The following is a 115343-nucleotide window of genomic DNA, read 5'->3' as shown; positions in this document are numbered from 1 at the left end:
CTCAGGTGTGTCTGTAGGTATCGATGACATGGTTATCCCTGCCAAGAAAGCAGAGATTATCGATGAAGCAGAAACCGAAGTTGCCGAGATTCAAGAGCAGTTCCAGTCTGGTCTGGTAACCGCTGGCGAACGCTACAACAAGGTAATCGATATCTGGGCCGCAGCGAACGAACGTGTTGCTAAGGCCATGATGGAAAACTTGTCTGTCGAAGACGTCGTCAACCGTGAAGGCGTTGTTGAGCAGCAGGTTTCCTTCAACAGCATCTTTATGATGGCCGACTCCGGTGCGCGTGGTTCACCTGCGCAGATTCGTCAGCTGGCCGGTATGCGTGGCCTGATGGCCAAGCCGGACGGTTCCATCATTGAAACGCCAATCACCGCGAACTTCCGTGAAGGTTTGAACGTACTTCAGTACTTCATCTCAACCCACGGTGCGCGTAAAGGCTTGGCGGATACCGCACTTAAAACGGCTAACTCCGGTTATCTGACCCGTCGTCTGGTTGACGTGGCGCAGGACTTGGTTGTTACCGAAGACGACTGTGGTACTCATGAAGGTATCCTGATGACTCCGGTCATCGAAGGCGGCGACGTTAAAGAACCACTGCGTGAGCGTGTACTGGGCCGTGTTACGGCTGAAGACATCCTCAAGCCGGGTACTGCGGACATTCTTGTTCCGCGTAACACCCTGCTTCACGAGAAGACGTGTGATCTGTTAGAAGAGAACTCTGTCGACAGCGTGAAAGTGCGTTCTGTTGTAAGTTGTGAAACCGACTTTGGTGTGTGTGCAAACTGCTACGGTCGCGACCTGGCACGTGGTCACATCATCAATAAAGGTGAAGCGATCGGCGTTATTGCAGCACAGTCAATCGGTGAGCCAGGTACACAGCTGACGATGCGTACGTTCCACATCGGTGGTGCGGCATCTCGTGCGGCGGCAGAATCAAGCATTCAGGTTAAGAACACCGGTACGATTAAGCTGAGCAACCACAAGCACGTTAGCAATGCTAACGGCAAACTGGTTATCACTTCTCGTAACACCGAGCTGAAACTGATCGACGAATTCGGTCGTACCAAAGAAAGCTACAAAGTGCCTTACGGTTCTGTAATGGGTAAAGGTGATGGACAACCTGTTGTTGGCGGCGAAACCGTTGCTAACTGGGATCCGCACACCATGCCAGTCATCAGTGAAGTGAGTGGTTTCATTCGCTTTACCGATATTGTCGATACCCTGACCATCACCCGTCAGACTGACGACCTTACCGGTTTGTCTTCTCTGGTCGTGTTGGACTCTGCAGAGCGTAACGCAGCCGGTAAAGACCTGCGTCCAGCGCTGAAAATCGTTGATGCCAAAGGCAACGACGTATTGATCCCAGGTACAGATATGCCTGCTCAATACTTCCTGCCGGGTAAAGCGATTGTACAGCTGGAAGACGGTACGCAGATTCACTCTGGTGACACCCTTGCGCGTATTCCTCAGGAATCCAGCGGTACCAAGGACATCACCGGTGGTCTGCCACGCGTTGCTGACTTGTTCGAAGCGCGTCGTCCGAAAGAGCCTGCAATCCTTGCTGAAATCAGCGGGATCATCTCGTTCGGTAAAGAGACCAAAGGCAAACGTCGTCTGGTAATTTCTCCGTTGGATGGCAGCGATGCTTACGAAGAAATGATCCCTAAATGGCGTCAGCTGAACGTGTTCGAGGGTGAGGTTGTGGAACGTGGTGACGTCGTATCCGACGGCCCTGAGTCTCCACACGACATTCTGCGTCTTCGTGGTGTGCATGCGGTTACCCGTTACATCACCAACGAAGTGCAGGAAGTTTACCGTCTGCAAGGCGTTAAGATTAACGATAAACACATTGAAGTTATCGTTCGTCAGATGCTGCGTAAAGGCACCATCGTTAGCGCGGGCGGCACCGACTTCCTGGAAGGCGAGCAGGCAGAAATGTCTCGCGTTAAAATCGCTAACCGTAAGCTGGAAGCTGAAGGCAAAATCACGGCAACATTCAGCCGCGACCTGCTGGGTATCACCAAGGCATCCTTGGCGACCGAGTCCTTCATCTCTGCAGCATCGTTCCAGGAAACGACGCGTGTTCTTACCGAAGCCGCTGTTGCGGGTAAACGTGATGAACTTCGCGGCCTGAAAGAGAACGTAATTGTGGGCCGTCTGATCCCAGCCGGTACCGGTTACGCTTATCACCAGGAACGTGCTCGCCGTAAAGCTCTGGGCGATGTGCCTGTTGTAGCGCCAGTTAGCGCTGACGAAGCAACGGCTAACCTGGCCGAGTTGCTGAACGCAGGTTTTGGTAACAGCAACGATTAATTCGTCCTGTTAACCAAGCAATAAAAAACCGCTCCTCGGAGCGGTTTTTTTTTATCTACAATCTGCCAAATTGATTAACTAAGAGGACGACCAAAATGCTGATCCCAATCCTTCCATACCGGTTGTAATCCTGCCTGTTTCAGCGCCTCGGCGACGTGAGCGGGTGGACGATTGTCGTGCGGCTCGAACTGCTCCAGCTCCGGCTTGTCGTCTGCGGCATAACCACCCGGCTGGGTTTTAGACCCGGCGCTGACGGTGGTAATAGCCAGCGGGATCACGTGGTCGCGGAAGTAGGGCGACTCTCGGGTTGAAAGTGAAAGCTCGACATCGGGGGCAAACAGCCGGAAGGCGCAAATCAGCTGCACCAGCTGTTTTTCGTTGAGTATCGAAGCCGGTTCTATCCCGCCTGCGCAAGGTCGCAAACGTGGAAACGCCACCGAATAGCGGCTTTGCCAATAAGTTTGCTGCAGATAAAACAGATGTTCCGCCACCATGTAGCTGTCGGTCCGCCAATTGCTCGACAAGCCGAACAGCGCGCCTAAACCAATCTTGTCTATTCCTGCGCGACCCAAACGGTCGGGTGTTTCGAGCCGCCAGAAGAAATCCTGTTTTTGACCACGAAGATGGTGCAACGCATAGGTCGGTGCGTGATAGGTTTCCTGATAGACCAGCACCCCGTCGAGACCCAGCGTTTTCAGCTCGGCATACTCCTGCTGCTCCAGCGGCTGTACTTCAATCATCAATGAACTGAAATGTCGGCGAATAGCTGGAAAGTGGCGGCGAAAATAGTCCATTCCTACTTTGGTCTTATGCTCGCCGGTGACCAGCAGCAAATGTTTAAAGCCGAGCGCGTTAAGCGCCTCGCACTCTTTTTCGATCTCAACGTCGTCCAAGGTTTTGCGCTTGATCTTGTTACTCATCGAAAAGCCGCAGTAGGTACACTCGTTGGCGCAAAGATTGGAAAGATACAGTGGGGCAAAAAAACTCACCGTATTACCAAAGCGTTGGCGGGTAAGCTGCTGTGCTTTTTGCGCCATCGGCTCAAGGTAAGGTAGCGCCGCCGGGGAGATAAGCGCCATAAAATCTTCGCGACTGACCCGAGGGCTGCTTAATGCCCGCTCAACGTCTGCCGCCGTTTTACTGTTGATGCGCAGTGAGATATCGTCCCAGTCCAGCGTCTGCCAGTGGTCTTGAAAACCCGTTCCTCGATACTCCTTCATGGTCAGACGTTCTCCAGAAACTGAGTCAACGGACTTGAGGCGTGGGCGCGAAATGATTTGCCGCCGAGTCCACTGACATTTGCCAACCGTCCGGCTTCAACGGCAAGCTTAAACGCCGTCGCCATTGCCACTGGGTCACCCGCGACGGCAATGGCGGTGTTCACCAGTACCGCATCGGCACCCAATTCCAGAGCCTCAGCCGCCTGACTCGGCGCGCCAATTCCCGCATCAACCACTACCGGCACGTTGGACTGTTCGATAATAATGCGCAGGAATTCTCGCGTTTGCAGCCCCTGATTTGATCCAATCGGCGCACCCAGCGGCATGACCGCCGCACATCCGACTTCTTCGAGACGTTTGCACAGCACGGGATCCGCGCTACAGTAAGGGAGAACCACAAACCCCTGTTTTACCAACGTTTCTGCAGCTTTTAAGGTTTCTACCGCATCGGGAAGCAGGTATTTGAGATCCGGATGAATTTCGAGTTTTATCCAACGTGTGCCCAGCGCTTCACGCGCCAGCTGGGCGGCAAACACTGCCTCTTCCGCCGTTTTCGCGCCAGAGGTGTTGGGTAACAGATGAACACCCAACTCCTGTAGCGGACGCAAAATATCATCACCGCCGCGTTTAAGATCAACCCGTTTCATCGCCATGGTCACCAACTGTGAGCCAGACGCGGAAATCGCCTGCTGCATTACTGCGGCGCTAGAGAATTTCCCCGTTCCGGTGAACAGTCGGGAGGTAAAAGTGGTATCAGCAATTTTTAGCATCGGGTTATCCTCCGGCAATGGCTTGAAATACAACGATGTTGTCCCCGTCTTGCAGCAGGTATTGTGACCACTGCGGGCGGGGAATAATCACTTGATTAACGGCAAGCGCACTGCCGGATTGAGGTTGTTCAAGAAAAATTAACAGGCTGTGCACCGTCAGCGGGGCATCGAATGGGTAATCGACATCGTTGACCGTAACTTTCATTAAAGGCCTCCGCAGACGGGGCAATCTTTCGACGGTGCCAGTTGCAGCGTTCGCCAACTTTGCTGTTTTCCGTCGAACAAGCGCAGTTTTCCACTCAGCGGGCTTGCGCAACCGGCCAGCATTTTTATAGCTTCCAGCGCCTGAAGCGTGCCAATAACGCCCACTACCGGACCTAAAACACCGGCGGTACGGCAGTTGCGGGTCGGTGTTTCTAAATCTGGATACAGGCAGCGGTAGCAGCCGTGAGAATAGGGTGCCTCGATCACCAGCAGTTGGCCGCTGAAGCCGACCGCGCTGCCGCTAATCAATGGCTTCCCACCTTCCACGCAGGCTTTATTCACCGCGTGGCGAGTTTCCATGTTGTCGCTACAGTCCAATATCAGATCGGCGCGCGCCACAATGCCCTGCAAATTTTCCCCGTTTAAACGATGGGTGAATACTTCTGTCTCACACAGCGGGTTAAGCTTACCCAGCTCGCGCTGGGCTATTTTGGCTTTTAAACTTTCTGCATCCGCCGTGCGATACAAAATCTGCCGCTGAAGATTGGAAACGTGCAGCGTGTCATCGTCGGCGAGAAACAGCGTACCCACGCCCGCCGCCGCCAGATAAAGCGCGGCTGGTGAGCCAAGACCCCCGAGGCCGACAATAAGCACTTTTGCCGCGCGGATTTTTTCTTGCCCTTCCATGCCGACGTCTTCCAGCAACAGTTGGCGGCTATAGCGCATAAACTCATTATCGTTGAGCATGGTTATCGTCCCGATAAGGGCAAAGCTGGAGTAATTCCTCCGTGGCCGCGCGCCAGTCATGCGCCTTGGTGATAGCACTGACCACGGCCACGCTGCCTACGCCGCATGCCATGACTGATTGCACGCGCTCGAGGCTAATGCCGCCGATGGCTACCGTCGGAAACGCGCCATTCAACTGCTTTATATGGCGGGCTAGCTCTTCCAGACCCTGAGGCGCCGAAGGCATCTCCTTGGTTTGCGTAGGAAAAATGTGCCCAAGCGCAATATAAGAAGGCCGCACGCTGACCGCCCGCGCCAGCTCGGCGTCGTCATGGGTCGAAACGCCCAATCGCAGGCCGGCGGCGTGGATAGCCAACAGGTCGGTAGTATCCAGATCCTCTTGGCCCAGATGAATTCCATAAGCCTGATGCTTAACCGCCAGACGCCAGTAGTCATTGATAAACAGTCGCGCCTGATATTCGCGGCCCAACGCGATAGCGTCGATAATGGCCGGTTCAACCTCGGCGTCGGGCAGGTTTTTTATCCGCAGTTGCAGCGTTTTCACACCGGCCTGCAGGAGTCTGCGTACCCACTCGAGGCTATCGACGACCGGATAGAGGCCAAGATAGTAGGGCACTTCGGGAAAGGGAGAGGTGGGAATCTTCATTTACCTACCCCCACTTCCACGTTGTCTGCCGGATGATAAAGCTCACTGCCGCGCTGGCGAAATTCTGCCGACATCTGCGACATTCCCGTTTCGACCACGTCAATAGGAATAGCCTTGGCCTCCAGCGCGGCGGCGTACTCGCGTACTTCCTGAGTAATTTTCATCGAACAGAATTTTGGGCCACACATTGAGCAGAAGTGGGCGACTTTGCCCGATTCTTGCGGCAGCGTTTCGTCGTGATAGGCGCGGGCAGTGGCGGGATCCAGCGCCAGATTGAACTGATCTTCCCAGCGGAATTCAAAGCGCGCTTTCGACATGGCATTGTCACGGATCTGCGCACCCGGATGCCCCTTCGCCAGATCCGCAGCGTGTGCGGCGATCTTGTAAGTGATCAGCCCCTGTTTCACGTCCTCTTTATTGGGTAAACCAAGGTGCTCTTTCGGCGTGACGTAGCACAGCATGGCGCAGCCAAACCAGCCGATCATCGCAGCACCAATGCCGGAGGTAAAGTGATCGTATCCCGGTGCAATATCGGTGGTGAGCGGCCCAAGGGTGTAAAATGGAGCTTCGTGGCACTTCTCCAACTCTTCGGTCATGTTGCGGCGGATCATTTGCATCGGCACGTGCCCCGGGCCTTCAATCATTACCTGCACGTCATACTCCCAGGCAATTTTGGTCAGCTCGCCAAGGGTTTGCAGCTCGGCAAACTGCGCTTCATCGTTGGCATCCTGAATGGAACCCGGACGCAGGCCGTCGCCCAGTGAAAGCGACACATCATACGCGGCACAGATTTCACAAATTTCACGGAAATGCAGATACAGGAAGCTCTCTTTGTGATGCGACAGGCACCACTTCGCCATAATTGAGCCTCCGCGCGACACGATACCGGTCAGGCGTTTGGCGGTCATCGGCACATAGCGCAGCAGGACACCGGCGTGAATAGTAAAGTAATCAACACCTTGCTCTGCCTGTTCCAGCAGCGTATCGCGGAACATCTCCCAGTTGAGGTCTTCGGCGACGCCGTTTACTTTCTCCAGCGCCTGATAGATAGGCACAGTTCCAATCGGTACCGGACTGTTGCGCATAATCCATTCACGGGTCTCGTGAATATAGCGACCGGTAGAAAGGTCCATCACCGTATCCGCGCCCCAGCGGGTTGACCACACCAGTTTTTCAACCTCCTCTTCAATCGAGGAGGTCACCGCCGAGTTACCGATATTGGCGTTAATTTTCACCAAAAAGTTGCGGCCAATAATCATCGGCTCAGATTCTGGGTGATTAATATTGGCGGGAATAATAGCGCGACCGGCGGCCACTTCATCACGCACAAACTCAGGGGTGATATTTTGTGGCAGATTGGCGCCAAAACTTTCGCCCGGATGCTGCTGCAGCAGGACTTCACCGCGAATACGCTCACGGCCCATGTTTTCGCGCAGCGCAATATATTCCATTTCTGGGGTAACAATTCCCTGACGGGCATAGTGCATCTGGGTCACACATTTACCGTGTTTAGCCTTACGCGGACGCGGCAGGTGTTCGAAACGCAGGTGATCCAGACCTTCGTCTGCCATGCGCTGCTGGGTGAAACCGGAGCTCACCTGCGGCAGTTGTTCTGTGTCCTGGCGGGCTTCAATCCAGGCAGTGCGAACTTTATCCAGCCCGCGATGCACGTCAATGTTGGACTCCGGATCGCCGTAGGGGCCTGCGGTGTCATAGACCGGGATTGCTTCGTTATCTTCAAATTTAGGATTGTCTTTGCTGCCGCCGACCATCGTCGGGCTGAGCTGGATCTCACGCATTGGCACCTGAATATCGTCGCGGGTGCCCTGCAGATAAATACGTTTCGAGTTTGGGAAGGCAACGCCCTGCAGGCTATCAATAAAAGCCTGAGCTTCGGCGCGTTGTTGGCGACGATTGCTGGTTTTTTTTACCGGAGCGTTCGGCAGGTCTTGGGTGTTCGACATAGCAAATTCCTCGTTATTAGCGAAAGGGAAAATTGCTTGTCAGGAGGTTTACGGCGGGAGTAAAGCGGTGTTTCCGGCCCTCGTCACACGGCGTTTCTGCGGTGAAGAACGCGGCGATGAAAACCGGACGCAATAAATTACTCTTGTTCCCTTCGCGGGTACTAACCCGATCAGGTTCCGCGGATCCCGAATTAACGGTCTCAGCCTGGCAAATTTTTCCTTAAGGAAAGTCTGCGCTAGGCACTCCGACAAGAATTGGCCTGTGATTTCCAGGCCGTTAAAGAAGCCTCAATATACGAGGCTGATTATAAAACACAACCCTTTGCAGGGTTTTAGAGCAAAATTGTTAAGCCGGTCGTACTAATGCGGCATCGTTTGCAACGGGTGGCAAAGGAACAATTTTTGTATCAAAAGCCAGCGCAATCAGCTGATCTTCAAGCTCAAAACGCGCATCAAGCGCTTCGCCGATATCAGACAATGCATAGTTAAAGGCAAAAACGTCATCATCTTCAAATTCAGTTTCGGTATAACTGTCGTGGAAAGCCATAATAGCTTCAGTATTCGCTTCCAGCGCTGGATAAATTCTGGCCGCTGCCTGAGAAACGGCCCCTTGGGCGCCATCGACTTCTTCAACTATCCTGTGATAAAGATGAAAGTGCCCGGCTGAAAGATAGTCCACTAAATTGTGGCAAAAATTATCTAACGCTTTCTCATTAAGCGGGGTATGTTTTTCTTTATTGGGTTTCAGGCCCACGAGAGTGCAGTAAGAAACCAATAATTCTTTGCGCGCGTGCAGCCATTGGTCGATCAACTCATTGCTGCCACCAACGCGTTGGGTCAATATTTCCAAACGATTTAGCATGGTTGACTCCGTGAGTATGAAGAGAAAGTGTTCAAAGGTTAAAGATTACTAATGTAACTTTGTGTCCCAGATTGTCAGTGTAGTCGAGGTTATGCAATAACAATATGGAAATCCAAATAACAGAGCAGCATAGCGGCTGGTGGGTCGTCAGCCTTGATGGGCAACTGTGGTTGCCTGAGGGATCGTTACCCTACGGATCGGCAACACAATTTTCATTGTCGGGACAAACCGGGCGCCAGATAGGCGAATGGCAGGGCAGTCCGGTATGGTTGATCCGCAAGAGCATGAAAGAAAGTATGCTCTCACCGCGCCAATTGATCGACCAGGATCGTGGGTTATTTCAGCTGGTGGGCCGAGGCGTACAGCTCTCCGAGTTCTATCGATCCCATCAATTCTGCGGTTACTGCGGCCATGCCATGCACGTCAGTAAAACCGAATGGGCCGCGCTGTGCGCACACTGCAAAGAGCGCTATTACCCGCAAATTGCGCCGTGCATCATCGTGGCTATCCGCCGCGGCGAAGAGATCCTGCTTGCCCAGCACGTCCGTCATCGCGGGGGGATCCACACCGTGTTGGCCGGTTTCGTCGAGGTGGGCGAGACGCTGGAAGAAACCGTCGCGCGTGAAGTGATGGAAGAGAGCAATATACGGGTCAAAAATGTGCGTTACGTCAGCTCGCAGCCCTGGCCGTTCCCAAATTCTTTGATGATGGCATTTATGGCCGATTACGACAGCGGCGAAATACGTCATGATCCGAAGGAGCTGCTCAACGCCGGTTGGTATCGTTACGATGCCTTGCCGCTGTTGCCGCCGCCGGGCACCATCGCACGTCGGTTGATAGAAGATACCGTGGTTCTGTGCCGTGCAGAGGAGGACTCTTAGGCCCGACGTGCTACAATGTCCGCCTTATTTTTAGGCGCCTGAAACGTGCAAACGCTATTTCAGGCCGCCCGCTCGGGTTCGATGAACCCAAAGAGATCAGCAGATTATTAAGGATCTTGCCAAGAATGAACGAGTTAAAAAACGATCGCTACCTGCGCGCCCTGTTACGCCAGCCCGTAGATATCACACCGGTATGGATGATGCGTCAGGCTGGCCGTTATTTGCCAGAATACAAAGCGACACGTGCGCAGGCGGGCGATTTTATGTCGCTGTGCAAAAATGCCGAGCTGGCCTGTGAGGTCACCCTGCAACCTTTGCGCCGCTATCCTCTGGATGCCGCGATCCTGTTCTCAGATATTCTGACCATACCCGATGCCATGGGGCTGGGCCTGTATTTCGAAGCGGGAGAGGGGCCGCGTTTCTCTTCTCCACTGACCTGCTATGCCGACGTCGCGAAATTGCCGATCCCCGATCCTGAAGATGAGCTGGGCTATGTGATGAATGCGGTGCGCACCATCCGTAAAAATCTTAAAGGCGAAGTGCCATTGATCGGTTTTTCGGGCAGCCCGTGGACGCTGGCCACCTACATGATTGAAGGCGGCAGTAGCAAAGCGTTTACCAAAATCAAAAAGATGATGTACGCCGAGCCTGCCACTCTGCATCTTTTGCTGGATAAACTGGCCGACAGCGTCATTCTCTATCTGAATGCGCAAATCAAGGCCGGTGCACAGTCGGTGATGGTGTTTGACTCTTGGGGCGGCGTTTTAACCGGTCGTGACTACCTCGAGTTCTCCCTGAACTACATGCACAAGATTGTTGATGGCCTGATCCGCGAAAATGATGGCCGTAAAGTGCCGGTGACGCTGTTCACCAAAGGCGGCGGTCAGTGGCTTGAAGCCATTGCGGCAACAGGCTGCGATGCGTTGGGCCTCGACTGGACGACAGATATCGGTGAAGCCCGCCGTCGCGTGGGTGACAAAGTGGCGCTGCAGGGAAACATGGACCCGTCTATGCTTTATGCTTCTCCAGTCCGTATCGAGCAAGAAGTCGAGACTATTCTGGCCAGCTATGGCAAGGGTGAAGGGCACGTCTTTAACCTGGGACACGGCATCCATCAGGACGTTCCGCCTGAAAATGCCGGCGCTTTTGTTAAGGCCGTCCACAACCTTTCACGGCAATACCACACCGCATAACGACAGGATCTGCATGATTAATACCGGCGCAATGCGCGAAGAGCAGCGGATAAAAGCCCAGCAAATCGTACTCGAAGACCCCTCTTCGGGATTGCGCCCGGTGTATATAGCAGGAGCTGATATCGGGTTTGAGCAGGGCGGTGACGTGACGCGCGCCGCTGTTGTTGTACTGCACTACCCGTCAATGGCGCTGGTGGAGTATCAAATAGCCCGTATTCCCACCCAAATCCCCTATATTCCCGGTTTCCTTTCGTTTCGCGAATGCCCGGCATTAATTGACGTCTGGCAGCAGCTGCAACATCGCCCTGATTTGTTAATGGTTGACGGGCAGGGCATCGCTCACCCCAGACGCCTCGGCGTTGCCAGCCATTTTGGGCTGACCATTGACGTGCCAACTATCGGCGTGGCGAAAAGTCGCCTGTGCGGACACTTTCTGCCGCTGGGCGAAGCCGCCGGCGCTACGCAAGCCCTGTGGGACAAAGATGAACAGCTTGGCTGGGTGTGGCGCAGCAAACTGCGTTGTAATCCGCTGTTTATCTCCCCAGGTAATAACATCAGCCTTGCTTCTTCGTTGTATTGGGTTGAACAATGCACGCGGGGATATCGTCTGCCTGAACCGACCCGATGGGCCGATGCTGTAGCATCCAATCGGCCCGCATTTCAGCGCTGGCAGCGCCTGAGCGGCAATGTTTAAGAATCCAGGCGTAGGATGCTGTCATTATTTCAGGTAAACTCCCGCCCAGAAAAGTTAACGAGAAAATACTATGTTACGTAATCCGATTCATTTACGTCTGGAAAAGCTTGAAAGCTGGCAACATCTGACGTTTATGGCCAGCCTTTGCGAGCGTATGTATCCCAATTATCAGATGTTTTGCCTTCAATCAGGCTTTGGTGAGCCCCAGATTTATCGCAAAATTCTCGATCTGGTGTGGGAAACGCTTGTAATAAAAGATGCAAAGGTTAACTTTGATTCGCAGCTTGAGAAGCTGGAGGAGGCAATCCCTTCTTCAGACGACTATGATATTTACGGCGTTTACCCGGCTATCGATGCCTGTATCGCATTAGGTGAATTGATTCACTCGCGTTTAAGCGGTGAAACACTGGCTCATGCTATCGCGATTAGCGAAACATCGATTCGTACCGTTGCCATGCTTGAAATGACCCATGCTGGCAAAGAAATGACCGATGAAGAGCTCAAAGTTTTACCCGCTGTTGAAGAAGAATGGGACATCCAATGGGAGATTTTCCGCCTGTTGGCTGACTGTGAAGAGCGTGACCTGGAATTAATAAAAGGGTTACGATCTGACCTGCGTGAAGCCGCTGTGAGTAACATTGGGATAAATTTAACGCAATAAGGCAAGAAAACGTGATTTAACGCCTTATTTGTCGTGTCTCAAGGCTTCACATCCGTACCCTGTCTGGTCTACATTTGGGGTGCGTAATAAAAAGTGGCTATCGGTGCGTGTATGCAGGAGGGTGCTGTCAATCGGCATATCCGTCGCACTCGATGCTTTGCAAACGATAAACACACTGTAAAGGATAACTTATGAACAAGACTCAACTGATTGATGTGATTGCTGACAAAGCTGATCTTTCTAAAGCACAGGCTAAACTTGCTCTTGAATCTACTCTGTCTGCCATCACCGAGTCTCTGAAAGAGGGTGAAGCTGTACAATTAGTTGGTTTCGGTACTTTTAAAGTAAATCAACGTAACGAGCGCACTGGTCGTAACCCGCAGACAGGCAAAGAAATCAAAATCGCTGCTGCAACCGTTCCGGCGTTTGTTTCAGGCAAAGCTTTGAAAGAAGCTGTTAAGTAATTGCTTGCAGTGAAAAGAATAAACGAGGGGCCATGCTGGTCCCTTTCGTTTATCACCACCGGACTGATGGCTGCTGTAATGGCCTTCAGTCTGGTCGGATGCAGTTCTCACAGTGATACCCCCCTTTTTAGCGCCAGTGGTTACGTCGCCGACCAAGGCATTTACCGCCTGTGGCGAGAAGACGACGAACAACATCGCCCGCAAACGTTGATCAATATTTACAGCCCGTATTACGGCAAAGACACCGTAATCACACGCTATGAATACCTCAATGACCATCTCCATCTGATTAAAGAAAGTCATGCTGCCTCGAAAGACCTGGGTATAACTCTGCGTTTTGATAGCGAAGGCAACGTCAGCTTTATGCAACGTCAATTGGCCGACTCGAAAGAGAAGCTCTCGGCTGATGATATCGAACGCCTTAAATACCAGGCTGATAAAGTGTTAAACCTGAGCAACACGCTGCGCGCCGGAAACGTAAGACTTACTCAGGGCCGCTGGCGACAGGGCGTAATTACCACCTGTAACGGTGAGCCGGTGACGCTTAGCCTGAATATCCGCTCTCAGGTATGGTTGGCAAAACGTGCCGCCAAGGCCAACGACAAACTCGGCCTTGCCTGGTTGACTGCCCCCGAGGGTAATGAACTCTTGCTGGTGGCAAACGAAGATTTTTGCGTCTGGGAGCCGAAACAGGGCCAGTTGAATTAATCCTAGCCCGCCTCCAGACAGTAAAAAGCCCGCACTTGGCGGGCTTTTGGCTTTTTATGACCCCTCATTCATGACAGGTCGGCGAGCAGGAGTTATTCACCCTGTTCGCGGGCGATCGCACGATAGCCGATGTCTTTACGACAGAAGCTGCCTTCCCACTTAATGTCCTGCGCGAGTTGATACGCACGCTGCTGCGCGGCGGCAACGGTTTTACCTAATGCTGTCACGCAGAGCACGCGTCCGCCGTTGGTGACCACCAACTCGTCCTGCAGTCGGGTGCCGGCGTGGAACACCTTACCGTCAGGAACTTCTTCCAACGGCAGGCCACGGATCACTTCGCCATTAACATAATCACCAGGATAACCGCCTGCAGCCAATACGACGCCCAGAGAAGGACGCGGATCCCATTCTGAAGTCACGTTATTCAAACGGCCTTCTGCACCGGCAAGGCAGAGTTCAACCAAGTCAGAACGCAGACGCAGCATGATAGGCTGAGTTTCTGGGTCGCCAAAGCGGCAGTTGAACTCGATGACTTTAGGCTGGCCATCGGCGGAGATCATCAGACCGGCGTACAGGAAGCCGGTATACACGTTGCCTTCTGCTGCCATGCCACGCACGGTTGGCCAGATAACCTGGTCCATCACGCGCTGGTGAATCTCGTCGGTCACTACCGGCGCGGGAGAGTATGCGCCCATGCCGCCGGTGTTAGGGCCGGTATCGGCATCGCCGACACGTTTGTGGTCCTGACTGGTGGCCATGGGGACTACATTTTCGCCGTCAACCATGACGATAAAGCTTGCTTCTTCACCGTCAAGGAACTCTTCAATGACGATGCGGTGTCCGGCGTCGCCAAAGGCATTGCCCGCCAGCATGTCGTGTACGGCAGATTCAGCTTCTTCCAGCGTCATAGCGACGATAACGCCTTTACCTGCCGCCAGACCGTCGGCCTTAATAACAATCGGCGCGCCTTTGCTTCGAAGATAGGCCAGAGCCGGTTCGATGTCGGTAAAGTTCTGGTAGTCGGCGCTTGGAATAGCGTGACGGGCCAGGAAATCTTTGGTGAAGGCTTTAGAGCCTTCGAGCTGAGCTGCCGCCTGAGTTGGGCCGAAAATTTTCAGTCCCGCAGCGCTGAAGGCATCAACCACGCCGATAACCAGCGGGGCTTCCGGTCCAACAATCGTCAGGCCAATGTCATTTTGCTGCGCAAAGGCCAGCAGACCGGCGATGTCAGTTGCCGAGATATCCACGTTCTCAAGCAAGGGTTCAAGTGCGGTGCCTGCATTGCCCGGTGCGACAAAGATTTTGTCGGCCAGAGGTGACTGTGCCGCTTTCCATGCCAGCGCGTGTTCACGTCCGCCGTTACCGATAATTAAAATGTTCATTCAAAACTCCAAAAAATTAATGGCGGAAGTGGCGCATGTCGGTGAACAGCATCGCAATGCCGTGTTCGTTGGCCGCTGCAATCACTTCATTATCACGCATTGAACCACCCGGTTGGATTACGCAGGTGATGCCCACCGCCGCCGCTGCATCAATACCGTCGCGGAACGGGAAGAAAGCGTCAGAGGCCATCACCGAGCCTGCTACTTCCAGACCTTCATCGGCGGCTTTGATACCGGCGATTTTAGCGGAGTAAACGCGGCTCATCTGGCCAGCGCCAATGCCGATGGTCATTTTGTCGCGCGCATAAACAATGGCGTTCGACTTAACAAACTTGGCCACTTTCCAGCAGAACAGGGCATCAGTTAGCTCCTGCTCGGTCGGTTGACGCGTTGTCACTACGCGCAGGTCGGCGGCGTCAACCATACCCAGGTCACGGTCTTGAACCAGAAGGCCGCCGTTCACGCGCTTGAAGTCGAGGGCAGTTTGACGTCCCTGCCACTGACCGCAGGTCAAGACGCGAACGTTTTGTTTAGCTGCAGTCAGCGCCAGCGCTTCTTCACTGACAGAGGGGGCGATGATCACTTCAACGAACTGGCGGCTGATGATGGCCTTGGCGGTTGCTGCATCCAACTCGCGGTTGAAGGCAATAATGCCGCCGAATGCGGAGGTCGGGTCAGTTTTATACGCGCGCTCATAGGCGTCGAGAATGCTGTCACCCACCGCAACGCCGCAAGGGTTCGCGTGTTTAACGATAACGCAGGCCGGTTCGTCAAACTCTTTCACGCATTCCAGCGCGGCATCGGTATCAGCAATGTTGTTATAGGAGAGGGCTTTGCCCTGCAGCTGCTGAGAGGTGGCAACGGAAGCTTCAGAAACATTCTCTTCTATATAGAAGGCCGCTTGCTGGTGGCTGTTTTCGCCGTAGCGCATGTCCTGCTTCTTCACGTAGCTCAGGTTCAGGGTACGAGGGAACTGACCAGAAGGAGACTCAGTGTCACCGTGATACGCCGGTACCATAGTACCAAAGTAGTTGGCAATCATACCGTCGTAGGCTGCGGTGTGTTCAAAGGCTTTAATAGCCAGATTGAAGCGGGTGGCCAGCAGCAGTGAACCGTCGTTGGCATCCATCTCTTCTATTATAGAGGCGTAGTCGCTGCTCTTGACCACGATAGCAACGTCATTGTGATTCTTGGCCGCCGAGCGAACCATTGTCGGGCCACCGATATCAATGTTCTCTACGGCGTCTTCCAGTGAGCAGTCCGGACGAGACACGGTTGCCGCAAAAGGATAAAGGTTAACAACGACCATGTCGATCGGCGCAATGTCGTGCTGGCCCATGATGGCATCATCTTTGCCGCGACGACCCAGGATGCCACCGTGCACTTTGGGGTGCAGAGTTTTAACGCGTCCATCCATCATTTCCGGGAAGCCGGTGTAGTCAGAGACTTCTGTCACTGGCAAACCCGCGTCAGCAAGCAGGCGCGCGGTGCCGCCAGTGGAAAGTAAATCCACGCCACGTTGAGAGAGGGCTTGGGCGAATTCTACGATACCGGCTTTGTCAGAAACGCTGAGCAGCGCGCGGCGGATTGGACGACGTTGTTGCATGGTGGTTTTATCCCTTGGCTTTGGAGTCGCAATAGAGAGCGTTACGTGAATTCAATTCTCGTTCTTCTCTCTATATAGAAGACTATATAGAAGAATAACCTCGGATTGGATTCAGATAAGGTTCCACAGACGCTGTAAGCATCATTATTGCAGATAGTGTCGGTAAATTCAGACGCGCGATATTGTAGCGAAAACGATTGCGCGATGCGCGTCAAATTTGAGTTTCAATGTGTATTGTGGATAACTTTGTGTGTAAATCGGTATAACCCCGCCTTTTGCTGTGTATTGCAGCAAACAGTATTTTTTATTGAAATTAGGGGTTGCGGCTCCTCAGAAACTCCCTATAATGCCGCTCCAACGACAGGGAACAACGCAGCAGCAACGCGGTGTGAACGAGTCGGGAAGAATTAAAAATGATGTTGATTGATAAAATAATCGGTTGACATTAAATGAGGAAAGCGTAGTATACGCCACCTCGAGTTAGCAAGCGAAAGCGCGTAACTCACTGCTCTTTAACAATTTATCAGACAATCTGTGTGGGCACTCACAAGACGATATCAGCCACTTCGGTGGCAACAGAATATCAAGGCAGCAATGCCAAGTCTTAGAGTGACCAAGCAGTAATTCATTATGAATGATGTGAAGTAACTTTGAGCATCGCTGAACTTGTTTCAGCAAATCGAACTTTTAATTGAAGAGTTTGATCATGGCTCAGATTGAACGCTGGCGGCAGGCCTAACACATGCAAGTCGAGCGGTAGCACGGGAGAGCTTGCTCTCTGGGTGACGAGCGGCGGACGGGTGAGTAATGTCTGGGAAACTGCCTGATGGAGGGGGATAACTACTGGAAACGGTAGCTAATACCGCATGATGTCGCAAGACCAAAGTGGGGGACCTTCGGGCCTCACGCCATCGGATGTGCCCAGATGGGATTAGCTAGTAGGTGAGGTAATGGCTCACCTAGGCGACGATCCCTAGCTGGTCTGAGAGGATGACCAGCCACACTGGAACTGAGACACGGTCCAGACTCCTACGGGAGGCAGCAGTGGGGAATATTGCACAATGGGCGCAAGCCTGATGCAGCCATGCCGCGTGTGTGAAGAAGGCCTTAGGGTTGTAAAGCACTTTCAGCGAGGAGGAAGGCGTTGTTGTTAATAGCAACAGCGATTGACGTTACTCGCAGAAGAAGCACCGGCTAACTCCGTGCCAGCAGCCGCGGTAATACGGAGGGTGCAAGCGTTAATCGGAATTACTGGGCGTAAAGCGCACGCAGGCGGTTTGTTAAGTCAGATGTGAAATCCCCGAGCTTAACTTGGGAACTGCATTTGAAACTGGCAAGCTAGAGTCTTGTAGAGGGGGGTAGAATTCCAGGTGTAGCGGTGAAATGCGTAGAGATCTGGAGGAATACCGGTGGCGAAGGCGGCCCCCTGGACAAAGACTGACGCTCAGGTGCGAAAGCGTGGGGAGCAAACAGGATTAGATACCCTGGTAGTCCACGCTGTAAACGATGTCGACTTGGAGGTTGTGCCCTTGAGGCGTGGCTTCCGGAGCTAACGCGTTAAGTCGACCGCCTGGGGAGTACGGCCGCAAGGTTAAAACTCAAATGAATTGACGGGGGCCCGCACAAGCGGTGGAGCATGTGGTTTAATTCGATGCAACGCGAAGAACCTTACCTACTCTTGACATCCACGGAATTCGCTAGAGATAGCTTAGTGCCTTCGGGAACCGTGAGACAGGTGCTGCATGGCTGTCGTCAGCTCGTGTTGTGAAATGTTGGGTTAAGTCCCGCAACGAGCGCAACCCTTATCCTTTGTTGCCAGCACGTAATGGTGGGAACTCAAAGGAGACTGCCGGTGATAAACCGGAGGAAGGTGGGGATGACGTCAAGTCATCATGGCCCTTACGAGTAGGGCTACACACGTGCTACAATGGCATATACAAAGAGAAGCAAACTCGCGAGAGCAAGCGGACCTCATAAAGTATGTCGTAGTCCGGATTGGAGTCTGCAACTCGACTCCATGAAGTCGGAATCGCTAGTAATCGTAGATCAGAATGCTACGGTGAATACGTTCCCGGGCCTTGTACACACCGCCCGTCACACCATGGGAGTGGGTTGCAAAAGAAGTAGGTAGCTTAACCTTCGGGAGGGCGCTTACCACTTTGTGATTCATGACTGGGGTGAAGTCGTAACAAGGTAACCGTAGGGGAACCTGCGGTTGGATCACCTCCTTACCTAAAGATACGCATTGTGCAGTGTCCACACAGATTGTCTGATGAAATAGTAACGAGCAGAAATACCTTTATAGGCTTGTAGCTCAGGTGGTTAGAGCGCACCCCTGATAAGGGTGAGGTCGGTGGTTCAAGTCCACTCAGGCCTACCAAATTCTTTCTCATGCTGCGTTATGACTTCACTCGCATAGAAAACACTATGCTTCGCGAAGCCACGCCTTGCCTGAGTAAGAATTGAAACTCTTTTTAGGGTGGGACATATAAAGGTATCTGTAAGTGACTGTATGGGGCTATAGCTCAGCTGGGAGAGCGCCTGCCTTGCACGCAGGAGGTCAGCGGTTCGATCCCGCTTAGCTCCACCATATCCATACGGATCACATTAATACTTCAGAGTATATTGGAAACAGTATGCTGCGAAGTATTTTGCTCTTTAACAATCTGGAACAAGCTGAAAAATTGAAACGATACAGCTGAACATAACTCTCCGTAGAAGTACTGAGTCATGAACACCTGTATTAGAGTCTCTCAAATAATCGCAGCACGAACGTGGTCGCTCTTTATTGATTAAAGAAGACACCTTCGGGTTGTGAGGTTAAGCGACTAAGCGTACACGGTGGATGCCTAGGCAGTCAGAGGCGATGAAGGGCGTGCTAATCTGCGAAAAGCGTCGGTAAGGTGATATGAACCGTTATACCCGACGATACCCGAATGGGGAAACCCAATGTGATACGTCACATTATCGCATGGTGAATACATAGCCATGCGAGGCGAACCGGGGGAACTGAAACATCTAAGTACCCCGAGGAAAAGAAATCAACCGAGATTCCCCCAGTAGCGGCGAGCGAACGGGGAACAGCCCAGAACCTGAATCAGTTTATGTGTTAGTGGAAGCGTCTGGAAGGTCGCACAGTATAGGGTGATAGTCCCGTACACAAAAATGCATAGGCTGTGAGTTCGATGAGTAGGGCGGGACACGTGACATCCTGTCTGAATATGGGGGGACCATCCTCCAAGGCTAAATACTCCTGACTGACCGATAGTGAACCAGTACCGTGAGGGAAAGGCGAAAAGAACCCCGGCGAGGGGAGTGAAATAGAACCTGAAACCGTGTACGTACAAGCAGTGGGAGCCTACTTTGTTGGGTGACTGCGTACCTTTTGTATAATGGGTCAGCGACTTATATTTTGTAGCAAGGTTAACCGTATAGGGGAGCCGTAGGGAAACCGAGTCTTAACTGGGCGTCAAGTTGCAAGGTATAGACCCGAAACCCGGTGATCTAGCCATGGGCAGGTTGAAGGTTGGGTAACACTAACTGGAGGACCGAACCGACTAATGTTGAAAAATTAGCGGATGACTTGTGGCTGGGGGTGAAAGGCCAATCAAACCGGGAGATAGCTGGTTCTCCCCGAAAGCTATTTAGGTAGCGCCTCGTGAACTCATCTTCGGGGGTAGAGCACTGTTTCGACTAGGGGTCCATCCCGGATTACCAACTCGATGCAAACTACGAATACCGAAGAATGTTATCACGGGAGACACACGGCGGGTGCTAACGTCCGTCGTGAAGAGGGAAACAACCCAGACCGCCAGCTAAGGTCCCAAAGTCATGGTTAAGTGGGAAACGATGTGGGAAGGCATAGACAGCCAGGATGTTGGCTTAGAAGCAGCCATCATTTAAAGAAAGCGTAATAGCTCACTGGTCGAGTCGGCCTGCGCGGAAGATGTAACGGGGCTAAACCATGCACCGAAGCTGCGGCAGCGACGCTTAGGCGTTGTTGGGTAGGGGAGCGTTCTGTAAGCCGTTGAAGGTGGTCTGTGAGGGCTGCTGGAGGTATCAGAAGTGCGAATGCTGACATAAGTAACGATAATGCGGGTGAAAAACCCGCACGCCGGAAGACCAAGGGTTCCTGTCCAACGTTAATCGGGGCAGGGTGAGTCGACCCCTAAGGCGAGGCCGAAAGGCGTAGTCGATGGGAAACAGGTTAATATTCCTGTACTTGGTGTTACTGCGAAGGGGGGACGGAGAGGGCTAGGCTAGCCGGGCGACGGTTGTCCCGGTTTAAGCGTGTAGGGGGTGTGACTTGGTAAATCCGGTTACATATTAACCCTGAGGCGTGATGACGAGTCACTACGGTGATGAAGTAGTTGATGCCGCACTTCCAGGAAAAGCCTCTAAGCATCAGGTAACATTAAATCGTACCCCAAACCGACACAGGTGGTCAGGTAGAGAATACTCAGGCGCTTGAGAGAACTCGGGTGAAGGAACTAGGCAAAATGGTGCCGTAACTTCGGGAGAAGGCACGCTGTCGCTAGGTGGAGGAACTTGCTTCCCGAGCTGAAGACAGTCGAAGATACCAGCTGGCTGCAACTGTTTAATAAAAACACAGCACTGTGCAAACACGAAAGTGGACGTATACGGTGTGACGCCTGCCCGGTGCCGGAAGGTTAATTGATGGGGTTATCCGCAAGGAGAAGCTCTTGATCGAAGCCCCGGTAAACGGCGGCCGTAACTATAACGGTCCTAAGGTAGCGAAATTCCTTGTCGGGTAAGTTCCGACCTGCACGAATGGCGTAATGATGGCCAGGCTGTCTCCACCCGAGACTCAGTGAAATTGAACTCGCTGTGAAGATGCAGTGTACCCGCGGCAAGACGGAAAGACCCCGTGAACCTTTACTATAGCTTGACACTGAACATTGAGCCTTGATGTGTAGGATAGGTGGGAGGCTTTGAAGCGTGGACGCCAGTCTGCGTGGAGCCAACCTTGAAATACCACCCTTTAATGTTTGATGTTCTAACTCGGCCCCATAATCTGGGGTGAGGACAGTGTCTGGTGGGTAGTTTGACTGGGGCGGTCTCCTCCTAAAGAGTAACGGAGGAGCACGAAGGTTAGCTAATCACGGTCGGACATCGTGAGGTTAGTGCAATGGCATAAGCTAGCTTGACTGCGAGAGTGACGGCTCGAGCAGGTACGAAAGTAGGTCATAGTGATCCGGTGGTTCTGAATGGAAGGGCCATCGCTCAACGGATAAAAGGTACTCCGGGGATAACAGGCTGATACCGCCCAAGAGTTCATATCGACGGCGGTGTTTGGCACCTCGATGTCGGCTCATCACATCCTGGGGCTGAAGTAGGTCCCAAGGGTACGGCTGTTCGCCGTTTAAAGTGGTACGCGAGCTGGGTTTAGAACGTCGTGAGACAGTTCGGTCCCTATCTGCCGTGGGCGTTGGAAGATTGAGAGGGGCTGCTCCTAGTACGAGAGGACCGGAGTGGACGCATCACTGGTGTTCGGGTTGTCATGCCAATGGCATTGCCCGGTAGCTAAATGCGGAAAAGATAAGCGCTGAAAGCATCTAAGCGCGAAACTTGCCTCGAGATGAGTCTTCCCTGGAGCTTCGAGCTCCCTGAAGGGACGTTTAAGACTAAGACGTTGATAGGCTGGGTGTGTAAGTGCAGCGATGCATTGAGCTAACCAGTACTAATGACCCGAGAGGCTTAACCTTACAACACCGAAGGTGTTTTAGAGAGACACAAAGACTTAGGTTTCAATGAAATCAGCTTGTTCAAAGATTGGTTCTGATGGCTTACCCTGAATGATGGGGAAAGCGGTTAGAATAAAACGAATTTGCCTGGCGGCAGTAGCGCGGTGGTCCCACCTGACCCCATGCCGAACTCAGAAGTGAAACGCCGTAGCGCCGATGGTAGTGTGGGGTCTCCCCATGCGAGAGTAGGGAACTGCCAGGCATCAAATAAAGCACAGAACCTCAGCGAAAGCTGGGGTTTTTTGCTATTTGGCGTGTGTAAAAGGGCGAAAAGCCGGGTCAACTGCCACGAAAAGCGGGCCCCTGTCTGACGACAGGGGCCTTTTTGCGTCTGAATACAGGATAATTATTGGTCATATTCGTGCGTTGTAAATAGCCAAACCCTCGATTTTATACATCTTAAATAACTAAAGGTTATGAACATATAGCAATATGCTGAATAATTTTCACCTTGGTATTACAAGCTCGACATAGCTCTCGAAACCCGCTATCTTCAGGCATCTAGATGTCTAAACGTATAAGCGGATGCAGTGAGGAAGTTGTTATGCCGATTCGGGTTCCAGATGAGTTACCAGCCGTGAGTTTTTTACGCAATGAAAACGTCTTTGTGATGACGTCTTCGCGTGCAAAAACTCAAGAAATTCGTCCATTAAAGGTGCTGATACTTAATTTGATGCCGAAGAAGATCGAGACTGAGAATCAGTTCTTACGTCTGCTTTCCAATTCTCCCTTACAGATTGATGTTCAACTGCTGCGTATCGACAGCCGTGAGTCAAAGAATACGCCTGCCGAGCATTTGAATAATTTCTACTGTGATTTCGAAGATATCCAGCACGATAATTATGACGGCCTGATAGTCACCGGTGCACCACTGGGTTTGGTCGATTTCTGCGACGTTGCCTATTGGCCGCAGATTGAACGCATCGTTCATTGGGCAAAAGAGCATGTAACTTCTACTCTGTTTGTCTGTTGGGCTGTACAGGCAGCGCTTAATGTGCTTTACGGGACGCCGAAAATGACCCGCGAAACCAAACTTTCCGGCGTGTATGCTCATCAAACGCTGCAGCCGTTGGCTTTATTGACTCGTGGATTCGACGAGTCCTTCCTTGCACCGCATTCACGCTATGCCGACTTCCCGATTGAAGAGCTGCGTAAATACACCGACCTTGATATTCTGGCTGAGTCAGAAGACGCTGGCGCTTATCTGTTTGCTACCAAAGACAAGCGTATGGCATTCGTTACCGGTCATCCTGAATATGACGCCGGAACCTTGGCGGGTGAGTACCTGCGTGACCTGGAAGCAGGCCTGTCGCCTGATATGCCTACTAACTATTTCCCGAACGACAATGCAGAATTGGCACCTAAGGCCAGTTGGCGCAGTCATGGACACCTGTTGTTTACCAATTGGCTGAATTATTACGTTTACCAGATAACACCGTTCGATCTCCGTCATATGAATCCTACGCTGGAATGAACTCTCGATTGATCTGTTTTTGATCATCCCAACACAACGGCCATTAAATTGGCCATTGTCGTTTTTGCACGCCAGTTATTCTCCCTTCCTCCCGAATCTGAACAAAATTCTTCTGTCTTTTTTAAAAAAGTGGAAATCATTCCTGTTTTAATTAAAAAATTTATTCCGTTAACATCATGAATGAAAACATATTTATTTTTATTTTAAATAAAAATGGAAATCGTTTTTGATTTTACGTATTTATTGGTTACGCTTAATTCTATTGGCTACTAAATGACCTGCCGGATCGTGTTGTTCAAAACGATTCTGGAGATGTCGGGTATATGGCCAAGGCAATCGCATAGCACTCAGATATTTAACCGCTGATTACCTTGATAAGTCAGGAGAATGTTGATGTCACAGCAGATAACCCGCAGTCCACTCGCCTTTACACGCCAGTTCTCGGAGCAGGCCTCCAGCGTTTTAACCGAGCAGGCAATAGACTTTTTATCCGATCTGGTCAGCCAATTCACCCCTTCCCGTGGTCAACTGCTTGCCGAAAGGAAGACTGTGCAGGCCAATATAGACAGGGGAGTGCTGCCTGATTTTATTTCGGAAATGGCTTCCATTAGAGAATCTGAATGGCAAATTAAAAGTATCCCCAATGACCTGCGTGACCGGCGTGTCGAGATTACCGGTCCCGTAGAGCGCAAAATGGTCATCAATGCGTTGAATGCCAACGTCAAAGTCTTTATGGCTGACTTTGAGGACTCCCTCGCTCCCGAGTGGGCAAAAGTTATTGAAGGACAGATCAATCTGCGTGATGCGGTAAAGGGGACGATTAGCTATACCAATGAATCAGGAAAGATTTATCAACTGAAGCCGAATCCTGCAGTGTTAGTTTGTCGGGTAAGAGGGATGCATCTGCCTGAAAAGCACGTGATGTGGGAGGGCGAGCCGATCCCCGGCGGGCTGTTTGATTTTGCCCTTTATTTCTTTCACAACTTCCGCGAACTGTTGGCAAAAGGCAGTGGCCCCTATTTTTACCTGCCTAAAATGCAGTCTTACAAAGAGGCGCAGTGGTGGAGTCAGGTCTTTAGTTATGCCGAAGACAGCGTTGGGCTACCGCGTGGCACGATTAAGGCGACAGTGCTGATTGAAACTCTTCCCGCCGTGTTCCAAATGGACGAAATCCTTTATCACCTACGAGATCATATCGTGGGTCTGAACTGCGGACGTTGGGACTATATATTCAGTTATATCAAAACACTGAAAAATCACCCCGAACGCGTACTTCCCGATCGTCAGGTCGTGACTATGGAACAACCGTTCCTCAGCGCTTATTCACGATTGTTAATTAAGACCTGCCATCGACGCGGCGCCTTTGCTATGGGCGGCATGGCGGCATTTATTCCCAGTAAGGACCCGCAGCGCAATGAATGGGTGCTAAATAAAGTGATAAAAGACAAAGAGCTGGAGGCAGCGAATGGGCATGACGGCACCTGGATTGCACATCCTGGTTTAGCCGATACCGCCATGTCGGTATTCAATAAAGCCTTGGGAACACGAGCAAATCAGTTGGACGTCTTGCGTGAACACGATGCGCCGATTAACGCAGAGGCGCTGCTTGAGCCTTGTTCCGGCTCACGTACTGCCGAAGGTATGCGCGCCAATATTCGCGTTGCCGTGCAGTACATCGAGGCCTGGATTTCAGGTAATGGCTGCGTGCCAATTTATGGGTTAATGGAGGATGCCGCTACCGCAGAAATCTCCCGAACTTCCATCTGGCAGTGGATCCATCACGGCAAAACGCTGGACGACGGACAACAGGTAACAAAAGCGCTCTTTCAACGGATGTTGGCGGAAGAGATGCAGGTCATCCAGCAAGAACTGGGTGAACAGCGGTTTAGCTCAGGACGTTTTCACGAGGCTGCGGCACTCATGGAAAAAATCACGACTCAGGATGAATTGATCGACTTCCTCACGCTGCCAGGCTATGCGCTGCTGGCCTGATAAAAAGCCCATAAATCATCTGGAGATACTGTTATGAAAACAACTCGTACCCAACAAATCCAGCAACTTGAAGAGATGTGGTCGCAGCCCCGCTGGAAAGGCATTGTTCGTCCTTATACTGCCGCAGAGGTTATCAGTCTGCGTGGTTCGGTTAACCCCGAGTGCACGTTGGCGCAACATGGAGCGCAGCGTTTATGGAATCTCCTGCACGGCGCAGCGCGCAAAGGCTATGTGAATTGTCTTGGTGCGTTGACTGGTGGACAGGCTTTACAGCAGGCCAAAGCGGGCATCGAAGCTATCTATCTTTCGGGCTGGCAGGTTGCCGCCGACGCGAATACTGCATCGAGCATGTACCCCGATCAGTCGCTTTACCCGGTAAACTCAGTGCCCGAGGTGGTGGCGCGTATTAATAATACGTTCCGCCGTGCTGACCAAATCCAATGGTCCAATAACATTGAGCCGGGCCAGTCAGGCTACACTGACTATTTTCTGCCGATCGTTGCCGATGCGGAGGCCGGTTTTGGCGGGGTGCTTAACTCATTTGAACTGATGAAATCGATGATTGAGGCCGGAGCCGCGGCGGTGCACTTTGAAGATCAACTGGCCGCGGTGAAAAAGTGCGGACACATGGGCGGCAAGGTGTTGGTTCCGACGCAGGAAGCGGTACAGAAGCTGGTATCAGCACGTTTGGCGGCGGACGTTCTTGGAGTTCCAACGTTAGTTGTCGCGCGAACCGATGCCGATGCCGCCGACCTGCTGACGTCCGACTGCGACCCTTATGACAGCCAGTTTATTACCGGCGAACGCACTCATGAAGGCTTTTACCGCACGCATGCCGGTATAGAGCAGGCGATTTCCCGAGGCCTGGCCTATGCAGCCTATGCCGATATTGTCTGGTGTGAAACGTCTACGCCGGACCTTGCTTTGGCTAAACGCTTTGCCGACGCCATTCATCAGCAATTCCCAGGTAAATTACTGGCCTATAACTGCTCTCCTTCGTTTAACTGGAAGAAGAATCTGGACGATAAGACCATCGCCAGTTTCCAGGATCAACTGGCGACAATGGGCTACCAGTACCAGTTTATTACTTTGGCGGGTATCCACAGCATGTGGTTCAACATGTTCGATCTGGCGCATGCCTATGCACAGGGTGAAGGCATGAAACACTACGTCGAAAAAGTGCAGCAACCAGAGTTTGATGCTGTGGCGCATGGTTACACCTTTGCCTCACATCAACAGGAAGTCGGCACTGGTTATTTCGACAAAGTGACCACCATTATTCAGGGCGGTCGCTCGTCGGTAACCGCGCTGACTGGCTCAACCGAAGAGCAGCAGTTTTCCTGAGATAACCCGGGGTCCGGTATTAACAGGACCCTTTTTTACCCAGGCAATTTACAGAGGGTAGAGGATGAAGACCGAACTGCTCATTGCCCAAACGATCCTGCAAGGATTTGATGCTCAGTATGGCCGTTTTTTGGAAGTCACTTCCGGCGCGCAACGCCGTTTTGAACAGGCCGACTGGTTGGCCGTACAGCAGGCAATGAAGCAGCGAATTCATCTTTATGACCAGCATGTTGGCTTAGTGGTCAGCCAACTAAGATGCATTACCGGCCCTCACTTTTATGACGCGGCCTTCGTTAGCCGCGTGAAAGCCTGCTACAGCGACCTGCTCCCCGACTATCCACGCGGCGAGATAGCCGAAAGCTTCTTTAACTCGGTCTATTGTCGCATCTTTAAACATCGTGATTTAACGGCGGACAAACTGTTTATCTTCAGTGAACAGCATGCTGGAAGCGGCAGCCAGCTGCATCGTCCACTGGCCCGAACTCTCGCACATAAGGACGAACTTTCTACCTTGCTGCACAAGCTGTTAATGGAACTGCCACTGCGGCTAGCTTGGGACGATATTGAAAGAGACGTTGATGCTATTGCTAATGCACTGGCCGACGCCTTTGAGCCAACTGCGCTCGCTGATGCGCAGTTTGAAATGGCTACCGAACTTTTTTATCGCAATAAAGCCGCGTGGCTGGTCGGAAAAATTCGCCTGCGTGAGCAGGTTCACCCGTTCCTGCTGCCGATACATCAAACGCCTGACAGCAAACTGTTTGTCGACAGCTGTTTGACCCAGCAGGATGATGCCAGCATCGTCTTTGGCTTTGCTCGATCTTATTTTATGGTTTATGCCCCTAATCCTGGTGCATTGGTTGAGTGGCTGCGCGAGATATTGCCCGCTAAAACAACCGCCGAGCTTTACAGTGCTATTGGCTGTCAAAAACATGCAAAAACAGAATGTTATCGCGAGCATTTGCGCTATATGGCGCTAAGTGAGGAGCCGTTCATTATTGCTCCAGGCGTGAAAGGCATGGTGATGCTGGTATTTACGCTAGCCGGAAGCGATCGAGTTTTTAAAGTCATTAAGGACCATTTTACTCCTCCCAAGCAGGTGACTGAGCAGCGGGTTCGTGAGTGCTATCAGTTGGTTAAAGAGCATGACCGTGTCGGAAGAATGGCTGACACACAGGAGTTTGAGCATTTCATCTTACCCAAGAACCGTATTAGCCCAGAGCTGATGGAAGAGTTACAGCGCGAAGCGGCCAATAAAATTGAAGACTTGGGGGACAGCATCGCCGTGCGGCATTTATACATTGAACGTCGCATGACGCCGCTGAATATTTATCTTGAGCACGCTACGTGCCAGCAACTACACGACGTCATTGAAGAGTACGGTAATGCTATCAAGCAGTTAGCAGCGGCCAATATTTTTCCTGGCGATATGCTGTTTAAGAACTTTGGGGTTACCCGCCACGGCCGCGTCGTGTTTTACGATTACGACGAGATTTGCTATATGACCCAGATTAATTTCCGAAATCTGCCGCCCGCGCTTTATCCAGAAGACGAATTGGCCAACGGACCTTGGTACAGCGTGGCTGAGAATGACGTTTTTCCCGAGGAATTTTGTTATTTTCTGTGCAGTGATAAACGTCTTCGCCCACTGTTTGACGTGCTGCACGGCGACCTGTTTTGCCCCGATTACTGGCGTAGCCTGCAGCAACGCATTCTGGATGGACATATTGAAGACGTTTACGCCTATCGCCGCAGACAGCGCTTTAGCCACAGGATTCAGCAGCCGCTAAACGCCTGATTTTGTCCCCGTCGAATGCACAATTAATGTTTTCCGCCGCCGTAGGCTTGGGTTATTGCTTTCGCCGCGTGGATAACGAGTGCGCCAAGCTCAGTCACGCGATCATCGGTAATTCTTGAAATAGGCCCTGAAATGGAAATGGCCGCATAGGCATCGTTGTGTTCATCATAAATACAGGTCGCCACACAGCGCAATCCCAGAGCATGTTCTTCATCATCAAAGGCATAGCCGCGTTTACGGGTGTCGGCCAGCTCCTGTTTCAGGTTAGCCGGTGAGGTGCGAGTCAGTGGCGTGTAGCTGTGTAAACCAATTTTATGCAGCATTTTTACCAGGCGCTCTTCCGGCAGCGTCGAAAGGAAGGCCTTGCCCGCCCCCGAGGCATGCATTGGCAGCTTGCCACCAATCGGTGCCGACATGCGCATCAGCGCGTTGCACTGCACCTGATCGATAATGATCGCCTGGTAGTCGCTGTGATCAAGCACCGCCAGGTTTACCGTTTCTCCAGATTCTTCCATCAAACGTCGCAGCATCGGATGTACCATTGCCAGCAGGTTGCGGCTTTGCAGGAAGCTGCTGCCGACGACAAAGGCGTGTGAACCAATTGTCCACAGCCCCAAATCTCCTACTTGGCGCACAAAACCTTGCTGCTGCATGGTGGTCAACAGTCGATGAGTGGTTGAATTAGGCAGCCCGGCCTGCTGTGCAAGATCGGTTAGTGCCACGCTGCCCTGCGCCTCGGCAATATATTCCAGCAGTTTCAAACCGCGCGTTAAAGACTGAACCTGACCGGTTGCTGCACTGGCGCTGGCCGTTGTGTTTTTCGCTTTCTTTGTGCGTTTTACCGCTGTGGCTGAAGAAGTCACCATCATGCTTTCCCTTGTCAGCGTTGCCTAAGATACCGGCATTAAAATATTATTTTGGAATTCGTTTTCGTTTTTACAGTATGGATCGCAAACAGGTTTTGCGCTCATCCGATGTGTTGCATAGGCATTGGAATAAGGCTCGAGGATTTGATGAAAAAGTCTCACATCCAGGCGAACACTGCGCCCAGTCAAGGTATGCTAGGATGATTGCCGGTGATGAGTGATGAGGTGAAAGTGACAAATCGAGTTGAAGCACTGCATGAACAGCTAGCGAATCGCATTCTCGTTCTGGACGGTGGCATGGGCACCATGATCCAAAGCTACCATCTTGAAGAAGAAGACTATCGCGGCGAACGTTTTGCCGATTGGGAAAGCGATCTCAAAGGTAACAACGACCTGTTGGTGCTGACCAAGCCAGAGGTTATCACGGCTATCCACTATGGCTATCTTGAAGCCGGTGCCGACATCCTTGAAACTAATACCTTTAACTCTACCACCATCGCCATGGCCGATTACCACATGGCGTCGCTTTCAGCCGAGATAAACTATGAGGCGGCGCGGCTTGCCCGCATCTGTGCCGACGAATGGACCGCGCGCACGCCGGAGAAACCGCGTTATGTGGCTGGGGTACTGGGCCCAACCAACCGCACGGCGTCGATCTCTCCTGACGTCAACGATCCTGCATACCGCAACGTCTCATTCGATCAACTGGTCGAGGCCTATTGTGAATCGACCCGTGCATTGATCGAAGGCGGTGCGGATCTGATCATGGTTGAGACGATCTTCGACACCTTGAACGCCAAGGCGGCGACCTTTGCCGTTGAAACCGTGTTTGAAGAGATGGGCGTACTGCTGCCGGTGATGATCTCGGGCACCATTACCGATGCATCCGGTCGCACCCTGTCGGGTCAAACGACGGAGGCGTTTTATAACTCGCTGCGCCACGTCAAGCCGCTGACCTTTGGCCTTAACTGTGCCTTGGGTCCAGACGAGCTACGTCAATACGTTGCCGAGCTGTCGCGCATTTCCGAGTGCTACGTTACCGCGCACCCGAATGCCGGTTTGCCCAACGCCTTTGGTGAGTATGACCTTGAAGCCAAAGAGATGGCCGAGCACATTGGCGAGTGGGCACGTTCTGGATTCCTGAACATTGTGGGGGGCTGCTGCGGCACCACGCCAGCACACATTGCGGCAATCGTTAAGGTGCTTGAAGGCGTTCCACCGCGCAAGCTGCCTGAAATTCCGGTTGCCTGTCGTCTTGCGGGTCTCGAACCTTTGACCATCGACCCCAAAACGCTGTTTGTTAACGTCGGTGAGCGTACCAACGTCACGGGTTCTGCCCGTTTCAAAAAGCTCATTAAAGAAGAGAAATATTTGGAAGCGCTGGCCGTGGCGCGTCAGCAGGTTGAAAGCGGTGCGCAAATCATCGATATCAACATGGACGAAGGCATGCTCGATGCCGAAGCTGCGATGGTAAAGTTTCTGAATTTGATTGCCGGTGAGCCTGATATCGCACGTGTGCCTATTATGATTGACTCCTCAAAATGGGACGTCATTGAAAAAGGGCTGAAATGTATTCAGGGCAAGGGGATTGTTAACTCAATTTCAATGAAAGAAGGGGAAGAGGCTTTCCTCAAGCACGCTCGCAAGGTGCGCCGTTACGGTGCTGCCATGGTGGTGATGGCTTTTGACGAAATGGGTCAGGCCGATACGCGGGCGCGTAAAATAGAAATTTGCCGTCGCGCCTACAATCTGTTGACCAAAGAAGTGGGCTTTCCACCCGAAGACATCATTTTCGACCCGAATATTTTCGCCGTTGCGACCGGTATCGAAGAGCATAATAACTACGCGGTAGATTTTATCGAGGCCTGTGCCGACATTAAGGCCGAGCTTCCTCATGCGATGATTTCTGGCGGCGTTTCCAACGTTTCCTTTTCGTTTCGCGGGAATGACCCCGTACGTGAAGCCATTCACGCCGTATTCCTGTATCACGCCATTCGTAACGGCATGGATATGGGTATCGTCAATGCCGGTCAGCTGGCGATTTACGACGATTTAAGCGACGAGCTGCGTAATGCGGTTGAAGATGTGATCCTCAACCGTCGAGAGGACGGAACAGAACGCCTTCTTGATTTGGCCGAGAAATACCGAGGTAGCAAAGACGGCGGCGAAGCCAACAAACAGCAGGCGGAATGGCGCGGCTGGGAAGTGAGAAAACGTCTCGAATATTCACTGGTAAAAGGTATCACCGAATTTATTGAGCTCGATACCGAAGAGGCTCGTCAACTCTCCGCTCGCCCAATTGAAGTGATTGAAGGTCCACTGATGGACGGCATGAACGTGGTGGGCGATCTGTTCGGCGAGGGGAAAATGTTCCTGCCGCAGGTGGTGAAATCCGCCCGTGTTATGAAGCAGGCGGTTGCCTATCTGCAGCCGTACATTGAAGCCAGCAAGGAGAAGGGTAAAACCAACGGTAAAATTCTGCTGGCGACGGTGAAAGGCGACGTGCATGACATCGGCAAGAACATCGTCGGCGTTGTGTTGCAGTGTAATAATTACGAAATTATCGATTTGGGCGTGATGGTGCCGACCGATAAAATTCTGAAAACCGCCATTGAAGAGAAGGTGGATATTATTGGCCTTTCTGGTCTGATAACACCGTCTCTTGATGAAATGGTTAACGTCGCCAAAGAAATGCAGCGCCGGGGTTTCACCATTCCCTTACTGATTGGCGGAGCGACGACTTCAAAAGCGCACACGGCAGTAAAAATTGAACAAAATTATCACGGCTCAACCACCTATGTGCAGAATGCCTCGCGTTCTGTAGGGGTGGTGTCAGCCCTGTTGTCAGACACGCAGCGCGATGTGTTTGTTGAAAAAACGCGTAAAGAATACGAGACGGTACGCATACAGCACGCCCGCAAAAAGCCGCGTACGCCACCGGTTAGCCTCGACACTGCGCGCGCGAATGCCAGTGCTCTTGACTGGGAAAACTATACGCCGCCGGTCGCCCAGCATTTAGGCATTCAGCAGATTGAAGCCAGCGTTGAAACGCTGCGTCACTACATCGACTGGACCCCATTTTTCATGACCTGGTCTCTGGCAGGTAAATATCCGCGTATTCTGGAAGACGAAATCGTGGGTGAAGAGGCTAAACGCCTGTTCCAGGACGCCAATGACCTGCTTGATAAGCTCTCGAATGAAAAGCTGCTTAATCCCCGCGGCGTTTTCGGGCTGTTCCCGGCAAATCGCGTCGGCGATGATATTGAAATTTACCGCGATGAAAGCCGAGATGAAGTGCTGGTGGTCAGTCATCATCTGCGTCAGCAAACTGAAAAAACAGACTTTGCTAACTACTGCCTGGCGGACTTTGTGGCACCAAAATCCAGCGGTAAAGCTGATTATATGGGAGCCTTCGCGGTAACCGGCGGTTTGGAAGAAGACGCGCTGGCCGAGGCTTATGACCGGCAGCACGATGATTACAATAAAATAATGATTAAAGCGCTGTCAGACCGATTAGCTGAAGGGTTTGCAGAATATCTGCACGAACAGGTGCGCAAGGTCCACTGGGGCTTTGCTGCCGATGAGAAGTTGAGTAATGAGGAGCTGATCCGCGAGAACTATCAGGGCATTCGTCCTGCTCCGGGTTATCCTGCCTGTCCGGAACATACCGAAAAAGGCCAGATCTGGAAGCTGCTGGACGTTGAAACCCATACCGGTATGCAACTGACCGAATCGTTCGCCATGTGGCCTGGCGCCGCCGTTTCTGGTTGGTATTTCAGCCACCCGGACAGCAAGTACTTTGCGGTTGCCCAGATTCAGCGCGATCAGGTCGAAGATTATGCGGCACGCAAGGGCATGTCTGTTTCCGAGGTCGAGCGCTGGTTGGCACCTAATCTTGGCTACGATGCCGATTAATATTTCTCTCCCCCTCCTTGTCCCTTCCCAAAGGGACAAGGAGGGGGAACTGTAAACGTTTTTACCCCACCTCAACGTCGATCTGTAAGGCATCATAGCGCCAGTATTCAAGATCGCAGTCAATAACCCGATCCTGCTGATCGCGGTTGATCCTGGTAATAAATAGCGCCGGGCTTCCCGCCGTCACTTTCAATGCATCTGACGCCTCCTGTGGCAAACGGGTTGGCACCATATCAAAACGCACTCGGCCATACTTTATGCCATAGCGAGATAAATACAGGTCAGTCAGCGATTGAGTCAGGTCGGCGTGAAGAATATCGGGGAAAAATTGCGGATTAAGGTAGTGCTCAACGTAAAGCACCGCACGACCGTCGATATATCGCAGCCGCCGAATGCAATAAATGTCACTTTGCAGTGGCAGATTAAGCTTTTGACACAGACTGTCACTGGCTTTTAGCCGGCTGGCGTCAATCAGTTCTGTTTGCGCAATACGGCCCTGTTCTTGAACCATCGCGTGGAAATGGCTGCGTTGCAGCGGGTTGTACAGGATACGCGGTGGGGAGATAAACCATCCGCGGCGCACTTCACGATAAATCAGCCCTTGGGCCTCAAGTTGACCCAGTGACTCGCGCAACGTTATTCGCGTGGTTGAGAACTGCTCGCTCAGCGTTCTTTCCGAAGGCAGTCGTCCCTCGGCACAATACAGTCCGGCAGCTATCTGTGCACTCAGTGTCTGGCAGATGGTTGCTACGGTGGTCTGCGATTCACTCATTGGTCTTCAGCCTCATTTCAGTGCGTTTTTGCACCACAATGGCAAATAAAGGTCGAAAATTTGTGCACTCGCTAACAGCGATGAGCTTAAAAATGCTGCTTTTTCACGCTGTCATATAATTATCACAAACGATCGTTAGATTGGCTTGGTTCTTGCTGGACTAGACCAGCACTCATACACACTATCATCTGGAGCATCAGTTATGAAACAGTTGTTCGCTTCTGTGTTAACCACCGCGCTGGTAATGACCACCACGACGGCATTTGCCGCCGAATCTCTCGCGGATCTTGAGAAAGCCGCTAAAGCTGAAGGTACGGTAAACAGCGTCGGGATGCCTGACTCATGGGCAAACTGGAAAGATACCTGGAATGATTTAAACACCAAATACGGCATCAAACACAGTGATACCGACATGAGTTCGGCGCAGGAAATCGCCAAATTCCTGGCGGAGAAAAATAATGCCAGCGCTGACATCGGTGACGTGGGTGCCGCTTTTGGTCCGGTTGCGGTGAAAGAGGGCGTAACTCTACCTTATAAACCAAGTACCTGGGATCAGGTTCCTGCCTGGGCAAAAGACAAAGACGGTAACTGGGTGTTGGCCTACACCGGCACTATCGCGTTTATCATTGATAAATCACAGGTTAAAGATGAGCCGCACAGCTGGGCTGACCTGCTGAAAGGCAAATACAAAGTGACTATCGGTGACGTGAGCACCGCAGCTCAGGCCGCTAACGGCGTGCTGGCGGCCACTTACGCGATGGGCGGCAACGAGAAAAACCTCAAGCCTGGCCTGGAGTATTTTGCCAAGCTGGCTAAAGCAGGTCGTCTGAGCCTGACGGATCCGGTCATTGCTTCGCTGGAAAAAGGTGAAGTGCAAGTTGGCGTAGTATGGGACTTCAACGGCCTGAACTACCGTGACCAGATTGATAAAACCCGTTTTGACGTTGTTATCCCGTCTGACGGCAGCATCACCTCCGGTTATTCAACTATCATCAATAAATACGGCAAGCACCCTAACGCCGCTAAGTGGGCACGCGAATATATCTTCTCCGACGCTGGCCAAATCAACCTGGCACGCGGTTATGCACGACCTATTCGCGCAGAACATCTGACTCTGCCAGATGACGTCAAAGCTAAACTGCTGCCAAACAGTGAATACGCTAATGCCCATCCGATTGCTGACCCAGAAGCCTGGAACAAGAGTTCTAAGACTCTCCCTCGTTTGTGGCAAGAAGACGTCATGATCAACATGCAGCAATAAATCCTCGTCATCTTTCGCGCCGCAGGGGCGTTGGCCTCCCTCTCGTTTCCCGGTCACTTACTTCAGTAAGCTCCCGGGAAACACTCGGTCGCCGCCTTTCTGCAACGCGAAATCTTTAGAGGATGCATTTTCCTGGCTTCAAGAGGAGGGAAATGTTTCAGGTAATACTCTGGTGAGAATATTGAACGGTGTTGCTCTCACTAAAGCTAAATAGATCGTTACTAAAAAATCATCGCCTTCGACATGTGTTGAATTTTTATAAATTTATCAGGGTCACACGTAATGAAAAGCATTCTGGTGGTATTGGACGGCCTGAACTTTCAGGTAGCCCGCGATGCAATGGGATATTTACAGGCACAGTGTGCCGCAGGACGCGGGCGCTTATATCAACTGGAATGCGAATTGCCTTCGCTGTCACGACCGCTGTATGAGTGCATTCTTACCGGCGTAACGCCGGTGGTCAGTGGAATTGTTCACAACCACGTTGACCGTTTATCGACCCAGCGCAGCATTTTTCATTATGCACGCGATGCAGGATTAACAACGGCAGCAGCGGCCTATCACTGGGTTAGCGAGCTTTACAACCGTACGCCTTTTACCCCAGCGCGCGATCGCCATACCGACGATAAAAGCCTGACCATCCAGCACGGGCATTTCTATTACGACGATACCTATCCCGACTCCCATTTGTTTGACGATGCGGAAAGTCTACGCCTCAAGCACGACCCTGACTTTTTGCTGATTCATCCGATGAATATCGATGATACCGGCCATAAGTTTGGATTGGACTCGATGCAATATCGCAACAAAGCGCGCGTCGCCGACGGAATTCTTTCTCACTATCTTGATAACTGGTTAGCCGAGGGTTACCAGGTGATTGTCACCGCCGATCACGGCATGAATAACGACCACAGCCACGGCGGAATTCTTGACGAAGAGCGTCAGGTGCCGATGTTTGTATTTGGCAGCGCATTCAGCATGGCTGATGCCGAGCCGTTACAAACTGAACTTTGCGGCACCGTTTGCCAATTACTCAATATCAGCCACGACAAACCGCACTGCGCGGATTTACTGGTCTGAAAACGCCGAGGATAACGGATGAAAGCTAAGTGGCTCGCTCTGCTGTTTGTGCTGCCTTTCGCGGTGTTCTTTATTGCTTTCCAGCTTGCACCTCTGGTGTGGGTCGCGGTGAGCAGCTTTTATAGCGACACCTACGAAGCCTGGGGTTTTGGTAACTACAGCGACATATTGACCTCACCTTTTTATCTGCAGGCGATTAAATTCTCGTTGGATATTTCGGTCTGGTCGAGTCTGTACGGTTTACTGATTGCTCTAGTTGGTAGTTACTCACTTCGCCAGCTAGGCCCTACCAAGCTGCACGATTTTGTGATGTCCTTTACCAACATGACCAGTAATTTTGCCGGCGTGCCCTTGGCTTTTGCCTTCGTCATTCTGCTGGGACTCAACGGCACGCTGACGCTGATAATGCGTAATTATGGCCTGATGAGTACTTTCAATTTGTACTCAAAAGACGGCCTGATCGTGCTGTACACCTATTTTCAAATCCCCTTGGGCGTGCTGCTGCTTTACCCGGCTTTCGACGGACTGCGTGAAGACTGGAAAGAGTCGGCAGCCTTGTTGGGCGCGGGGAAATGGCGCTTCTGGCGTTACATTGGTTTGCCGGTGCTTGCGCCGGCTCTGATGGGTACTTTCGTCATTTTGCTGGCTAACGCGCTCGGAGCCTACGCGACGGTTTATGCGCTGACTACCGGTAACTTTAACGTGGTGCCTGTGCGCATTGCCGCACTGGTATCGGGTGATATCTCCCTCGACCCGAATATGGGCAGTGCCCTGGCGATTTTGCTCGTGCTGTTAATGGCAGTCATTACACTGGTACATCAGTGGATATTGCGCAGGAGCTATCTCAATGTTCGTTAAGGCTAATTCTGTGAATATTCTGGTCCTGGAGGCAAATCATGTCACGTGCTGAAAGCATTTATCATCGGCTCATCGTGTGGTTGCTGTTTATCGTTCTTCTCTTGCCGCTGGCGGCGACGCTAATTTATGCGCTGGTGGAAGACTGGGGGGCGACGATTTTACCCAGCGGATTCACCCTCAAATGGTTGATAGCCCTATGGAGCGATCCGCGTTTTCTGGTGGCATTAGGGCATTCGCTGCTGGTGTGCTTCGGCACGCTTTTACTCTCGATGGTGCTGATCCTGCCGCTTATGTTTGTGATCGCTTACTACTTCCCAAGGCTTGATGCCCTGATGAATGTGCTGATCCTGCTGCCCTTTGCCGTGCCGCCGGTAGTGTCTTCGGTCGGCCTGATGGAGCTGTATTCCTCACCGCCATTTGAGTTGACCGGCACGCCGTGGATTTTGATTGGCTGTTATTTCACCATTGCATTGCCGTTTATTTATCGGGCCATCTCCAACAACATTCAGGCGATTAATATGCGCGACCTGATGGACGCGGCGCATTTACTCGGTGCCAGCACCTGGAAAGCCGCGCTGATGGTGATTTTGCCAAACTTGCGCAACGGCGCGTCGATTGCCGTGCTGCTGTCGTTCTCGTTTTTAATCGGTGAGTTTGTGTTTGCTAACCTATTGGTCGGCAGCCGCTATGAAACGCTGCAGGTTTATCTCTACAACATGCGCAATGGCAGCGGCCATTTTACCAGCGCATTGGTCATCTCCTATTTCGTGGTCGTCCTGGCATTTACTTGGGTGGCCAACGTTCTGAATAAAGGGAAGCGCTGATATGTCCTATTTAGAAGTCACCCAACTCAACAAGCACTACGGTCAAACGCAGATTTTCAATAATATTGATTTCAGCGCCAAAGAGGGCGAGTTTGTCACCCTACTTGGACCAAGTGGCTGTGGAAAATCAACGCTGCTGCGCTGTCTGGCGGGTCTGACCTCGGTTGACAGTGGAAAAATCATTCTGCAGGGGCAAGACATTGTCCCGCTTACGCCACAAAAACGCGGCATTGGCATGGTGTTTCAGAGCTATGCGCTGTTCCCTAATATGACGGTTGAGGGCAACGTCGCGTTCGGCCTGAAAATGCAGAAACTCTCAACCAGTGAAGTCAAACGCAGGGTGGCTGAAGTGTTGGCGCTGGTGGAATTAAACGAATTTGCTCGTCGTTATCCTCATCAGCTTTCAGGAGGCCAGTGTCAACGCGTGGCTCTGGCGCGTTCGCTGGTGACGCAGCCTCGACTGTTGCTGCTCGATGAACCGCTTTCGGCGCTGGATGCGCGCATTCGTAGGCATTTACGTGAACAAATCCGCCGTATTCAGCGCGAGATGAACCTCACCGCCATCTTTGTGACTCATGATCAGGAGGAGGCGTTGACCATGTCTGACCGCATTGTTCTGATGAATAAAGGACAAATCGTACAGAATGGCGATGCTGAAACATTGTATACTGCTCCGGTAAATGCTTTCGCGGCAGGATTTATTGGCAGTTATAACCTGCTCACCGCTGAGCAGGCACATGCCCTGACCGGCCAAAGCTACCCTTCACAGGTGGCGATAAGGCCCGAGTCGATCGCTTTTTGTGCCCCACAACAGGGTATTCCAGCCCGAATTATCAATCACAGCCTGCTGGGTAACGTCGTTCGTTATCGTGTTCTGGCTCACAATGTCGAGTTATCCGTGGACGTTTTAAACCGCTCCGTTGCGTCACTCATCGCTGATGGAACCGATATTGGTCTACAGTTAGATCTTGATACCTTACGGGAAGTTGCATGAATCTGGCGCTATTTGATCTTGATGAAACGCTGATTGGTGGTGACTGTTCCAGCCTGTGGTCAGCCTTTATGGTTGAGCAGGGTTGGGTCGCCGACCCGGAAATATTTTTGCAGCAGGACGCCGAAATGATGCGTCTGTATGCAATAGGTCAAATGGACATGACTGAATACATGAATTGGACGCTGACCCCGCTGAAAGGCAGAAGTGTGCCCGACGTAAGCGCAATGGTTGAGCGGTTCGTTCATGAGGTTATTGCCGAGCGGGTGTATAACGATGCGCGCGCCTGTCTGGACGAGCATCACGCTCAGGGCTGCCGGATTATTATTATTTCCGCCTCGGGCGAGCATCTGGTTGCGGCCATTGCCAGATTTCTTGGCGTGGACGAAACCCTGGCCATCGGCGTTGAGATTGTCGACGGCCGGTATACCGGCTTTACGCAAGGCGTGCTGACTTTCCGTGAAGGGAAAGTCTCCCGGCTGATGAGCTTGTTAAATCAGGACTCGAGCCAGCTTGAGCACGCCCGTTTTTATTCGGATTCGCACAACGATTTGCCGCTGTTAACCCTGGTCGGCAATCCGGTGGCCATTAATCCGGATGCTATCCTGCTCCAACACGCCAGGCAGGCAGGATGGCCTATTCATGCCTGGCGCTAAAGGAGCTATTTTTTAGTGTTAACTCTTCTTCATTTGCTTTCTGCTGTTTCATTACTCGTATGGGGTACGCATATTGTGCGTACTGGCATCATGCGCGTGTTTGGTGCCAATTTGCGCCGCGTTCTCAGCAGCAGTGTTGAAAAGAAACCTCTGGCGTTTGTTTCGGGTATCGGCGTTACGGCGCTGGTGCAAAGCAGCAACGCCACGGCACTGCTGGTGACTTCGTTTGTCTCCCAGGGGCTGGTCGCGCTTTCCCCGGCGTTGGTGATTATTCTTGGCGCCGATGTCGGCACCGCGCTTATGGCGCGGGTGCTTACCTTCGACCTTTCATGGCTTTCTCCGCTGCTTATCTTCGTTGGCGTGTCGTTCTTCCTGAGCCGCAAACAGACGCGGGCGGGGCAGATGGGGCGGGTCGGAATTGGTCTGGGACTGATTCTGCTCGCTCTCGAACTCATCGTCAGTGCCGCCACGCCGATTACTCAGGCGTCTGGGGTGAAGGTGCTGTTCTCGTCGCTAACCGGCGATACCCTTCTTGATGCCCTGACCGGTGCCGTATTTGCCATCATCAGTTATTCCAGCCTTGCTGCCGTTCTGTTAACGGCAACGCTTGCGGCTACCGGCGTTATCTCGTTGAAAGTTTCGCTGTGTCTGGTTATTGGTGCCAACCTCGGTAGCGGTATTTTGGCGATGATCAACGCCAGTAAACAAAATGCTGCAGGCCGACGGGTTGCATTGGGGAGCCTACTTTTCAAGCTGATTGGCTGCGTGATCGTGCTGCCCTTTATCGGGCCATTGACCGGCCTGCTGGCTAAAATTGGTATCCCCGATGAGGAATTGGTTATCTATTTCCACGTCTTCTATAACCTGATCCGCTGTCTGGCGCTGGTGCCAATGGCGGGCATGATGGCAAGAATCTGTGAGCTGTGGATTGCCGATGTGCCCGAAGATGACCCACGTTTGCGCCCGCGCCATTTAGACGTCAGCGCTATCGACACCCCAACGTTGGCACTGGCCAATGCCGCGCGCGAGACGCTGCGCATGGGTGACGTGGTTGAACATATGCTTATCCTGCAGCATGAAGTGATGCATGGAAAGATAACTAATGACCGTGAGGTTCGCCGCCTGGATGACGATGTCGACGTGCTGTATACCGCGATCAAACTCTATCTGGCACAAATTCATAAAGAGGACTTGGGAGAAGACGACTCTCGCCGCTGGGCCGAAATCATCGAAATGGCGCTTAACCTTGAGCAGGCCGGCGATATTATCGAGCGCATGACCGGTGATATCACCGCCAAGTCTCACGATACCCGACGCGCGTTCTCGGCGGAGGGACTGGGCGAGCTCGACAATTTGCATGAGAAGCTGGTGGATAACCTGCGTCTTAGCCTGTCGGTATTCCTTTCAAATGACTTAACAAGTGCAAAAAGACTGCGTCGTTCCAAGCATCGTTTCCGCCTGCTTGACCGCCGTTATGCGCACGCCCACGTCGACAGACTGCATCAGCACAACGTACAAAGTATTGAAACCAGCTCGCTGCACCTTGGACTGCTGGGCGACATGAAACGCCTGAACTCGTTGTTCTGCGCTGTTGCCTACAACGTGCTGGATAAAGACGAAAAAGACGACGAACGTGAAGATTTGGACGACGTACCCGGCTTGGCTAAATAAAGGTTACCGGATGTAAAAAAGGGTCGCGATATTCTCGCGACCCTTTTTTTATCAATCCAATTTGTCTGTCAGCGCAGATTATTCCTCAACGGATTTCTGCTCTTTCTTCACCGGACGACCCGACCAGTAACCGGCCAGCAGCGAGCCGGAGAGGTTGTGCCATACCGAGAAGATTGCGCCCGGCAGCGCTGCTATTGGAGTGAAGTAAAGTTTGCCCAACGTGGCGGCCAAACCGGAGTTTTGCATGCCCACTTCCAGCGCAATGGTGCGGCAGGTGGTTTCATCAAATCCAAACAGCTTACCGCCAAAGTAACCGCTGAGCAGGCCAATGGCATTGTGCAGAATCACCGCGATAACCACTACCAGTCCTACCGAGCCAATCAAACCCTGGCTCCCGGCGATCACTGCGCTGATGATAGCCAGAATGCAGACCATCGAGAACAGCGGCAGGAAAGGCTCGATGCGTTTGACGGCTTTCGTGAACAGGTGGTGAATAATCAAACCGGCCAAAATAGGGATCACGACAATTTGTAGAATACTCAACAGCATGCCCTCGACGTCAACTTTGATGTGCGTATCCACATAAAGACGAGTAAGCAGCGGCGTGGCGAATACGCCGACCAACGTAGAGACGGAGGAGATGGTCACAGAAAGTGCCACGTCTCCTTTGGCCAGGTAAATCATCACGTTGGACGCCGTTCCGCTGGCAACGCTGCCCACCAGAATCATACCGGCTGCCAGATCATCAGGCATGTGGAACAGCTTCGCTAAGAGCCATGCAGCCAGCGGCATCACCAAATAATGCAGGAAAGTGGCGGCGGCAACCGGCGCGGGCCGAGAAAGCACGCGTTTAAAATCGCCAAATTCTAGCGTTACACCCATTGCAAACATAATCAGCATCAATAGGGTGCTGACGTGCGGGCCGATGGGGGTAAAGGTCGTGGGCGTGTAATAGGCGGCGACGGCCAGTAAAACGGCCCACAGGGGGAACAGGCGTGTAATTTTGGCTAACATGCAGAGTGATCCTCAGTGTCTTGTTATAATTTAATAGTTTTTAATGTTGTGTTTTTCTTGGTAAAAAAAACCGGATCTTTCGATCCGGCTTAATTATCTGGCTTGCTGTAATCTATAGTCTATTGATTTTGCTCGAATAAATTATGATGCAGTTTTTGAACGACCTGATTAGCATCATCGCCCGGAACCAGGAAGCACAGGTTATAGCTGCTGGCACCGTAACAAATCATGCGAATGTTAAACGGGTCCAACACACCAAAGACTTCTTTGCCCACGCCGCAGGCTTGAGAAAGCTTGTTGCCGATGATCGCTATCAGCGCCAGATTCTCTTCAACCTCGACGCGACACAGTGATGAAAGCTCGGTCAACAGCGAGGTGGTCAGCAGGCTCTCACCGGACGAGGTAGACCCGGTGGTATCGAGCGTCAACGCGATGCTGACTTCGGAGGTGGTAATCAAATCCACGGAGATATTATGACGCGCGAGGATGCTGAAAACTTCGGCCAGAAAACCTTGCGAATGCAGCATGCTCAGGCTGTGCAACGTGAGCAGCGTCTGCTTGCGGCGCAGCGCCAGCGCGCGGAACAGCGGCGGATTTTCAGTGGTGTTGCAGACCAGCGTTCCACCGGCGGACGGGTCTTTGCTTGAACCCACAAACACCGGAATACCTCGGCGAACCGCGGGCAGCAGCGTGGCCGGATGCAAAACTTTGGCGCCGAAGGTGGCCATTTCAGCCGCTTCTTCAAACGCAATACGATCAATGCGTTTAGCCGCCGGAACCAGACGGGGATCGGTGGTGTAAATGCCCGGAACGTCGGTCCAGATATCAACGCGGGACGCGTGCAGCGCTTCACCCAGCAGGGCTGCAGTATAGTCACTGCCGCCGCGACCCAGCGTGGTGGTGCGGCCTTTAGGTTCCGAGCCAATAAAGCCCTGAGTAATAATCAGTGCTTCCTTCAGACGCGGCAGCAGCTGCTGGCTTGCCAGATCATACAGTATCTGAGTGTCTGGCTCGGCGCGGCCAAAGCGGTCGTTGGTGCGCATGATTTTGCGCACGTCAAACCACTCGGCGGAAACGTTGCGCTGGCGAAGAATTTCGACAAACAGCAGGGTCGACATCATTTCACCGTGGCTGACCAGTTCATCGGTCAATGCACTCGAGGTGGCGAGGCTTGCCGCTTCAGAAAGCATGCTGATGTTTTCCAGCATCCGCTCTATCTCTTCATGGATAACCTCAGGCTTGTCCAGGCGGTCGATAATAGCGTTTTGGATGCGGCGAATTTCGTCGAGCAGGAATACGCGGCGCGCGCTGTCGGAACCTTCGGCCAGTTCAACCAGCAGATTCGTTACGCCAGCAGAGGCGGAGAGTACGACGACTCGAACATCAGGATTGGAGAGTACAACGTCGGCGCTGCGGTTCATCGCTTCGAAGTCCGCCACGCTGGTGCCACCAAATTTGGCAATGACCGTGCTGCTCAAAGGCGTCGGGTCGGCGTTGCGGAGTGTTGCTTGATTCATGTAAAACCTCGTGTCAGGGTCGCCATGTTTATGACGGCCTTTTTAATTGCATATTCCTTGGCACAAGGGTAGAGCGGGAAACGGGAGCAGACGTAGAGATGCTACGATACACCCAGAAGCGCCCCACCATGCCAATAGCTCACAGAGCTATAGCGGTGACAACCCAGAGGATTCAGCCCCTGTAGTCGATCTTTTCCCAACCGTTGGGTGTCTGACCTCGGCGTCGCACCCCATAATGCACCTTCGCAGGATACGGTTCCTCCGATACATTGCCTGGGCGACGCGCCTCTTCTGGCTTACGCGCGCGGACGCGTATAAGTTAGGTGCTTAGAATTACCGGTTCTGCGCCATCTGTCAACGATCGCGCGGCATCTGTCTCACATTTTGAAAGATTGTCATCTATTATTGATTGCGGTATTTGTCTATGCGGCGCATTGCCAACAGTTATTGCCTATTGCAAGAAACGCAAGAAAAGGCATCTAAACTTGTAAAATACCGGATACAATCAAGGCAGTTGCGCTAAATAATAGTCAAGATGTCACCTTACATTCTCAGCCTAAGAGCATTGCTATGAAAAATATCAATCCAACTAAAACCGCTGCCTGGCAGGCCCTGCAGCAGCATTTCGACCAAGTTAAAGATGTGCAAATCAGTCAGCTGTTCGCCGAAGATAGCGATCGCTTCACCAAGTTCTCTGCCACTTTCGACGATCAAATTCTGATCGACTTCTCTAAAAACCGTATCACGGCAGAAACGCTTGAAAAACTGCATGCGCTGGCCAAAGAGACCAGTCTGCAAGACGCCATCAAGTCGATGTTCTCAGGTGAGAAAATTAACCGCACTGAAGACCGCGCCGTGCTGCACGTTGCCCTGCGTAACCGCAGCAACACGCCAATCGTGGTTGATGGCAAAGACGTAATGCCAGAAGTGAACGCCGTACTGGCCAAAATCAAAGGCTTCACCGAGCGTGTGATCGGCGGCAGCTGGAAGGGTTACACCGGCAAGCCAATTACTGACATCGTTAACATCGGTATCGGGGGTTCAGACTTGGGTCCTTTCATGGTGACCGAGGCGCTACGTCCTTATAAAAATCACCTGAATATGCACTTTGTTTCCAACGTTGACGGCACGCACATCGCCGAAACGCTGAAACCGCTGGACCCTGAAACCACGCTATTCCTGGTGGCATCAAAAACCTTCACCACGCAAGAAACCATGACCAACGCCCACAGCGCGCGCGACTGGTTCCTGCAAACGGCCGGTGAAGAGCAGCACGTTGCCAAGCACTTCGCCGCGCTTTCTACCAACGGTAAAGCCGTGGCCGAGTTCGGCATTGATACCGACAACATGTTCGAGTTCTGGGACTGGGTGGGCGGTCGTTACTCCCTGTGGTCTGCGATTGGTCTGTCGATTGCCCTGTCAGTGGGTTTCGAAAACTTCGAACAGCTGCTGAGCGGCGCGCATGCGATGGACAAACACTTCGCCGAAACGCCTGCTGAGAAAAACCTGCCAATTATTCTGGCACTGATCGGTATCTGGTATAACGATTTCTACGGCACAGAAACCGAAGCAATTCTGCCCTACGATCAGTACATGCATCGTTTTGCTGCCTATTTCCAACAGGGAAATATGGAGTCCAACGGCAAATACGTTGACCGCAACGGCGATGCCGTTGACTACCAGACTGGCCCAATCATCTGGGGCGAGCCGGGCACCAACGGACAGCACGCGTTTTATCAGCTGATTCACCAGGGCACCAAAATCGTCCCTTGTGATTTCATCGCACCGGCGGTAAGCCACAATGCGTTAAGCGATCATCACGCCAAACTGCTGTCTAACTTCTTCGCGCAAACCGAGGCGCTGGCCTTTGGTAAATCGCTGGACGTGGTTGAGGAAGAGTTTGCGGCGCAAGGCAAAAAACCTGAAGACGTTAAACACGTGGCACCTTTCAAAGTGTTTGAAGGCAACCGCCCAACTAACTCCATCCTGCTGCGTGAGATCACCCCGTTTAGCCTGGGTGCACTGATTGCGCTGTATGAGCACAAAATCTTTACTCAGGGCGCTATCCTCAATATCTATACCTTCGACCAATGGGGCGTAGAATTAGGCAAGCAGCTGGCAAACCGCATTCTGCCTGAACTTGAAGGCAGTGAGAACGTGACCGGCCACGACAGTTCTACCAATGGTTTAATCAACCGCTTTAAAAACTGGCGTGCCTGAGAACGTTTCCCTGGCAATAACGTGTGATTTGCCGGGTTAATGGTTCGCAGCGTGAAGGGCTAACTGCTTGTCAGTTGGCCCTTTTTATTTTGAAAGAAGCGATAACCAAAAAAGCGATTACGGCAAAAACATCCGCCTTTACCCGTTTGAACGCTGTGGTATTCTTCTGCCATTCAACATCAAAAGTGGGATCTACATCACATGGCAGGATCTAAAAAGGCAACGATGATTGCAGTCGTCATGCAGCGAATTTTAAACGTTTTTTTATTGGGGCTGGCAGCCATTCTGATGCTGTTCCTGGGGCGAGAAACGTATCATCTGGCTCTGGTATTGTTCGTTAATAACGACGAATCTTCGTCTTATATGCTGATTGAAGGCATCGTTATTTACTTCCTGTACTTTGAGTTTATTGCCCTGATAGTTAAGTACTTTGCGTCGGGATACCATTTCCCTTTGCGTTACTTCGTCTATATCGCGATTACAGCGATTATTCGCTTTATTATCGTCGATCATAAAAGTCCGATTGATACCCTCCTGTATACCGCCGCGATTTTAGTGCTGGTCTTTACCCTTTATTTGGCTAACGGTGAACGCCTGAAACGTGAGTAAATGTTCTCCCCGGCGGGATTACCGCCGGGGGAATCTGCGCTAGAATGCCAGCCTTAATTTCTTTTTTGGTAGAGATTTCTACCCAATCGGAGTGCGCTAATGTCTGAGTCTTATGTTCCCTTTCCGGATGCTATCCATTGGTTTGAATTCTCTTCCGACGTTCCTCCCGCGGTCGTAGACTGGCTGCTGGAAATGGGGTCGATGACGCGTCGTTTTGAACAGCACTGTTCCACCGTCAGCGTAACCCCGCAGAAAGAGTGTTTCATTGAACACCACCAGTTAAGCAAAGAAGAGGCCGAGCAACTGCCGATGAGTGAGCGCTACTGGCTGCGCGAAATCGTACTATTCGGTGACGATGTACCCTGGCTGCTGGGCCGCACGGTCATTCCACTCGAAACGCTGACCGGAGACGATCAGGCGCTGGTGGACTTGGGAACCTTGCCGCTTGGGCGCTATTTGTTTAGCGGCAATCATCTGAGCCGTGACTACATTCATCTGGGCCAGCAGGCCAAATGCTGGGCTCGGCGCTCTCGTTTAAGGCTTTCAGACAAGCCGCTGCTACTGACCGAAATTTTCTTGCCCGCTTCGCCAGTTTACGACAGTCGCGACGATGCGGTAAAACTAACGACAAAAAAGTAACGCTGTAAGGGAGAAGATCAAGTTGATGGGGACTGTGATGCAGGGACAATGGCGTGATTATTGTCGACTGATGCGAATTGATAAGCCGATTGGTTCGCTGCTTTTAATGTGGCCGACGCTTTGGGCGCTGTGGTTGGCCAGCGGCGGGATGCCGCCGCTCAAGATTCTGATTGTCTTCGTTCTGGGCGTATTTTTCATGCGCGCAGCGGGCTGCGTAATCAATGATTATGCCGATAGAAAGGTTGACGGACATGTGAAGCGTACCGCTGGCCGCCCTTTACCGAGTGGGGCAATCACCAGCAGACAGGCCAAGATGCTTTTTGGCGCGCTGGTTCTGCTGTCATTCTGCCTGGTGCTTTTGCTCAACGGAAAAACCATCCTGCTGTCACTGGGCGGGCTGGCACTGGCGTGGATCTATCCGTTTGTAAAGCGCGTGAGTAACCTGCCTCAGGTGGTGCTGGGGGCGGCGTTTGGTTGGGCCATCCCGATGGCTTATATGGCCGTGAGTGAGGCAGTACCGCTGAGCTGCTGGCTACTGTTTTTGGCTAATATTTGCTGGACTGTCGCCTACGATACGCAGTACGCGATGGTCGACAGGGACGATGACCTGAGGATTGGCGTGAAATCTACCGCGATTCTTTTTGGTCGCTACGACAATCTGATTAACGGACTTTTGCAGTTGGCAATGCTGGCATTAATGGCGACGGTGGGTCATCTGAATCAGCTTGGCGCACCGTTTTATTGGTCGCTGCTGCTTGCCGCCTGCCTGTTTGTGCATCAGCAGAAAATCACCGCCAAGCGCCAGCGCGAGCAGTGTTTTCAGGCTTTTCGCAATAACAATTACGTCGGCATGGTGATGTTTATCGGCATCTTGCTGAGCTACTCAATGGCCGGCGGCTAGTCAGACTTTTAAAAAGAAAAACCCCGGTTCGCGTTGAGGCGACCGGGGTTTTTTTGTGCCATACCGTGACGACGCGAATCTAAAATCGCTTAGTGGTCGGTATCTCTAACGTCGATTTTAGCTTCGGCCGGAGGCTCGGTCGCCACCGGTAATTCAGAAGGCATGCCTGCGCTTTCAATCGTCAGTCGAATGTCTGGCGTAATCAAGTCACTGAGAATGGTATAGATTTCACGGGTATGCTCCGCAATAGCATCACCAATATCATTGATATAGCCTTCATCGCGCAGCGTGCCGACCAGCGTAGTAAATACCGCCTTGTCGAAAAACTCCGGTGCGTTAATGCCGTGCAGCACCGACAGACGCTGGGCCATAATACGGCTCTCTTTTTCCAGCGCGCCACGGCTGATGCTTGGATTATTGCTCAGCAGCGACAGGGTTATCGCATAGCGTTGCAACGTTTCACGAACGCCTGCCGCCAATAGCTGGAGAGGTCTGTTGCGCAAAGGATTTAGCGTAAGCTGATCACCCTCGACGACGATCAGTCCCTGACGAGCCAATTCGGCGCTGAGCACTTCAAGCAGCTGCGGCAGCTGCTCTTTGCCATAGTGCATGAACAGCTCGGCTTTTATCATCGGATAAATCAGCGCCACCTGACGCAGAAGCTCGGACTTACTCACCTCTCGGTGGTGCATCACAATACTTGCTATCAGCGAAGGCATCACCAAAAGGTGATGAATATTGTTGCGATAGTAGGTCATCAGCACCGCCTGCTCGCGCGGCAGAATGATGATATCGCCAATATTGTCCTTCTCAACCTGGAACTTGTTCATGTTCAGTGCGTGATCAAGCAGCCGATCTGCGGTAAGTTCCGGCACGGTCGAGTCAGCGGTGTAAGGCACATTACGCAAAAGCTGCAGATAGCAGTCAAGCTGTTCAATCAGCTGCTCGCGGGTCAATGAGCGCTGACGGGACGCCAGCAGCGCCGTACAGCACAGGTTCATGGCATTGGCAGCCGCCGAATTGTTGATTCGAACCATTATTTTGTCGGCAATATCCTGCACCGTCGGTGTAAGCCAGCTTGGGCGATGTGCTTCGATAGGGTCTATCGCGTCGCGCCACTGGGGAACGTTCTGGTTAAGATAAGGCGTCAAATGCAGCGGCTCGCCAAAGTTGACATAGCCCTGACCTAGGTTGCGCAACTTACGCAAGCCGTTGATCATCTGTATAAAGCTTTCTTTCTCTTTGGTGGCTCCGCGCAGTTCTTTCGCATAGGTGCCGACTTCCATCACGTGTTCGTAGCCAATATAAATCGGTACCAGCGTAATAGGACGCGAACCGCCGCGCAGCATAGCCTGAATGGTCATCGCCAAGGTGCCGGTTTTAGGTTCGAGCAGACGACCGGTGCGTGAGCGACCCCCTTCAACGAAGTACTCGACGGAATAGCCGCGGCTAAACAGTTCACCCAAGTACTCACGGAAAACCGTGGCGTAAAGTTTATTCCCTTTGAAGGTACGACGAATAAAGAACGCACCCAGACGGCGGAAGATAGGTCCGGCCGGCCAGAAGTTCAGGTTGATACCCGCCGCAATGTGCGGAGGAACCAGCCCTTGGTGATAAAGCACGTAAGAGAGCAGAAGGTAGTCCATGTGACTGCGGTGGCAGGGCACATAAACGATTTCCTGACCGTCTTGGGCAAGCTGGCGCACGCGCTCGGCGTTATTAACGTTGATACCTTTATAGAGACGGTTCCAGGTCCAGCTCAAGACGCGGTCAGACAGGCGCACGGCTTCATAATTGAAGTCGGCAGCAATCTCTTCCATCAGGGCGATCGCGTTTTGCTGCGCCTTGTCGTGCGAAATCTTTTTGGTACGCGCTTCATCTTCAACTGCTTTCTCAATGGCCTTAGAGGCTAAAAGCTTGTTAAACAGGTCCTGACGAACCGGCAGTCGCGGCCCTACGGCGGCCAAACGCTGGCGCGAGAAGTGCATACGTGCAACCCGAGCAAGCTTATGGGCAATGATTTTATCCGTGCCATGCTGAGTGGCCATATCGCGCAGCGATACCGTGTTCGAAAAACGCACAAAACTGTCGCGACCGAGCCAGAGCACGGCAAAGAATTTTTGTACGCCGTTCAACACGCGAAGATGCGGCGTGTCCTGACCTTCGCGGCCCGGCGCACGACCAAACATAACCGAGACCGGCAGCATTTGAATATCCAGATTAGGGTTATTGCGATGCAGGTCGAGATAGTCGTGGAAAAGTTTTACCGACTCTTGTTTAGGCTGATAATAGGAAAATACGCGCGGTCCTTCACCAATAAAAACGTGGCTTGGCAGGTGTACGCCGTCTATTTCTAGCGGAATAAGAGGATCGGGCAAGTTCTGCGCCAGGCATTGAACCCGCAGAGTAAGGAGATCGGCCTTAGAGTTATAAGGCAAAACATACAGAATTGGGCGAGTTGGATCTAAACGCAACTCCGTCACCGGATCTGTAGGGATGACCTTGCTTCTTACCAGCAATTTTAGCGGTAAATTCAATAGGGTATAATAAAGTCTACGCCATCCTGACATAAAAAACGTAAAGCCTCTTGTTAGCAATTCGCCGCAAGGATACCAGAAACCCGGTATGAGATCTGTGGTGATAGGACAACGGATTCAGGCTAAAATGCCCCAAAATCACTTTAAGACGCAAAATAATGTCAAATCAAGTTACGGGATTGACCCGAATCTACAAGGCCGCAGGTTACTCCTTAAAGGGATTAACCGCGGCCTGGAAAAACGAAGCTGCATTTCGTCAGGAAGCCATTGTCGTGGTGCCTGCCATCTTACTGTCATTTTACCTGGATGTGAGCAGCATCGAGCGTATTTTAATGATTGGTTCACTGATTTTAGTCTTGGTTGCTGAATTATTAAACAGTGCAGTAGAAGCCGCCATCGACCGCATAGGACCGGAATTTCACACGCTTTCTGGCCGCGCCAAAGACATGGGGTCGGCCGCCGTTCTCATTACCATTGTTTTTGCCATTTTCACTTGGGCAACTATCCTGGTGCCGCGCTGGCTCTGAATGTTTTAAATATTCTTAATGTCTGTTTTTGTTCACTCTTAGGTTTTAATTCACCCATTACCTGTATATACTCACAGCTGGACTGTATAAACAACCAGGGGGCGGAATGAAAGCACTAACGACCAGACAACAAGAGGTCTATGACCTTATTCGCGATCATATCTCGACCACCGGTATGCCGCCAACTCGTGCCGAGATTGCCACACGTCTGGGGTTCCGTTCACCTAACGCGGCAGAAGAGCATCTTAAGGCGCTGGCGCGCAAGGGCGTAATCGAGATTATATCCGGCGCTTCTCGCGGTATTCGCCTGCTGATGGAAGAAGAAGAAGGCCTGCCGCTGATTGGCCGCGTAGCCGCCGGTGAGCCGTTATTGGCGACCCAGCACATTGAAGCGCATTATCAGGTTGATCCTGCCATGTTCAAACCCAACGCCGACTTCCTGCTGCGCGTAAGCGGTATGTCGATGCGCGATATTGGCATCCTCGACGGTGATCTCCTGGCGGTTCATAAAACGCAGGACGTTCGCAACGGTCAGGTAGTTGTTGCGCGCATCGATGACGAAGTCACGGTCAAGCGTCTTAAGCGACAGGGTAATACTGTACAGCTGCTTCCCGAAAACAGTGAGTTTGAACCGATTGTGGTCGACCTGCGTCAGCAGAGCTTCAGCATTGAAGGCCTTGCGGTCGGTGTTATTCGCAATGGTGACTGGATCTAACACCCGCAGTCAGAATCTTGCCGTTCGTTCGGCACATGTTCCCTGCCAGCAAACGCCAGTCGTTTGTCCATCGCCCCTTAACTGGGGCGATATTGTTTTTGTCCCGAATCGTTATCTCAGCCTGGGTTTTTAGCCATTATGCGATCGCTTTTCAGCTTGCCTACACTCAAAAAAACCTTCTTCAGCCCAGCCGATAAGGCCCTGTGGCTTCTCGCGCTGCCGATGATCTTCTCAAACATTACCGTGCCTTTATTGGGTCTGGTAGACACCGCCGTCATAGGCCATCTCGATAGCCCTGATTATCTTGGCGGCGTTGCGGTGGGCTCAATGGTCACCAGCTTCCTGTTTATGTTGCTGCTGTTTTTGCGCATGAGCACGACGGGACTGACAGCGCAGGCATTGGGAGCAAAAGATAACGTCCTGTTGGCGCGGGCTTTCGTCCAGCCGTTTATGTTGGCCTTGATTGCCGGTGTGCTGATTTTTCTGTTCCGCCAGCCGTTAATCTCATTGGCCCTAAGCATTGTCGGCGGCAGTCATGCCGTCTTGAATCAGGCCGAGATTTTCCTTTCTATTCGCTGGTACAGCGCACCGGCTTCACTGGCAAATCTGGTGATATTAGGGTGGTTATTGGGCATTCAATACGTCAGAGCGCCGGTGATTATGCTGATCGCTGGAAATCTGCTTAACGTCGTGCTCGACCTGTGGCTGGTGATGGGGCTTGGGTGGAATGTTAAAGGCGCCGCCGTGGCGACCGCCTGTTCAGAATATGCCACCTTGGCACTTGGACTATGGTTGGTTTCAATTGTAATGAGAAGGCGGGGGATCAATTTTAGCCTCTTAAAACAGTCTTGGCGGGGAAATCTGCGCCAGCTGATTACGCTTAATCGTGACATCATGCTGCGCTCGCTGCTGCTTCAACTGTGTTTTGCTTCTTTGACCATCATCGGTGCGCGCTTAGGCAGTGAGATTGTTGCGGTAAATGCCGTATTAATGAATCTGCTGACCTTCACCGCCTTTGCTTTAGACGGCTTCGCCTATGCGGTAGAGGCTCATTCGGGTGAGGCATTTGGTGCCAAAGATAAAAGCCGGCTTTTGCATGTTTGGCATGCCGCTTGCCGTCAGGCAGGACTCGTGGCGCTAATCTTTGCCGTCGTTTATGCACTGGCCGGTGAACAGATTGTTAACTTACTGACCTCTTTACCCGAGCTTCGGGCGCAGGCAGACCGCTATTTAAATTGGCAAATCATTTTACCTCTGGTCGGCGTGTGGTGTTATTTACTCGACGGCATGTTTATCGGTGCTACTCGCGGACGTGAAATGCGCAACAGTATGGCGATCGCCGCGCTCGGCTATGCTCTGTCGCTGCTGGCGTTGCCCGTTTTGGGTAATCACGCGCTGTGGTTGGCGGTGGCGGTATTTTTATCCCTAAGGGGGCTGGCCTTAGGATGGATTTGGCGTCGCCATTGGCGTTATGACAGTTGGTTTTAAATTCTTTAGATTAATCCTAGTTATACGCTTTATTACTGCTTTAACCTGAATTATTGAAATCCTCGACTACAATTAGAACTGTTGATAAGCATTTATCAAATGCAGTCAAACCTAAGCTATACAGGAGAGTTGATGATGAATAAGGACCAAGCAGACGGTAACTGGAAGCAGTTCAAAGGCAAAGTGAAAGAAAAATGGGGTAAGTTGACCGATGATGACCTGACCGTCGTTGAAGGTAAGCGCGATCAGCTTGTCGGCAAGATTCAGGAAAGATATGGATATCAGAAAGAAGAGGCTGAAAAGGAAGTTAAGTCCTGGGAATCAGACCATAAATACCACTGGTAGAAGGTGATTCTCCCCGAATCTGCATCCTGAGCATTAAGCTGCTCCTACCCAAGACGCTTTTCAGGATGCAGGGTACAAGGACGTACCCAACCCATTGACTTAAAGTATAAACCCGCCCAAACCAATTCAACGCATCTAAAAATTTTCTCGTCTTGTTGATGACTCATTCATCTGATTGAGTAAATCTCAGGTATCCCGCAATCAGTGAACCGCCTTTGGAATCGGCGGGATGACTTCTGCCGTTCAATACGGGTACTTCAGCGAAATCAAACGGTGAAACGCCTTCGAGGCAGGCTACGTTAATGCCGTATTGCGTAGGATTGGACCGACGTTGATGGTGGGTGTAAATGCCGCAAATTGAGCAAAAGTAGTGTTTGGCCGTTTTGGTATTGAAGCTGTACTCGGTCAGTTTTTCCTGCCCTTGAGTGAAACTAATATCTTTCAGGTCTGCCGACACCGCAACAGCTCCGCGCATGCGGCAAAGCGAGCAATCGCAGCGTCTGATGGTGTTAAACCCGTCGGTAAGTTTGACGTTAAACTTTACAGCGCCACAGTGACAACTGGCCTTGAAGATATCTCGCATCACTTTTCCTCGACTTAATTACACGCATTTTTATCGCTTTTTAACTGCAATGCTGTGGTCATGTTCGCAGTGGTCGTGGCTTTCACAGGATTCAATGACTGAGCAATCGGAGCACAGTCCGTGAGCTTCAACCACGGAGTGACGCAGCACAAAACCCGAGTCTTTAGCCAGCTTGCTTAGACGTTCTTCGATGCCGTCGGTAGTTTTTTCGGTAACAAAACCGCAGCGATCGCAGATAAACAAGGCAGACGTGTGGCTTGGTTCCTCAAAGTGGTGGCAGACAACATAGCTGTTTGCCGACTCAACCCGATGAATAAAGCCTTGTTCCAAAAGGAAATCGAGAGCGCGATAAACCGTTGGGGGCTTGGCCTGCGGCTCCGTTTTACGCAACAGGTCCAGCAGATCATAGGCGCTGATGGCCCCCGGTTGTTGCGTCATTAAGCGCAATACTTCGAGCCGCTGCGGGGTAAGCCGTACGCTACGTTGCTGACAAAGATGCTCAGCCTGAGTGAGAATATTTTCCGTAGTGGTTGGGTTCATCGCGACGTCTCTGCATAAAAAGAGTGCTGATTTTATCATGCTTCTGTCTATTCGCCGAGACCTGACCCGCAGTTACTTAGTTCTGAACCCGTACCAGCCAATCGTGCTGTTAACAGTATGAGATCATGTCGGTGAAGTTTTTCTGCCTCCGCCACAGCATTGGCGCGTCAGCACGCCCCCTCGCAACTATGGTATAGTGAGCAATACTTCCGCTAATTCCTGTATCCGAGTGCACCCTGTTATTGTGTGCAGCATGGTGTACTGAGAAAGCATCAATTAGCCTAAATAGATAAAAATGCACGAAAATACAGAAATGAACACCTTACTGAATCGCGGTGATACCGCCGTCACGGCGCAAAAATACAGTGCGCAGCGTTTTTCTATTGCACCTATGCTGGACTGGACCGATCGCCACTGCCGCCACTTTCATCGCACGATGAGCGGCGAAGCGCTGCTGTATACCGAAATGGTCACCACCGGCGCTATTATTCACGGTAAGGGCGATTATCTGGCGTTTGGCGAGCAAGAGCATCCTGTTGCTCTGCAGCTCGGCGGCAGCAATCCCCAAGATTTAGCCATCTGCGCCAAGTTGGCCGAGGAACGCGGCTATGATGAAATCAACCTCAATGTGGGTTGTCCTTCCGATCGCGTGCAAAACGGCATGTTTGGTGCCTGCCTCATGGCGCAGGCTTCTTTGGTCGCCGACTGCATCAAGGCAATGCGCGACGTGGTGTCTATCCCCGTAACGGTAAAAACCCGCATCGGTATTGATGAACTCGATAGCTACGCGTTTCTTTGCGACTTTGTGCAGCAGGTTTCTGAGCACGGCGGCTGCGATACTTTTATCATCCATGCGCGCAAGGCCTGGCTTTCCGGATTGAGTCCAAAGGAAAACCGTGAAGTCCCGCCGCTCGACTATCCGCGCGTTTATCAGCTCAAGCAGGATTTTCCAGACCTGACCATGGCAATTAATGGCGGTATCAAAACGCTGGATGAGGCGAAGCAGCATCTGCAACATATGGATGGCGTGATGATCGGTCGTGAAGCCTATCAAAATCCGTCCATGCTGCTAGAGGTTGACCGCGAACTGTTTGGCAGCCAGAAATCGGCACTGACAGGTCCTGAGGTGATCCGCGCGCTCTATCCCTATATTGAAGCGGAACTTTCAAAAGGCACCTACCTCGGCCACATTACGCGACACATTCTGGGCATTTTCCAGGGTATTCCGGGAGCTCGCCAGTGGCGCAGACATTTGAGTGAAAATGCGCACAAACCAGGGGCTGGAATCGACGTCGTTGAGCAGGCCTTGTCGATGGTGACCCGTCCGCAAATGGCCACGACTTAAGCGTAATTCGATTGCAGGCTTAAGCGATTTCACCAATTGTTGGTTTTTCTGACCACTGAACCTTTCCCGCTTCATCAACGGGAAGTATAATCTATTGATATTTAACAACTTAAATAATATTACGCACTGGCACGTTTCTTGATACTTCTCTTGGTAGAACGTCTTATCAGTAATGTCTGTCGACACTGTTTTTCCTGAGGAGTATTGCCATGTTGGAAATTTTATTCGTACTCGGTTTTTTCTTTATGCTGTTGCTGACCGGTATTTCATTGCTGGGGATGGTCGCTGCGTTAGTGGTGGCGTTTGCCGTAATGATGTTGGGTGGACTCCTGGCAGTTGTTATAAAAATGTTGCCTTGGTTGATTCTGGCCGTAGTGGCCGTATGGATTTATCGCGCCTTCAAGCAGCCTGAAAAACCGCGTTATAACCGCAGACGCTTTCGTTAAGCATGATGTATTTGCTGATTAAAATATAAACGGCAAGCTTATCAGCGGGATAAATTCGGCATCTGGGATGTGGAAAATGTAAGACCTCAGGCATAACTTTTACTTATGTGGGCTCGATCACAGGTTGAGTGATAAAGTGCTTTCGCAACCAATTAATCATATTTTTTAACATTGGTGGCTGCTAGGATGGACTTATCGTGACAGACGACAAGCTTTCATCAAATCTGGTGAGCTCTAAAATAGTTGCTTAAGCAACATCGCCGCCAGATTTACCTTGCAGTAACCTACAGGCAGTACCGTTCTGAACTCAACATGATTGACGTCGGAACAGCATAAGAGGGCTCCCTAACCGGAGCCCTCTTTGCTTTTGAGCCAACCCCGTTTATTGACCTGGGATCAGCAGGCTTGAGCCAGTTGTGGCGCGGCTTTCCAGCGTTTTGTGAGCCTTACGTGCCTGAGAAAGCGGGAATTTCTGCGCGTCTTTTACGTCAACCTTAATAGCGCCGCTGGCAATCAGCGAGAAAAGCTCCTCACTGGCGGCCGTCAACTCTTCATAGTTAGTGACGTAGTTATTGAGGGAAGGGCGCGTGACGTACAGCGACCCCTTTTGATTCAAAATGCCGAGATCTACGCCGGTTACCGGACCCGAAGCGTTGCCAAAGCTCACCAGCAGGCCCTGACGTTTCAGGCTGTTGAGCGAGTCCAGCCAGGTGCTTTTACCCACCGAGTCATAAACCACCGACACTTTTTCACCCTGAGTCAGTTCGGCAACGCGCGCGGCGATGTCTTCGGTTTGATAATTGATCGTTGCCCATGCTCCCGCTGCTTTAGCGAGCACCGCTTTTTCATCGGAACCGACCGTACCAATCAGTTTGGCACCCAACGCCTTGGCCCATTGGCAGGCGATCAGCCCTACGCCGCCTGCCGCCGCCTGGAACAAGAAGACGTCACCGGCTTTCACTTTATAAGTTTGGCGGAATAAATACTGCACCGTCAGACCCTTAAGGAAGGCCGCGGCGGCCTGTTCAAAACTGATGGCATCAGGCAGTACAAAGACCTTTTGCCCTGAAACATTATGGATTTCACTGTAGGAGCCGAGTGGCGACTGGGCGTACACCACGCGGTCTCCCACCTTAACGTGCTTAACCTCGGCCCCCACTTTAGTGACGACGCCCGCAGCCTCGGTCCCCAAACCTGAAGGCAGCGAGGCGGTGGGATAAAGACCGCTGCGCACATAGGTATCGATATAATTGATGCCTATCGCCTTGTTCTCGACCTGAACTTCGCCCGCCGCCGGATCTTGTGGTTCAAAATCAACATATTCCAAGACTTCCGGACCGCCCGTGGCGCTAAATTGAATACGCTTAGCCATCTTTTATCCTCGTTATAAAGTGTGATTTTTACCCTACGCTAATTGATTGGGGTTTCCTAGTCGGCAAGTGCTGCTGTTAAGACCGTTTGGAAATGAGGCATCACAAGGAATTATAATTGGGTATACTGACGCGTTATTAGCGTTCGCTCTAACCGTCAGCCAGACGTTACCAAGCCAGTTATTTATAGTAGGAAAGCATTCACCCATGGCCGGAAACAACAAACCAACCAATAAACCGAACGAACCCCGCGATCGTCAGATGGAAGGGCTAAAGCTTCCGCCACATTCGATAGAAGCCGAGCAGTCCGTGCTGGGTGGACTGATGCTGGACAACGAGCGTTGGGATAACGTTGCCGAGCGCGTGGTAAGCAATGACTTCTTCAGCCGTCCGCATCGTCTGATTTTTACCGAGATGCAGCGCCTGCTGGAGATGAGCAAGCCTATCGATCTGATTACGCTGTCTGAATCTCTCGAGCAGAAAGGGGATTTGGATTCGGTGGGTGGTTTTGCCTATCTTGCAGAATTATCAAAAAACACCCCCAGTGCCGCCAACATCGGTGCCTATGCGGATATCGTCCGTGAGCGCGCGGTGGTGCGAGAAATGATCTCTGTTGCCAATGAAATTGCCGACGCCGGTTATGATCCTCAGGGCCGCAGCAGTGAAGACCTGCTGGACCTGGCAGAGTCACGCGTTTTCCAGATTGCCGAAAGCCGCGCCAATAAAGATGAAGGTCCGAAAAGCGTTGACCGCATTCTTGAAAGCACCGTGGCGCGCATTGAAGAGCTGTTCCAGCGTCCGCATGACGGCGTAACCGGTGTTTCTACCGGTTACAGCGATTTAGACAAGAAAACGGCCGGTTTGCAGAAGTCTGACTTAATCATTGTTGCCGCGCGTCCTTCTATGGGTAAAACCACTTTCGCCATGAACCTGTGCGAAAACGCCGCCATGATGCAGGAAAAACCGGTGCTGATTTTCAGCCTCGAGATGCCCGGCGATCAGCTGATGATGCGTATGCTCGCCTCTCTGTCGCGCGTTGACCAGACACGAATTCGTACCGGCCAGCTGGACGACGAGGACTGGGCGCGTATTTCGAGCACCATGGGTATCCTGCTCGAAAAACGTAATATGTACATCGATGACTCTTCAGGTCTGACGCCCACTGAAGTTCGCTCTCGCGCCCGCCGTATTTTCCGTGAACACGGCGGCCTGAGCATGATCATGATTGACTACCTTCAACTGATGCGCGTTCCCTCGCTGTCGGATAACCGTACTCTGGAAATCGCCGAGATTTCCCGCTCGCTTAAAGCGCTGGCGAAAGAGCTGCAGGTGCCGGTTGTTGCCCTTTCTCAGCTTAACCGAAGCCTGGAGCAGCGCGCCGATAAGCGCCCAGTCAACTCCGACCTGCGTGAATCCGGCTCGATTGAGCAGGATGCCGACTTGATCATGTTTATCTATCGTGACGAGGTCTATCACGACAACAGTGAAGAGAAGGGCATCGCGCAAATCATTCTGGGTAAGCAGCGTAATGGCCCGATCGGTACGGTACGCCTGACCTTTAACGGCCAGTGGTCGCGGTTTGATAATTATGGCGGCCCGCAATACGACGAAGACTAGTTCTTTACTGGGCGAGTTTAGTGGGCAACTGGTGTCTGGGCAGTGCCCGGAATCTTCATCTTTAAAATTCTTCAAAAGGACAATCAATGAAGGCGGCTACGGCTGTGATTGATCGCCGCGCTTTGCGTCATAATCTGCAACGCATTCGGCACGTTTCTCCACAAAGTCGGGTGGTGGCGGTGGTGAAGGCCAACGCCTACGGGCACGGCCTGCTTGAGGCAGCACACAGTTTGCAAGATGCTGATTGCTATGGTGTTGCTCGACTGGATGAGGCGCTGGCGCTGCGCGCGGGTGGCATTCTTAAGCCGATTTTGCTGCTTGAGGGATTTTTTGCTGCCGAAGACTTGCCGCTGCTGGTAGAACACAGTCTGGAGACGGCGGTTCACAGCCAGGAGCAGCTTGAAGCACTTGAAAATGCACAACTTACTGTGCCGCTAAAAGTGTGGATGAAGCTTGACTCCGGCATGCATCGATTAGGCGTTGCGCCCGATGAGGCCGAGTCTTTTTACCAACGACTCTGTCTGTGCGCTAACGTTGTTCAGCCGGTGAATATGATGAGTCATTTTAGCCGCGCCGATGAGCCGGAAAATGATTACACTCTCAAGCAGTTGCAGTGTTTTCAAGATTTTGCGCAGCAAAAACCAGGCCTTAAATCGATCGCCGCGTCAGGGGGAACCCTGCTTTGGCCCGCCTCGCATCTTGATTTAGTGCGCCCAGGAATTATTCTGTACGGCGTGTCTCCGCTGGCAGCAACCGAAGCCAGCGAGTACGGTTGCCGCCCGGCCATGACCTTAAGCTCGAGCCTGATTGCCGTACGCCACCACCGCGCCGGCGAACCGGTTGGCTATGGAGGCATCTGGACCAGCCCGCGAGATACTCGACTGGGCGTGATAGCCATTGGCTACGGCGACGGTTATCCGCGCAGTGCACCCAGCGGCACGCCGGTTTTGGTCAACGGACGAGAAGTGCCGATCGTAGGCCGGGTCTCTATGGACATGATTTCTGTCGATTTAGGCCCGGACGCACAGGACTGCGTGGGTGATGAAGCGATTCTGTGGGGGCCTTCCCTGCCGGTTGAGCGCATCGCCCGTGAGACCGGCATCAGCGCCTATGAACTGATCACCACCTTGACGTCCCGCGTTGCCCGGCTCTATCTCGGCGAATAATTCCCGTCAGGGCGTAGTTATGCTGCGCCCTGACGGGCTGTTCAACGTTTTAACCCTATTGAGCCGTTCCCAGCCACTTCGCGATAACTTTCTGATAATCGCCGCTCGCTTTGCTTAAATGCAGCCACTGATCGACGTACATCTTCCAGCTAATATCGTCTTTTGGCAGTAGGTAAGCCTTCTCAAGATACTGCAGCGGCTTTTTAGGATTCACGGCGCACAGCTTAGGATAATGTTTTTGCTGGAACAGAGCTTCAGAAGCATCGGTAACCATGACGTCGGCTTTTTTATCGACCAGCATTTGGAAAATTGCCAGGTTATCGTGTGAAAGCTCCAGGTGAGCGTTGGGCAAGTGTGCGTGCACGAAAGCTTCATTGGTGCCGCCCACCGGCTCAATCAGGCGAACCTCAGGTTTGTTCAACTGTTCGATCGTTTGGTACTTGTGCACGTTCTCGCAGCGTACAAACGGAATTTTACCATCCTGAGTCAACATATTGGCAAACCAGGATTTTTGCTGACGGGCCAAAGAGACAGAAATTCCCCCCATCGCGATATCGCACTTGTTAGCACTCATATCGTCCATCATGGTCTTCCAAGTCGTTTTCACCCAGACCACCTTTACCCCCAAACTTGCCGCCAGTGATTCAGCCATTGAGACATCAATACCTTCGTATTGGCCGTCCGGGCGCAAATAAGTGTAGGGTTTATAGTCGCCGGTCGTACATACATTGAGCGAGCCTTTCTGAATAACCCTGTCAAGATGCGAGGAAACGCCCTCCGCCTGAGCCGTTGCGGTGCCCGCAGCCAGCAGAATGAGAGAAACAAGCCGCTTTTTCATTACTTTCCCTTGTCGGTGACCTGTGTAATAAAGAGGATAACAGTCACGATGATGTTTTTTTAATTGAGGTGTAAGTATAAGAAATAACGCGGTTAATTAGTAATACCTGCTTCGCATATTTTTCAGCGCGCCGCGGGTTTTAGCGACTAAACGACGTGTTGAGCACGAAATGCGTCTGTCAGGGTATAAAGGACCGGTTTGGCTAATAAAAAACTGATAGTGTATTAATAAATAAAAGAGAGAGGCAGGTGAGCACTCATGTACAGCATTGATGACTATGACTTAAAAATACTGACGCTGTTGCAGGCAAACGGGCGTCTGACCAATCAGGAACTGAGTGAAATCGTGGGATTGTCGGCCTCGCAGTGTTCGCGTAGAAGAATCAGCCTTGAGCAGCAGCAAATGATTCTGGGCTATCACGCGCGCCTTGCCCCCGAAGCCTTGGGCTTGGGCATGATTGGTCTGATCGAAATACGTCTAATCAATCACTTGCCGGAAAGTGTGAGTGAATTTCATCTGATGCTTGAAGAGGTTGATGCCGTGATCGATGCCTATAAAACCACGGGAGATGCCGACTATCTGTTAAAAGTTGCCGTCGCTGACTTGGCGGGTTTGAGCACGCTTATTAGCCATATTCTTTCAGTTCATAAGAGCGTTTCTCATATTAAAACCTCTGTCGTTCTGAATCGAATAAAAGAGAACGGTCTGCTTAGTATTCAATAAAGTTCACTTTCATATACCCTGACTTTATTGAACTATTATGGTGCAGGTTCCCTTATTTGGTGCATGCCTTGCGTGTTTTATGCGTGTTAATACTGATTTATTGCTGTATTTCGCATGAGTTGATTGTTTTTTTATTTTAAAATGCGTGGATTGTGCAAAAGCGGTTGCCTTCTTTGGCCCTGTCGTTAATTATCTATGAAAATTCGCAGACCCCAGCGGGCAAGATAGCCTGCGCGGTTTCTTTATTTTCTAAATGATCAGCACTTAAGGGCGACAGACACTGCTATGGATAATATCGATAACATCCCGGAACCGCGTATTTCACACACCTGGCTCGAAGACGTGCTGGCTATTCTGATGGGCACCCTGATGGTCTCTTTTGGCGTAATGATGTTGCGTCAGTCAGGGGCGTTGACCGGCAGCACCGCGGGTTTGGCATTTCTGGTGCACTACCTGACTCATTACTCCTTCGGCGCGGTGTTTTTCGTCATCAATTTGCCATTTTATTACCTGGCAATTCGCCGCATGGGCTGGGCCTTCACCATAAAAACCTTCAGTGCGGTGGCGTTGGTATCAGTCTTTACCAGCCTGCATCCGCTGTTTGCTCATTTTGACCATCTTGAGCCGTTTTATGCCGTACTCTTCGGAAACGTGATTATGGGGATGGGTTTCATTGTGCTTTTTCGCCACAAGGCAAGTTTGGGCGGCATGAATATTCTGGCGCTCTATCTGCAGGATAAATATGGCATTCGCGCGGGAAAATTGCAGATGGCCGTCGATTTTGTCATCGTGCTGGCGTCGCTGTTTGTCGTGAGTATTCCGATGCTTATCGCGTCAATTTTGGGTGCCTTCGTGCTCAACCTGATTATTGCCATGAACCACCGCCCCGGGCGCTATCGAGTCTGACGGCTCGCTCAACAAGAACTGAACATAAATGTTTCTTCCTGAGCGATATTTGCTAGTCTACGGGATATTAAAATACAGCAGTAAAAAAGCAGTCAAACGTCGGTGCTTCGACACAGCGGAGCCTCGTGCAACGGGGTTTTGGCGCTGGTTCAAGAAACAATCCTAGGAGAAATATACCGTGTTCCAACATGTTGATGCTTATGCCGGTGACCCCATTCTGTCGCTGATGGATAGCTTCAAGAACGACCCAAGAGAGAAAAAGGTAAACCTGAGCATTGGTCTGTACTACGACGATAAAGGGATTATCCCTCAGCTTGGCGCTGTCGAAGCCGCTGAAAATCAGTTGAATGCCCTGCCTCAGGCTGCTTCAGTGTATTTGCCGATGGAAGGCCTGAGCGCCTATCGCAGCAGCATTCAGACCCTACTTTTTGGTGCAGAACATCCTGCGCTGCAACAGCAGCGTATTGCCACCATTCAGACCGTGGGTGGATCGGGCGCGCTTAAAGTGGGCGCCGACTTCCTAAAACACTATTTCCCAAATTCAGAAGTATGGGTAAGCAACCCAACCTGGGACAACCACGTCGCGATTTTTGCCGGCGCGGGCTTCCAGGTGCACACTTATCCGTACTTTGATGCTGAAAACCTCGGCGTTAACTTTGCCGGTATGATTGACGCGCTGCAAACTCTGCCCGCGCAAAGCATCGTACTGCTGCACCCTTGCTGCCATAACCCAACCGGTTCTGATTTAACACCGTCACAGTGGGATCAGGTGATTGAGCTGGTTAAGCAGCGCGAGCTTATCCCGTTCCTCGATATCGCCTATCAGGGTTTTGGCGAAGGGATGAACGAAGATGCTTACGCCATTCGTGCAATGGCCGCTGCCGGTGTGAACATGTTGGTGAGCAACTCGTTCTCCAAAATTTTCTCACTGTACGGCGAGCGCGTAGGTGGACTGTCGGTGGTGTGTGAAAGCGCCGAAGCCGCAGGGCGTGTACTCGGCCAGCTAAAAGCAACCGTGCGTCGCAACTACTCTAGCCCGCCAAACTTTGGCGCAAAAGTGGTGGCCACCGTGCTGAACAACGCAGAGCTTAACGCCCAGTGGTTAGCCGAAGTGGAAATTATGCGTACGCGCATAATTGAAATGCGCCAGACGCTGGTTAACAGCTTGAAGAAAGCGTTACCGGGCCGTGATTTTGACTATTTGCTACAGCAGCGCGGCATGTTTAGTTATACCGGCTTCAGCGTGGCGCAGGTTGATCGCCTGCGCGACGAGTTTGGCGTCTATCTGATTGCCAGCGGTCGCGTGTGCATGGCCGGTCTGAACCACCACAACGTGGAGCAGGTTGCTGCGGCGTTTGCTGCGGTACAGTAATCGTTAAAAGCGGTCTGATAACCTTCGGCGTGAGCGAAATCTCACGCCGATTTTTTTTGCTCAGTACTCATTACTGCGCGCTTACTCTGCCCTCAGATTAACCACGACACGTCCGCGGATCTCGCCTTTAATTAACCGCGCGGCGGCATCAATCGTTTCATCAAGCGTAATTTCCTGACTGACGGCCTCAAGCAGCTCGGCGTCAATAAGCTGGGCAAGTCGAGACCACGCAGCCCTGCGCTCCTCAGCCGAACGCGTCACGCTGTTGATGCCTGCCAGCGTAACATTGCGCAGAATAAACGGCGCGACGCTGGCGGGAAAGTCCAACCCCTGTGCCATCCCGCAGGCCGCTACGGTGCCGCTCTCTTTAATACTGGCGCAAACGTTGGCTAGCGTGTGGCTGCCGACTGAATCTATTGCCGCCGCCCACAGCTCCTTCTGCAGTGGTTTACCCGGTTCGCTAAGTGTGTTGCGGTCGATGATTTCACGGGCACCCAGGCGTTTTGTCAGATATTCAGCCTCGTCCGAACGCCCGGTTGAGGCGGCAACCCGATAGCCGAGTCGGGAGAGCAGCGCGATGGCAAAGCTGCCGACGCCACCGTTGGCACCGGTCACCAGCACCGTGCCTTTGTCTGGCGTGAGGCCATTTTTTTCCAGCGCGATAATTGCCAGCATTGCGGTATACCCCGCCGTGCCAACAATCATGCTGTCCTTTAGGCTCACAGACGGCGGTACCGGCGTCAGGTATTGGGCATCAATACTGACTTTTTGTGCCAGTCCGCCCCAGGCTTTTTCACCAAAACCCCAGCCGTTTAGCAACACGCGATCGCCTGCGGCAAACTGCGGGTTACTGCTGTGTGAAACGATGCCGGAAAAGTCGATGCCTGGCACCATTGGAAAGCTGCGTACGATAGGTCCACTGCCGGTAATAGCCAGTCCGTCCTTATAGTTCAGCGTTGAATAATGCACATCAACCTGTACTTCGCCCGCAGGTAGCTGGCTCTCGTCCAGTTCCTTGAGGGCGACCTGATACTTATCGTCTGTTTTGTCTATCACGATTGCTTTAAACATCATTAACTCCAAAGTGGGAACTATCGTCAGGCGAGCGGGGGAGACCGGCCAGGAAGTAGTGGATAAAATTATTCAGCGGGGTGGCATTGGCATTCAGCTTGGCACGCATTACCGCGCCTTCCCATCCGCTCCAAAAGTAGGCGGCTAGCGCATCACAGTTGGCCTGCGGCGATAATGAGCCGTGGCGTTGGGCAAGTGCGAGGCATTCACTCACGCGGTGTTCCCAGATGTGCAGAATATCCCTGAGTTGTTCACGGAAGTTAACCGGCAGATTGGCGATTTCCTGTCCGAGATTTCCGACCAGGCAGCCGCGCGTATAATCATATTTCGCCATGCCGCGTGCGGCATCTTCAACGAAGGCCCGGAGTCTTACCAGGGGAGCGAGGGCGTCATCGAGCAGGAATTTATCCAGCTTATGCGCGAAGAAGCAGGCATAATTTTCAATGATTGCCTGACCGAAGCTCTCTTTGCTGTCGAAGTAGTAGTAGAAGGAGCCTTTGGGAACGCCGACCTGCTTGAGTATGGCGTCAATACCGGTGGCGGCAAAACCCTGTTCGGTTAGCACGGCGGTTCCGCTGCGGATCAGCGTTTCGCGAGTATCGGTGTTTTCCCGTCCGGCTTTAAGCGGACGACCACGGCGTGGTTTTGAGTTTTCAACAGTCATTTTATAAATATAGACCGACCGTCTTGTTAAATCAAAAATTCACCAAATGAAGTTATACTTCCTTTGATTTTTATCAAACGAGGAGTGCGTCATGTGGTTTCAAAAAGAGCTCAAACTTAAACAGCGGCCGCGTGGATTCCATCTGGTTACCGACGAAGTCTTGCAGCAACTGCCGGAGATCCGCCAGCTGTCGGTGGGAATGTGCAATGTGTTTATTCAGCACACCTCGGCGGGTTTAACCATTAACGAAAACGCCGATCCGACGGTGCGGCTCGATTTTGAGAGCTATTTCAACCGAGCGGTGAAAGAGGATGAGCCTTGGTATCAGCATGACTATGAAGGCAGCGACGATATGCCCGCGCACCTGAAAAGCAGTCTCTTGGGCTGCAGTTTGAATATTCCTGTCAGTAACGGTCGCCTGAATCTGGGCACCTGGCAGGGTATTTATTTGTGTGAGCATCGCAATCACGGCGGGTCGAGAAAAATTGTGGTCACATTGAACGGCGAATAAATTTTGTTAAGCCGGTTGCAGTTGTCTGTTTTTTAGACAGCTATACTTCTCTTTCCCATTTTACTTACGGAAAGAGTGATTAATATGAACAATGCTCAACTGCTCGATTACTGTCTGTCTAAACCGGGTACTCATCAAAGCACCGAGAATCAGTGGCAGGCCAATCAGATAAAAGTGGCCGGCGTGATGTTTGCCATGCTACGCGATATTGAAGGTCATCCGGCAATTTCATTGAAAGTCGGCAATAAAAGTGCCGAAAACCTTCGTCATCAGCATCCTGAAATTGTGCCCTGTGACTGTCTGAACAAGGCACATTGGAACAGCGTGCTGCTCGACGGCAATCTACCAGATTCACAGTTCTATGCACTGATCGACACGGCCTATCAGCAGGTTGTTTCTGGTTTGCCAGAGGAAAAGCGTCACCACATTACGGGGTAATTTCCCCTTAGTGCAGAGGAATGGCTAAGCCCATACGCCGGTATCAAGCGTCGCGGGGGAGTATTCAATATCCGTTCCCCGCCACGGCAGCAGAGCCTGAAAACGCCATACACGCCTGATGTGCAGGCACCAGAACCGTTCAGCACCTTCCAAAGGATGTTGAGTTTCTCCCTGCCAGCGTATTTCAGTCTCTCCCTGCACGTGCAGTACGTCGCCGCTCTCAAAATCGAGGAACAACAGCGACGCGCGGGGTTCAGCCAGCATGTTGCCCAGCGTATTCATGTAGCGATTCCCTGAGAAATCGGGCACCCACAGCGTGTCGCCGTCAATTTTCACAAAGCCGGGCTTTCCGCCGCGATGAGAGATATCCGCGCCGCCGTTTATTGATTCCCCATGTGCGTGTGTGGCCACGAAAAAGGTGTCAGCAGAACGGATAAGATTTCTTGCCTGCGCGTCTAGTTTATCAAGATAAACAATTGGCTGGGGATCATTAACCTGCGCTGAAATTTTTCGCCGCTGAATATACTTCGGACAGTTGCCGAAGCTTTGGTTAACCGCCAACTCAAGGCGATTTTTATCCATGCGGCTAATTACACCGTTGACGCGATTCCTCCGCCGGTTGGTAAAGTCCAGCCCCAACGCACCCAGCGTTTGACCGGGACGCAATGCCGACAGCGCCGGACAGTCTTCCCGCCGCGGGGCATTAATTCTCAGGTGCGAATTATCGACCGTACTGATGAAACCCGGTGGTCCGCTCAGCACAGTGGCCACCGGCCAGCCGGTGGTGTCCAAAGTGGCAATAAAAAATGACGGCAGACCGGCAAAGAAATCGCGATGCTGCTGCGGCATGGTCGGATAAATACCCGCTGAGCCGACCATAAATCCGGCCATTAACTGCGCGCGTTTTTCATCAGCATGGAAGATATCCATCACGTCACCTTAGACTTTTGCCGTCTCGGGCAGCGGCAGCGGGGGAGTTGAGAAAAAGCCCGGAAGCTGTTCGATGCGTGTCAGCCACTGGCGGATCGCGGGAAAGGCATCGAGAGAAATACCGCCTTCCGGGGCCAAAGCAATGTAGGTATAGCAGGCTAAATCGGCGAGGGTGACGCGATCGGTGGCTAAAAAATCACGCGCGGTCAGATGTTGCTCAAGATGAGGCAAGAACTTGCCCGCCAACTTGGTTGCGTAGGCATAATCTTCGTCAGTGCCAAACTGCGCGATAAGCCTTGCCGAAGCCGGCCCGTAGCGAACCTCACCGGCGGCTTTACACAGCCATTGTTGAGTCAGCGCGGCCGCAACCGGTTCGTTTGGCAACCAGTGACTGTCAGGCGCATAGGTTTTGGCCAAATAGACCAAAATCGCATTGCTATCACTAATGACAATATCGCCATCGACCAGCACGGGAATTTGTCCCCAGGGATTTAATTTCCGAAATGCCGCAGACGCCCGAACCTCTGCACCGGCCTCGATAAATTCGTGCGGCAGCTCCAGCATCTTCAGCAGCAGCGCCACGCGGTGAACGTGTCCAGAAAGCGGCGTGCCATACAGTTTTAACGTGCTCATCATTCTCTTCCTCATGGGACATTGCGTGAATTAATAGATTACTCTTGCAATGGATGAATGAAATCCGAGAATATTGAAATTAATAATTTCATTAAATGGAATAATTTATGGATCGTCTCGATGAGCTGGCTATTTTCCTCGAAGTGCTCAATCAGGGCAGTTTGTCGGGCGCGGCACGTAAATTACGGCGTTCAGCCCCGGCGGTGACTCGCGCCATTGCCTCTCTGGAACAACGTTTTGGCGCCCGGCTTGTGGAGCGCACCACGCGACGTTTGGCACCGACCGAGGCCGGCGTGCGTTTGGCCGAACGCGCTGCTCTGGTGCTGAGCAGCTATGATGACGCTGTGCTGGACACCGCCGCCACGCAGTTGAAGGGCCTGTTGCGCATCACTGCGCCGGTGCTGTTTGGACGGTGGCACGTCGCCCCGCTGGTGATGGAGTTTCAGTCTCTGCATCCCGAGATTCAAATTGAGCTGATACTCAACGATCATAATCTGGAGATGATCGGCCAAGGCATCGATGTTGCTGTCCGCATTGGTCATCTCGATGATTCAGCCAAGGTTGCCCGTCGGTTGGGTGAGGTGAGTATTGTGCTGGTGGCCAGCCCGCACTATCTGGCGCGCTATCCGGTTTTACGTCACCCTAGCGAGTTGAGTCGTCATCAAACCGTGCTCAGCAGTAACGATGCCTTCAACGAGTGGCGATTTGGCCCGCACGAAGAGGGGCCGCGCGTTCGGCTTGCCCCTCATTTTTTATTTAATGATGTTGAAACCCGTCGTCTGGCCGTTAAGGCGGGGAGAGGCGTAGCGAGATTACTCTCTTATCAGGTTGCCGATGATATTGCCGACGGCTCGCTGGTGCGCCTGCTGCCCGAGTTTGAGCCATTGCCGCTTCCTGTGCAGTTGGTGGTGCAAAATATTCAGCGTATGCCCTTAAAAGTTCGCGCTTTTTGGGACTTTGCGCGTGAGAGATTAAGCCAGGTTCCGCAAATTCATTCCTGAGTGATAATGATGATGCCTATCCTGTTACAGGCAAAAAAATAGCGAGTCCGATGACTCGCTATTTTTGTTACCGGCCTAAATCAGGCGGATTTCTTCGCTTTTTGCGTGTGGCGTTCCAGCAGTGGCTTCAGGAAGCGTGCGGTATGCGACTCTTTGCACTCCGCGACGGTTTCCGGTGTGCCAGATACCAGAATTTGACCGCCGCCGTGCCCGCCTTCAGGACCCAAATCCACAATCCAGTCTGCGGTTTTGATCACATCAAGGTTGTGCTCAATCACCACGATGGTATTGCCTTGGTCACGCAGCTGATGCAGAACTTCAAGCAACTGCTGGATATCCGCGAAGTGCAGACCCGTCGTCGGCTCATCAAGAATATACAGCGTTTGACCGGTGCCGCGTTTCGACAGCTCACGCGCCAGTTTAACCCTTTGCGCCTCACCACCGGACAGCGTCGTGGCCGACTGGCCGAGACGAATATACGACAGGCCGACGTCAATCAGCGTTTGCAGCTTGCGAGCCAGCGCAGGAACGGCATCGAAGAACTCACGCGCCTCTTCAATAGTCATGTCCAACGTTTCGTGAATGCTCTTGCCTTTGTACTTAATCTCAAGCGTTTCACGGTTATAGCGTTTGCCTTTGCAATGGTCGCAGGGTACGTAGATATCCGGCAAGAAGTGCATCTCGACCTTGATTACGCCATCGCCCTGACAGGCTTCGCAGCGACCGCCTTTCACGTTAAAGCTGAAACGTCCTGGCGTATAACCCCGCGCCCGCGATTCTGGCACACCGGCAAACAGCTCACGCACCGGTGTGAAAATACCGGTATAAGTGGCCGGGTTTGAGCGCGGTGTACGACCGATCGGGCTCTGGTCAATGTCGATGACTTTATCGAAGTGCTCAAGGCCTTGAATGTCACGATAAGGTGCGGCTTCCGCAATGGTTGCGCCATTGAGTTGGCGCTGCGCCAGCGGAAACAGCGTGTCATTAATCAGCGTCGATTTACCCGATCCGGACACGCCGGTGATGCAGGTAAATAGCCCAACCGGCAGGGTGAGGGTCACATCTTTCAGGTTGTTACCCGTTGCGCCCACCAGTTTCAACACTTTCGCCGCATCGGCCGGAACCCGCTTTTCAGGCACGGAAATTTCGCGCTTACCGCTGAGATACTGCCCGGTCAGGGAGTTCTCGGTAGCCATAATGTCTTCTGCCGTGCCTTCCGCGACCACTTCACCGCCGTGAACACCGGCACCTGGGCCAATATCGATAATATGGTCGGCGGCGCGAATGGCGTCTTCGTCGTGCTCAACCACGATAACGGTATTGCCGAGGTCGCGCAGGTGAATCAATGTCTCGAGCAGGCGTTCGTTGTCGCGCTGATGCAAACCTATTGAAGGCTCATCGAGCACGTACATCACACCCACCAGGCCCGCACCAATCTGGCTGGCAAGACGGATACGCTGGGCTTCACCGCCCGACAGCGTCTCGGCCGAACGCGACAGAGAAAGGTAGTTCAGACCGACGTTAACCAGGAATCTCAGCCGATCGCCGATTTCTTTCAAGATCTTCTCGGCAATCTGCTTGCGCTGACCGGTCAGGTTCATGCTGAGGAAAAATTCCATTGCGTGACCGATGCTGTAATCGGAGATCTCCGGCAGCGTGGTCTCTTCAACGAAGACGTTACGTGCTTCTTCGCGCAGGCGCGTACCCTTACAGGACGCGCAGGGGCGATTGCTGATGTATTTTGCCAACTCTTCTCGTACCGCACTGGATTCCGTCTCTTTATAGCGACGTTCCATATTGTGCAGCACGCCTTCGAACGGATGGCGACGCACCGAGGTATCACCCCGGTCGTTGATGTATTTGAATTCGATGGTCTGCTTGTCGGAGCCGTGCAGAATGGCGTGCACCACGTCTTCACTCAGCTCGTTGAAAGCCGCTTCGACGTCAAACTTGTAGTGCTCACCCAGCGAACGCAGCATCTGGAAATAGTAGAAGTTGCGACGATCCCAGCCGCGGATCGCGCCACCGGCCAACGAAAGCTCCGGATTTTGAATCACACGATCAGGGTCAAAAAACTGCTGCACGCCCAGACCGTCACAGGTTGGGCAGGCACCGGCGGGATTGTTAAACGAGAACATACGCGGTTCCAGCTCGCGCATGCTGTAGCCGCAAATCGGGCAGGCAAAGTTGGCCGAGAACAGCATTTCGTCGGCTTTAGGGTCGTCCATGTCGGCGACCACGGCGGTTCCGCCGGAAAGCTCCAGCGCGGTTTCAAAAGACTCCGCCAAACGCTGAGCCAGATCGTCGCGCACTTTAAAGCGATCGACGACGACCTCAATGGTGTGTTTCTTCTGTAGCTCAAGCTTCGGTGGATCGGACAGATCGCACACTTCACCATCAATTCTTGCGCGGATATAGCCCTGCGCCGCCAGATTCTCCAGCGTTTTGGTGTGCTCGCCTTTGCGATCCTTGACGATCGGTGCCAGCAGCATCAGGCGTTGCCCTTCCGGCTGTGCCAGCACGTTATCCACCATTTGGCTCACGGTTTGCGCGGCCAGCGGAACGCCGTGTTCAGCGCAGCGCGGTTCGCCCACGCGGGCAAACAGCAGGCGCAGGTAGTCGTGAATTTCGGTAATCGTCCCGACCGTTGAACGCGGGTTGTGCGACGTCGATTTTTGCTCAATCGAAATAGCCGGTGACAACCCTTCAATATGGTCGACGTCCGGTTTTTCCATTAAGGATAAAAATTGCCGCGCATAGGCTGAAAGCGACTCAACGTAGCGGCGCTGACCTTCGGCATACAGGGTGTCAAAAGCCAGTGAGGACTTGCCAGATCCGGATAATCCGGTGACAACAATCAGTTTGTCGCGCGGAATAATCAGGTTGATATTCTTGAGATTATGGGTACGTGCGCCCCGAACTTCTATCTTATCCATTCATCATTCCCGGAATAACTTGAAAGCTCACCGTGCCGGTGACTGTCCGCGATGCGTGTGTGAAATTGCATACCCGCTTACCGATTGATTCGGGTATATCCGCCCCAGACACGGCATCTGAATCAGAAAATTGGGCACAGAAAGTACGAAACGAGTAAGTATGACACAAAAAAACCTGAATGGATATCCAGTAGAAGTCTGCAACCTTGTCGACTCCGTAAACATTATCTCGATATGCATTGCAGGTATTATCTAGAATCTGCCCATGCTAAAATTCATGGTTTATACTGTATAAAATTAACTCATCAGGAGAGTCGACATGGCCAGCAGAGGCGTAAACAAAGTGATTCTGGTTGGGAATCTGGGTCAGGATCCCGAAGTCCGCTACATGCCTAACGGCGGTGCTGTTGCCAATATCACCCTGGCAACCTCTGAAAGCTGGCGCGACAAGGCGACCGGCGAGCAGAAAGAGAAGACTGAATGGCACCGCGTTGTGCTGTTCGGCAAGCTGGCAGAAGTAGCAGGTGAATACCTGCGTAAAGGCTCTCAGGTTTATATTGAAGGCGCACTGCAAACGCGCAAGTGGACCGATCAGGCCGGTGTTGAAAAATACACTACCGAAATCGTGGTAAACGTCGGTGGCACCATGCAGATGCTGGGTGGTCGTGCGGGCGGCGGTGCTCCTGCAGGCGGCGGCCAACCTTCTGGCGGTCAAGCTGCAGGTGGCCAGCAGGGCGGTTGGGGTCAGCCTCAGCAGCCACAGGGCGGTAATCAGTTCAGCGGCGGTCAGCAATCTCGTCCGGCTCAGAATGCACCGGCACAAAGCAACGAACCACCCATGGATTTCGACGACGATATCCCGTTCTGATCCTTGCCCATCCAGCGGCTGCTGGTGAGTCTTTAAAAGACAGGCAATTTTCACGACGACTGACCCCGCTTTTTGCGGGGTTTTTTTTAGCTTATATCTGGCGTAATTTTTCAAAATTGCAGGATAATGGCTGTAAAACGTACTTTTCACCGTGCAGGGAGCCATAAATGAAACAGGCGGACAGCCTTTTTGATTTTCATCAGGTTATGGATGACAAAGCCCGTTTGAACCATTTTGTTCTGGACCCTGACCAGCAGCAAGTTATTGCTTGTCTTGATGCACTGATGAAGCCGATTTTCAATCCTTCTAAAAGGCTTTTTAGAAAAGCGACGTTGGCCAAGTCAGGCGTCTATGTCTGGGGAACCGTCGGGCGCGGTAAGAGCTTTATCGTCGACAGTTTTTTTTCAGCGGTTCCCGTCAAGAATAAAATACGGGTCCATTTCCATGATTTCCTGCGTGAACTGCATCGCCATATCAACCGCCCGCACACCGGTGAAAATACTCTTGATGCTGCATTAAACGCGCAGTTGGGCCACTGCGAGCTATTGTGTTTCGATGAGCTGCATCTGCACGATGTCGGTGACGCGATGCTGGTGAAAAGCCTGCTTGAACTGATTGTAAAACGGCGGATTATCCTCGTCGCCACTTCGAACTATCCTCCTGACCAGCTGTTGTCGAATCCTCTTTATCATTCACGTTTTGCCTCCTCAATTGAACTGATTAAGCAGTATATGCAGGTGGTGGCACTGGGTGGGACTTTGGATTACCGCACACTGGGCGGCAACACTTTCACGCCGTTTAGCAAAGGGGCTTATCTCTGTCCGGGCACTGAGGCACAGCGTCGCGACTGCGTGCTACCGTTATTGCCGGTCAGCGATCCCCTGCCGCTTCGCGTGAGTCATCGCCACATTAATGTGCTGTCGGCCAGTGAGAATCTTCTTCACCTTACCTTCGAAGCGCTATGCGCTGCACCGACGGCGGTGATGGATTATTTGACCCTGTGTGAGCATTACCGCTGCTGGATAATAGAGGGTGTTCCCAAACTCGAAAACTCTTCTCCCGCAGTGCAGCAGCGTTTTATTAACGTGATCGACGTGCTTTATGACCAACACTGCCGGTTATTTTTAATCAGCGACTATGCGCTGCACAAAATGACCGAAGGTGTTCAACAGGAAGATATTCAGCGCACGCGCAGCCGTCTGCAGCAGCTTAAATACCTCGTTTTGCAGTAAATCGCCGCTCAACCCAAGGACTCGGTATACCATGCTCGACACACTCACGTTCGCAAATTATCTGCTGCTCGCTGCCACGTTATTGGTGGCTTACGTGATTTTCGGCATCGCGGGTTTTGGCTCGGCGCTTATTGCCAGCCCGGTGATGGCGCTCTACATTCCACTGAAAGAGATTGTGCCGGTTCTGGCATTGTTGGACTTGTGCGCCGCACTGGTCAACGTTAGTCGGGACGGGCGTAACGCGCAGTGGTCAGAGTTGAAAAGGTTGGTGCCGTTGATGATTATCGGTAGCCTGGTTGGCGCAACGATTCTGTTAAAAACGCGTCCCGATATTCTTTTGCTCGCGCTGGGCATTTTTGTCGTCCTGTATGCCCTTTACTCGTTTAGTGGACTGAAACCGCATCGTCCTTTTTCGCCCAAGGCGTCTGTGCCATTTGGACTGGTCGGCGGAATATTCAGCGCGCTGTTTGGCAGCGGCGGATTTATCTATGCCATTTATCTCAGCGGGCGCATCGAGAAGAAAGAGGCTTTTCGCATTACCCAAACCACGCTGATTGGCCTGAGCACGCTGACGCGGGTGATTATCTTCGCTTTTGCCGGGATCTATTTCGACGTCAATCTATGGCTACTGGCGCTGTCGCTGCTGCCGGGCATGCTGATAGGCATCACGCTGGGGCGTTACTTCACGTTGAAAATGTCACGTGAGCAGTTTCTCAAGCTCCTCAATATTATTCTGCTTGCCTCAGGGGCGATGCTTATTTTCAGGTATTTTAATTAGCGAGAAGGCTGATTTAGCATCTCAAATTTCGCGCCTTTTATCACAATTTCGCTGAACTGGAGATGGTGCATAAATTCTCTGAGGATCAGCAGGGTGGCAGCGAAATCGTTACCGTCCGGGATACCTTCGAAGCTGGCAGGGCGTCCATTGATAACCAGCGCCAATCGGTCAAAGGTGCGTTCGACGGCCTCAACGGAAAGAGACATTTCTTCGTTTTCTGCCACGCCAGCCAAGCGTGCGATGGCACGGATGTCATTGTCTTCACTGTATAAACGCGCGCCTGGAGTGATATTATGACGCAAACGTGTAATCTCATCTTCTACCACCATAATGGCGGTTTCCATCTCAGCAGGGGTCGGAGGCTGGTGCCTGAAATACGCCAATGATGTGAGCTGTGAACCCAAGGTTAAGCGCTGTATTGTGCCGTCGAGAGTGACCTGAGTTTCTTCGCTGCCGATATGCAGAAATACGGTTGATAAAGCTGGCGTCATGTTTTACCTCGAAGCCGATGGCCGATAAAGCCGTGAGTCATTGAATAACTTACTCCTACTTAGCCAAAATACGCAATCTGGCTAAGTAGTGACGCTCTCCCTTGCTAAACGTTATGCATGGAAAATTCCTGCACCATCCAGTCAATAAAGACCCTGACGCGCGGCGAAAGCTGGCGGTTTTTCGGGTAAAGCAGGGAAACGGGCATGGAACCGGCGGGATACTGCGGCAAAATGGGCACCAGCGTTCCCTGTGCCAAATCAGCAGCCACCCCATAGTGTGGCACCTGGATAATGCCTAATCCTTGTCGTGCTGCCTCTTTCATACTTTCTGAACCCGTGACGGAAACGCTGGTCGGCAAATTAATAATCCGCTCTTCGCCTTCAACATAAAAGGTCAAAGGCAGAATATTTCCGCTGGCGCTGGAGTGAAATCCCACCATCTGATGATGCCGTTGCAGCGCGTCGAGCGTGTCGGGTAGGCCAAATTTCTTCACATAATGCGGGCTGGCACAGGTGACCTCCTGAAAATGCCCCAGCGAGCGGGCCACCATGTCGCTGTCTTTAAGCTCTCCTGCGCGAATAACGCAGTCGATTCCTTCACGCACCAGGTCTACCAGCCGATCGCCCTCACTGATAGCCAGCGTCATTTCGGGGTGACGAACCAAAAAGCTGTCGAGTCCAGGAAAGATGAAGTTTCGTGCGATGGCAGAATTAACGTCAATGCGCAGCAGGCCTTTTGGCCTCGCGCCGGCAAACGCCATTTCAGCTTCTTCAACCTCGGCCAGAATACCTAGACAGCGTTGGTAATAGGCTTCACCGTCCAACGTTGAGCTGACGTGGCGCGTCGTACGTTGCAGCAGTCGCACATTCAGGCGCGTCTCTAGCTGCTTGATGGCGTCAGTCACCGTTGAGCGTTTTAAATTTAAATCCTCTGCCGCCCGCGTAAAACTGCGTAGCTCTACCACGCGCGTAAACAGCCGCATGCTGTCGAGTTTATCCATTTTTTTACCGCAATTGTTCGCTTTATCCGGATAGTGTTAACGAATAATAGGTGATTATTCGAACGATTCAAAGGTGCATTATTTGTTCAGCGGCCAGCAAGCCTGGCTCAACTGAACACCTCTGATAAGGATACACAGCATGACGACTTCAAACGCACAGCCTGTAGAACAAAAAGTTGCGTTGGTTACCGGCGGTTCGCGCGGTATTGGCGCCGCGATAGTAGAGCGTCTGGCAAAAGACGGTTTCACGGTAATCGTAAACTATGCCCGCAGCGCCGACGAAGCCGATGAGCTGGTTCGCAAGATTGAACAGGCCGGTGGACGCGCGATCAGCGCCCAGGCTGACGTGAGTGATGCGGTATCGGTACGCAAGATGTTTGACAGCGCCGAGCAGGCTTTTGGCGGCATTGACGTGCTGGTCAACAACGCCGGTATCATGACACTCTCAACTATTGCCGACACCGATGACGAAACCTTTGACCGTCTGATCGACACCAATCTCAAAGGCACCTTTAACACCCTGCGTGAGGCAGCAAAACGCCTGCGGAACGGCGGACGCGTGATTAATTTCTCTACCAGCGTAGTGGGACTGTATCAGCCAACCTACGGCGTATATGCCGCGACCAAGGCGGCAGTGGAAGCTATGAGCCGCGTGCTGACCAAAGAGCTGCGCGGACGCAATATCACCGTCAACGTGGTGGCACCTGGCCCGACGGCGACCGAACTTTTCCTCAACGGAAAATCGCAGCAGCTGATTGAAAACATCACCAAACTTGCCCCACTTGAGCGCTTAGGTCAGCCGGAAGATATCGCTGCCAGCGTCGCTTTTCTCGCCGGTCCTGACGGCGCTTGGGTTAATGGCCAAACGCTGCGGGTGAACGGCGGGATAATTTGATTGAATTTGTAGACTCCTTATATCTACAAACAACCCTCTGACAGGGTGAGTCATTTTTTACCTAATAATTACAAGCATTCGCGGCGCACCCACTGAGGTTCTGTTAACTCAGTGCGGGCCGCGGCTTTTTCCACTCGGTAAGCCAGCGTGGACGATAAAACATCACCAGGTTCCCCAGCAAGATCAGCGTCAGTCCAATAACGGCGTTGGTATGCCATTGATATCCTTCGTAGAAAGTTGATACTGTAAGCGCTACCAGTGGAAACAGTAGCGTGCTGTAGGCCGCCTGACTGGCGCCAATACGACCGACCAGACTGAAATACATCCCAAATCCCAGTACTGAACCAAATACCGCCAGATAGACCAACGATCCTAAATAAGACGGCGTTAATTCAACCGCAAAAGAGGCACCCTGAAACAGACTAAGCAGCGCCATTACCGCCGCGCCGTAGCCCATCGCGTAGGTGTTAGTGCTCACCACGTCCAGCCCGTGCTGCTTGTGACGCGTGCTGATCATATTGCCCAGTGAAAAACCGAAGGTACCCAGCAGGCTGAGTCCGATTCCTTTGAGCAGGCCTGGGGCCATATGCGCAGCACTGAGGTCATGCCAGAACAGCGTCACGATCCCGGCGAGGCCCAGAATAGAGGCTGGTATAAGCGCAGGTGAAAGCTTTTGGCGGAAAAACAGCATGCCGTTAAAGGCGTTAAACAACACCGACATTGAGAAAATGACCGATTCCAGCCCGCTGCTGATGTAGGCCGCCGCATGGTAAAAACAGTAAAAATTGAATGCGAAAACACAACAGCCCTGTGCGACGCAAAACAGGTGGTCTTTCAGTGCCAGTTTGCGCAGGCGCCGGGTGACGAGCAGGGTGACCATCATCAACAATGAGGCCAGTAAAAAACGATAGAAAATGGATACGGTAACGGCAACGACACCCTGTTGCAGATAGATGGCAAACCAGGTTGTGCCCCAAATGAGGATCACAGAAATATACAGCAGCGCGTTCATAGTGTTGTCCAGCCAAGAGAAAGAAATTCCAGACTGATTATTGCGGTTTGATAAAACACGGGCTTTCATCAACTTGCGGTCACTTGCATAATCTTGCGGTTTTTTTAGGGCAAAAATGCAGTCATTTCTCGCTCTCGACCCCGCGAAAACACTACAATATCGCTATTCATCCACCGGGAAGCCACGCTATGCCTAATCGTTATCAGGCGTTCGAAACGCTCAAAAAGCATCAGGCCATACTGCACGACAGCGTGCATCTTGGCTCGGGCATGCAGCTGGCTGCCTGGTCGAACAAGCACGATATCGTGACTCAGGAAGACCCTGATCACCACACGCTTAGCCTCTACATCGCCGACGGATATGAGTGCTATCACAAAACTCGTTCAGGATGGCAAAACGGCGGCGGTCCCGATCGATTTTGTTTGATGCCGAAACACAACGTGTCGAGTTGGGACGTGCGCGGCGATCTGTCGTTTGTGCACATGTATTGCACTGATGAACACCTGCGCAAGGTGATTGAGCAAACCTGGGATCGCAGTCCTGCAAGCCTGTTGGTTGACGAGATCACTTTTCGAGAAGACGCGCAAATAACCCAGCTTTATCGTCATTTTTTGCTGAGTTGCCAGTGGCAGGAAAACAGCAATCAGCTGATGTTGAGTTCGGCGACCAACCTGTTGGTGACACATTTGGCTCGCCAATATACGCAGCTCCAGTGGGCGCTTCCCACCGTGCGCGGCGGCTTATCGCCGTCGGTATTAAATCGGGTGAAGGAGTATATTCACGTTCAGCTTGCCGCGCCGCTGCAACTGGCGGAACTGGCCGGGATCGCCGGGTTGAGTGAGTTTCATTTTGCGAGGATGTTCAAACAGTCGATGGGCATCGCGCCGCATCAATACGTCATGAATGCGCGTATTATTCGCGCGGAAAGTCTGCTGTATAACACCGAGCTTGATATCACCACCATCGCACTGGACTGCGGATTCAGCTCAACCAGCCACTTCAGCAACCGCTTTAAATCTCTGCGCGGCGTTTCCCCCTCTGCCGTTCGCCAGGCCTCCCTGCGCTAATCCTCAAAATTATCTCTCCGTTATGCCATTGCCCGCTTTTCAGTGATAGGTTATTTAAGTCTGATAATTGAGGGTGATAACGTAAATGTTCCAGTCTGCTCCGCAAATAGAAACGCCGAGGTTGCTGCTGAGAGGCCACCTTTTCGAAGATTTTAATGTTATTGCCGCGCTGTGGGCTGACCCAGACATGGTGCGATTTATCAGCGGAGTACCCTCAACCCGTGAGGCGAGCTGGAGCCGGTTTTTACGGTATATCGGCCATTGGAGGTTGATGGGGTTCGGCTATTGGGCGATCGTTGAGAAGGATTCAGGCCGCTTCGTCGGTGAAATAGGCTTTGCCGATTATCAACGCGACATGCAGCCTTCAATGGACAATATGGCTGAAATGGGCTGGGTGCTGAGTCCCGAATTTCACGGTAAAGGCTACGCAAGCGAGGCGGCAGAATCAGCGTTGGCGTGGGCCGACGACAATCTTCAGCGTCAGGTTTGCTGCATAATTGCGCCAGATAACGTGCCGTCAATGCGCCTGGCAGATAAAAATGGATTTATCGCTCAAACAGACACGCTTTATCAGAATTCTACAGTGCGCCTTTTTACTCGCCCTGTTAAAAAAAATAAACAGTAATACTCGCGGATGGATAAGGCAGCTTATGTTGAAAATTCTAGGAAAATCGACGTCGATTAACGTCCGCAAGGTGCTGTGGACATGTCACGAACTGGGGCTCGACTATACCCATGAAGAGTACGGCGGTGATTTTAAATCAACCCAAACGCCTGAGTTCAAGGCGCTGAACCCCAACTCACTGGTGCCTGTGATTATTGACGGTGATTTTGTGTTGTGGGAGTCGAACGCTATCTGCCGTTATTTGGCGGCAAAGGCTGGGCGGCATGACTTATTGCCTGAAGATTCGCAAAGCAGGGCTAAGGTGGAACAATGGATGGACTGGCAGCTGGGTGACCTGAACAACGCCTGGCGCTATGCCTTTATGTCTTTGGCGCGCCACAGTCCGCAGCATACCGACCCAGACCTGTTGGCTAACAGCATCAGCGAATGGAACCGGCTAATGGAAATTGTTGAACAGCAGTTGCAGGAGAAGGGGAATTATATTCTTGGCGACAGCTTTACGCTGGCTGATGTGGTCATTGGCATGTCGGTTAATCGCTGGGTGATGACGCCAATGACCCGTCCGACGCTTTCTGCCGTATTTTCTTACTATGAAAGATTGAATCAACGCGAAGGATTTAAGCTTTTTGGCCGCAACGGCAACGTGTGATGGTGAAAAACTGCCCCCTTGTGGAATCAGCAGGGGGCAGAGAATGCTATTTGAAGTCGACCATCATCAGCTCGGGAATAGAAAGCCCGCGCGTAGAACTAACACATTTATCAATGTAAGTGGTAAATGGCATTGGGCGTGGAATGCCCATGTCTAATAGACGTTGGTTATCAAATTTAACGTTTAATTCTGCAAAGCCGCCATAAAGTTTAATGGCGCGAAGAATAATCTTATCGTTACAAGGTCCAAGAACATCTTTAAATTGCTTGCGGTTCTCAGTGAATTCCTGATAACTAATTTGTTGATAATCGTCAACAATAGCGGAGGTGTTATTGGCCTTGGCGATAAACTCGTCAATAGCGTAAAAAGGCGTACACATCTCTTCACCGGAAGAAATATGATAGAAATTATGTGTCACTTCATCACGCAGGCATAAATTAACCAGCACCATTGCACAGTAATCTACCGGAATAACGTCAATTTTGCTGTCTAAATGGCAGGTAAACTTTTTCAGTTTAAGCGCCATCAGGAATACCCAAAATATGCTGCTCGAAGGACGGCAGCCGAACAGAGTATGTCCGACGATAATTGACGGTCGTGCTACCACAAATGGCAGGTCAGGGCAGTGCTCACGGATAAGATTTTCAATCGCTCGCTTAGAGGCGGTATACTGCACCAGGTCCTCGTTGTGCGCGTTGTCAGGCATGTTTTCATAAAACACGCTGTCTTTGTCCGGCATCGACGCCATCGCCGTGCCGACGTGCACAAAGCGCTTAAGGCTTTTTACTTTTGCCATCCGTTGAGCAAAAGCTAAAGAGCCATCAACGTTAACGCGCCACAGCGCCGGGTTATTTCCAAATGAAGCAATAGCTGCACAGTTAATCACGTGAGTAACATTATCTATGCGATTATCTTGTGTAAACGCATCCGGCTCGGAAAGATCGCCGATAAGAATGTTTTCTTCTTTTATTGAGTCAAGTTGTTGCGAATTTAAACCAAACTTTTCCAAATTGGTTCTTATTCTCAGCAAGCCGTCGATAGGTGTTTGGGCGCGAACTAATAACAGCAGATTCAATTCGTTTTTCTGATGTTGGCGCAATAGATGTTCGACAACGGCACCACCAACAAAGCCGGAGGCGCCTGTTATTAAAATGCTTGGCATTATTAAATCTCAGCAGTTGACAGTCGGTGCACAGTATCACTTGCTGGTTAAACGATTCCTATACTAATTTTCAATGAAAATAAACGAATCATAAACGATAAGGTGTATTTTTTAGTCAGTATTCTTTTTCTTAATTTGTCATTAATTTATTTTTTTTATTTTTTTTAAAATATAAGTCATTAATCGATATTAATAATATCCCTGCTAATGTTTTGTCAAAAGGAAACGGAAAAATTTTACAAATCTACCTGTGTTGATCGCGCGATTCTGACCTTGGGAGGCTCAAAACGCAGCAGGCGACCGAACTGATTAACGAGATAGGGAAAGATCTCTGCTTGGAAAGTATGCAGTGAGGTATGACTACGATAAACTGGACAAAATAGGCCATCTTGAAGATGGTAACACTGCAAGACTAAAGGAATATGTACGGGGGTGATTCCCTCGCGCGCATAAATAAGGTACAAGGCTGCATGAAAATCCCAATTAGAATCCAACCTCTGGTGGATGACGGCCTGATCGATGATGTGGTCCGTCGACTGAAAAGTGGCAAAGAAGCCGATGTTTACACCGTTTTGTGCGGTGGGGAAATCCGTTGCGCAAAAGTCTACAAAGAGGCCACGCAGCGCAGCTTTAAACAGGCCGTTCAGTATCAGGAAGGGCGTAAGGTACGCAACAGCCGCAGTGCACGTGCGATGCAGAAAGGCTCCAAGTTTGGTCGCAAGCAGCAGGAAGAAACCTGGCAAACGGCCGAGGTTGATGCGCTTTTCCGTCTGGCTAACGCCGGAGTGCGCGTCCCTCAGCCTTACATTTGTCTCGACGGCGTGCTGCTGATGGAGCTTATCACCGACGGTGAAGGGCTGGTTGCGCCACGTTTGAGCGACGTGACTTTCACTGAGGAAGAAGCGCTTGTGGGGCATGACACGATGATCCGCAACATCGTTCGTATGCTGTGCGCGGGTATTGTTCACGGCGACCTTTCAGAGTTTAACGTGCTGCTCGATGCGCAAGGGCCTGTGATTATCGACCTGCCTCAGGCGGTTGACGCTTCAGCAAACAATCACGCCGAATCAATGTTTGAACGCGACGTGAATAACATGACCGATTTCTACGGCCAGTTTGCCCCGGAGCTGTTGAAAACCCGTTATGCGAAAGAAATTTGGGCACTTTATGAAGAGGGTAAACTCACGCCGGAAAGCGTGCTGAGTGGCCACTTTGTTGAAGACACCCATGCGGCCGACGTCGATTCGTTACTGGACGAAATCACCGCCGCAGAAGATGAATACTACGACCGTCAGCGCGCATTAAAAGAAAGGGAGTGATCGCTTTCTCCAAAACCTTGCTGTTGTAAGTATTCCTGTGCCGCTGCCGAGAGCATAAAGTCGGACAGCGGCGATGCCGACGTGCTGCATTGTGCAAAGGCATAGTTCGCTCGAATATTATAATCCTCAGGTATTTCAATTACCCGCAGCGTTTCACACTGTGCCAAACGGCGCGCATAGCTGGCATAGCCAATAAACAGGTCACACTGTCCGCCGTCAATCAGCCATGCCGCCGCCAACTCTCCTGCCGGTACGCTCCGACTCTTGGGACCGCCTACCAGCGGCAGTGCGCAATGACGCAGTGTTTCACCGAGGCCCGGATGGCGTTTTTCAATCGTCTCAAAAAGCTGCCAGGTGTAGTCGCCTGAAGGGTCCGCCAGCGGCGTGGAGGTTCCCAGTCGCAGCGCCGGGTCGCTCAGCAGCGCGATCCACGAGGCGTGCGTCTCGGCAGCGCTTCTGCGCGCGGTGAGGCACAGGCGATTGCTGGTGAAGGTTTCAACCCGCTGTGCCAGCCCAAGTGTTTTCAGGCGCTGCGGGTGTGCCACATTGGCGGAAGCAAAGAAATCGACCTTTTCGCCCTGTTCAATACGCTGGCGCAGCAATCCTGCGGGTCCAAACTGCGCCTCTACCGAGACCCCAGTCTGGCGGGTGAAACGCTGCATCAGCGGTTGCCAAACCGACCGCAGGCTGCCTGCGGCCAATACCTTGAGTGAAGAGGTCGTCATCAGGACTTAGGCCCGCTGGACGTCACTGAGGCGCTTTGCTGCGCGACATAGTCGGTACGGTAAAAGCGTTGGTAATAAGCGTCTGCCTGCTTTTGCATATCAATGTCGCTGAATTTTTGCGGGTAGAGTTTTTTTGCCATCCACAGTTCGCCTATCGCCAGCGCTTCCGGCATTGGATAGCCCCAGGCCTTGGCGTATTCCGGCATCAGGTAAACCCGATGATTTTTCACGGCGTCAATAACCTGCCATTTTGGATCATGTTCAATATCGGTAACAACTTCAGGATAGCGATCTTGAACAAAAATCACCTGCGGGTTCCAGGCAATCACCTGTTCCATGCTGACCTGTTTAAAACCTTTTACCGTTGATTCAGCCACGTTAAACGCGCCAGCATGATTCATCATCAGGCCGGTGTATTTGCCCGAGCCGTAAGTCGTGAGATCCGGGTTAGCCATATACACACGCACTCGTTGCTGGGGCGTAACCGACTGCAGGCGCTCACTGACCATTTTGCGCTGGGCGAAAGTGTAATCAATCAGTGCATTGGCCTGTTTCTGACGATTGACAACCTCGCCTATCAGGCGAATACCCTGCTTTAACCCTTCATTGTAGGCCTGCTCTTCGTTGTTCATCTCCGGGTTCATTTTCCCTGCTTCACCCGTTTTATCCTCACGCAGCGAGATAGCCACTACCGCAATACCGGCATTGGTTATCTGGTCAATCATCTCTTTCGGCGCATAGTTGGTCACAAACACCACCTGAGGATGCAGCGCAACCAGGCTTTCTAAATCGACGTGGGTTAAGTCCCCAAGCGCAGGCGTTTTCAGCAACTGCGGGGCCAGACGGACGTAGCTGTCACCCAATTGCTGCTTCCAGTTTGCCAGCACGCCCACAATCTTGCGGGTGGCATCCAGTTGAACCAGCAGATTAAGCGTTTGATGTTGAAGGACAACGACGCGATCGACGTGATCGGGAACGATCACCTGACGGCCAAGTTGATCGGTGACCTGGCGCGAGGCTAGCGTGGAGAAAGAACAGAGACTCAGCGCCGTGCCGAGCACAAAGGTGTTAAGTAATGTTGCCCTGATAACAGAAAATTTTGGAAAAGCGCTCACTGGGAAAACCTCGTTATACGTTGTATTCCGCATTATATAGCGATGAGCGCTATCTGAACATCTCGGCGATTATTTACGCCCTTCAATGAGCATACGCACCGCAAGACCGCTGAGTACGGTGGCCATCATCCAGCGCTGAATAACGGTCCAAAACGGTCTGCCTGTCAGAAAAGAGGCGATGTAACCGGCACTCAGGGCAATCAGTGCATTTACCGTAAAGCTAATCAGTATTTGCATACTGCCGAGCACCATCGACTGCGTCAGCACGTTCCCCTGAGATGGAACAATAAACTGCGGCAACAGAGAGAGATAAAGCACGGCGGTTTTGGGATTTAGCAGGTTGGTCAGCAGGCCCATAGTAAACAGTTTGCGTGGCGTATCTTTCGCTAATTCGCGCACCTGAAAGGGAGAGCGTCCGCCCGGACGGATGGCCTGCCACGCCATGTATAGCAGATACAGCGCCCCGCACAATCGTAGCGTGTCGTAGGCAAAAGGCACGGCCATCAGCAGGGCGGTGATACCCAGCGCGGCAAAGGTCATATAAAACAGGAATCCTACCACCACGCCCCCCAGCGAAATCAGGCCAGCTTTAGGCCCCTGTGAAAGGGAGCGGGAGATGAGATACAGCATATTGGGGCCGGGGGTCAGAACCATACCCAGGGCGATGAGCATAAAGGGTAAAAGGTGGGCGGCATCAGGCATAGCATTCTCCGGAATAGGGGGCGAAGATTAACTGACTAAGATATAGAACTTTTACACTTTATTTAGCAAGGACTTGTCATCTTTTATTCACGGTGTTTAAGGTAATCTGTCATAAACAAAACAGGGGCGTTAATGATGAAAACCGAAATTTCCGACCGACTGCGTATCGCCAGTCAGATTGCAGCAGAGGCCGCTGAACTGGCAATGAGCTTCTTTGCGCGCCGCAGCGAGATTGATGTCAGCAGCAAACGTACTCAAGATTTTGTTTCTGAAGCCGACGTGGCGGTAGAAACCTTTATTCGCCAACGGCTCCAGCAGCATTTTCCAAACGACCCAATCATTGGTGAAGAGATGGGCGGGCAGTTGAGTGACGGTGCTTGCTGGGTGATAGACCCCATTGATGGCACCTCAAACTTTTTGCGCGGCTCGCCTCTATGGGGCGTTTCGCTTGGTCTGGTTGAACATCATCGCCCGGTTATAGGCGTGGTGGTGCTGCCGGTGCTCAACGAGTTGTTTGCGGCAGAAAGCGGTAGGGGTATTTTCCTCAACGGCATGCCTTTTAGCCGTGATAACCGATTTGCCGACGTGCAGGTGCTTTCTTTGGGCGACAGCGCCGATGATCAACTGGGCGAAGCCTCTGCGTTTTATCGCGGGCTGCGTGAGGCCGATTGGTCCGTGCACTGCTACCGTTGCACCACGGTAGGCATGGTATTTGCCGCCAAGGGTCTGATAGACGGGCATTTGCAGCGCCGAACTACCCTGTGGGACATTGCTGGTGGCGCCGTGCTATGTCAGGAGGCCGGATTGGAAACTGTGGTTAATTTTGGCTCCGAAGGCATTCGACATCTCAGCGTCGCGGTAGGTACGCCGCACCTGATGGCAACGGTCAGACCGCTGTGGCCGGATTTGTCACCACGTTAATTGCTGTATTAGGCCGCATCTGCATCCGCCACCGATGCGGCCCAATAGGTAGCCGATTAAGCGCCAGACTTAGGCGAAGTAAAACCAGGCGGTATCAATCAGGCCGTTATTCACTTCAAACACCGCCACACTTTCAATAGGCTGCTCGCTCAGGCCGTGAATAATTTCCCGGTCAAAGACTTTATTGCCCAGCACAGTACGTGAAATTAACTCGGCGCGCAGCGCCGGATTATTAAATCGATTTTGCGCATAAAATTCGCTAAGCTGCTGTTTACCCTTCATCGAAGGTTCAGTAGCCGGCATGCGGTAAGCCGTAAACGTCTCACTGAAGCAGGCCACGAATGTCTCGAGATCATGCTGGTTGTAGGCATAAAACTGTTGTTCGACGGGCAATAAAGCGTCTGACATTTGCAAATCCTTTTTGAATAATAATTCTATTATTGTGAATTAATATTCAATATTCACTTATTCGTTCATTTTGTCAACAGGCTGATTGCTAAAGCCGGCAAAAATCGTATGCTCAGCGGCGTAGTCTATAATTAACAATTAATTATACCGATCGCCCTGGAGCAGAATGCATGATAATCCTTCACCACCTTAACAACTCGCGTTCCCAACGGATCTTGTGGATGCTCGAAGAGCTGCAGCTGCCTTACACCATCGAACGTTATCAGCGCGATGAAAACACCATGTTGGCCCCAGCGTCGCTCAAGAAAGTCCATCCACTGGGGAAATCCCCCGTGCTGCAGGACGGCGACCTGGTACTGGCCGAATCGGGTGCGATTATTGAATATCTGCAAGAAACCTACGACGAACACAGCACGCTAAAGCCCGAAGACTCCAAACAGCGCCAGCAGTACCGGTATTGGATGCACTATGCTGAAGGTTCTCTGATGCCGCTGCTGGTGATGAAGCTTATTTTCGGTCGTCTGGGAAAACCGCCGATGCCGTGGCTGGTGCGCCCGATTGCCGGTGCGATTGGTAAAGGGGTGCAGCAAAATTACATTGATAAGCAATTGGTCACCCATGCCACTTATCTTGAAGACCATTTGGCTAAAAATGCCTGGTTTGCGGGCGACACCTTCAGCGCCGCCGATATTCAGATGAGCTTTCCGGTTGAGGCGCTCTCCTCGCGTGGACCGATAGAAAAATGCCCGCGCTTGCAGGCGTGGTTAAAAACCATTCAGGCCAGACCGGCTTACCAACAGGCGCTGAAACAGGGCGGCCCTTACCAGATTTCCAGTTGATCGCTTTTTGACCATGCCCTGTCTGACTGCGGGGCAATTTCTGCCTAAAACTTATCCTTTCTCATCTTTTTAGGTTAAATGTCTTTAAAGTGAGCGAAAATCCGAAAAACATCGCCAAACGGAGTTGAAACCAGAGCATTAATAGCTGGATAATCGTTTGCTTAGCCGTATCTACGACTTTTGCAACCGCCGTACGCGATGAGAGTTAACCGTTTGCCCTGGCTTTTTGCCGATTTTCAACCTGGTTGAAGGTCCGCATGCATCCTTTAGCCGGGTAGGGAAGCGAACGACAAGAAACGATTTCATAATGACCACGCAGGCATTTCAGTAGCACATTCAGAGGACTCCACCATGTCTCAACCACAGTCTCAAGCGGGCGGCAGCGTGACGCCTAAAGGATCGCTTGATGCTTTCTTCTCCATTAGCGCGCGCGGCAGCAACGTGCGTCAGGAAATCATTGCCGGACTGACCACATTTCTGGCGATGGTTTACTCAGTTATCGTCGTCCCTGCGATGCTCGGTAAAGCCGGTTTCTCTCCTTCCGCCGTGTTCGTTGCTACCTGTCTGGTCGCGGGATTAGGCTCTCTGCTGATGGGCCTTTGGGCCAATCTGCCGCTGGCGATTGGCTGCGCTATCTCGTTAACGGCGTTTACCGCCTTTAGCCTGGTGATTGGACAACATATCAGCGTTCCCGTCGCGCTTGGCGCCGTGTTTCTGATGGGCGTACTGTTTACTGTTATCTCGGTGACCGGCATTCGCTCGTGGATCCTGCGTAATTTACCTACCGGCGTGGCACACGGCACTGGCATTGGCATTGGCCTGTTTTTGCTGTTGGTTGCCGCCAATGGCGTGGGTCTGGTTATCAAGAATCCCCTCGACGGGTTACCGGTCACACTGGGCGCCTTTACTTCTTTCCCGGTGGTGATGACGCTGCTGGGGCTGGCGGTAATTTTCGGTCTTGAAAAACTGCGCGTGCCGGGCGGGATCCTGCTGGTGATTATCGCGATTTCAGTGATTGGTCTGATTTTTGACCCTGCGGTGAAATATCATGGCCTGTTCGCCATGCCTTCACTTTCAGACGCCAACGGGCACAGTTTGTTCTTCACGCTCGATATTATGGGGGCGATGAAAGCGGCGGTTCTGCCTAGCGTGCTGGCGCTGGTGATGACGGCAGTGTTTGATGCCACCGGCACCATTCGCGCCGTGGCCGGTCAGGCAGACCTGTTGAACAAAGACGGACAGATAATTAATGCCGGTAAGGCACTGACTGCCGATTCAATGAGCAGCATCTTTGCGGGACTGGTCGGCGCGGCCCCGGCGGCGGTGTATATCGAGTCTGCGGCGGGTACGGCAGCGGGCGGTAAAACCGGGTTGACTGCGACGGTAGTGGGCGTGCTGTTCCTGCTGATGCTATTTCTGTCGCCGCTGTCTTATCTGGTACCTGCCTATGCGACGGCGCCTGCGCTGATGTACGTTGGGTTGCTTATGCTCAGCAACGTCACCAAGCTCGACTTCGGCGACTTTGTTGACGCCATGTCCGGCCTGTTGTGCGCGGTGTTTATCGTGCTGACTTGTAACATTGTGACCGGCATTATGCTTGGCTTCAGTTCGCTGGTAGTGGGCAGAGTCTGCTCCGGAGAGTGGCGCAAGCTGAACGTGGGCACGGTCATTATTGCCGTGGCGCTGGTCGCGTTTTATGCCGGAGGGTGGGCGCTTTAGCTCTCTGTACCGCCCTTTGCCGTGTGCGAGGGGCGGATTTCCCCGCATTCTTCCCGCGTCGCATTCATACCCCAAAAAGAAACGTGAACAACAGTTACACTCGAATTTAAGAAATCTGTAATTTATCTGCGCAGTAAAAGTGTTTTATTATCCCATTGTCGTGCAGGCCCGCCTGCGTCCAGCTTTAAGCATTAACTAAAAACAAGAGTCTAAGGAAAGCATGGAAATATTTTTTACCATTCTGATTTTGATTCTGGTGGTGTCGCTCTCCGGTGTCGTTACCAGGATGTTGCCGTTTCAGGTACCCCTTCCTCTTATGCAAATCGCCGTGGGTGCTTTGCTTGCCTGGCCAAACTTTGGTCTACACGTTGATTTCGATCCCGAACTGTTTCTGGTGCTGTTTATCCCGCCGCTGCTGTTTGCCGATGGCTGGAAAACGCCAATGCGCGAGTTTTTGCACAAAGGGCGCGAAATCCTCGGGCTGGCACTCGCGCTGGTGGTGGTCACCATCGTCGGGGTGGGTTATCTGATTTATATGATGGTGCCCAACATTCCACTGGTGGCGGCCTTTGCGCTGGCGGCGGTGCTGTCGCCGACGGATGCCGTGGCGCTGTCGGGTATTGTCGGTAAGGGCCGCATTCCGAAACCTATAATGGGGATTTTGGAAGGTGAGGCGTTGATGAACGACGCGTCGGGCCTGGTGTCGTTGAAGTTTGCTATCGCGGTGGCGATGGGCACCATGGTGTTTACCGTACCGGGCGCGACAGTTGAGTTTCTCAAAGTTGCCGTTGGCGGTTTGCTGGCGGGCGTAGCGGTGACCTGGTTGTACAGTAAGTCACTGCGCATCATGAGCCGTCTGAGTGGTGACGACCCGGCAACGCAAATAGTGCTGCTGTTGTTGCTGCCTTTCGCCTCCTATCTGATTGCCGAACACATTGGCGTCTCAGGTATTTTGGCCGCGGTGGCCGCCGGGATGACCATCAGTCAGTCGGGCATTATCCGCAATGCGCCGCTGGCAATGCGTCTGCGCGCCAACAGTGTCTGGGCGATGCTTGAATTTGTGTTCAACGGCATGGTGTTCATCATGTTGGGCCTGCAGCTGCCGGGCATTCTTGAAAGCTCGCTGGACCAGGCAACCCACGACCCAAGCATCGTCACCTGGCACCTGTTTGCCGACGTCGGCATTATTTATTTTGCCCTGCTGTTGCTGCGTTTTGCCTGGCTGTGGCTGATGAAAAACTTCAGCAACCGCCTGCTCAAGAAGCGTCCGCTGATGTTTGGCAGCTTCTCGACCCGCGAGCTATGGGTTGCATCATTTGCCGGGGTGAGGGGGGCAATTACCCTGGCCGGTGTGCTGTCCATTCCCCTGTTCCTGGCCGACGGTTCGGCGTTTCCTTCGCGCTATCAGCTGGTTTTTTTGGCCGCTGGGGTGATTTTGTTCTCCCTGATTGCTGGCGTGATTGCGCTGCCGTTCCTGCTGCGCGGCGTGGTGGTTGATAAGTCTTCTTACCGCGAGGAAGAGCGCATGGCGCGCGCGGTAGCCGCCGAGGTGGCGATTGAAAGCCTGCACAAGATGGAAGAACGTCTGGCGGCCGACTCAGAGGAAAATATTGATGAGCAAACGCTGAAAGAGATCAGCTCGCGCGTGGTGGGCAATCTTCGTCGACGCACTGTCGATAAAGACGACATCGAAAATGCGCTGATGCTAGAGAATCTGGAACGTCGCTTCCGCCTGACTGCCCTGCGCGCCGAGCGAGGCGAGCTGTATCATCTGCGTGCGACCCAGCGTATCAGCAATGAAACGCTGCAAAAGCTACTGCACGATCTCGACTTGCTGGAGGCGCTGCTGGTCGAGAAAGAGGTGTAACCTTCAGTTGAAGATATTTACAATGCCCGCCGGCTCACGTCTGCGGGCATTTTTTTATTCCCTTTGAGGGGCAGTTTTGCCTGGCCAAAATGCGCGACTGCTGGCTATCCACGCCTGTGCACTCTGTGACAGATAGATGTCCTGACGCCAAATAAGGCCGAGCTGCCACAGCAGCGTGGGCGCGAGGGGTAGCCACAGCAGCCGCGTGGCGTCAAGACGCTGGCATACCGGCTCGGGGAGAATCGCCACGCCCATACCCGCCTGCACCATGGCGGCAAGAAAATCCCACTGGCCGCTGCGTGCGGCAATTTTTGGTGTAAAACCGTGGGCGCTAAAGGCATCGAGCAGCTGCCGATAAAGGGCAAAATCTTCGTTGTATATCAGGATGCTTTCTTCGGCCAGATCACTAATGGCGACGCTGCTGCGCTCGAGCCAATACGGCGTTCTCGGCACCACCACGCACAGCGGATGACTGAACAGCAGTTGTGACGTTATCGGCAGGGCGGGGTCGATGGGCAGGGCGGTGAGGGCCAAATCCAGCTCGCCGGAAAGCACCGCCTGCTGCACGGTGAGCCCACCAAACTCCGAAATAATCAGCTCTATGCCGGGATAATTCTGACGAAACTCGCCTATCAGCGGTGCCATCTGCGTGCCGACCATCGGTGGAACACCCAGGCGCAGCAGTCCGCGCTTCACGTCATTAATGTCTTCCAGTTCGGCTTCCAGCTGACGGAATTCCTCAAGAATTTTCAATCCGCGCTGATAAAGAGCCTGACCGCTATCGGTCAACCGCAGGCGTCGTCCCTCGCGGATTAGCAGGGTACATTCAAGCTCGTCCTCCAGGTTGCGGAGCATTTTGCTGATGGTCGGCTGGGTGACAAACAGTTTCTCAGCCGCGCGGGTGAAACTTTGCTGGCGAACCACTTCAATGAAATAACGCAGGGTGCGGACGTCCATAAAGCTCCAGGTAACAGAACATTCCAATTTGGAATCATTTGGATAATTTTAATTCATTTCTATACCGGTTTGTGCGCGACGTATACTGAAATCTCTTAATTCCCGGTCCTTTGAGGTCATCCCATGATGTTGGCGTTGCGCGTAAAAGCGCCGTCGTTGCTTACACGCTTTCAGGTACCGATTCAGGTGGTGCTGTACGCGTTGATTTTTATGGTTGCAGACCGTCTGGTCACTCTTCTGCACCTGCCGTTACCTGCCAATATTGTCGGCATGGTGATGTTATTGCTGCTTATTGTGTTTAGGGTATTGCCGATTAGCTGGATTAAGGCCGGTTCGCGCTGGTTGCTGGCCGAGATGCTGCTGTTTTTTGTTCCCGCCGTGGTTGCAGTGGTGAATTACGCTCAGTTGCTAATGGTTGAAGGCTGGAAAATTTTTCTAGTGATTGGTGTCAGCACTACGCTCACGCTTGGAGCGACGGCGCTGATAGTGGATTGGGTGTATAAGCTGGAGCTCAGGCTGGCGGAAAAGAAAAGCGCTGCCCTTGCGCAAAGGGGTGAACGTGACTGACCTAATGCTGAGTATGCTTTGCTTCATCATTACGCTCGGAGTGTATTACGCCAATAAACGACTCTACCGTTGGCGGCGAAGCCTGCTGTTTATGCCGCTGGTGTTTACGCCGATTGTTTTAGTGGCGCTGCTGGTGGTGACCCGCGTTTCCTATCAGGACTACATTGGTGAAACCCACTGGTTGCTGTGGTTACTTGGGCCGTCAACCCTTGCCTTTGCCGTGCCGGTTTATGAAAACATGGCCATTATCCGTCGTCACTGGATCTCCCTCAGCGCCGGAGTTATCACGGCAATTACTGTCGCGGTATTTAGCTCGGTGTGGCTGGCGCGTCTGTTAACGCTGCCGGAAGAGGTCCAGCGTAGTCTGGCAGTGCGCTCCATCACCACGCCTTTTGCGTTGGCTGCGGCGAAACAGATGGGCGGGCAGCCGGATCTGGTGGCACTTTTTGTGGTGATTACCGGCGTGTTCGGCATGGCCGTGGGCGAGCTGCTGTTTCTCAGGCTGGCAGTGCGCAGTGCGCTGGCTAAAGGCGCGGGATTAGGTGCTGCCTCGCACGGTGCGGGAACGGCAAAGGCCTACGAACTTGGCGCGCAGGAAGGTGTGGTGTCGAGCCTGGTGATGATGTTGGCGGGCGTGTTGACGGTGGTGATTGCGCCGCTCATTGGGCGCTGTTTTTGGTGAGTCGCAGTGAGTCGGTGTAAATCGTGACGCAATATTAACCGGCACAGCCTGCGCCGTGCCGGTTAAAAATCCAATTAGTGAATAATTTGCGACAGGAACTCGCGCGTTCTTGCCGATTTCGGATTGGCAAAGAACTCTTCGGGCGGGGCCTGCTCAACTATCTCGCCGCGATCCATAAAGATAACCCGGTCTGCCACCGTCCGTGCGAAGCCCATTTCATGGGTAACGCACAACATAGTCATCCCTTCATCGGCCAGGCCAATCATGGTGTCCAACACCTCTTTAACCATTTCTGGATCCAACGCCGAGGTGGGTTCATCAAACAGCATGATTTTAGGCTTCATGCAAAGTGAGCGGGCAATCGCCACGCGCTGCTGCTGACCGCCCGAAAGTTGCCCCGGAAACTTGTGTGCATGCTCGGCGATACGTACACGCTTCAAGTATTTCATCGCCAATTCTTCGGCTTCTTTTTTCGGCATTTTACGCACCCAGCAAGGCGCCAGCGTACAGTTTTGCAACACGGTCAGATGCGGGAATAGATTGAAGTGCTGAAACACCATCCCGACTTCGGTTCTGATGCGTTCAATATTGCGTAAATCATCGTTCAGCTCGGTTCCATCGACCACAATGCGCCCCTGCTGGTGCTCTTCAAGGTGGTTAATGCAGCGAATGGTCGTCGATTTACCGGAACCAGAAGGTCCGCACAATACGATACGCTCGCCCGAGGTGACGTTCAGGTTGATGCCTTTCAACACGTGGAACTGTCCGTACCACTTGTTAACGTCTTCCAGCGTGATCATCATTTTTTTAGTTTCAATGACGTTATGTTCGGTCATGGTTTACCTCAGTGTGCGGAGTGCCCGGTGTGGAAGCGTTTTTCCAAATGTTGGCTATAACGCGACATGCTAAAACAGAAAATCCAGTAAACGGCGGCGGCAAAAACGTAGCCTTCGGTCGACATACCCAACCATTCGGGTGCCACCGTGGCCTGTTGTACGCTGCTGAAAAAGTCCATCAGGCCGATAATGATCACCAGGCTGGTGTCTTTAAACAGCGCGATAATGGTGTTCACCAGGCCGGGAATAACCATCTTCAGCGCCTGCGGTAGAATGACCAGCGCCTGCGTCCTCCAGTAGCCGAGTGCCAGCGACTGTGCGGCCTCGGTTTGACCCTTTGGCAGTGCCTGCAGGCCGCCGCGCACCACTTCTGCGACGTAGGCCGACTGGAACAGCACTACGCCGACCAGTGCGCGTACCAGTTTGTCGATACTGGTGCCCTCGCTCATAAACAGCGGCAGCATCACCGAGGACATAAACAGCACGGTTATCAGCGGTACGCCGCGCCAGAACTCGATAAAAATCACCGACAGTATGCGCACAATCGGTAAATCTGAGCGTCGCGCCAGTGCCAGCAGAATGCCCAGCGGCAGCGCTCCGGCAATGCCCACGGCGGCGATCACCAGTGTTAAGGTCAACCCACCCCACTGATAGGTTTCAACGCGACTGAGGCCAAAGTAGCCGCCGTACAGCATAAACCAGGTCAACACCGGGAAGCCGACGGCCCAGCAGGCGATGTACAGTCCACGGCGCGGCATAGCCGACATAAACATTGGCACCAGCGAGAGCAGGCCAACGATTAACGTGGTATTGATGCGCCAGCGTTGGTCAGTCGGATAGAGTCCATACATAAACTGGCCGAAACGCGCATGAATAAACACCCAGCACGCACCCTGCTTAGTGCAGTCTGCGCGCGTGGTGCCCACCCAGTTGGCCTGGAAAATCACCCAGTTCAGCAGCGGCGGAAGCAATTCCCACAGCAGCCAGAAGAAAAACAGCGTCAACAGACTGTTAAACCAGCTTGAAAACAGATTCTTGCGCGCCCAAAACACGGCTTTGCCAAGCGGGGAACCAGGCTTGGCGCCTCTGATAGATTGCGGGAGTGTGGTCATCGTCATTCGTTTCCCTTAACGCTCAACCAACGCGATGCGTCGATTATATAGGTTCATCAAGAACGAAATTCCCAGGCTGATAATCAGATAAACCGACATGGTGATGGCGATAGTTTCAATCGCCTGTCCGGTCTGATTGAGCACCGTACCGGCAAACAGCGACACCATGTCTGGATAACCGATGGCCGCGGCCAGTGAGGAGTTTTTGACGATATTTAGATACTGGCTGGTGAGCGGTGGAATGATCACTCGCATGGCCTGCGGCAAAATAACCTGACGAAGCGTGACCGGATTAGGCAAACCCAGCGAACGCGCCGCTTCGTGCTGACCGTAGGAAACGGACTGAATGCCTGAGCGGATCACTTCGGCAATAAACGTGGAGGTATACACCGACAGCGCCAGCGTCAGCGCGCCAAGTTCGGGGATCAACACCATGCCGCCGCCGAAGTTAAACCCTTTCAGTTTTGGAATGTCCCAGTGCAACGCAGGCCCAAAAATCAGCTGCGCCACCGCCGGAAACAGGATCAGCATCAGTACGCACCACGGCCAGATGCGCCACACCAGGCCGGTATGAATCTGGCGAAAATGGTTATAACGTTTCAGAAACAGGATGCCGCCAACGGCCAGTACCACGGCAATCAGCGCGGCCCAGAATCCCGCCGCCATTTCTGGCGAAGGCAAATAAAGGCCACGGTTGCTGGCAAACACCGTATCAAAGGCGTTCATGCTCTGCCTTGGCCCCGGCAGGTTGCGCAATACGGCAAAATACCAGAAGAAGATTTGCAGCAGCGGCGGAATATTGCGGAACGTTTCGATGTAAACGGTACAGAGTTTGCGGATAAGCCAGTTATCGGAAAGTCTCCCTAATCCGACAACAAAGCCGAGAATCGACGCAAAAACGATGCACAGTGCAGAAACCAGCAAGGTATTCAGCAGGCCGATAAAAAAGACGCGCCCGTAGGTGTCGCCTTCGTCATAACTTATTAAGTGTTGGACGATGCCAAAACCGGCACCGCGGCTCAAGAAATCAAATCCCGAGGTGATCCCTCGCGTCGTTAGGTTGGTAATCGTGTTGTGTAACAGGTAGCCCATGCAGGCAACCAGCAGCAACACCGCAATAATTTGGTACAGCCAGGCGCGAACTGCAGGATTACGCAGTGAGAACGCGACTTTTTCGGTTGGGCGTTGCGACATAAGAGACAGCCTCAGTATGCGGTAATTCGAGTGTTACAGGTCTTGGTGGAGGCGGCACGTCAGGGTGAACTCACGTGCCGCCATCCGGCAGGAATTAACGAACGGGTGGTGCGTACTGGATGCCGCCTTTGTTCCACAGGGCATTCTGACCGCGAGCAATTTTCAGCGGGCTGCCTGCACCGACGTTGCGGTCGAAGCTTTCACCGTAGTTGCCGACTTGTTTAACAATTTTGACCACGAAGTCATTTGGCAGCTTCAGGTCTTCGCCATATTTACCGGTTTTACCCAGCAGGTTGGACATGTCTGGCGTCGTCGGATTAGCGGCCATCGCGTCCACGTTTTTAGAGGTCACGCCCATCTCTTCGGCATTGAGCATGGCGAACAGTGACCAGCGCACAATTTCCAGCCAATCTTCGTCACCGCGACGTACTACCGGTCCCAGAGGTTCTTTGGAGATAACTTCTGGCAGCACGATGTAGTCGTCAGGCTTGCTCAGAGACTGACGCAGCGCATACAGCTGGGACTGGTCAGAAGAGAGGGTATCGCAACGGCCAGACTCGAGCGCTTTAGCGCTGTCGCTCGAACGGTCGAAGGTGACTGGCGTAAAGGTCATTTTATTGGCTTTGAAGTAGTCGGCCACGTTCAGCTCGGTATCCGTACCGGCCTGCAGACAAACGGTTGCGCCATCCAACTCTTTCGCGCTTTTAAGGTCGGCTTTCTTATGCGTCAGGAAGCCGATGCCGTCGTAGTAATTAACGCCAGCGAAAATCATGCCCATGCCGCCATCGCGGGATGAGGTCCAGGTGGTGTTACGGGAGAGAATATCGACTTCACCCGATTGCAGGGCAGTAAAACGCTCTTTTGCTGTCAGCGGGGTGTATTTTACTTTTGTTGCATCACCAAAAACGGCGGCGGCAATCGCGCGACAAACGTCTACGTCGAGCCCGGTAATGTTGCCTTTATCGTCTTTTGAAGAGAAGCCAGGTAAACCGTCACTGATACCGCATTTGATAAAACCGTTTTTCTTAATCGCGTCCAGCGTCGTTCCAGCGTGAGCCTGCCCGGCCAGGGTGACAAAACTTGCAGCGGCAATCATCGTTGAGAGCAATATTTTTTTCATAAATCGTCCTGTGAGGCGAGAGCGAAAATTATTATTTTATGAGTGCAGAGCACCCTGTCTGTTTATGGGGCAAAGCCCTCTGCTCAGAATCGTACGAGCAAAACGGCTAAAGCAAAGGGAGTGCCAACATTGAAAACACTTAGCAATCAGGTACCGTGGAGGGATTGCACAGTAACATTACTGCGCGTCAGGAGATTTATTGACCTATTTTGGCGCGTTGTAAACGGCTTTGCTGCAAAATGGTGCGCAATGTTCAACTTTTAGAGGATTTTAAATACCTCTTACGTGATTTTGATAACATTCGGTAATATTCAGAAGAAAAATGAATTGGGGATGTGATCAGATTTTTCGGCAGGGAATTACCGCGAGATGCTATGAAAGATTTCTACACAGGCGTGGGCGGGTGGCGCAGTGTTTTGCTGGCATAAAAAAAGCCCGACGCTGGGCATCGGGCTTTAATCGAACGGGCGAGTATTCGCTAATACAGCGACGGTGCGCCTTCTGGACGTGTTTTGAAACGGCGGTGTAACCACAGATACTGCTCGGGCGCACGCATAATCTCTTTTTCTACCACGCGATTCATGTAGGCGGCGGCGGCGAGTTCATCATCAATAGGATAATCTCTCAACTCTGGCTGGATAACCAGGTCATAGCCCGCGCCTTTGTCTTTACGTACCAGAACCACTGAAACCAACGCCGGCTTAGCCAAACGCGCCAGCATGTAGGTGCCGCTGGTCGTCGCTGCCTGGTCGACGGCAAACAGGGGAGCAAAAACACTGCCGCGTGGGCCGTAATCCTGATCGGGAGCAAACCAGACGGCTTCGCCGCGCTTGAGGGCGTGAACCATTCCGCGCAGGTCTTTGCGGTCGAGCATCGCCTTGTTGGAGCGCATGCGGCCCCAGGTTTGAACAAATTCCATCACTTTATTGTTGTGCGGACGATACATCGCCATCATCGGCTGGCAGAGTCCCATGGCGCGGCCACCCAGCTCAAGCGACATAAAATGTACGCCAATAATCAGCACGCCCTGGTTATTTTTCTGGGCCAGCTTCAGGTAATTGAGTCCGCTAACGTCAAACCAGCGTTTAACCCGCGCATCAGACCAGAACCAGGCCATGCCGGTTTCTAAAAGGCCCATGCCGAGGGATTCGAAATTGCTGACAATTTTGCGTTCTAGCAGGTCCGGGTCCATGTCCGGAAAACACAGCTGCAGGTTACGGCGCGTAATTGACACGCGGCGCTTTAAAAAACGCATAGAAGTGCGGCCTAACCAGACACCCAGTCGATACAGAACGGGATAAGGCAGTTGAACCAGTAAAAAGAGCACGCCGAGGCCAAACCAGGTCAACCAGTAACGTGGATGTAAAAATGACTTTTTAAAGCATTGGATTGGAGCAGTCATGTAATTTCAATCATCAATATGAGTGAATTTGCGTAGCGCGTCAGCAGTAGCACAATCGCGATACGTACTTGGTTTGCAAATATTCGGACTACCGTTTCCGGAATTAGTTGTGGGAAATCACAATCTTCTCGAATCTTTACATTAAAAGGCGGGATCGCGGGGCTAAAAGGCTATCCGTAGGCGATTGGCGGGGCGAATTCGACTCTTGACGTGGAGTATATCACGATACCCAAAGGTTAAAGAGCGAGGAATCATCCTAATAGTGCAAAGTTTATGTACGGTTTATGTACGATTGTAAATTCTCAACAAAAAAACAAATTGATGAGTCATGGCGCATCACTCAAAAACAAAAAGGCGCTTTATCTTTCGATAAAAGCGCCTTTTCTCAAATACTTAACTGATTAGTATCAGTTCATGCCGTATTTTTTCAATTTCTTACGCAGAGTACCGCGGTTAATACCCATCATCAGGGCTGCACGAGTCTGGTTGCCACGGGTGTACTGCATCACCATGTCCAGCAGTGGCTGTTCAACTTCAGCCAGTACCAACTCATACAGGTCATTGACGTCCTGACCGTTCAGTTGAGCAAAATAGCCCTTAAGTGCTTGTTTTACCGAGTCACGCAGGGGTTTTTGAGTTACCTGATCCTGAGAATTAACGGTAGACACGGTCAGTACATCAGAATTCACGCGTTGTTCGAACATAGTTCTGTCAGCTCTTTTTTGTTACGCAAGATTTTCGAAATATGCTTCCAACGCCTCCAGCTGTTCGCTGGCATCCTCTATGGCGTTGAAGGAGCGCCGAAACTGGTCATTCGGGGCATGTTCCTGTAAATACCAGGAGACATGCTTACGGGCGATACGGAATCCTTTGCCTTGACCATAAAAGTCGTGCAGTTCCCGTACGTGCCCTATCATCAAGCGCTGTACTTCCCCAAGTGGTGGCGGCGGTAACAGCTCCCCTGTGTCCAGATAATGCTGGATTTCCCGGAAGATCCAGGGTCTCCCCTGAGCGGCACGGCCTATCATCAGAGCATCAGCTCCAGTGTAGTCGAGCACCGCCCTGGCTTTATGCGGGTCAGTTATGTCGCCATTCGCGATAATCGGAATGGAGACACTCTGCTTAACTGTCCGAATACTGTTGTACTCTGCTTCTCCATTGAAGAGGCAGGCACGGGTTCGGCCATGAATAGTCAGGGCCTGAATACCACAGTTTTCAGCCAATTGGGCAATTTGTACACAATTACGGTTTTCCGGATCCCAACCAGTACGAATTTTCAACGTGACTGGCACATCCACTGCGTTTACCACTGACCGTAAAATCTGTTCAACGAGACTCGGGTACTGTAGCAACGCAGAGCCTGCCAGTTTGCGGTTCACTTTCTTGGCTGGGCAACCCATATTGATATCAATGATCTGAGCACCTGCCTCCACGTTAATACGGGCGGCGGCGGCCATATCTTCAGGGTCACAACCGGCAATCTGCACGGCGCGAATTCCTGACTCATCACTATGTACCATGCGCAAACGCGACTTATCCGTTCGCCACACCTCTGGATTAGAGGAGAGCATTTCGGATACTGCCATCCCAGCACCCATTGAATGACATAAGGCTCGAAACGGTCGGTCTGTTATACCGGCCATTGGGGCGGCAATCAGGCAATTTGTAAGCTGGTGGTGTCCAATGCGCATACTAGGAAAGACCATACTGAAGTCCGCAAGGGCGCGTATATTACGCATTTTTTGCAGGATATGAAAGGCCAAACTTTAACCAATTGCGTAAGAAAAAGCACCTTTACACGAGGGTGACCTCGTTTAAAAATATTTTATCCATCAAAAACAGTTGGTTAATAAAGAATGGTCAAATTGTGCGCTTCGATAATTTACTTACTTATCGCTAGTTATGCGGCTTATAACAGCGGAATCTAAGGTGAAAATTGCCGTTTCAAGTAGCAATAACCGCGTCATTTCAGTGACGCGGTCCACAATATTGCTAAAATTTGTACAGTTTTACGCCTTCTTGACGCCGGTGATACGGCACCATTCTTCTTTCTCGGCAATCGGGTCAAGGTCGAAGGTTGCCTGATAGGCTTGTGCAACGCTCGCTGCCTGACTTGCCAGCACGCCCGAAAGGCCAAGATGACCTCCCGCTACCGGCAGCACGCTGATAAGCGGTGCAAGCTCGCGCAGTGGCCCTGCAAGGATGTTGGCGACCACCACGTCGGCAGACAGGTTGTCGGGCTGGTCCTGAGGCAGATAAAGCGACAAGCGCTCTGACACGCCGTTACGCTGCGCATTATCACGGCTTGCCTGGATCGCTTGTGGGTCAATATCAATTCCGATGGCCTGTGCGGCGCCCAGTTTCAACGCGGCGATAGCCAAAATGCCAGAGCCGCAGCCGAAATCGATCACGGTTTTACCTTGCAGGTCCAGCCCGTCGAGCCATTGCAGACACATCGCGGTTGTTGGATGGGTGCCAGTACCAAACGCCAGGCCGGGGTCGAGCATCACGTTCACCGCCGTTGGGTCCGGCACGTCGCGCCAGCTTGGACAAATCCACAGGCGTTCGCCAAAGCGCATCGGATGGAAGTTGTCCATCCACTCGCGCTCCCAGTCTTTGTCTTCGAGCTGCTCGATTTTATGGGCGAAATTTTTGCCCAGCAGCGGCTCGTTCTCAAGGATGGCAATGACACTGTCCATGTCGGTTTCGGCGTCATACAGGCCGATGGCATCGGTATCGCCCCATAGCAGGGTTTCGCCAGGCAGCGGCTCAAATACAGGATTGTCATGGGTATCCAGGAAGGTGACAGAGACGGCGCCGCTTTCGATAAGCGCGTCGCTCAGCGTCTCTGCATCCTGGGCATTTGTATTAATTTTCAGTTGGATCCAAGGCATAACCATTCTCTTATAACAATTTGTTTTGGCTGACGTTTCAAGATGACGTCAGCGCGTTTGTACGGCGGCTCTCGCCCAGTTTGTTGCCGATATAAAAAGCCAGCAGGCCAAGCAGCAGCGACGGAACAATAGGGTGCAGGCCTGCAATATGCAGGTCGATACTGGCCAACAGGGTATAACAAACGCCGCCAACGATCATTGAGCACAGTGCGCCCATTGCGTTGGCGCGCTCCCAATAGAGGCCGAGCACCAGCGGCCACAGAAATACCGCTTCAAGGCCACCAAAGGCGAGCAGATTGAGCCAGATAATCATCTGCGGCGGATGCCATGCGGCCAGCACCACCAGCAGTCCCAGCACTAGCGTCGCCAGACTCGAGAAGCGCTTGAGCAGGCGCTCATTGCGCAGTTGGGCGGGTCTGACGCCAAGATAAAGGTCTTTAACGATGGTAGCCGAAGACTGCAGCAACTGCGCGTTAATCGTCGACATAATGGCCGCCATTGGCGCCGCCAGAAAGATACCGGCAGCCCAAGGGGGCAGTACGGTGATCATCAGCGTGGGAATGACCTGATCGGGAATTTTAAGGTCGGGCAAAATTGCGCGACCCAGCGCGCCGGAGAGGTGCATGCCGAACATCAGAATGGCCACCACTAGCGTGCCAAGAACAATGCCGCGATGCACGGCTTTGCTGTCGCGATAAGAAATACAGCGCACTGCCGTGTGCGGCAAACCTATCACGCCAAAGCATACCAGAACCCAAAACGAGGCCATAAACGGCAGCGACAGCACGTTATCAGCGCCGTGAACCGAGACCAGCTGCGGATCAATGTGCTGGAGTTTATCGACCGCGCTGTGCAGTCCACCGGCGGCGTGGATCACCGCCACCAGCAGCAGAACCGTGCCCAGCAGCATCACCAGGCCCTGCATGGCATCGTTGAGCACGCTGGCGCGAAAACCGCCGAACGAGGTATAAAGCGCGATGCTGACGCCAAAGATCAGCAGTCCGGTGTCGTAGGGAATACCGGCCGCGGTTTCGAGCAATCGAGCGCCGCCGATAAACTGCACGGTCATGGCACCGAGGAAGGCAACCAGCAGGCTCAGGCTGGCAAGCCACACCAGCAGACGGCTTTTGTAGCGGGCATAGAGCATGTCATTAAGGGTGACCGCGTTATAACGGCGGGCCAGAATCGCAAATTTTTTGCCCAACACCCCCAGCGATAGCCACACTGCCGGAAGCTGGATCATCGCCAGCAATACCCAACCAAGTCCGTATTTATAGGCCGCGCCGGGACCCCCGATAAACGAGCTGGCACTGATGTAGGTCGCGGTAAGGGTCATGGCGAGCACGAAGCCGCCCATGGAACGGTTACCGAGAAAATATTCGGTCAGGAAGCTGCCCTGCTGGCGACGGGTGTAGGCAAAAACCGATAGGCCAAATACCAGCAGCAGGTAGGCGACCAGTGGCAGCAAAACTTCAGTCTGCATGCGTATCCTCCAGCGGGATATCACGATAAATAACGTGCACCATAATCCAGCTCAACAGCACAAAAATCAGCGGAACCAACAGGCAGGACATTTCAAACCAGTGGGGAAGGCCGGTGACACCTTGAGCATCGTTGGGCAAATAGGCGGCCAGCGACCAGGCGAGTAGATAGGCGAGAGTAAGACCAAAGGCCCAACGTGCCTCGCGGTTCGCTTGCAAGAAGCGTTTGTCCACATGCATACACGTGTACTCCTAACGAAAAAAAGGCCGGAACATATCCGGCCTTACTCTACGCTCCAGAGGTGCGGAGGCTTAAGTTTCCTGCAATCCGAGCTTTTTCTCCAGATAGTGGATATTGGTTCCACCGTGCTGGAAGTTCTCGTCGTTCATGATGCGCAACTGCAGATCAACGTTGGTTTTGATGCCGTCGATGATAAGTTCTGCCAGGGCATTTTTCATACGGGAGATCGCCACGTCGCGATTTTCGCCGTAAGTGATCAGTTTGCCGATCATGGAATCATAATACGGAGGCACAGTGTAGCCGGCGTAAATATGTGATTCCCAACGCACACCAAAACCACCTGGCGCATGGAAGCGGGTGATTTTGCCCGGGCTTGGCAGGAAGGTGTTCGGGTCTTCGGCGTTGATACGACACTCAACGGCGTGGCCCTGAATACGCACTTCATCCTGCTTGATAGACAAAGGCTGACCTGCGGCGATGCGCAGCTGCTCTTTAATCAAATCAACGCCGGTGATCATTTCGGTCACCGGATGCTCAACCTGAATACGGGTGTTCATTTCGATGAAATAGAACTCGCCGTTTTCGTACAGGAACTCGAAAGTACCCGCGCCACGGTAGCCAATGTCTACGCAGGCTTTTGAACAACGCTCGCCGATGTAGCGACGCATCTCGGCAGTGATGCCCGGTGCTGGCGCTTCTTCAACGACTTTCTGGTGACGGCGCTGCATGGAGCAGTCGCGCTCGGCCAGATAGATGGCGTTGCCCTGACCGTCGGCCAATACCTGAATTTCGATATGGCGTGGGTTTTCCAGGTATTTTTCCATGTAAACCATGTCGTTGTTGAAAGCCGCTTTGGCTTCAGCACGCGTCATGTTAATGGACTGCTCGAGGTCTTTCTCTGCGCGAACAACGCGCATACCACGACCGCCGCCGCCGCCGGACGCTTTGATGATGACCGGATAACCAATGCGCTTACCGAAAGCGCGGTTCTTTTCCATGTCTTCAGTCAAGGGACCGTCGGAGCCAGGAACGCAAGGTACGCCGGCTTTCTTCATCGCGTTGATGGCAGAAACTTTGTCACCCATCAGGCGAATAGTTTCAGCTCTCGGGCCGATGAAGATAAAGCCTGAACGTTCAACTTGTTCAGCAAAATCAGCATTCTCAGACAGAAAACCGTATCCCGGGTGAATCGCCACTGCGCCAGTAATTTCAGCAGCAGAGATGATCGCCGGAATATTCAAATAGCTTTTGACTGAAGGTGCAGGACCGATACAGACAGTTTCGTCTGCCAGCAGCACGTGCTTCAGGTCGCGGTCAGCAGTGGAGTGCACGGCGACGGTTTTGATGCCCAGTTCTTTACAGGCACGCAAAATGCGCAGGGCAATCTCGCCGCGGTTAGCGATTACAATTTTATCCATGGTACGCCTCGTTATTCGATGACGACCAGCGGCTCGTCGAACTCAACCGGTTGGCCGCTTTCAATCAGAATGGCTTTAACCACGCCAGATTTGTCCGCTTCGATCTGGTTCATCATTTTCATTGCTTCAACGATGCACAGAGTGTCACCTACGTTTACGCGCTGGCCAACTTCGATGAATGCTTTTGCATCCGGGCTTGGCGTACGGTAGAAGGTGCCTACCATCGGTGAACGAACGATATGGCCGCTGATGGCTGCAGGTGCAGCGGCTTCAGCCGGTGCCGCAGGGGCAACCGCGGTAGCCAGAGCTGGCTGCTGTGGAGCAGGCATGGCGTAAGCCTGTTGCATCATTGGGTAAGCTTGTTGTGGTGCTGCGCGGCTGATGCGTACTGACTCTTCACCTTCAGAAATTTCCAGTTCAGAAATGCCTGATTCTTCAACCAGTTCGATCAGTTTTTTGATTTTACGAATATCCATGGGTGTGATTCCGTACTCTTATGCAGGTAATTAATTGGATTTTGACAAGCGGTTAACCGCTGCCTGTAAAGCAAAATGGTAGCCATCTGCGCCAAGTCCGCAGATAACGCCCACCGCGATATCGGAAAGATATGAATGGTGTCTGAATGCTTCGCGGGCATGAACGTTGGAGAGGTGGATCTCGATGAACGGGATTTGCACCGCCAACAGTGCGTCACGAAGCGCCACGCTGGTATGGGTAAAGGCTGCGGGATTGATCAAAATAAAATCGGTGTTTCCCCGGGCCTGATGGATCCTGTCAATCAGGAGGTGCTCTGCGTTAGATTGCAGATGGCTTAACGCAACGTCAGCTGCGGCGGCCTGCTGTTCCAAACCTTTAACAATATCGTTAAGCGTGGTACTTCCGTAGGTTTCTGGCTCACGCGTTCCCAGCAAATTAAGGTTGGGACCGTTGAGAAGCAAAATGTCAAACTTATGCGCCATTATGAGCCTATCTCCTGCGATTAGTACGAGGTCGAAGAAAATACCTTGATGACGCCAATTTGTCACCTATTTCATGACAAATCAACCCAGACTTTTCTTAGGGAGGGCTGTATTATAACCATATCGAGGCAATTCGCAGCCAAATACTGGTCTTATCAGCGAAGATTATCAACCCCCAGTTTGAAACTGAGGGTTACATTGGGAAGATTTAAAGGGGATCGCCGCGAGGTTCAGAACGTTATCTAAACCACTGACGGAACTTCTTGTAGCGAAGTAGCAGCAAGATCGCCGCAATTAGCGCATAAATGATCGGTTGTGGCGAATAAGTCTTTACCGACCACAAATAATGGATGGGGGCCAATATCGCTACCACATAAACGCCATTATGCAGAATCTGCCATTTTTTCCCTAACTTACGCTGTGACCATAGCGTAGACGTTGCGGCCAGAAACAGCAAAATAAACCAGCTAATGATCCCCAGCGTTAAATACGGACGCGAAATCAGCTCGCTGCCGAGCAGGCCGAGATTATTGATCCCAAGTTCGAGGAATGAATAACTCAGCAAATGAAGACTCGCCCAGGCAAAACACCATAATCCTATCAACCGACGGACGCGGATCAGCAGTGGCTGTTTGCCATAGCGTGCCACGGGCGTAACAAGCAGGCTGGCCAGCAGCAGCTTCAAGGTCATTCTGCCGGTAAAATGCTGGATATCTTTTGCAGGGTCGGCGCTAAACCAGCCCTGGTTAATAGAAAGGATTATCCACAACAGCGGCAAAAAGGCCGCCAAATGGATTAACACCTTGAGCCAGGTTATCTGTTTAAGTGTCAGGCGCGGTATCTTCATTCAGTAATTCGCTCGCAAATCCAATCCGCGGTACAAATGCCCCACCTCTTTTTCATAGCCGTTATACAGCAGGGTAGGCTGGCGTTTAACGTCGAGAATACCGCCAGAACCGATAAAACGCTCAGTTGCCTGCGACCAGCGAGGGTGATCGACGTGCGGGTTCACATTGGCATAAAAGCCGTATTCGTTTGAGGCAATCTGATTCCAGGTGGTGGGCGGTTGGTCTTTCACCAGGCGAATGTGTACGATTGACTTGATGCCCTTAAAGCCGTATTTCCACGGAATAGTCAGGCGGATAGGTGCACCATTTTGCGGTGGCATGCTTTTACCATAAACGCCGACCGACATCAGCGCCAGCGGGTTCATCGCTTCATCAAGACGCAGGCCTTCAACGTAAGGATAATTAAGACCCCCGCCGATAAAACGGTCTTTCTGGCCCGGCATGTGTTCAGGATCGTATAATGTGGTGAAGGCCACAAAGCGGGCATCGCTGGTCGGCTCAACCCATTTCAGCAGCGCACTGAGCGGGAATCCGACCCACGGCACCACCATTGACCAGGCCTCTACACAGCGCATGCGGTAAATACGCTGCTCCAGCGGGAAGCGTTTAAGAATGTCGTCCATGTCGAGCGTCATCGGCTTGGCGACTTCGCCGTCAATGGTGATTTTCCAGGGCGATGTTGGCAACTGACCGGCATTGGCAGCAGGATCGGCCTTATCCAGACCAAATTCGTAAAAATTGTTATAGCCGGTAACTTTGTCCTCGGGCGTGAGCGGTAAATCCGCTTGATACATGGCCGGCTTGGTAAAATCGAGCGGTTTGCCCGGCGGTGGTTTCGGGCGATCGTTCCCCTTGAACCACGAAAGCACATCGGCCTGAGAAGTGGATGGCAAGGCTAAAGATGCGGCGCCAAGTCCCAGCGCCTGCAGGACTTTTCGGCGATCGTGGAAGATGCTCTCTGGGGTAACGTCGGCTTCGGTTAACACCTTTTTATTGCTCATGACATGCTCCGGTAAATGACCCTGAGTCGCGAACGGCATCGGGTGAGTTACAATTACTTTTATTATTTAATACAGCATGACGCTAAAATAGGGGTTTAGCGAGGCAGCGCGAGAAAATACGAAATTTCGCAGGCCTGCGCCAGAAATTGGGTAGCCGCTGCAGATACATAAGAAATGTGAATTGATGAAACCCGCTCTTGCTATGCTATTTATATACGCCTGCAGTTAGGCAGGACAATTTGCGTAACAAACCACATAAACTGAGTAAGGCACAGGGATGCGATTTACTACCAGATTATATGCGATGATTACAATGCTGGTCGCACTCACCGTTTTTTTGATGCTGGTGGGCGTGACGTTCAGCTTTGTTTATCTCAATAAACAGAATTCCGAGCAGCATTTACGCGCGCTGTCGACCTCTGTCGACCAAAGTCTGCTGTCCAATCCTCCCGCTTCGTTGCATAGCTGGTTACCGCTGGTGATGAACCAGCTCGATATTCGCCAGGTTCAGGTTGTTGCAAACAGTGGGCCGGTTTATAGCCATGACAATTCACCACAAAAAGACACTGACTGGGACAGCCATATTCCCGACTTGCTTACCGAGCATCTTCCGCTGTTACAGCATCCCGACCTGAGCATGAAAGTGGTGTATCTGGACCCGGTAAGCAGCTATGCCCGCTCGATGCGCACCACGCTTTACATCAGTTTTGCCATCCTGCTGATTATTATCGCTACGCTGTCGAGCTTTCGCTGGCTGCGGCTGCAAACTTCGGGGCTTGAGCGGCTCGAAGATCGCGCATCGCGCATTTTACGCGGCCAGCGTGACAACCTTCCTTTGGGTGACGTCAGGGAGTGGCCGCAGCGGGCCAGCGCCGCAATCGATAAACTGCTGGTAGACCTCGGTGAAGCGCGCGAACAGCGCAGCCGCGTGGACACGTTAATTCGCGCCTATGCACAGCAGGATGCCAAAACCGGACTTAGCAATCGGTTGTTCTTTGACAATCAGCTCACTACCGAACTGGAAGAAGAGGGCGCCTACGGAATTCTCATGCTGATTCGCCTGCCCGATTTCGATACGCTGCGCGATACGCACGGGCAGGCGCTGGTTAAAGACTTAATGTCTTCCATGGTCAATTTGCTGTCGACGTTTGTCATGCGATACCCCTCGGCACTTCTGGCGCGCTACTACCACAGTGATTTTGCAGTTCTGCTCCCGCACAGCACCTTGAAAGAGGCCGAAGTGATGGCCGCGCAGTTGGTGAAGGCGGTGGGCGTGTTGCCGTCCTCTTCGATTATCGACCGCGATGCGCTGCTATATATAGGTATCAGCAGCTATCGCTATGGCCAGACGCTGGAAGAAGTGATGGACTCCGCGGAGCAGGCCACGCGTAATGCTGCCTTCCAGGGCAGCAACGGTTGGCTGGTTTATGACAGTAACGTCCCTGAAAAAGGGCGCGGTAGCGTTCGTTGGCGCACCTTGCTTGAAGACACGCTGGCACGCGGCGGACCTAGGTTGTATCAGAAACCGGCGATGAACAAGGCCGGTGTTTTGGACCATCGTGAAGTGCAGCGCCGCATATTTGACGGCACGCGTGAGCTGCTCGCCGCCGAATTTATTCCGCTGGTCACCCAGTTTGGCCTGTCGCAAAGCTTCGATCGCCGCATGATTGGTCAGATTATTCCGTTACTGACCCAATGGCCGGACGAGACGCTGGCATTTCACCTCACCGTTGATTCATTATTACAACGATCTTTTGTGCGCTGGCTGCGTGATGTGTTGCTCCAGTGTGAAAAATCGCAGAGAAATCGAATTCTTATTGAACTTGCAGAGGCCGATCTCTGTCAACATATCGACCGTCTGCGTCCGGCACTGCGATTGTTGCAGGGTTTAGGGTGCAGATTGGCCGTTTCTCAGGCCGGGCTGACTGTAGTAAGCACGTCCTATCTGAAGTCTTTCCCGATTGAACGGGTAAAACTTCACCCCGGATTGGTCCGCGATATTGATAAGCGGGTTGAAAATCAACTATTTGTGCAAAGTCTGCTGAGCGCCTGTAAGGGCACGCAGGCCAAGGTCTACGCCTCCGGCGTTCGCAGTATTGACGAATGGCTGGTCCTGTTGGAAAACGGAATCCACGGCGGTCAGGGTGATTTTTTTGCTACGCCACAGGTCATCGACCCGGTCGGAAAAAAATATTCACACAACCACGGGGTTTAAACTGATCCCAACGGGAAAATTTAACGTAGAATGGCGCAGCCCTGCCATTTGCACATTAGGGCGCCCGTTTTAGTGCATTATTTCTACCGTATGCGCTGAGTTATGTCGGGTAAAGTGTAAGAATTTATGTGCACCGTCCGCGACTTAACCGTTGCCTGTGCGAGTTAACCTGAATCTGGGATTCAAGTTTCTTCCTCAGTGTATTTAATCACCAAGTTAAGTAGCGAACGTTGCTGACAATTTTCACCGAAGCAGAACGTTTTTGCGCCTTGTCGCTGCTTCGTGTGGTTGGTAAAGTAGGCAGATTTTATTTTCCGCCCCCAGCTTGCAGGATTATCCTTTCGTTATGTTTAAGAAATTTCGCGGCATGTTTTCCAACGACTTGTCCATCGACCTGGGTACTGCCAATACCCTTATTTATGTAAAAGGACAAGGCATCGTGTTGAATGAGCCATCAGTTGTGGCTATTCGTCAGGATCGTGCTGGTTCACCTAAAAGCGTTGCGGCCGTGGGCCATGATGCAAAACAGATGCTTGGACGTACTCCAGGCAACATTGCGGCTATTCGTCCAATGAAAGACGGCGTGATCGCCGACTTCTTCGTGACTGAAAAAATGTTGCAACACTTTATTAAACAGGTTCACAGCAACAGCTTTATGCGCCCAAGCCCGCGCGTATTGGTATGTGTGCCAGTTGGCGCGACGCAGGTTGAGCGTCGTGCAATTCGTGAATCTGCACAGGGTGCAGGCGCACGTGAAGTCTTCCTGATTGAAGAGCCAATGGCCGCTGCAATCGGCGCAGGCCTGCCGGTTTCCGAGGCAACCGGTTCTATGGTTGTTGATATCGGCGGTGGTACGACCGAAGTGGCCGTTATCTCCCTGAACGGAGTGGTTTACTCCTCATCCGTGCGCATTGGTGGCGACCGTTTCGATGAAGCCATCATTAATTACGTGCGCCGCAACTATGGTTCACTGATTGGTGAAGCGACCGCCGAGCGCATCAAGCACGGCATCGGTTCTGCTTATCCAGGTGATGAAGTGCACGAGATTGAAGTGCGCGGTCGTAACCTGGCAGAAGGCGTACCGCGTGGTTTCACGCTGAACTCCAACGAAATTCTCGAAGCCCTGCAGGAACCGTTGACCGGTATCGTGAGCGCGGTGATGGTTGCACTGGAACAGTGTCCACCAGAGTTGGCGTCCGATATCTCCGAGCGCGGCATGGTACTGACCGGTGGTGGCGCATTGCTGCGTAACCTCGATCGCCTGCTGATGGAAGAAACCGGTATTCCTGTGGTAGTAGCAGAAGATCCGCTGACCTGCGTTGCGCGCGGCGGTGGTAAAGCATTGGAAATGATCGACATGCACGGCGGCGACCTCTTCAGCGAAGAATAAGCCTCCCAAGAGTAGTGTATGCCCAAGGTAATTGAGGGTGCAGCTCGCGTGTTAACGCCGGTGCAGCTTCAACTACGTCGGGAATAGTGAAAACTAGCCTGCCGCGGAAGAGAGGGCTGCCCCTGTGGCTAAGCCCGCAGTGTCTAAGTTTGAGTGTCTGAACGGATTGTGACGCTACGCCTGAACCTTTACGGGTTCAGGCCTGTTTTCCTGCGTGTCCGTCTGCACCGTTTTATACCTGCTACCATTCCTGTTAGGGTATTGTTTCGCTCAGATCGGCTGAAATTTCCCGTTGCCGAGGAACTCGCATATTTTATGAAGCCTATTTTTAGCAGAGGTCCGTCTCTGCAGTTGCGACTTTTTTTGGCTATTCTCACGGCCATCGTCCTGATTTTTGCCGACAGTAAGGTAGGTACCTTCGTCCAGATCCGCACCTACATGGATACTGCCGTCAGCCCTTTCTACTTCTTGTCCAATGCGCCAAGAGAATTCCTGGATAACGTCTCCCAAACGCTGGCAACTCGCCAACAGCTTGAACTCGAAAACCGTGCTCTGCGCCAGGAACTGCTGCTGAAAAACAGCGATCTGCTGCTGTTGGGTCAATTCAAGCAGGAGAACGCCCGACTGCGCGAACTGCTGGGATCACCGCTGCGTCAGGATGAACACAAAATGGTGGCGCAGGTTCTGTCGACCAGCAATGATCCTTATAGCGATCAGGTGGTTATCGATAAAGGTAGCAACACGGGTGTTTACGTAGGTCAACCGGTTATCAGTGACAAAGGCGTTGTCGGTCAAGTTATTGCCGTTGCCGCCGTGACCAGCCGCGTATTGCTTATCTGCGATGCATCTCACGCTATCCCAATTCAGGTACTGCGCAACGATATTCGCGTTATTGCCGCCGGTAGCGGCTGTGCTGACGATCTCCAACTCGAACATTTACCGGCCAATACCGATATTCGCGTGGGCGATGTGCTGGTGACATCAGGACTTGGCGGCCGTTTCCCTGAAGGGTATCCGGTTGCGGTAGTGTCATCGGTTAAAGTCGACAATCAGCGTGCCTATACTGTTATTCAGGCGCGTCCAACTGCGGGCCTGCAGCGTCTGCGCTATCTGCTGCTGCTGTGGGGCGCAGATCGCAACGGTGAAAAACCGATGTCACCGGAAGAAGTACACCGCATTGCCAACGAGCGTCTGATGCAGATGATGCCACAAGTATTGCCACCGGCTAATGAGATGGGGCCGCCCGCGCCAGTGCCTGCTCCGGCAACCGGCACGGTAACAGCACCTGTTGCCACGCCTGTAACAACGCACGGTGGCAGACGATGAACGGCTATCGGAGCCACGGACGCTGGATTATTTGGCTATCCTTTATCATAGCGATGTTATTACAGGTAATGCCGTGGCCTGACCAACTCTATATGTTCCGCCCGTCGTGGCTGATGCTTATCCTGATTTATTGGGTGATGGCGCTGCCGCATCGCGTTAACGTTGGCACCGGCTTTCTGGTGGGCTTCATGATGGATCTGGTGTTGGGTTCAACACTGGGTGTTCGTGCACTGGCATTGGCTATCACCGCTTATTTGGTGGCCTTCAAGTTTCAGCTGTTCCGCAATATGGCATTATGGCAGCAGGCGCTGATCGTCATGCTGCTGTCGATGGCGGTAAACGTGATTGTCTTCTGGGCCGAATTCCTGGTGGTTAATGTCTCTTTCAGACCGCAGATTTTCTGGAGCAGCGTGGTTGACGGCGTGCTGTGGCCTTGGCTGTTCCTGCTGATGCGTAAAATCCGCCGTCAGTTTGCCGTACAATAAGGGTTTTATGACTTTACTTTATCTCGCATCGGGTTCGCCGCGTCGTCGTGAGTTGTTAACGGTGCTGGAATTGCCTTTCGAACGGCTGACGACTGAGGTGGCTGAAGAGCGTCAGTCCGGTGAAACACCTGACGTTTATGTTCAGCGTTTGGCGTTGGATAAAGCCAAAGCCGGGGTGGCCGTGGCGCCTCGGGACTTGCCGGTATTGGGCGCAGACACTATTGTGGTGCTTGATGGCCGCGTTCTGGAAAAACCCGTCGATATTCTGCAGGCTGCTGAAATGCTGGCGGCGCTGTCAGGGCGTCAGCATCAGGTGATGACCGCTATCGCCTTTGCCGATGCAGAGAGACATCTTACGGCGATGGTTGTGACTGATGTCACCTTCAGAACGCTATCCTCTGAGGATATTCAGCACTATATTTCGAGCGGTGAGCCCATGGATAAAGCAGGGGCATACGGTATTCAAGGAAAGGGCGGATGTTTCGTCCGTGAGATTCGCGGCAGTTACTATGCAGTCGTTGGGCTTCCTCTGGTCGAGACCCAGGAACTGTACAGTAATTTTGTTGCATTACGCGTTCTTAGGAGAAAGCATGACGGCTGAATTACTGGTTAATGTGACCCCATCAGAA

104 protein-coding genes, 2 tRNA genes, 3 rRNA genes and 2 riboswitches (2 of these 111 only partly in view) are annotated in these 115343 nt (G+C 52.2%); of the genes, 62 read left to right on the top strand and 47 right to left on the bottom strand.

Going from position 1 to position 115343, the window contains the following annotated elements; translation table 11 throughout:
- Positions 1-2320, top strand: partial view of a DNA-directed RNA polymerase subunit beta' gene (gene rpoC, locus GA565_RS23430; RefSeq protein WP_152201189.1) — the 3' portion only. 1901 nt of this gene lie to the left of the window's left edge; only the last 2320 of its 4221 coding nucleotides appear in the window; its start codon lies off the left edge, out of view; it ends in the stop codon at positions 2318-2320.
- 74 nt (positions 2321-2394) lie between these two features.
- Here rpoC and thiH read toward each other — a convergent pair whose 3' ends face one another.
- The 7 genes from thiH to GA565_RS23395 form a co-directional block, all read right to left on the bottom strand.
- Positions 2395-3540 (bottom strand): 2-iminoacetate synthase ThiH, encoded by a 1146-nt coding sequence (gene thiH / locus GA565_RS23425; protein ID WP_152201187.1) that lies wholly within the window; start codon positions 3538-3540, stop codon positions 2395-2397.
- Positions 3541-3542: 2 nt separating this feature from the next.
- Positions 3543-4310 (bottom strand): thiazole synthase, encoded by a 768-nt coding sequence (locus tag GA565_RS23420; protein ID WP_152201186.1) that lies wholly within the window; start codon positions 4308-4310, stop codon positions 3543-3545.
- A gap of 4 nt (positions 4311-4314) precedes the next feature.
- Complete coding sequence (thiS, locus tag GA565_RS23415) at positions 4315-4515, bottom strand: sulfur carrier protein ThiS (protein WP_152201184.1); 201 nt, start codon at positions 4513-4515, stop codon at positions 4315-4317.
- The gene (locus GA565_RS23410) at positions 4515-5261 is read right to left on the bottom strand and encodes a HesA/MoeB/ThiF family protein (RefSeq protein WP_084984287.1); all 747 of its coding nucleotides are present in this window, start codon (positions 5259-5261) and stop codon (positions 4515-4517) included. The genes thiS and GA565_RS23410 overlap by 1 nt, the downstream gene beginning before the upstream one ends.
- A complete protein-coding gene (thiE, locus tag GA565_RS23405; RefSeq protein WP_152201182.1) occupies positions 5248-5907 on the bottom strand; it encodes a thiamine phosphate synthase in 660 nt (219 codons plus the stop codon). Before thiE ends, GA565_RS23410 begins: the two co-directional genes overlap by 14 nt.
- Positions 5904-7871 (bottom strand): phosphomethylpyrimidine synthase ThiC, encoded by a 1968-nt coding sequence (thiC, locus tag GA565_RS23400; protein WP_152201180.1) that lies wholly within the window; start codon positions 7869-7871, stop codon positions 5904-5906. Before thiC ends, thiE begins: the two co-directional genes overlap by 4 nt.
- A gap of 130 nt (positions 7872-8001) precedes the next feature.
- Positions 8002-8129: riboswitch (TPP riboswitch) on the bottom strand.
- 88 nt (positions 8130-8217) lie between these two features.
- Positions 8218-8733, bottom strand: a complete 516-nt coding sequence (locus GA565_RS23395) for an Rsd/AlgQ family anti-sigma factor (protein WP_055773996.1) — start codon at positions 8731-8733, stop codon at positions 8218-8220.
- A 104-nt stretch (positions 8734-8837) separates the two neighbouring features.
- Between GA565_RS23395 and nudC the strand changes: the two genes are divergently transcribed.
- The 6 genes from nudC (at position 8838) to GA565_RS23365 (ending at position 13334) form a co-directional block, all read left to right on the top strand.
- Positions 8838-9614, top strand: a complete 777-nt coding sequence (gene nudC / locus GA565_RS23390) for an NAD(+) diphosphatase (protein ID WP_152201179.1) — start codon at positions 8838-8840, stop codon at positions 9612-9614.
- Positions 9615-9739: 125 nt separating this feature from the next.
- Positions 9740-10807, top strand: coding sequence for a uroporphyrinogen decarboxylase (gene hemE / locus GA565_RS23385; RefSeq protein WP_152201177.1), 1068 nt, complete (start codon positions 9740-9742; stop codon positions 10805-10807).
- A 13-nt stretch (positions 10808-10820) separates the two neighbouring features.
- Positions 10821-11501, top strand: coding sequence for a deoxyribonuclease V (nfi, locus tag GA565_RS23380; protein ID WP_152201175.1), 681 nt, complete (start codon positions 10821-10823; stop codon positions 11499-11501).
- Positions 11502-11571: 70 nt separating this feature from the next.
- Positions 11572-12162: a YjaG family protein gene (locus GA565_RS23375; RefSeq protein ID WP_055774004.1), complete on the top strand. Its 591-nt coding sequence runs from the start codon at positions 11572-11574 to the stop codon at positions 12160-12162.
- A 191-nt stretch (positions 12163-12353) separates the two neighbouring features.
- Positions 12354-12626, top strand: a complete 273-nt coding sequence (gene hupA, locus GA565_RS23370) for a nucleoid-associated protein HU-alpha (protein WP_045049823.1) — start codon at positions 12354-12356, stop codon at positions 12624-12626.
- A 66-nt stretch (positions 12627-12692) separates the two neighbouring features.
- Positions 12693-13334 (top strand): DUF1481 domain-containing protein, encoded by a 642-nt coding sequence (locus tag GA565_RS23365; protein ID WP_173882123.1) that lies wholly within the window; start codon positions 12693-12695, stop codon positions 13332-13334.
- 92 nt (positions 13335-13426) lie between these two features.
- On the opposite strand, the gene purD is transcribed toward GA565_RS23365, so the two are convergent.
- Positions 13427-14716 (bottom strand): phosphoribosylamine--glycine ligase, encoded by a 1290-nt coding sequence (gene purD, locus GA565_RS23360; protein WP_152201171.1) that lies wholly within the window; start codon positions 14714-14716, stop codon positions 13427-13429.
- 16 nt (positions 14717-14732) lie between these two features.
- Positions 14733-16322 (bottom strand): bifunctional phosphoribosylaminoimidazolecarboxamide formyltransferase/IMP cyclohydrolase, encoded by a 1590-nt coding sequence (purH, locus tag GA565_RS23355; RefSeq protein WP_055774008.1) that lies wholly within the window; start codon positions 16320-16322, stop codon positions 14733-14735.
- Positions 16323-17010: 688 nt separating this feature from the next.
- Here purH and GA565_RS23345 point away from each other — a divergent pair.
- From GA565_RS23345 to aceK, 9 genes are all read left to right on the top strand, one after another.
- Positions 17011-18553 (top strand): 16S ribosomal RNA (locus tag GA565_RS23345).
- A gap of 72 nt (positions 18554-18625) precedes the next feature.
- Positions 18626-18702, top strand: a tRNA-Ile gene (locus GA565_RS23340).
- A 134-nt stretch (positions 18703-18836) separates the two neighbouring features.
- Positions 18837-18912, top strand: a tRNA-Ala gene (locus GA565_RS23335).
- Positions 18913-19140: 228 nt separating this feature from the next.
- Positions 19141-22048 (top strand): 23S ribosomal RNA (locus GA565_RS23330).
- A 125-nt stretch (positions 22049-22173) separates the two neighbouring features.
- Positions 22174-22289 (top strand): 5S ribosomal RNA (rrf, locus tag GA565_RS23325).
- The 16S, 23S and 5S rRNA genes sit together here with 2 tRNA genes alongside, the layout of an rRNA operon.
- Positions 22290-22631: 342 nt before the next feature.
- Complete coding sequence (metA, locus tag GA565_RS23320; protein WP_055774105.1) at positions 22632-23561, top strand: homoserine O-succinyltransferase; 930 nt, start codon at positions 22632-22634, stop codon at positions 23559-23561.
- A gap of 393 nt (positions 23562-23954) precedes the next feature.
- On the top strand, positions 23955-25553 hold the full coding sequence (gene aceB, locus GA565_RS23315; protein ID WP_152201167.1) for a malate synthase A: 1599 nt from the start codon (positions 23955-23957) through the stop codon (positions 25551-25553).
- Positions 25554-25586: 33 nt separating this feature from the next.
- A complete protein-coding gene (gene aceA, locus GA565_RS23310; protein ID WP_152201165.1) occupies positions 25587-26897 on the top strand; it encodes an isocitrate lyase in 1311 nt (436 codons plus the stop codon).
- A gap of 64 nt (positions 26898-26961) precedes the next feature.
- Positions 26962-28695, top strand: coding sequence for a bifunctional isocitrate dehydrogenase kinase/phosphatase (gene aceK / locus GA565_RS23305; RefSeq protein ID WP_152201163.1), 1734 nt, complete (start codon positions 26962-26964; stop codon positions 28693-28695).
- 23 nt (positions 28696-28718) lie between these two features.
- Here aceK and iclR read toward each other — a convergent pair whose 3' ends face one another.
- On the bottom strand, positions 28719-29561 hold the full coding sequence (iclR, locus tag GA565_RS23300; RefSeq protein WP_193312010.1) for a glyoxylate bypass operon transcriptional repressor IclR: 843 nt from the start codon (positions 29559-29561) through the stop codon (positions 28719-28721).
- Positions 29562-29774: 213 nt separating this feature from the next.
- Between iclR and metH the strand changes: the two genes are divergently transcribed.
- Positions 29775-33476 (top strand): methionine synthase, encoded by a 3702-nt coding sequence (gene metH / locus GA565_RS23295; RefSeq protein ID WP_152201719.1) that lies wholly within the window; start codon positions 29775-29777, stop codon positions 33474-33476.
- 61 nt (positions 33477-33537) lie between these two features.
- Here the strand turns inward: metH and GA565_RS23290 are convergent, their stop codons facing one another.
- The gene (locus GA565_RS23290; RefSeq protein WP_152201162.1) at positions 33538-34248 is read right to left on the bottom strand and encodes a UTRA domain-containing protein; all 711 of its coding nucleotides are present in this window, start codon (positions 34246-34248) and stop codon (positions 33538-33540) included.
- A 202-nt stretch (positions 34249-34450) separates the two neighbouring features.
- Here GA565_RS23290 and GA565_RS23285 point away from each other — a divergent pair, with 202 nt between their 5' ends.
- The 7 genes from GA565_RS23285 to GA565_RS23255 all read left to right on the top strand — a co-directional run bounded on the left by GA565_RS23285 (position 34451) and on the right by GA565_RS23255 (position 41589).
- Positions 34451-35509, top strand: coding sequence for an ABC transporter substrate-binding protein (locus GA565_RS23285; protein WP_152201160.1), 1059 nt, complete (start codon positions 34451-34453; stop codon positions 35507-35509).
- A gap of 282 nt (positions 35510-35791) precedes the next feature.
- The gene (locus tag GA565_RS23280) at positions 35792-36589 is read left to right on the top strand and encodes an alkaline phosphatase family protein (RefSeq protein WP_152201159.1); all 798 of its coding nucleotides are present in this window, start codon (positions 35792-35794) and stop codon (positions 36587-36589) included.
- Between the two features lie 18 nt (positions 36590-36607).
- Positions 36608-37447, top strand: coding sequence for an ABC transporter permease subunit (locus tag GA565_RS23275; RefSeq protein WP_152201157.1), 840 nt, complete (start codon positions 36608-36610; stop codon positions 37445-37447).
- Between the two features lie 38 nt (positions 37448-37485).
- Positions 37486-38271 (top strand): ABC transporter permease, encoded by a 786-nt coding sequence (locus tag GA565_RS23270; RefSeq protein ID WP_055774122.1) that lies wholly within the window; start codon positions 37486-37488, stop codon positions 38269-38271.
- Between the two features lies 1 nt (position 38272).
- Positions 38273-39265 carry an ABC transporter ATP-binding protein gene (locus GA565_RS23265; protein ID WP_152201155.1) on the top strand — a complete coding sequence of 331 codons (993 nt, stop codon included), beginning with the start codon at positions 38273-38275 and terminating at the stop codon, positions 39263-39265.
- Positions 39262-39918, top strand: a complete 657-nt coding sequence (locus GA565_RS23260) for an HAD family phosphatase (RefSeq protein WP_152201153.1) — start codon at positions 39262-39264, stop codon at positions 39916-39918. The genes GA565_RS23265 and GA565_RS23260 overlap by 4 nt, the downstream gene beginning before the upstream one ends.
- Positions 39919-39933: 15 nt before the next feature.
- Entirely contained in the window at positions 39934-41589 is a 1656-nt protein-coding gene (locus tag GA565_RS23255; RefSeq protein ID WP_152201151.1) for a Na/Pi cotransporter family protein, read from the top strand.
- A gap of 78 nt (positions 41590-41667) precedes the next feature.
- On the opposite strand, the gene panS is transcribed toward GA565_RS23255, so the two are convergent.
- On the bottom strand, positions 41668-42603 hold the full coding sequence (gene panS / locus GA565_RS23250; RefSeq protein WP_152201150.1) for a ketopantoate/pantoate/pantothenate transporter PanS: 936 nt from the start codon (positions 42601-42603) through the stop codon (positions 41668-41670).
- A gap of 119 nt (positions 42604-42722) precedes the next feature.
- A complete protein-coding gene (gene lysC / locus GA565_RS23245; RefSeq protein ID WP_152201148.1) occupies positions 42723-44120 on the bottom strand; it encodes a lysine-sensitive aspartokinase 3 in 1398 nt (465 codons plus the stop codon).
- 108 nt (positions 44121-44228) lie between these two features.
- Positions 44229-44419: riboswitch (Lysine riboswitch) on the bottom strand.
- Between the two features lie 271 nt (positions 44420-44690).
- Here lysC and pgi point away from each other — a divergent pair.
- The 4 genes from pgi to ubiA all read left to right on the top strand — a co-directional run bounded on the left by pgi (position 44691) and on the right by ubiA (position 48489).
- Complete coding sequence (pgi, locus tag GA565_RS23240; RefSeq protein WP_152201146.1) at positions 44691-46340, top strand: glucose-6-phosphate isomerase; 1650 nt, start codon at positions 44691-44693, stop codon at positions 46338-46340.
- A gap of 201 nt (positions 46341-46541) precedes the next feature.
- On the top strand, positions 46542-46949 hold the full coding sequence (gene psiE / locus GA565_RS23235; protein WP_152201144.1) for a phosphate-starvation-inducible protein PsiE: 408 nt from the start codon (positions 46542-46544) through the stop codon (positions 46947-46949).
- Positions 46950-47048: 99 nt separating this feature from the next.
- On the top strand, positions 47049-47588 hold the full coding sequence (ubiC, locus tag GA565_RS23230; RefSeq protein WP_152201143.1) for a chorismate lyase: 540 nt from the start codon (positions 47049-47051) through the stop codon (positions 47586-47588).
- Between the two features lie 37 nt (positions 47589-47625).
- A complete protein-coding gene (gene ubiA / locus GA565_RS23225; protein WP_370518083.1) occupies positions 47626-48489 on the top strand; it encodes a 4-hydroxybenzoate octaprenyltransferase in 864 nt (287 codons plus the stop codon).
- 89 nt (positions 48490-48578) lie between these two features.
- On the opposite strand, the gene plsB is transcribed toward ubiA, so the two are convergent.
- A complete protein-coding gene (gene plsB, locus GA565_RS23220; RefSeq protein WP_152201139.1) occupies positions 48579-51059 on the bottom strand; it encodes a glycerol-3-phosphate 1-O-acyltransferase PlsB in 2481 nt (826 codons plus the stop codon).
- 125 nt (positions 51060-51184) lie between these two features.
- Here plsB and GA565_RS23215 point away from each other — a divergent pair, with 125 nt between their 5' ends.
- The 4 genes from GA565_RS23215 (at position 51185) to GA565_RS23200 (ending at position 54101) form a co-directional block, all read left to right on the top strand.
- The gene (locus tag GA565_RS23215; protein WP_055774144.1) at positions 51185-51553 is read left to right on the top strand and encodes a diacylglycerol kinase; all 369 of its coding nucleotides are present in this window, start codon (positions 51185-51187) and stop codon (positions 51551-51553) included.
- A gap of 106 nt (positions 51554-51659) precedes the next feature.
- Positions 51660-52268: a transcriptional repressor LexA gene (lexA, locus tag GA565_RS23210; protein ID WP_055774146.1), complete on the top strand. Its 609-nt coding sequence runs from the start codon at positions 51660-51662 to the stop codon at positions 52266-52268.
- A gap of 138 nt (positions 52269-52406) precedes the next feature.
- Entirely contained in the window at positions 52407-53756 is a 1350-nt protein-coding gene (gene dinF / locus GA565_RS23205; RefSeq protein WP_152201138.1) for an MATE family efflux transporter DinF, read from the top strand.
- A 135-nt stretch (positions 53757-53891) separates the two neighbouring features.
- Positions 53892-54101, top strand: coding sequence for a CsbD family protein (locus GA565_RS23200; protein ID WP_009638605.1), 210 nt, complete (start codon positions 53892-53894; stop codon positions 54099-54101).
- Positions 54102-54264: 163 nt separating this feature from the next.
- Here the strand turns inward: GA565_RS23200 and GA565_RS23195 are convergent, their stop codons facing one another.
- Both GA565_RS23195 and zur read right to left on the bottom strand, forming a co-directional pair.
- Positions 54265-54684, bottom strand: coding sequence for a GFA family protein (locus GA565_RS23195; RefSeq protein WP_152201136.1), 420 nt, complete (start codon positions 54682-54684; stop codon positions 54265-54267).
- A gap of 30 nt (positions 54685-54714) precedes the next feature.
- Positions 54715-55224, bottom strand: a complete 510-nt coding sequence (gene zur / locus GA565_RS23190; protein ID WP_152201134.1) for a zinc uptake transcriptional repressor Zur — start codon at positions 55222-55224, stop codon at positions 54715-54717.
- A gap of 313 nt (positions 55225-55537) precedes the next feature.
- Between zur and dusA the strand changes: the two genes are divergently transcribed.
- A complete protein-coding gene (gene dusA / locus GA565_RS23185) occupies positions 55538-56569 on the top strand; it encodes a tRNA dihydrouridine(20/20a) synthase DusA (protein ID WP_152201717.1) in 1032 nt (343 codons plus the stop codon).
- Between the two features lie 209 nt (positions 56570-56778).
- On the top strand, positions 56779-57015 hold the full coding sequence (pspG, locus tag GA565_RS23180; protein ID WP_152201133.1) for an envelope stress response protein PspG: 237 nt from the start codon (positions 56779-56781) through the stop codon (positions 57013-57015).
- A 382-nt stretch (positions 57016-57397) separates the two neighbouring features.
- On the opposite strand, the gene GA565_RS23175 is transcribed toward pspG, so the two are convergent.
- Complete coding sequence (locus tag GA565_RS23175; protein WP_152201131.1) at positions 57398-58387, bottom strand: quinone oxidoreductase; 990 nt, start codon at positions 58385-58387, stop codon at positions 57398-57400.
- 205 nt (positions 58388-58592) lie between these two features.
- On the opposite strand from GA565_RS23175, the gene dnaB reads away from it, so the two are divergent.
- A complete protein-coding gene (gene dnaB / locus GA565_RS23170) occupies positions 58593-60002 on the top strand; it encodes a replicative DNA helicase (protein ID WP_055774157.1) in 1410 nt (469 codons plus the stop codon).
- Positions 60003-60088: 86 nt separating this feature from the next.
- Positions 60089-61168, top strand: coding sequence for an alanine racemase (gene alr / locus GA565_RS23165; RefSeq protein ID WP_152201130.1), 1080 nt, complete (start codon positions 60089-60091; stop codon positions 61166-61168).
- A 55-nt stretch (positions 61169-61223) separates the two neighbouring features.
- Here the strand turns inward: alr and GA565_RS23160 are convergent, their stop codons facing one another.
- The gene (locus tag GA565_RS23160) at positions 61224-62006 is read right to left on the bottom strand and encodes a transporter substrate-binding domain-containing protein (protein ID WP_152201128.1); all 783 of its coding nucleotides are present in this window, start codon (positions 62004-62006) and stop codon (positions 61224-61226) included.
- Between the two features lie 258 nt (positions 62007-62264).
- Here GA565_RS23160 and GA565_RS23155 point away from each other — a divergent pair, with 258 nt between their 5' ends.
- The 3 genes from GA565_RS23155 to GA565_RS23145 all read left to right on the top strand — a co-directional run bounded on the left by GA565_RS23155 (position 62265) and on the right by GA565_RS23145 (position 65007).
- The gene (locus GA565_RS23155; RefSeq protein ID WP_152201126.1) at positions 62265-62729 is read left to right on the top strand and encodes an Lrp/AsnC family transcriptional regulator; all 465 of its coding nucleotides are present in this window, start codon (positions 62265-62267) and stop codon (positions 62727-62729) included.
- Positions 62730-63014: 285 nt separating this feature from the next.
- Positions 63015-63635 carry a YitT family protein gene (locus tag GA565_RS23150; protein WP_152201125.1) on the top strand — a complete coding sequence of 207 codons (621 nt, stop codon included), beginning with the start codon at positions 63015-63017 and terminating at the stop codon, positions 63633-63635.
- Between the two features lie 178 nt (positions 63636-63813).
- Complete coding sequence (locus GA565_RS23145; RefSeq protein WP_152201123.1) at positions 63814-65007, top strand: amino acid aminotransferase; 1194 nt, start codon at positions 63814-63816, stop codon at positions 65005-65007.
- A gap of 81 nt (positions 65008-65088) precedes the next feature.
- Here the strand turns inward: GA565_RS23145 and GA565_RS23140 are convergent, their stop codons facing one another.
- Complete coding sequence (locus tag GA565_RS23140; protein WP_152201715.1) at positions 65089-66078, bottom strand: MDR family oxidoreductase; 990 nt, start codon at positions 66076-66078, stop codon at positions 65089-65091.
- Positions 66071-66742, bottom strand: a complete 672-nt coding sequence (locus GA565_RS23135) for a TetR/AcrR family transcriptional regulator (RefSeq protein WP_152201121.1) — start codon at positions 66740-66742, stop codon at positions 66071-66073. The genes GA565_RS23140 and GA565_RS23135 overlap by 8 nt, the downstream gene beginning before the upstream one ends.
- A gap of 91 nt (positions 66743-66833) precedes the next feature.
- Here GA565_RS23135 and GA565_RS23130 point away from each other — a divergent pair, with 91 nt between their 5' ends.
- Positions 66834-67253 carry a secondary thiamine-phosphate synthase enzyme YjbQ gene (locus GA565_RS23130; protein WP_152201119.1) on the top strand — a complete coding sequence of 140 codons (420 nt, stop codon included), beginning with the start codon at positions 66834-66836 and terminating at the stop codon, positions 67251-67253.
- Positions 67254-67337: 84 nt separating this feature from the next.
- Positions 67338-67691, top strand: coding sequence for an MmcQ/YjbR family DNA-binding protein (locus tag GA565_RS23125; RefSeq protein WP_152201117.1), 354 nt, complete (start codon positions 67338-67340; stop codon positions 67689-67691).
- Positions 67692-67715: 24 nt separating this feature from the next.
- Here the strand turns inward: GA565_RS23125 and GA565_RS23120 are convergent, their stop codons facing one another.
- Together GA565_RS23120 and GA565_RS23115 are read right to left on the bottom strand one after the other, a co-directional pair.
- The gene (locus GA565_RS23120; RefSeq protein WP_193311954.1) at positions 67716-68621 is read right to left on the bottom strand and encodes a pyridoxamine 5'-phosphate oxidase family protein; all 906 of its coding nucleotides are present in this window, start codon (positions 68619-68621) and stop codon (positions 67716-67718) included.
- Between the two features lie 9 nt (positions 68622-68630).
- Positions 68631-69254: a glutathione S-transferase family protein gene (locus GA565_RS23115; RefSeq protein WP_152201713.1), complete on the bottom strand. Its 624-nt coding sequence runs from the start codon at positions 69252-69254 to the stop codon at positions 68631-68633.
- A gap of 107 nt (positions 69255-69361) precedes the next feature.
- On the opposite strand from GA565_RS23115, the gene GA565_RS23110 reads away from it, so the two are divergent.
- The gene (locus tag GA565_RS23110) at positions 69362-70255 is read left to right on the top strand and encodes a LysR family transcriptional regulator (protein ID WP_152201114.1); all 894 of its coding nucleotides are present in this window, start codon (positions 69362-69364) and stop codon (positions 70253-70255) included.
- An 80-nt stretch (positions 70256-70335) separates the two neighbouring features.
- Here the strand turns inward: GA565_RS23110 and uvrA are convergent, their stop codons facing one another.
- Entirely contained in the window at positions 70336-73191 is a 2856-nt protein-coding gene (gene uvrA, locus GA565_RS23105) for an excinuclease ABC subunit UvrA (RefSeq protein ID WP_152201112.1), read from the bottom strand.
- A gap of 319 nt (positions 73192-73510) precedes the next feature.
- Between uvrA and ssb1 the strand changes: the two genes are divergently transcribed.
- From ssb1 to GA565_RS23090, 3 genes are all read left to right on the top strand, one after another.
- On the top strand, positions 73511-74059 hold the full coding sequence (ssb1, locus tag GA565_RS23100) for a single-stranded DNA-binding protein SSB1 (protein ID WP_152201110.1): 549 nt from the start codon (positions 73511-73513) through the stop codon (positions 74057-74059).
- 167 nt (positions 74060-74226) lie between these two features.
- Positions 74227-75291 (top strand): cell division protein ZapE, encoded by a 1065-nt coding sequence (zapE, locus tag GA565_RS23095; protein WP_152201108.1) that lies wholly within the window; start codon positions 74227-74229, stop codon positions 75289-75291.
- 31 nt (positions 75292-75322) lie between these two features.
- A complete protein-coding gene (locus tag GA565_RS23090; protein ID WP_152201106.1) occupies positions 75323-76069 on the top strand; it encodes a sulfite exporter TauE/SafE family protein in 747 nt (248 codons plus the stop codon).
- Here the strand turns inward: GA565_RS23090 and GA565_RS23085 are convergent.
- The gene (locus tag GA565_RS23085; protein ID WP_152201104.1) at positions 76066-76560 is read right to left on the bottom strand and encodes a hypothetical protein; all 495 of its coding nucleotides are present in this window, start codon (positions 76558-76560) and stop codon (positions 76066-76068) included. The two genes, GA565_RS23090 and GA565_RS23085, sit on opposite strands and share 4 nt — an antisense overlap.
- Positions 76561-76664: 104 nt before the next feature.
- A complete protein-coding gene (locus GA565_RS23080; protein WP_152201102.1) occupies positions 76665-77561 on the bottom strand; it encodes a LysR family transcriptional regulator in 897 nt (298 codons plus the stop codon).
- Positions 77562-77700: 139 nt separating this feature from the next.
- On the opposite strand from GA565_RS23080, the gene GA565_RS23075 reads away from it, so the two are divergent.
- Positions 77701-78456 (top strand): SDR family oxidoreductase, encoded by a 756-nt coding sequence (locus tag GA565_RS23075; RefSeq protein ID WP_152201100.1) that lies wholly within the window; start codon positions 77701-77703, stop codon positions 78454-78456.
- A gap of 103 nt (positions 78457-78559) precedes the next feature.
- Here GA565_RS23075 and GA565_RS23070 read toward each other — a convergent pair whose 3' ends face one another.
- Positions 78560-79468, bottom strand: coding sequence for a DMT family transporter (locus tag GA565_RS23070; protein ID WP_152201712.1), 909 nt, complete (start codon positions 79466-79468; stop codon positions 78560-78562).
- 188 nt (positions 79469-79656) lie between these two features.
- Between GA565_RS23070 and GA565_RS23065 the strand changes: the two genes are divergently transcribed.
- The 3 genes from GA565_RS23065 (at position 79657) to GA565_RS23055 (ending at position 81809) form a co-directional block, all read left to right on the top strand.
- Positions 79657-80535 (top strand): helix-turn-helix domain-containing protein, encoded by an 879-nt coding sequence (locus tag GA565_RS23065; protein ID WP_152201099.1) that lies wholly within the window; start codon positions 79657-79659, stop codon positions 80533-80535.
- A gap of 85 nt (positions 80536-80620) precedes the next feature.
- Positions 80621-81160 (top strand): GNAT family N-acetyltransferase, encoded by a 540-nt coding sequence (locus GA565_RS23060; RefSeq protein ID WP_152201097.1) that lies wholly within the window; start codon positions 80621-80623, stop codon positions 81158-81160.
- Between the two features lie 25 nt (positions 81161-81185).
- Positions 81186-81809: a glutathione S-transferase family protein gene (locus tag GA565_RS23055; protein WP_152201095.1), complete on the top strand. Its 624-nt coding sequence runs from the start codon at positions 81186-81188 to the stop codon at positions 81807-81809.
- 46 nt (positions 81810-81855) lie between these two features.
- Here GA565_RS23055 and GA565_RS23050 read toward each other — a convergent pair whose 3' ends face one another.
- Positions 81856-82971, bottom strand: coding sequence for an SDR family oxidoreductase (locus GA565_RS23050; protein ID WP_152201094.1), 1116 nt, complete (start codon positions 82969-82971; stop codon positions 81856-81858).
- Between the two features lie 470 nt (positions 82972-83441).
- On the opposite strand from GA565_RS23050, the gene GA565_RS23045 reads away from it, so the two are divergent.
- Positions 83442-84290 (top strand): PA4780 family RIO1-like protein kinase, encoded by an 849-nt coding sequence (locus GA565_RS23045; protein ID WP_055774219.1) that lies wholly within the window; start codon positions 83442-83444, stop codon positions 84288-84290.
- Here the strand turns inward: GA565_RS23045 and GA565_RS23040 are convergent.
- The 3 genes from GA565_RS23040 to GA565_RS23030 form a co-directional block, all read right to left on the bottom strand.
- Entirely contained in the window at positions 84263-85015 is a 753-nt protein-coding gene (locus tag GA565_RS23040) for a molybdate ABC transporter substrate-binding protein (protein ID WP_152201092.1), read from the bottom strand. The two genes, GA565_RS23045 and GA565_RS23040, sit on opposite strands and share 28 nt — an antisense overlap.
- Entirely contained in the window at positions 85015-86076 is a 1062-nt protein-coding gene (locus GA565_RS23035; protein WP_226951057.1) for an ABC transporter substrate-binding protein, read from the bottom strand. Before GA565_RS23035 ends, GA565_RS23040 begins: the two co-directional genes overlap by 1 nt.
- A gap of 123 nt (positions 86077-86199) precedes the next feature.
- Entirely contained in the window at positions 86200-86832 is a 633-nt protein-coding gene (locus GA565_RS23030) for a LysE family translocator (RefSeq protein WP_152201088.1), read from the bottom strand.
- Between the two features lie 132 nt (positions 86833-86964).
- Between GA565_RS23030 and GA565_RS23025 the strand changes: the two genes are divergently transcribed.
- Positions 86965-87753, top strand: coding sequence for an inositol monophosphatase family protein (locus tag GA565_RS23025; RefSeq protein ID WP_152201086.1), 789 nt, complete (start codon positions 86965-86967; stop codon positions 87751-87753).
- A gap of 69 nt (positions 87754-87822) precedes the next feature.
- On the opposite strand, the gene GA565_RS23020 is transcribed toward GA565_RS23025, so the two are convergent.
- On the bottom strand, positions 87823-88161 hold the full coding sequence (locus GA565_RS23020) for a nuclear transport factor 2 family protein (protein WP_152201085.1): 339 nt from the start codon (positions 88159-88161) through the stop codon (positions 87823-87825).
- A gap of 170 nt (positions 88162-88331) precedes the next feature.
- Between GA565_RS23020 and GA565_RS23015 the strand changes: the two genes are divergently transcribed.
- From GA565_RS23015 to GA565_RS23005, 3 genes are all read left to right on the top strand, one after another.
- Positions 88332-89000, top strand: a complete 669-nt coding sequence (locus tag GA565_RS23015) for a glutathione S-transferase family protein (RefSeq protein WP_152201083.1) — start codon at positions 88332-88334, stop codon at positions 88998-89000.
- A 351-nt stretch (positions 89001-89351) separates the two neighbouring features.
- Positions 89352-90719 (top strand): NCS2 family permease, encoded by a 1368-nt coding sequence (locus GA565_RS23010; protein ID WP_055774231.1) that lies wholly within the window; start codon positions 89352-89354, stop codon positions 90717-90719.
- A 220-nt stretch (positions 90720-90939) separates the two neighbouring features.
- The gene (locus GA565_RS23005; protein WP_055774233.1) at positions 90940-92586 is read left to right on the top strand and encodes a Na+/H+ antiporter; all 1647 of its coding nucleotides are present in this window, start codon (positions 90940-90942) and stop codon (positions 92584-92586) included.
- Positions 92587-92640: 54 nt separating this feature from the next.
- On the opposite strand, the gene GA565_RS23000 is transcribed toward GA565_RS23005, so the two are convergent.
- Positions 92641-93543: a LysR family transcriptional regulator gene (locus GA565_RS23000; RefSeq protein ID WP_152201082.1), complete on the bottom strand. Its 903-nt coding sequence runs from the start codon at positions 93541-93543 to the stop codon at positions 92641-92643.
- 123 nt (positions 93544-93666) lie between these two features.
- On the opposite strand from GA565_RS23000, the gene GA565_RS22995 reads away from it, so the two are divergent.
- Positions 93667-94110: a CidA/LrgA family protein gene (locus GA565_RS22995; RefSeq protein ID WP_152201080.1), complete on the top strand. Its 444-nt coding sequence runs from the start codon at positions 93667-93669 to the stop codon at positions 94108-94110.
- On the top strand, positions 94103-94792 hold the full coding sequence (locus tag GA565_RS22990) for an LrgB family protein (protein ID WP_152201079.1): 690 nt from the start codon (positions 94103-94105) through the stop codon (positions 94790-94792). Before GA565_RS22995 ends, GA565_RS22990 begins: the two co-directional genes overlap by 8 nt.
- A gap of 74 nt (positions 94793-94866) precedes the next feature.
- On the opposite strand, the gene GA565_RS22985 is transcribed toward GA565_RS22990, so the two are convergent.
- The 15 genes from GA565_RS22985 to msrP form a co-directional block, all read right to left on the bottom strand.
- Positions 94867-95628 carry an amino acid ABC transporter ATP-binding protein gene (locus GA565_RS22985; RefSeq protein WP_055774253.1) on the bottom strand — a complete coding sequence of 254 codons (762 nt, stop codon included), beginning with the start codon at positions 95626-95628 and terminating at the stop codon, positions 94867-94869.
- 8 nt (positions 95629-95636) lie between these two features.
- Positions 95637-96746, bottom strand: coding sequence for an amino acid ABC transporter permease (locus GA565_RS22980; RefSeq protein WP_152201077.1), 1110 nt, complete (start codon positions 96744-96746; stop codon positions 95637-95639).
- 9 nt (positions 96747-96755) lie between these two features.
- Positions 96756-97934 (bottom strand): amino acid ABC transporter permease, encoded by a 1179-nt coding sequence (locus tag GA565_RS22975; RefSeq protein ID WP_055774259.1) that lies wholly within the window; start codon positions 97932-97934, stop codon positions 96756-96758.
- Between the two features lie 94 nt (positions 97935-98028).
- On the bottom strand, positions 98029-99054 hold the full coding sequence (locus GA565_RS22970) for an amino acid ABC transporter substrate-binding protein (protein ID WP_055774262.1): 1026 nt from the start codon (positions 99052-99054) through the stop codon (positions 98029-98031).
- Between the two features lie 478 nt (positions 99055-99532).
- The gene (gene lpxP / locus GA565_RS22965) at positions 99533-100456 is read right to left on the bottom strand and encodes a kdo(2)-lipid IV(A) palmitoleoyltransferase (RefSeq protein ID WP_152201075.1); all 924 of its coding nucleotides are present in this window, start codon (positions 100454-100456) and stop codon (positions 99533-99535) included.
- Between the two features lie 407 nt (positions 100457-100863).
- On the bottom strand, positions 100864-101160 hold the full coding sequence (gene fis, locus GA565_RS22960; RefSeq protein WP_004097144.1) for a DNA-binding transcriptional regulator Fis: 297 nt from the start codon (positions 101158-101160) through the stop codon (positions 100864-100866).
- 21 nt (positions 101161-101181) lie between these two features.
- Positions 101182-102147, bottom strand: coding sequence for a tRNA dihydrouridine synthase DusB (gene dusB, locus GA565_RS22955; RefSeq protein WP_055775252.1), 966 nt, complete (start codon positions 102145-102147; stop codon positions 101182-101184).
- A 318-nt stretch (positions 102148-102465) separates the two neighbouring features.
- Positions 102466-103350: a 50S ribosomal protein L11 methyltransferase gene (prmA, locus tag GA565_RS22950; RefSeq protein ID WP_152201073.1), complete on the bottom strand. Its 885-nt coding sequence runs from the start codon at positions 103348-103350 to the stop codon at positions 102466-102468.
- A gap of 37 nt (positions 103351-103387) precedes the next feature.
- Entirely contained in the window at positions 103388-104833 is a 1446-nt protein-coding gene (gene panF, locus GA565_RS22945) for a sodium/pantothenate symporter (protein WP_152201072.1), read from the bottom strand.
- Positions 104823-105065: a YhdT family protein gene (locus GA565_RS22940; protein ID WP_152201710.1), complete on the bottom strand. Its 243-nt coding sequence runs from the start codon at positions 105063-105065 to the stop codon at positions 104823-104825. Before GA565_RS22940 ends, panF begins: the two co-directional genes overlap by 11 nt.
- 78 nt (positions 105066-105143) lie before the next feature.
- Positions 105144-106490 (bottom strand): acetyl-CoA carboxylase biotin carboxylase subunit, encoded by a 1347-nt coding sequence (gene accC / locus GA565_RS22935; protein ID WP_055774279.1) that lies wholly within the window; start codon positions 106488-106490, stop codon positions 105144-105146.
- An 11-nt stretch (positions 106491-106501) separates the two neighbouring features.
- Complete coding sequence (accB, locus tag GA565_RS22930) at positions 106502-106966, bottom strand: acetyl-CoA carboxylase biotin carboxyl carrier protein (protein ID WP_055774281.1); 465 nt, start codon at positions 106964-106966, stop codon at positions 106502-106504.
- A 30-nt stretch (positions 106967-106996) separates the two neighbouring features.
- Positions 106997-107449, bottom strand: a complete 453-nt coding sequence (gene aroQ, locus GA565_RS22925; RefSeq protein WP_152201070.1) for a type II 3-dehydroquinate dehydratase — start codon at positions 107447-107449, stop codon at positions 106997-106999.
- Between the two features lie 238 nt (positions 107450-107687).
- On the bottom strand, positions 107688-108296 hold the full coding sequence (gene msrQ / locus GA565_RS22920) for a protein-methionine-sulfoxide reductase heme-binding subunit MsrQ (RefSeq protein WP_152201068.1): 609 nt from the start codon (positions 108294-108296) through the stop codon (positions 107688-107690).
- Entirely contained in the window at positions 108297-109298 is a 1002-nt protein-coding gene (gene msrP, locus GA565_RS22915) for a protein-methionine-sulfoxide reductase catalytic subunit MsrP (protein WP_152201066.1), read from the bottom strand.
- Positions 109299-109575: 277 nt separating this feature from the next.
- Between msrP and csrD the strand changes: the two genes are divergently transcribed.
- The 6 genes from csrD to rng form a co-directional block, all read left to right on the top strand.
- Positions 109576-111513 (top strand): RNase E specificity factor CsrD, encoded by a 1938-nt coding sequence (gene csrD, locus GA565_RS22910; protein ID WP_152201064.1) that lies wholly within the window; start codon positions 109576-109578, stop codon positions 111511-111513.
- 346 nt (positions 111514-111859) lie between these two features.
- On the top strand, positions 111860-112903 hold the full coding sequence (gene mreB, locus GA565_RS22905; RefSeq protein WP_007891976.1) for a rod shape-determining protein MreB: 1044 nt from the start codon (positions 111860-111862) through the stop codon (positions 112901-112903).
- Between the two features lie 315 nt (positions 112904-113218).
- Positions 113219-114229 (top strand): rod shape-determining protein MreC, encoded by a 1011-nt coding sequence (mreC, locus tag GA565_RS22900; RefSeq protein ID WP_152201062.1) that lies wholly within the window; start codon positions 113219-113221, stop codon positions 114227-114229.
- Positions 114226-114714, top strand: a complete 489-nt coding sequence (gene mreD / locus GA565_RS22895) for a rod shape-determining protein MreD (protein WP_055774304.1) — start codon at positions 114226-114228, stop codon at positions 114712-114714. Before mreC ends, mreD begins: the two co-directional genes overlap by 4 nt.
- A 7-nt stretch (positions 114715-114721) precedes the next feature.
- The gene (locus tag GA565_RS22890; RefSeq protein WP_152201061.1) at positions 114722-115315 is read left to right on the top strand and encodes a nucleoside triphosphate pyrophosphatase; all 594 of its coding nucleotides are present in this window, start codon (positions 114722-114724) and stop codon (positions 115313-115315) included.
- Positions 115305-115343 carry the start of a ribonuclease G gene (rng, locus tag GA565_RS22885; RefSeq protein WP_055774308.1) on the top strand. The gene runs 1431 nt beyond the window's last position, so the window shows 39 of its 1470 coding nt (coding positions 1-39); its start codon is at positions 115305-115307; the stop codon falls past the right edge of the window. The genes GA565_RS22890 and rng overlap by 11 nt, the downstream gene beginning before the upstream one ends.

The organism is Rouxiella sp. S1S-2 (assembly GCF_009208105.1).
Taxonomy (GTDB): Bacteria; Pseudomonadota; Gammaproteobacteria; order Enterobacterales; family Enterobacteriaceae; genus Rouxiella.
Note: the sequence above shows the minus strand (reverse complement) of the source record. Positions and strands in the feature narration are given on the sequence as shown.

Excerpts from the sequence above, each read along its gene's own strand:
- thiH (WP_152201187.1), bottom strand. The coding sequence starts at position 3,540 with ATGAAGGAGTATCGAGGAACGGGTTTTCAAGACCACTGGCAGACGCTG.
- GA565_RS23420 (WP_152201186.1), bottom strand. The coding sequence starts at position 4,310 with ATGCTAAAAATTGCTGATACCACTTTTACCTCCCGACTGTTCACCGGA.
- thiS (WP_152201184.1), bottom strand. The coding sequence starts at position 4,515 with ATGAAAGTTACGGTCAACGATGTCGATTACCCATTCGATGCCCCGCTG.
- GA565_RS23410 (WP_084984287.1), bottom strand. The coding sequence starts at position 5,261 with ATGCTCAACGATAATGAGTTTATGCGCTATAGCCGCCAACTGTTGCTG.
- thiE (WP_152201182.1), bottom strand. The coding sequence starts at position 5,907 with ATGAAGATTCCCACCTCTCCCTTTCCCGAAGTGCCCTACTATCTTGGC.
- thiC (WP_152201180.1), bottom strand. The coding sequence starts at position 7,871 with ATGTCGAACACCCAAGACCTGCCGAACGCTCCGGTAAAAAAAACCAGC.
- GA565_RS23395 (WP_055773996.1), bottom strand. The coding sequence starts at position 8,733 with ATGCTAAATCGTTTGGAAATATTGACCCAACGCGTTGGTGGCAGCAAT.
- nudC (WP_152201179.1), top strand. The coding sequence starts at position 8,838 with ATGGAAATCCAAATAACAGAGCAGCATAGCGGCTGGTGGGTCGTCAGC.
- hemE (WP_152201177.1), top strand. The coding sequence starts at position 9,740 with ATGAACGAGTTAAAAAACGATCGCTACCTGCGCGCCCTGTTACGCCAG.
- nfi (WP_152201175.1), top strand. The coding sequence starts at position 10,821 with ATGATTAATACCGGCGCAATGCGCGAAGAGCAGCGGATAAAAGCCCAG.
- GA565_RS23375 (WP_055774004.1), top strand. The coding sequence starts at position 11,572 with ATGTTACGTAATCCGATTCATTTACGTCTGGAAAAGCTTGAAAGCTGG.
- hupA (WP_045049823.1), top strand. The coding sequence starts at position 12,354 with ATGAACAAGACTCAACTGATTGATGTGATTGCTGACAAAGCTGATCTT.
- GA565_RS23365 (WP_173882123.1), top strand. The coding sequence starts at position 12,693 with ATGGCTGCTGTAATGGCCTTCAGTCTGGTCGGATGCAGTTCTCACAGT.
- purD (WP_152201171.1), bottom strand. The coding sequence starts at position 14,716 with ATGAACATTTTAATTATCGGTAACGGCGGACGTGAACACGCGCTGGCA.
- purH (WP_055774008.1), bottom strand. The coding sequence starts at position 16,322 with ATGCAACAACGTCGTCCAATCCGCCGCGCGCTGCTCAGCGTTTCTGAC.
- metA (WP_055774105.1), top strand. The coding sequence starts at position 22,632 with ATGCCGATTCGGGTTCCAGATGAGTTACCAGCCGTGAGTTTTTTACGC.
- aceB (WP_152201167.1), top strand. The coding sequence starts at position 23,955 with ATGTCACAGCAGATAACCCGCAGTCCACTCGCCTTTACACGCCAGTTC.
- aceA (WP_152201165.1), top strand. The coding sequence starts at position 25,587 with ATGAAAACAACTCGTACCCAACAAATCCAGCAACTTGAAGAGATGTGG.
- aceK (WP_152201163.1), top strand. The coding sequence starts at position 26,962 with ATGAAGACCGAACTGCTCATTGCCCAAACGATCCTGCAAGGATTTGAT.
- iclR (WP_193312010.1), bottom strand. The coding sequence starts at position 29,561 with ATGGTGACTTCTTCAGCCACAGCGGTAAAACGCACAAAGAAAGCGAAA.
- metH (WP_152201719.1), top strand. The coding sequence starts at position 29,775 with ATGAGTGATGAGGTGAAAGTGACAAATCGAGTTGAAGCACTGCATGAA.
- GA565_RS23290 (WP_152201162.1), bottom strand. The coding sequence starts at position 34,248 with ATGAGTGAATCGCAGACCACCGTAGCAACCATCTGCCAGACACTGAGT.
- GA565_RS23285 (WP_152201160.1), top strand. The coding sequence starts at position 34,451 with ATGAAACAGTTGTTCGCTTCTGTGTTAACCACCGCGCTGGTAATGACC.
- GA565_RS23280 (WP_152201159.1), top strand. The coding sequence starts at position 35,792 with ATGAAAAGCATTCTGGTGGTATTGGACGGCCTGAACTTTCAGGTAGCC.
- GA565_RS23275 (WP_152201157.1), top strand. The coding sequence starts at position 36,608 with ATGAAAGCTAAGTGGCTCGCTCTGCTGTTTGTGCTGCCTTTCGCGGTG.
- GA565_RS23270 (WP_055774122.1), top strand. The coding sequence starts at position 37,486 with ATGTCACGTGCTGAAAGCATTTATCATCGGCTCATCGTGTGGTTGCTG.
- GA565_RS23265 (WP_152201155.1), top strand. The coding sequence starts at position 38,273 with ATGTCCTATTTAGAAGTCACCCAACTCAACAAGCACTACGGTCAAACG.
- GA565_RS23260 (WP_152201153.1), top strand. The coding sequence starts at position 39,262 with ATGAATCTGGCGCTATTTGATCTTGATGAAACGCTGATTGGTGGTGAC.
- panS (WP_152201150.1), bottom strand. The coding sequence starts at position 42,603 with ATGTTAGCCAAAATTACACGCCTGTTCCCCCTGTGGGCCGTTTTACTG.
- lysC (WP_152201148.1), bottom strand. The coding sequence starts at position 44,120 with ATGAATCAAGCAACACTCCGCAACGCCGACCCGACGCCTTTGAGCAGC.
- pgi (WP_152201146.1), top strand. The coding sequence starts at position 44,691 with ATGAAAAATATCAATCCAACTAAAACCGCTGCCTGGCAGGCCCTGCAG.
- psiE (WP_152201144.1), top strand. The coding sequence starts at position 46,542 with ATGGCAGGATCTAAAAAGGCAACGATGATTGCAGTCGTCATGCAGCGA.
- ubiC (WP_152201143.1), top strand. The coding sequence starts at position 47,049 with ATGTCTGAGTCTTATGTTCCCTTTCCGGATGCTATCCATTGGTTTGAA.
- ubiA (WP_370518083.1), top strand. The coding sequence starts at position 47,626 with ATGCAGGGACAATGGCGTGATTATTGTCGACTGATGCGAATTGATAAG.
- plsB (WP_152201139.1), bottom strand. The coding sequence starts at position 51,059 with ATGTCAGGATGGCGTAGACTTTATTATACCCTATTGAATTTACCGCTA.
- GA565_RS23215 (WP_055774144.1), top strand. The coding sequence starts at position 51,185 with ATGTCAAATCAAGTTACGGGATTGACCCGAATCTACAAGGCCGCAGGT.
- lexA (WP_055774146.1), top strand. The coding sequence starts at position 51,660 with ATGAAAGCACTAACGACCAGACAACAAGAGGTCTATGACCTTATTCGC.
- dinF (WP_152201138.1), top strand. The coding sequence starts at position 52,407 with ATGCGATCGCTTTTCAGCTTGCCTACACTCAAAAAAACCTTCTTCAGC.
- GA565_RS23200 (WP_009638605.1), top strand. The coding sequence starts at position 53,892 with ATGAATAAGGACCAAGCAGACGGTAACTGGAAGCAGTTCAAAGGCAAA.
- GA565_RS23195 (WP_152201136.1), bottom strand. The coding sequence starts at position 54,684 with ATGCGAGATATCTTCAAGGCCAGTTGTCACTGTGGCGCTGTAAAGTTT.
- zur (WP_152201134.1), bottom strand. The coding sequence starts at position 55,224 with ATGAACCCAACCACTACGGAAAATATTCTCACTCAGGCTGAGCATCTT.
- dusA (WP_152201717.1), top strand. The coding sequence starts at position 55,538 with ATGAACACCTTACTGAATCGCGGTGATACCGCCGTCACGGCGCAAAAA.
- pspG (WP_152201133.1), top strand. The coding sequence starts at position 56,779 with ATGTTGGAAATTTTATTCGTACTCGGTTTTTTCTTTATGCTGTTGCTG.
- GA565_RS23175 (WP_152201131.1), bottom strand. The coding sequence starts at position 58,387 with ATGGCTAAGCGTATTCAATTTAGCGCCACGGGCGGTCCGGAAGTCTTG.
- dnaB (WP_055774157.1), top strand. The coding sequence starts at position 58,593 with ATGGCCGGAAACAACAAACCAACCAATAAACCGAACGAACCCCGCGAT.
- alr (WP_152201130.1), top strand. The coding sequence starts at position 60,089 with ATGAAGGCGGCTACGGCTGTGATTGATCGCCGCGCTTTGCGTCATAAT.
- GA565_RS23160 (WP_152201128.1), bottom strand. The coding sequence starts at position 62,006 with ATGAAAAAGCGGCTTGTTTCTCTCATTCTGCTGGCTGCGGGCACCGCA.
- GA565_RS23155 (WP_152201126.1), top strand. The coding sequence starts at position 62,265 with ATGTACAGCATTGATGACTATGACTTAAAAATACTGACGCTGTTGCAG.
- GA565_RS23150 (WP_152201125.1), top strand. The coding sequence starts at position 63,015 with ATGGATAATATCGATAACATCCCGGAACCGCGTATTTCACACACCTGG.
- GA565_RS23140 (WP_152201715.1), bottom strand. The coding sequence starts at position 66,078 with ATGTTTAAAGCAATCGTGATAGACAAAACAGACGATAAGTATCAGGTC.
- GA565_RS23135 (WP_152201121.1), bottom strand. The coding sequence starts at position 66,742 with ATGACTGTTGAAAACTCAAAACCACGCCGTGGTCGTCCGCTTAAAGCC.
- GA565_RS23130 (WP_152201119.1), top strand. The coding sequence starts at position 66,834 with ATGTGGTTTCAAAAAGAGCTCAAACTTAAACAGCGGCCGCGTGGATTC.
- GA565_RS23125 (WP_152201117.1), top strand. The coding sequence starts at position 67,338 with ATGAACAATGCTCAACTGCTCGATTACTGTCTGTCTAAACCGGGTACT.
- GA565_RS23120 (WP_193311954.1), bottom strand. The coding sequence starts at position 68,621 with ATGGATATCTTCCATGCTGATGAAAAACGCGCGCAGTTAATGGCCGGA.
- GA565_RS23115 (WP_152201713.1), bottom strand. The coding sequence starts at position 69,254 with ATGAGCACGTTAAAACTGTATGGCACGCCGCTTTCTGGACACGTTCAC.
- GA565_RS23110 (WP_152201114.1), top strand. The coding sequence starts at position 69,362 with ATGGATCGTCTCGATGAGCTGGCTATTTTCCTCGAAGTGCTCAATCAG.
- uvrA (WP_152201112.1), bottom strand. The coding sequence starts at position 73,191 with ATGGATAAGATAGAAGTTCGGGGCGCACGTACCCATAATCTCAAGAAT.
- ssb1 (WP_152201110.1), top strand. The coding sequence starts at position 73,511 with ATGGCCAGCAGAGGCGTAAACAAAGTGATTCTGGTTGGGAATCTGGGT.
- zapE (WP_152201108.1), top strand. The coding sequence starts at position 74,227 with ATGAAACAGGCGGACAGCCTTTTTGATTTTCATCAGGTTATGGATGAC.
- GA565_RS23090 (WP_152201106.1), top strand. The coding sequence starts at position 75,323 with ATGCTCGACACACTCACGTTCGCAAATTATCTGCTGCTCGCTGCCACG.
- GA565_RS23085 (WP_152201104.1), bottom strand. The coding sequence starts at position 76,560 with ATGACGCCAGCTTTATCAACCGTATTTCTGCATATCGGCAGCGAAGAA.
- GA565_RS23080 (WP_152201102.1), bottom strand. The coding sequence starts at position 77,561 with ATGGATAAACTCGACAGCATGCGGCTGTTTACGCGCGTGGTAGAGCTA.
- GA565_RS23075 (WP_152201100.1), top strand. The coding sequence starts at position 77,701 with ATGACGACTTCAAACGCACAGCCTGTAGAACAAAAAGTTGCGTTGGTT.
- GA565_RS23070 (WP_152201712.1), bottom strand. The coding sequence starts at position 79,468 with ATGAACGCGCTGCTGTATATTTCTGTGATCCTCATTTGGGGCACAACC.
- GA565_RS23065 (WP_152201099.1), top strand. The coding sequence starts at position 79,657 with ATGCCTAATCGTTATCAGGCGTTCGAAACGCTCAAAAAGCATCAGGCC.
- GA565_RS23060 (WP_152201097.1), top strand. The coding sequence starts at position 80,621 with ATGTTCCAGTCTGCTCCGCAAATAGAAACGCCGAGGTTGCTGCTGAGA.
- GA565_RS23055 (WP_152201095.1), top strand. The coding sequence starts at position 81,186 with ATGTTGAAAATTCTAGGAAAATCGACGTCGATTAACGTCCGCAAGGTG.
- GA565_RS23050 (WP_152201094.1), bottom strand. The coding sequence starts at position 82,971 with ATGCCAAGCATTTTAATAACAGGCGCCTCCGGCTTTGTTGGTGGTGCC.
- GA565_RS23045 (WP_055774219.1), top strand. The coding sequence starts at position 83,442 with ATGAAAATCCCAATTAGAATCCAACCTCTGGTGGATGACGGCCTGATC.
- GA565_RS23040 (WP_152201092.1), bottom strand. The coding sequence starts at position 85,015 with ATGACGACCTCTTCACTCAAGGTATTGGCCGCAGGCAGCCTGCGGTCG.
- GA565_RS23030 (WP_152201088.1), bottom strand. The coding sequence starts at position 86,832 with ATGCCTGATGCCGCCCACCTTTTACCCTTTATGCTCATCGCCCTGGGT.
- GA565_RS23025 (WP_152201086.1), top strand. The coding sequence starts at position 86,965 with ATGATGAAAACCGAAATTTCCGACCGACTGCGTATCGCCAGTCAGATT.
- GA565_RS23020 (WP_152201085.1), bottom strand. The coding sequence starts at position 88,161 with ATGTCAGACGCTTTATTGCCCGTCGAACAACAGTTTTATGCCTACAAC.
- GA565_RS23015 (WP_152201083.1), top strand. The coding sequence starts at position 88,332 with ATGATAATCCTTCACCACCTTAACAACTCGCGTTCCCAACGGATCTTG.
- GA565_RS23010 (WP_055774231.1), top strand. The coding sequence starts at position 89,352 with ATGTCTCAACCACAGTCTCAAGCGGGCGGCAGCGTGACGCCTAAAGGA.
- GA565_RS23005 (WP_055774233.1), top strand. The coding sequence starts at position 90,940 with ATGGAAATATTTTTTACCATTCTGATTTTGATTCTGGTGGTGTCGCTC.
- GA565_RS23000 (WP_152201082.1), bottom strand. The coding sequence starts at position 93,543 with ATGGACGTCCGCACCCTGCGTTATTTCATTGAAGTGGTTCGCCAGCAA.
- GA565_RS22995 (WP_152201080.1), top strand. The coding sequence starts at position 93,667 with ATGATGTTGGCGTTGCGCGTAAAAGCGCCGTCGTTGCTTACACGCTTT.
- GA565_RS22985 (WP_055774253.1), bottom strand. The coding sequence starts at position 95,628 with ATGACCGAACATAACGTCATTGAAACTAAAAAAATGATGATCACGCTG.
- GA565_RS22980 (WP_152201077.1), bottom strand. The coding sequence starts at position 96,746 with ATGACGATGACCACACTCCCGCAATCTATCAGAGGCGCCAAGCCTGGT.
- GA565_RS22975 (WP_055774259.1), bottom strand. The coding sequence starts at position 97,934 with ATGTCGCAACGCCCAACCGAAAAAGTCGCGTTCTCACTGCGTAATCCT.
- GA565_RS22970 (WP_055774262.1), bottom strand. The coding sequence starts at position 99,054 with ATGAAAAAAATATTGCTCTCAACGATGATTGCCGCTGCAAGTTTTGTC.
- lpxP (WP_152201075.1), bottom strand. The coding sequence starts at position 100,456 with ATGACTGCTCCAATCCAATGCTTTAAAAAGTCATTTTTACATCCACGT.
- fis (WP_004097144.1), bottom strand. The coding sequence starts at position 101,160 with ATGTTCGAACAACGCGTGAATTCTGATGTACTGACCGTGTCTACCGTT.
- dusB (WP_055775252.1), bottom strand. The coding sequence starts at position 102,147 with ATGCGCATTGGACACCACCAGCTTACAAATTGCCTGATTGCCGCCCCA.
- prmA (WP_152201073.1), bottom strand. The coding sequence starts at position 103,350 with ATGCCTTGGATCCAACTGAAAATTAATACAAATGCCCAGGATGCAGAG.
- panF (WP_152201072.1), bottom strand. The coding sequence starts at position 104,833 with ATGCAGACTGAAGTTTTGCTGCCACTGGTCGCCTACCTGCTGCTGGTA.
- accC (WP_055774279.1), bottom strand. The coding sequence starts at position 106,490 with ATGGATAAAATTGTAATCGCTAACCGCGGCGAGATTGCCCTGCGCATT.
- accB (WP_055774281.1), bottom strand. The coding sequence starts at position 106,966 with ATGGATATTCGTAAAATCAAAAAACTGATCGAACTGGTTGAAGAATCA.
- aroQ (WP_152201070.1), bottom strand. The coding sequence starts at position 107,449 with ATGGCGCATAAGTTTGACATTTTGCTTCTCAACGGTCCCAACCTTAAT.
- msrQ (WP_152201068.1), bottom strand. The coding sequence starts at position 108,296 with ATGAAGATACCGCGCCTGACACTTAAACAGATAACCTGGCTCAAGGTG.
- msrP (WP_152201066.1), bottom strand. The coding sequence starts at position 109,298 with ATGAGCAATAAAAAGGTGTTAACCGAAGCCGACGTTACCCCAGAGAGC.
- csrD (WP_152201064.1), top strand. The coding sequence starts at position 109,576 with ATGCGATTTACTACCAGATTATATGCGATGATTACAATGCTGGTCGCA.
- mreB (WP_007891976.1), top strand. The coding sequence starts at position 111,860 with ATGTTTAAGAAATTTCGCGGCATGTTTTCCAACGACTTGTCCATCGAC.
- mreC (WP_152201062.1), top strand. The coding sequence starts at position 113,219 with ATGAAGCCTATTTTTAGCAGAGGTCCGTCTCTGCAGTTGCGACTTTTT.
- mreD (WP_055774304.1), top strand. The coding sequence starts at position 114,226 with ATGAACGGCTATCGGAGCCACGGACGCTGGATTATTTGGCTATCCTTT.
- GA565_RS22890 (WP_152201061.1), top strand. The coding sequence starts at position 114,722 with ATGACTTTACTTTATCTCGCATCGGGTTCGCCGCGTCGTCGTGAGTTG.